Origin of the sequence: Nonomuraea bangladeshensis, from assembly GCF_039529455.1 — a bacterium.
Lineage (GTDB): Bacteria > Actinomycetota > Actinomycetes > Streptosporangiales > Streptosporangiaceae > Nonomuraea > Nonomuraea bangladeshensis.
The window spans coordinates 1-111,885 of sequence record NZ_BAAAMV010000009.1; the positions used below are offsets into that span (position 1 = coordinate 1).

Below are 111,885 nucleotides of genomic sequence, written 5' to 3' on the forward strand. Positions count from 1 at the left end.
ATTTCGTCTTCGTTGTGTCTTAATTCTTTCAGCCGTTCAAGTCTCTGTCAAATTGACCGGACTTGCTCGACCTGCTGGAATTAATCCGCGCCCCGTTTCCGGGGCAACCCCTCTAACTTACCAGCCCTTCGACCGACTAGCGAATCGATCACCGGACAGGTGAGCCACAAGGGATTACCGGCACTGGCGACACAACGCACACCAAAGTCATCTGAGTGATGAAGGAGGGTTGCGCCGCACCGCGTCGGCTTCTAAAGATTAGCAGCGCCTCCACGCTGCTCGTGCCGATTCGCCTGTCTCTCCGGCCACAGAACGATCACGGCCGACCATAGACTCCCCACGTGAGCAGCAACATGCCGCCTGTGGCGAAGAAGATCCCGGCCGAGCGTACGCATCACGGCGACACCTTCATCGACGAGTACGCCTGGCTGGCCAACAAGGACGATCCCGACACCACCGCCTATCTGGAGGCGGAGAACGCGTTCCTCAAGGAGCAGACCGCTCATCTGGCGGACCTCCAGGAGCAGGTGTTCCAGGAGATCAAGGGGCGCACCCAGGAGACCGACCTGTCGGTGCCGAGCCGCAAGGGCGCCTGGTGGTACTTCAGCCGCACCGAGGAGGGCAAGCAGTACGCCGTCTCGTGCCGCGTCCCCGCCGACAGCGACGCGCCTCCGCTGATCACCCCCGGCGAGCGCCTCGACCTGGAGCAGGTGGTCCTCGACGGCAACGAGCTGGCCGGCGACAGCCCGTTCTTCTCCGTCGGCACCAGCGCGGTCAGCCCCGACGGGACGATGCTGGCCTTCTCCACCGACTACAAGGGCGACGAGCGTTTCACCCTGCGCTTCAAGAACCTGGAGACGGGCGAGGTGCTGCCCGACGAGATCGCCGACATCTTCTACGGCGGCGCCTGGTCGCCCGACGGCTCGGCGTTCTTCTACACGCGCGTGGACGACGCCTGGCGTCCCTACCAGGTCTACCGGCACACCCTCGGCACGCAGGAGGACGTCCTGGTGTACGAGGAGGCCGACGAGCGCTACTGGGTGGGCATCGGGCTGACCCGCAGCGAGCGCTACCTGGTGCTGGCCGCCGGCAGCAAGATCACCAGCGAGGTCCGCATCCTCGACTCGGCCGACCACTCCGGCGAGTTCCGGGTCGTCCGGCCGCGTACGACCGGCGTGGAGTACAGCGTCGAGCACGCCGGCGACTTCTTCTACATCCTGCACAACGAGAACGCCGAGAACTTCGAGCTGGCCACGGCGCCGCTCGACGCCCCCGCCGAGTGGACGCCGCTGATCCCCCACCGGGAGGACACCCGGCTGCTGGGCATCGACGCCTTCGCCGACCACGCGGTGGTGTACTTCCGGCGCGACGGGCTGACCGGGCTGCGGGTGCTGCCGTACCCGGACGGAGGGCAGGGCTGGCGTGAGCGCGTCGAGGCGGCCGAGCGGAACGCGTACGAGATCGACTTCCCCGAGCCGCTGTACGACGTCGGCCCGGCCGGCAACCCCGAGTTCACGACGAGGCGGCTGCGGCTGACGTACACGAGCATGATGACGCCGCCCAGCGTGTACGACTACGAGCTCGACTCCCACGAGCTGATCCTGCTGAAGCGGCGCCCGGTGCTGGGCGGCTACGACCCGGCCGAGTACGAGCAGTTCCGCGAGTGGGCCACGGCGGAGGACGGCACGCGGGTGCCGATCTCGATCGTCAAGCGGAAGGATGCGGCCACGCCGGCTCCGACCCTGCTCTACGGCTACGGCAGCTACGAGACCTCGATCGACCCGGGCTTCTCGGTGGCGCGGCTGTCGCTGCTCGACCGCGGGTTCGTCTTCGCGGTCGCGCACGTGCGGGGCGGCGGCGAGATGGGCCGGCGCTGGTACGAGGACGGCAAGCTGACCAGGAAGCGCAACACGTTCACGGACTTCGTGGCGGCGGCCAGGCACATGAAGGCGTCCGGCTGGAGCGAGCGGATCATCGCGCGGGGCGGCTCGGCGGGCGGTCTGCTCATGGGCGCGGTGACGAACCTGGCGCCGGAGGAGTTCGCGGGCGTGGTGGCCGAGGTGCCGTTCGTGGACGCGCTCAACACGATCCTCGATCCGTCGCTGCCGCTGACCGTGATCGAATGGGACGAGTGGGGCGATCCGCTGCACGACCCCGACGTGTACGCCTACATGAAGAGCTACACGCCGTACGAGAACGTGGACGGGCGGACCTACCCGCCTGTTCTGGCGATCACCAGCCTCAACGACACGCGCGTCCTCTACCACGAGCCGGCCAAGTGGATCGCCCGGCTGCGGGCGAGCGCCCAGGGCGGCCCGTTCCTGCTGAAGACGGAGATGGGGGCCGGTCACGGCGGGCGCAGCGGGCGCTACGACGCCTGGCGCGAGGAGGCGTTCGCGCTCTCCTGGATCATCGAGAGGGGCACGGCATGAGTTACCGGGCGGACGACGAGCGCTACGAGCGGCAGCCGTACAACCGGAGCGGGCGCAGCGGGCTGAGGCTGCCGGCGGTGTCGCTCGGCCTGTGGCACAACTTCGGCGACGACCGGCCGGTCGAGAACTCGCGGGCGATCCTGCGGCGGGCGTTCGACCTCGGGGTGACGCACTTCGACCTGGCCAACAACTACGGGGTGCCGTACGGGTCCGCGGAGCGCACGTTCGGCCGGATCCTGCGCGAGGACTTCCTCCCCTACCGGGACGAGCTGATCATCTCGACTAAGGCCGGGTACGACATGTGGCCCGGCCCGTACGGCGAGTGGGGCTCGCGGAAATATCTGCTGGCGAGCCTCGACCAGTCGCTCGGCCGGATGGGCCTCGACTACGTGGACATCTTCTACAGCCACCGGCCCGACCCGGACACGCCGCTGGAGGAGACCATGGGGGCGCTGGACCGGGCGGTGCGCTCGGGCAAGGCGCTGTACGCGGGCATCTCCAACTACTCGCCCGAGCAGACCGCGCAGGCGGCGCGGATCATGCGCGAGCTGGGCACGCCGCTGCTCATCCACCAGCCGTCGTACTCGATGATCAACCGGTGGATCGAGGACGGGCTGCTGGACACGTTGGAGGAGGCGGGCATGGGCTGCATCGTGTTCTCGCCGCTGGCGCAGGGGGTGCTGACCGACCGCTACCTGAAGGGGGTGCCGGCCGACTCGCGGGCGGCCACCAGCCGGTTCCTCACCCCGGACCGGATCGACAGGGAGCTCGCCCGCGACCTCGACGAGATCGCCCGCGGGCGGGGTCAGACGCTGGCGCAGATGGCGCTGTCGTGGACGCTCAGGGACCCGCGGGTGACCAGCGTGCTCATCGGCGCGAGCAGCGTCGGGCAGCTTGAGGACAACGTGGCCTGCGTGGACGGCCCCGCCTTCACCGAGGACGAACTGGAGGCCATCGACAAAATCACAGGGCCTCGTGCCGCTGGAGGTAGGTGAAGGAGGCCCAGCCGGGCAGCACCGGCAGCCAGAACGTGAGCAGCCGGTGCAGCAGCACGGCCGAGGTCGCGAGCTCGGCCGGCAGCCCGGCCACGGTGAGGCCCAGGGCCAGCGCGCCCTCGACGGCGCCCAGCCCGCCGGGGGTGGGCGCGGCCGAGCCGATGGCGTTGGCCGTGAGGTAGACGACGGCGACGGCGGTGAAGCTGAGCTCGCCGCCGAACGCCGCCACGCAGGCGTCCAGGCACACCACGAATGCCATCGTGATCATCAGGGTGCCGGCGCACGCCTCGATCATCTTGCGCGGCGACTGGAGCACGTCGAGCAGGCGCGGCAGCACGTTGCTGAACAGCCGGCGCATCCGCGAGGTGATCAGCCTGCGCAGCGGCGGCACGCCCAGCACCCCCACGACCGCCACCGCCACGGCCAGCAGCGCCAGCACCAGGCCGCGCGACGGGGTGAAGGACGTCGCGGTGTTGGAGCCGGTGATGTAGGCGAACAGCAGCAGCAGCGCGATGTGGAAGACCAGCATGATGAGCTGGGAGGCGCCGACGCTGGCGACCGCGCTGCCCGGCGGGATGCCGCGCTTCTGCAGGTAGCGGGTGTTGATCGCGACGCCGCCGACGGCCGCGGGCGCGACCAGCTTGACGAACGACGACGCGAACTGCACCAGCACGGTCCGCCAGAGCGGCAGCGGCTCGGGCACGAAGCCGCGCAGCATGAGCGCGGCGGCCACGAAGCTGACGAACGACGCCGCGAGCGCCAGGATCGACCAGGCCCAGTTGGCCGTGGTGACCACCTCGTAGATGTTCACCTGGCTGAGCTGGGAGAGCAGGAAGTAGGCGGCGAGCGCGCTGGCGATGATGGTGACGAGCGTGCGCGGGCGGAAGCGTTCGAGCCGGACCTCCTCGACCTTGCCCTGCGGCTTCAGCGCGACGATCTGCTCGCGGATGCCGGGCAGGATCTGCTTGGCCTTGCCGACGGCCGCGCGGGTCTCCCTGGTGAGCGCGATGCGCTGGAGCAGCGGCATGGCGGCGGCCAGCGCGTCGGGGCCCATCACGGCGGACGCGGCGCGTACGGAGCGCTCGGGGCCGACGCGCAGCGCGAGGTAGGTGAGGAGCTGGGCGACGTCGAGGCGCAGCAGCAGGTCGCCGGCGGCGATCTCGCCACTGCGCGCGTCGGTGAGCACGACCCGGCCGGCCCGGTCGAGGTGGATGCCGTCGCCGGTGAGGCGGCGGTGGGCGAGGCGCTGGATCTGCAGCAGCTCGACCTGTTCCCAGATCTGGTGCAGCAGGGCGTCGTCGATCTCGTTGTCGGGGACCTCGTCGAGCGGGCGGGTCTCGATGTGCTCGTAGGCGAGCAGGGCGGCCTCGGTGCCGATCTCGCTGGTGCCGAGCAGGCGTGGGGTGCTGGCGCCCGCGGCCTGGCCGGCGTACGCCATGAGGGCCTCGCGCTCCAGCTCGGCGCGGAGCGAGCGGATGGCGCGGCGGCGGGTCTCGGAGTTGAGCCTGATGCGCCGCCACAATCGGTACGGGAGCCCCGCCACCTGCCGGTCGCGGTCGAGGACGGTGACGTCGAGGCTGGTGCCGTCCTTGAGCCCGACGGCGTAGCGGCGGCTGCCCTGGTGGTCGTCCTCGATGCGGCGGGCGGAGACGACCTGGAACGACAGCTTGCGGAGCGCGGCCACCACGGCGCTGCCCGGCGGCCGGGTGTTGGGGCTGCCGACGCCGTAGAGGGTGGCGTAGCCGATGGCCATGCCGACGAGGACGGTGACGATGGCGCTGGGGATCGTGATCTGGCGGCCGGAGAAGAAGGCGAGGATGTAGAGCGCGATCGTGGTCCACATGAGCATCCGCCAGGTGGGGCGGCGGGAGATGCGGACCGCGGTGGTGTAGGCGACCACCGAGGTGAGCAGGGTGTTCAGCGGCTCGATGTCGCGGTTGCCGGTGAGCAGCACGCGCAGGTCCTCGACGTTGCCGCCGACCAGCCACTGCCCGAGCAGGAACGAGCCGGCCATGCCGACGATGGCGGCGATGAGCCCTTCGGCGACGCGCAGGCCGTCGCGGTGGAAGACCCGTTCGACGGCGAACGCCGTGGGCACGACGAGCACGGCGGCGCCGCCGAGGAAGGCCGCGACGCGGCTCAGCAGCGGGACGAGCTCGGCGCCCTCCTTGACGTCGGCCTCCAGGCCGATGAGGGTCTGCTTGGCGACGAGGGCGAGCAGGACGACCGCGCCGAGGACGACGAGCGTGGCGATGAAGCGCAGCAGGTCGGAGGGACGGCGCAGGCGCTGCGGCAGCAGCGGCTCTACGACGTAGACGTCGGTGTCCGCGCGTGGCTCGCCCACGGCCGGATCCCCCTCCGTGAGGTCCTCCGTGTCATCTCGTTCCCTGATTTCGGCCACCGTCAGCGATTCTGCACCTTCCCGGCAGGACCGTGAGATCTCTGGGTCGCAGTGTCCCCGTTTCGCAATGCGGACGGGCGCCTGCCGTCCCCATCGGGCAGCCTACGTCCGCGCAGGCAGGCTACACGGTGCGGCTCCAGCAGTTCACCTCTCGGCGCCCGGCGTAGGCTATGTCCCATGTCGGGCGAATTGAGGGTTCTGGGGGCATGTCCGCTGGACTGCCCGGACACCTGTTCCTGGGTCGTGACCGTGAACGACGGCCAGGCCGTCAAACTGCGCGGCAACCCCGACCAGCCCTACACCAGGGGCGCGCTGTGCGTGAAGGTCAACCGTTACCTGGAGCACACGCAGGCGCCCGACCGCATTCTGCACCCGATGCGCCGGGTCGGCCCGAAGGGCTCGGGGCGCTTCGAGCGGATCTCGTGGGACGAGGCCCTGGAGGAGATCGCCACCCGGCTGCGCGCGATCGTCGACGAGCACGGCGGCGAGGCCATCTGGCCCTACCTCGGCACCGGCACGCTCGGCTACCTGCAGGGCTGCGAGGGCGTGGCGGGCCGGCGGTTCTGGAACGTGCTGGGCGCGTCCAAGCACTGGCTCAACATCTGCTCGGCGGCCGGCAGCAGCGGCCTCTTCCGCGCGAACGGCACCGCGGGCGGCATGGACCCGGAGAACTTCGCGCTCTCCAAGCTGATCCTGCTCTGGGGCACCAACACGCTGACCAGCGGCCACCACCTGTGGAAGTTCATCCAGGACGCCCGCGCGGACGGCGCCCACGTGGTCGCCATCGACCCGATCCGCACCAGGACCGCCGACCAGGCCGACGAATACCTCGCCATCCGGCCGGGCACGGACGCGGCGCTCGCGCTCGGGCTGCTCAACGTGGTGCTGGCCGAGAACGCCCAGGACGAGGCCTACCTGGCCGAGCACACCGAGGGCTGGGCCGGCTTCCGCGAGGAGATCCTGGCCCACCCGGTGGAGAAGGTGAGCGAGATCACCGGCATCCCGGCGGCCGACATCCACAGGCTGGGGATGAGGCTGGCGCACACCCGCCCGACCGCCATCCGGGCCACGATGGGCATCCAGCGGCACGCGGGCGGTGGCACGGCCATGCGGACGATCGGCGCGATCCCGGCCGTCACGGGCGACTGGCGGCATCCGGGGGGCGGGGTGGCGTACTCGACCAGCGGGCACGTCCACCTCAACATCGACACGCGCGACGACCTGCTGGCCAAGCCGGTGCGCACCCGGGTCATGACGAAGCTCGCCTCGCAGCTCGACGACGTGAAGTGCCTGTGGGTGTACGCGGCCAACCCGCTCGGCTCCACGCCCGACGCGAACGCCATCAGGCGGCAGCTCGCCCGCGAGGACCTGTTCACGGTCGTCATGGAGCAGTTCCCGACGGACACCGTGGACTACGCCGACATCGTGCTGCCGGCCACCATGCAGACCGAGCACCACGACCTGCACGCCGGCTACGGCCACCTCTACCTGCTGTGGAACGAGGCCGCGGTGGAGCCGCCCGGCGAGTGCCTGTCGACGACCGAGACGTTCCGGCGGCTGGCCGGGCACATGGGGCTCACCGAGCCGTCGCTCTACGACTCGGACCTGGAGCTGGCCGAGCAGTTGCTGTCCAGCGGGCATCCTTCGCTGGAGGGCGTCACGCTCGACCGGCTGCGCAAGGAGGGCTGGGTGCGGATGAACTATCCCAAGCCGTTCACGCCCTTCGCCGACGGGTTCCCGACGCGGTCGGGCCGGATGCGGTTCCCGCGGCCCGGGGAGGCGTACGTGCCGTCGCACGCGACGCTGACGGCGGACGGCTCGCCGTACCGGCTGACGCTGGTGACGCCGGCCTCGCACACGTTCCTCAACACGACGTTCGGCAACAACGCCGAGCTGCGGCGGCGGGCCAAGGACCCTGTGGTGCTGATCAACGCGGCCGACGCGGCGGCGCGCGGGCTGGCGGACGGCCAGCGCGTACGGGTCCACAACGACGGCGGCGAGTTCCTGGCCGACGTGGAGATCAGCGACCGGGTGGCCCCCGGGGTCGTGGCCTCGCCCAAGGGCCGCTGGCCGAAGCTCAGCCCCGGCGGCTCGAACGCGAACGCGGTGGTGGCCGAGCGGGACGGCGACATGGGCAAAGGGCCGGGCTTCCACGACAACCTGGTCGAGGTCAGCCCTTGTGCCGGTTCATGAACGTCTCGACGGTGCTCAGGACCTGATCGGCGTACGGGCTCGCGAGCAGCTGGGAGGCGTGCAGGCGTTCCCCCGGGATGACGAGCGCCTGGGCGTCCGGGGCCTTGGTGGCGGCGGCGCGGGCGGCGTCGAGCGCGGCGCGGCCGCCGTAGTCGTCGTGCTCGCTGCCGATCTGGAGCAGCGGGACGGTCAGCTCGGCCGCGTCCTCGGCGGCGATCTCGCCTGACAGGGCGACCACGCCGGCGATCTTCTCAGGGCCGAGCCGCAGCGCGGCCGGGACGGCGGTGGTGGCGCCGATCGAGCCGCCGACCAGGAACACGCGGCCGACGCCCTTCTCCTTGGCCAGGCGTTTCGCCATGGCGATGGTGGTGTCCTCGGGGAGGGCGGCGACGCTTCTCGCGTAGAGGAGCACGCGGTAGCCGGCGGCGACCAGGCGGTCGGAGAGCGGGCGCCAGGTGCAGACGTTGCCGCGGCGCTCGTAGGTGATGACGACGCCGGTGGAGCCGGTGCCGGTGATCACGCCGGGGAGGCCGCCGTCGTACTCGAAGATCTTGCCGTCTGCCTCGGTGAAGCAGCCGGAGACGTTGGGGCCGGTGGGCGGCGGGCTGCTACTGGGGGCGGCGCTGGTCGCCGGGGTCACGGGGGTCGCGGGGGTCGCCGGGGCGGGGGCCGCCCCCGTGGCGCCCCCGCCGCCGCTTCCGCAGGCGGCCGGCGCGGCCAGCATGGTCACGAGCCCGACGGCGCTCAGCATCCTTCGCACGACCGCCCACCTCCAATGCCTCCACACTATGTCAGAAGTGACATAGTGGGAAGGACCTTATCCTGAGGCCACGATGACCTCGACACTGGGATTCGCGATCCTCGCCGTGCTGGCCCGCGGCGAGCGCACCGGATACGACCTCGCCGCCGCCATGCGCACCCCGGTCGGCTATTTCTGGACGGCCGGCCACAGCCAGATCCACGCCGAGCTGCAGAAGCTGCGCGCCGCTGGGCTGGTGGGCTTCGAGGCCGAGCACGGTCCCGGCCCGCAGGGCAAGAAGGTCTACCATCTGACCGCCGACGGCCTGGCGGAGCTGCGGGCATGGGTGACCGAGCCGCCGCGCGCCCGGCCGGAGCGCGACGAGCTGGTGCTGAAGACGTACGCGTCGTGGCTGGCCGAGCCAGGGCTGCTGCGCAGGCTGTTCGCCGACCAGCTCGCCATGCACGAGGAGCGGCTGGCGGACTACGAGCGGGAGGAGGCGGCCTTCGGCGGGCCGCCCCCGCCCGGCGATCCCCGGTTCGGCAACTACGCGACGCTCTGGTGCGGGCTCGGCTACGAGCGGCACCGCGTCGAGTGGTGCAGGTGGATGCTGGAGCGGCTCAGCTCAGCTGGAGCTTGAAGCCCTCGTGGGAGGCGGTGAAGCCGAGCGAGCCGTAGAAGCGGTGCGCGTCGGTGCGGGTCTTGTCCGAGGTGAGCTGCACCATGGCGCAGCCGCGCTCGCGGGCCTGCTCCACGGCCCAGCCGATCATCCGGCGGCCGAGCCCCTGGCCCCTGGTCGACGCGTGGACCCGTACGGCCTCGATCTGGCAGCGTTCGGCCCCGAGGCGGGAGAGCCCCGCGAGGTACGTGAGCTGCATCGTGCCCACCACCTCGCCGCCCTGCTCGGCGACGACGAGCTCGTCGTACGGGTCGGCGTCGATGCGGTCGAAGGCCGCGAGGTAACGCGGGTCGCCGGGGTCGCCCTCGCGCCGGGCGCCGAGGGGGTCGTCGGCCAGCATCGCGACGATGGCGGGCACGTCGTCACGGCGGGCCGTACGGAAGGTGATGTCTGTTACGTGCGGTTCCTGCATGTTTCGCATCATGTCAGGGACGGCTCAGGGTCCGTCCCCGATGCTCCCAAGGGGCCCCGGGAGCGACCATGGCGATATGAACGAAATCAGTCGACGCGATGAGATATCGCTCTCCGGTGCCGCGCTCCGTGGCGCCCCTTGGAAGGCCGCGGCCGTCGGCGGCGGTGTCGTCACCGCCGCCAGCTACGGCATGGGCCTGCTCACGGGCGGCGGCGACCTGGTGTGGGCGCTGGGCCTCGGCATCAGCCTGTTCGCCCTGATCGCCGCGATCGGGGCGGTGTCCAAGCCGCACGAGGGCGACCGGGTCACCCGCCAGGCGCGCGTCTGGTCGCTGCGCCACCCGTGGAAGTTCGCGCTGCTGCCCGCGGGCATCACGGCGGTGCTCGACTATCCGGTGCAGCTCGTCCTCGACGGCGAGGGGGTCTTCGGCTCGGCCGTGCACGCGCTGTGGCACGGCGCGCTGGTCTATCTGATCGCCGCCATCCTGACGCTCACGATGCAGGGCAGGGCACGCTCTGAGCGGTGACCCCACCCGGCCTTCAGGACTCCCGCTCGGCCTGGCTGCGGCACACGCAGAACTCGTTGCCCTCGGGGTCGAGCATCGTCACCCATCCGGTGCCGTCGGGCCGGCGCAGGTCGGCGTGGACGGTCGCGCCCAGCCCGATGAGCCGGTCGACCTCCTCGTCGCGGGTCGCGCCCGCGGTGCCGTTGACGTCGAAGTGCAGGCGGTTCTTGACCGTCTTGCCCTCGGGAACGCGGATGAACAGCACGTAGGGGTCGCGTTCGGTCCGCAGCATCACCTCGTCGTCGCCCGGCTGGTCGTCCTCGCCCAGAGGCAGCCCGGTGGCCCTGCTCCACCAGCTCGCGAGCGCGTAGGGGTCGGCGGCGTCGACGGTGACGGCGTGGATCTCGATCATGGCAACACCCAACCCGACACCGCCGTGGACGTCAAACCGGTGTCAGTCCCACCAGACGGTGACCCAGCGGTCCCTCGGCAACGGCCACATGCCGAGCGCGACGGCCGTCTCGGCCACCTCGTCCGCTCGGGACGGGTCGAGGCACGCCCGCCGGCAGGCGCTGGCCGCGAGCTCCTCCAGGGAGCTGAATCGTTCCAGCGGGGCCTCCCGCTCCTCCACCCGTACGGCGAAGCCGAGCGCCGCCGCCAGCGCCACGCAGTCCTCGGCGACCGGCCGCACCGGGCGGTCGATGCCGTGGAAGTGCTGCCAGAGCGGCGTCATCCAGCTCGTCGGGTGGCGGTGCGTCAGCTCCAGCACCACCCGCCCGCGCGTGTGCGCGTCGAGCGCGCGCAGAAAGCCGGCCAGGTCCGGCACGTTGTAGACGACGTGCGCGGCGATGGCGACGTCGGCCACCGGGGCCTCGTCGGCGACGTCCGGCCAGCGGCCGTGGATCGTGGTGACCGGCACCCCGAGCTTGTCGGCCCGCAGCGTGAGCCCGTCGAGCATCGCGGCCGAGGAGTCGACCGCGTACAGGTGGCCGAGGCGCCCGGCCAGCGGCAGCGAGGACGCGCCGGCGCCGCAGCCCACGTCGAGCAGCGTGCCCTGGTCGGGCAGGGCCTCCGTCAGCCTCGTCGTCGTGGGTCCGTCGTCCGGCTCGGCGAGGGCCCGGTCGGTGCGGGTGCCGAACCGTTCGGGCGAGTGAGTCCAGGGGTCGGCGGAAGCACGGGCCAGGATCTCGTCCGGGATCGCCCAGGCCTCCAGTCGCTCCCGCCACCGCGCGGCGAGTTCTTCGGCGTCCATGGAGACGAGCATGCCATGCATGGCGGGGGTTACCCGCGGGTAGCATTTCAGAGTAAGGTTACTCGCGAGTACACCCCTGACTCGGTTCAAGGAGATCGACCCCATGGGCCACTACAAGAGCAACGTTCGCGACCTTGAATTCAACCTCTTCGAGGTCTTCGGGCGACGCGAGATCCTCGGCGCAGGGCCCTTTGCGGAAGTCGACGAGGACGTCGCGCGCAGCATCCTGGAAGAGGTCAACCGTCTGGCGACCGGCGTGCTCGCCGACTCCTTCGAGGAGGGCGACAGGACGCCGCCGGTCTTCGACCCCGCGACGAGCTCGGTCACCATGCCGGAAGGCTTCAAGAAGTCGTTCAAGGCGCTGGTGGACGGCGGCTGGGCGCACCTCGACCTGCCCGCCGAGCTGGGCGGCCCCGGCATCCCGAGGAGCCTCGCCTGGGCCACGGCCGAGATGGTGCTGGGCGCCAACCCGGCGCTCTACATGTACGCCGCCGGCCCCAACTTCGCCTACACCCTGTGGCAGGTCGGCACCGAGGAGCAGAAGCGCTTCGCCGAGCTGGCCATCGAGCGCAACTGGGGCGCGACCATGGTGCTCACCGAGCCGGACGCCGGCTCCGACGTGGGCGCCGGCCGCACCAAGGCCGTACGCCAGCCCGACGGCACCTGGCACATCGAGGGCGTCAAGCGCTTCATCACCAGCGCCGAGCACGACATGTCGGAGAACATCTTCCACCTGGTGCTGGCCCGCCCCGAGGGTCACGGCCCCGGCACCAAGGGCCTGTCGATGTTCCTGGTGCCGAAGTACCACGTCGACCTGGAGACCGGCGAGCTCGGCGAGCGCAACGGCGTCTACGTCACCAACGTCGAGAAGAAGATGGGCCTGAAGGTCTCCACGACCTGCGAGCTCACCTTCGGCGAGAAGCACCCCGCGGTCGGCTGGCTGGTCGGCGAGGTGCACGAGGGCATCAAGCAGATGTTCATGGTCATCGAGCACGCCCGCATGATGGTCGGCACCAAGGCCATCGCCACGCTCTCGACCGGCTACCTCAACGCGCTCGACTACGCCAAGTCGCGCGTCCAGGGCGCGGACCTCACCCAGATGACCGACAAGACCGCCCCGCGCGTCACCATCGTCAACCACCCGGACGTGCGCCGCGAGCTGATGCTGCAGAAGGCGTACGCCGAGGGCATGCGCGCCCTGGTCCTCTACACGGCCACCTTCCAGGACGCCGTCATGATCGACCCGGATGACCGGCACGCGCACGCGATGAACGACCTGCTGCTGCCGCTGGTCAAGGGCGTCGGGTCGGAGCGGTCGTACGAGTTGCTGGCCCGCTCGCTGCAGACCCTGGGCGGCTCCGGCTACCTGCAGGACTACCCGATCGAGCAGTACATCAGGGACGCCAAGATCGACTCCCTGTACGAGGGCACCACCGCCATCCAGGGCATGGACCTGTTCTTCAGGAAGATCCTGCGCAACCAGGGCGCGGCCGTCGGCGCGCTGCTCGGCGAGATCACCGCCTTCGCCGCCTCCGAGGCCGGCAACGGGCGGCTCAAGGAGGAGCGCGAGCTGCTGGCCGAGGCCGCCGCCGACGTCAAGGCCATGGGCGACACGATGGCGACCTGGGCGCTCGGCTCGCTGGAGAAGCCGGAGGAGGTCTACAAGGTCGGGCTCAACACCACCCGGCTGCTGCTCGCGCTCGGCGACCTCGTCATCGGCTGGCTGCTGCTGCGCCAGGCCGAGGTGGCGCTGGCCCGGCTGGCGGACGGCGAGGACCCGTTCTACCAGGGCAAGGTCGCGTCGGCCACGTTCTTCGCCAAGACCGTGCTGCCCCGGCTGGCCGCCGAGCGGCGCGTCCTCGACGCCACCGGCCAGGAGCTCATGGAGCTTCCTGAGGAGGCCTTCTAGATCCCGGCATCACACGGAACGCCCGCACGCCGTGCGGGCGTTCCGTCGTTCGGCCGGTGGGGGGTGTGATCGTCCTTACCCGGGTATGACCGTGGGCGTACCGGCCGTTTACCAGGGAGGCTCGTCATGGGTGTCGGGGTCAGCATCTTCTTCCTCACGCTCGGCGCCATCCTGAAGTTCGCGATCGAGCCCGACGTCTTCGGCGAGAGCGTCCACATGGACGTCATCGGCCTGATCTTCATGATCGTGGGCGGCGTGGGCGTCGTGCTGAGCATCGTGCTGGCCCCGAGGCGGGGCCGCACGTCCGACGGGCGCCTGATGCACCGCGAGAACAACCCTCCCGAGATCTAGGCCCTAGACCTCGATCTGCACGGCGGCGCGGGCGGCCAGGATCGGCTTGATGTGCTCGGCGATGACCGCCTGGTGCTGCGGATGGTCGCGGTAGACGAGATAGTCGTCCACCGAGTCGAAGTCGCCCACCACCGCGTAGGCGTGGTTGCCCTCGTTGATGCCGGCGTCGGGGCCGACGGTGTAGGAGCGGATCTCCGGGATCGCGTCCGGCAGCTTGCGCAGCTCGGCGGTCACCGTCGCCTTCTGCTCGTCGGTCGCGTCGTCGGTCCAGGTGAACAGCACGATGTGGCGAATCATGGAAGCACCCTATCGACGCCGGCTCAGGAGCCGAGGTAACGCAGCACCGCCAGGACCCGGCGGCTGTAGCCGGTGGTGTGCGACAGCGCGAGCTTGTCGAACAGGGCGTTGACGTGTTTCTCCACCGCGCTCTGCGACACGTGCAGGGACTGCGCGATGGAGGCGTTGGTGAGGCCCTGCGCCATCAGCTCGAGCACCTGGCGCTCGCGGGCGGTCAACTGGGTCAGCGGGTCGGTGTGGCTGGTGCGCGCGAGCAGCTGGCGCACCACCTCCGGGTCGAACGCCGTCCCGCCCGCGCCCACCCGGTCCAGCGCGTCCAGGAAGTCGCCGACCTGGGCCACGCGGTCCTTCAGCAGGTAGCCGACGCCGTCGATGCTGCCGCTCATCAGCTCGGTGGCGTACTTCTTCTCGACGTACTGCGACAGCACCAGCACCTTGACCTCCGGCCAGCGCCGCCGGATCTCCAGGGCGGCGCGCAGGCCCTCGTCGGTGTGGGTGGGCGGCATCCGTACGTCCACCACCACCGCGTCGGGCCGCTCGGCGGTCACCGCCCGCAGCAGCGCGTCGGCGTCGCCCACCGCGGCCGGCACGTCGTGACCTTCCTCCTTCAGCAGCCGCACCAGGCCCTCCCGCAGCAAGGCCGAGTCCTCGGCCAGCATCACGCGCACGGCAACTCCGCTTCGATCACGGTCGGCCCGCCCGGCGGGCTGGTCAGGGTGAACCGGCCGTCGAGGGCGGCCACCCGCTGCGCCAGGCCGGTCAGCCCGCCGCCGGTGGGGTCGGCCCCGCCCACGCCGTCGTCCTCCACGCGCACGACGACCATGGTGGCCTGCCGGCGTACGTCGATGGTCACCAGGGTGGCTCCCGAGTGTTTGGCCGCGTTCGTCACCGCTTCGCTGGCCACGAAGTAGGCGGCGGCCTCCACCACCGCCGGGGGCCGCTCCGGCAGCTCGCAGGTGACCTTGACCGCGACCGAGGACCGCTCGGCCACTCCGGCGAGCGCCTCGGCCATGCCGTGCGCGTCCAGCCCCGACGGGTAGACCCGCCAGGCCACCTCGCGCAGCTCCACCAGCGCCTGCTGGGCCTGCTCATGGAGCTGTCCCAGCAGCTCGGGGCGGCCCCTGCGGGCGCGGCCCGCGAGCATGGACAGCGCCACCAGCCGCTGCTGCACCCCGTCGTGGAGGTCGCGCTCGATGCGCCGCCGTTCGGCGTCGACCGCCGCGACCACCCCGGCCCTGCTCACGGTCAGCTCGTCGATCCGCCGCCGCAGCGCCTCCACCGGGTCGGGGGCGAGCAGCCGTACGGCCAGCCGCCGCTCCAGCGCCTCCACCCCCACCAGGCCGCACACGTCCAGGAACAGCAGGACGCAGCCCGACACGAACAGATAGGCCACCAGCGGCGCGGTGGGCAGCATGCCGTCGAACGCCTCCCCGCGCGCCCACGACCACACCAGCATGACCGCCATGCCGAGGCCGACCACGAGCAGCAGCACCACGAGCCCGCCCAGCACGCCCACGGGCGTCCGGGCGGCGAGGTAACGCAGCTCGCCCTCCTCGTTCTTGACGGGCAGGTCCAGGCGCAGCCGCCACAGCTCGAACCGGGTCAGCCGGGCGGCCGCCGCCCGCACGGCGGGACGGTCCGCGAACGGCGCCGCCGCCAGGACGAACAGCAACCCCGCGAGGGCGGTCACCGCGCCGGCGGCCACCGCCCCGACGAGCCTCGGCCCGCTAAGCACCGACCGCATGCCGCCCCTTGCGCCGCTGAGCCAGCCGCGTGCCCACGAAGACCAGTACCGCCAGCGCCACCGTGACGATGACCACATTGGTGCCCACGCCGACGTAGGTCTCCACCAGCGCCCAGTTCTCGCCCAGCACCCACCCGGCCAGGACGAAGACGGTGTTCCAGAGCAGGCTGCCTGCCGTGGTCAGGAGCGTGAAGACGCCCAGCGGCATGCGCTCCACCCCGGCGGGAACGGAGATCAGGCTGCGGAAGATCGGGATCATCCGCCCGAAGAACACCGTCTTGCGCCCGTGCTTGAGGAACCACGCCTCCGTCCTGGCGATGTCGGAGACCTTCAGCAGCGGGATCCGGGCGGCCAGGGCCAGCGTGCGCTCCCGGCCGAGCATCGCGCCCACCCCGTACAGCGTCAGCGCCCCGATCACGGAGCCGGCGGTGGTCCACAGCAGCACGGCGAGCAGGTTCATCTCTCCCTGGGAGGAGGCGAAGCCGGCCAGCGGCAGGATCACCTCGCTGGGCAGGGGCGGGAAGAGGTTCTCCAGCGCGATCGCGATCCCGGCTCCGGGGGCGCCGAGCATCTCCATCAGGTCGATCAGCCATTCCGTCATGCGCCAGAGACTAGGAACGACCAGGGTACGGCCACCATGAGGCGGACGGCCGAGTGAGGGTGCGGAAAACCACAGGAGATGTATCAGATCGGGCGGGCGGCCTCTCCGACGTCATGAAGGCAAGCGTGTGGCACGCCTCGCAGGGTGATCGCCGGGGGAGGGGTCCTCCCGGCGATCACCCTGGTTTCAGCTCAGCTCCACGCCATGATGCGGAGCGGGTCCTCCAGCATGTCGCCGACATCGCGCAGGAAGCGCGAGCCCAGCTCGCCGTCCACGATCCGGTGGTCGAACGACAGCGACAGCGTCGTCACCTTGCGTACGGCGAGCTCGCCGTCCACCACCCACGGCAGGTCCCGCACCTGGCCGAAGGCGAGGATGGCGGCCTCGCCCGGGTTGATGATGGGGGTGCCGGTGTCCACGCCGAACACGCCGACGTTGGTGATCGTGATCGTCCCGCCCGCCATCTCGGCCGGCTGCGTACGTCCCGCGCGGGCCGTCTCCGTCAGCTCGGCCAGGCTCCGGGCCAGGTCGGGCAGGGAGAGGGCGTGCGCGTCCTTGATGTTGGGCACCACCAGGCCCCGGGGGGTGGCGGCGGCGATCCCGAGGTTGACGTAATGCTTGACGACGATCTCCTGGGCCTGCTCGTCCCAGGAGGAGTTGATCATCGGGTGCCGGCGGGCCGCCGTCAGGACGGCCTTGGCGACCAGCAGCAGCGGGCTCACCTTGACCTCGGCGAAGTCCGGCAGCGCGCGCAGCCGCCTGACTGCCTCCATGGTGCCGGTCACGTCGATCTGGAGGAACTCCGTGACGTGCGGGGCGGTGTAGGCGCTGGTGACCATGGCCTGGGCCATCATCTTGCGCACGCCCTTGACGGGGACGCGCTCCTCGCGCTGCCCGTGGGCGGCGGGGGCCTGTTGCGGAGCCTGTTGCGGGGCCTGTGCGGCCGCCGCGGCGGCGTGGACGTCGTCCCGCGTGATGGAGCCCTGCGGGCCGGTGCCCGTGACCGTGGTGAGGTCCACGCCGAGGTCCTTGGCCAGCTTGCGGACCGGCGGCTTGGCCAGCACCGTGATGGGGCCGGGGGCCTCGTGGACGGGTACGGGCGCCACCTCCACGCGCCTCGGGTTGGCCACCGGAGCGGCGGGGATCGGGGTGGCGGGCGCCTCCGCGGCCGGAGCGCCCGTGGCGGCGGCTCCCGTGACGGCGGCTCCCGTGACGGCGGCTCCCGTGGCGGGGGCTTCCGTGACGGCGGCTCCCGTGACAGGGCCTTCCGGGGCGGCGGCTTCCGGGGGCGGGCCGTCGGTGGCGGCGGCGGCGGGTTTGCGGGGGCGGCGTCGGGTGGCGCCGGTCTTGACGCCGTAGCCGACCAGCACCGCCTGGCGTTCCTCCTTGGGGGCCGGGCTGCCGTGGGCGCCGGGCTCGACCGCGCCCTCCGCCGGAGGCTTGGGCACCAGGTCGTCGGCCAGGGCCTTGACCTGGTCCGCCGTACCGGCCTCGCCGGGCTCCTCCGTCGTGTCCACGGCGATGATCGGCCGGCCCACCTCCACCGTCCGGCCCTCGTCGGCCATCAGGCCGGACACCACGCCGTCCCACGGGATCGGCAGCTCCACGATCGACTTCGCGGTCTCGATCTCGACCACGATCTGGTTGACCTTGACCTCGTCGCCCGGCTGGACGTGCCAGCGGACGATCTCGGCCTCGGTCAGCCCCTCCCCGACGTCGGGGAGCCTGAACTCGCGTCGCATGAACCCCCCTCTCAGAACCCGAAGGCCCGGTCGACGGCGTCGAGCACCCGGTCGAGGTCGGGCAGGTAGTGCTCCTCCAGCTTCGACGGCGGATAGGGGGTGGAGAACCCGCCGACCCGCAGCACCGGGGCCTCCAGGTGGTAGAAGCACTGCTCGGTGACGCGGGCGGCCAGCTCGGCGCCGAAGCCGTTGTAGACGGGAGCCTCGTGGACGACCACGACCCGGCCGGTGCGGCGCGCCGACTCCATGATCACCGCCTCGTCCAGCGGGTTGAGCGAGCGCAGGTCGACGACCTCCAGGGAGCGGCCGTCGTCCTCGGCCGCCGCCGCGGCCTCCAGGCAGGTCTTCACCATTGGCCCGTACGCCAGCAGCGTGGCGTCGGACCCCGCCCGTACGACCTTGGCCGCGTCGAACGGCGTCCACCAGTCGGACGAGGAGGTGTCGATGTCGCCCTTCTCCCAGTAGCGGCGCTTGGGCTCGAAGAACACCACCGGGTCGTCGCAGCGGATGGCCTGCTGGATCATCGTGTACGCGTCCGCCGGGTTGGAGCAGGCGACCACGCGCAGCCCGGAGGTGTGGGTGAAGTACGCCTCGGGGGACTCGCTGTGGTGCTCGACCGCGCCGATGCCGCCGCCGCACGGGATGCGTACGACCACCGGCAGCTTGATCGCGCCCAGCGACCGCATGGGCATCTTGGCGAGCTGCGTGATGATCTGGTCGGCGGCCGGGAAGACGAACCCGTCGAACTGGATCTCGCACACCGGCCGGTAGCCGCGCAGCGCCAGGCCGATCGCGGTGCCGATGATGCCGGACTCGGCGAGCGGCGTGTCGATGACGCGGTCCTCGCCGAAGTCCTTCTGCAGGCCGTCGGTGACGCGGAAGACGCCGCCCAGCTTGCCGACGTCCTCTCCCATGATGAGGACCTTGGGGTCGTCCTCCATGGCCTTGCGCATGCCCTCGTTCAGGGCTTTCGACAAGCTCAGAACGGTCACTTCTCGAACCCCTCCAGATACGCGGCGAACTGGGCGCGCTCCTGGTCGATCAGCGCGTGGGGCTCGCGGTAGACGTGGTCGAAGATGTCGAGCGGCCGCGGGTCGGGCAGCGCGAGGCAGCGCCGCCGCAGGTCGGCGCCGAGCTGTCCGGCCTCCTCGTCGACGGAGTCGAAGAACTCCTGGTCGGCCAGCTCGTTCTTGAACAGGTAAGCCTTCACCCGCTCGATGGGGTCCTTGAGCTTCCACGCCTCCAGCTCGCTCGCGACCCGGTAGCGCGTCGGGTCGTCGGTCGTGGTGTGGGCGCCCATCCGGTACGTGAACGCCTCGATGAGCGTCGGCCCCTGCCCGGTCCGCGCCGCCTCCAGGGCCTTGCGCGTGACGGCGAGGCAGGCGAACACGTCGTTGCCGTCCACCCGGATGCCGGGGAAGCCGAAGCCGGAGGCGCGGCGGTAGAGGGGGATGCGGGTCTGCTTCTCCAGCGGCTCGGAGATGGCCCACTGGTTGTTCTGGCAGAAGAACACGATCGGCGCGTTGAACACGCTGGCCCAGATGAAGGACTCGTTCACGTCGCCCTGGGAGGTGGCCCCGTCGCCGAAGTAGACGATCGTGGCGGCGCTGGCGTCGTCGCGCTGGATGCCCATCGCGTAGCCGACGGCGTGCAGGGTCTGGCTGCCGATGACGATCGTGTAGAGGTGGAAGTTGTGCTCCTGGGGGTCCCATCCGCCGTGGTTGACCCCCCGGAACAGCCCGAGCAGCTTGACCGGGTCGACGTCGCGGCACCACGCCACGCCGTGCTCGCGGTAGGTGGGGAAGGCCATGTCACTGTCGGTCAGCGCGCGGCCCGAGCCGATCTGGGCGGCTTCCTGGCCGAGCAGCGAGGCCCAGATGCCGAGCTCGCCCTGGCGCTGCAGCGCCACGGCCTCCAGGTCGATGCGCCGGACGAGCACCAGGTCGCGGTAGAGCGACCGGACCTCTTCCGGGGTGAGATCGACGTCGTAGTCAGGGTGCTCGACCCGCTCCCCCTCGGGGGTGAGCAGCTGGACGAGCTCCGGAGGTGCTTCTTGGTGAGCACCGCGAGAGGCGTCGAGTGTCACGTGCCACTCTCCTGTGCGTCGGGGCTGGTCCGGACGGGGTTGCCACCTTAGGCCAGCCTTCTTGGCGATGAACCAACTGGTGGTGGTTCGTACGCGTTTGGGAACATCGTGGCAGACGTCACAGCCCTCCGCGCAAGCCCCATCTCTCCCCCGTTCCCGTTGTGCCGTCGGCCACACGCCCCCGGTAGGCTGGCTTTCCCAACCCCGTCGCACGCAGGAGGAACAGTGGCGCGCGTCATCGTCGAGGTCATGCTGAAGCCCGAGATCCTCGACCCGCAGGGCCAGGCGATCGCGCGGGCGCTGCCCCGTCTCGGCTTCTCCGGCGTCTCGTCGGTCCGCCAGGGCAAGCGCTTCGAGGTCGAGCTGGACGGCCCGGCCGACGCGGCGGCGCTGGACGAGGTCCGCAAGATGGCCGAGACCCTGCTGGCCAACACCGTGATCGAGGACTACGCCGTCCGGGTCGAGGAGCAGTAGGGAGATTTGGCGTCCCGTTTTCCTCGTGGCCGCTTAAAGCCGGGTTCCGACGTGCCACAATGCCACGGGGTCACCAACAGTGAATAACAACAGCGTGATTTTGCGGTTAGCCCCGTTTTCACAGGGAAATCTACTCCAGGTGACATTCTGGCGCCCGGAGGAGTCCGGTGGATATTGAGTTCTCGTTGGCACTGCCTCGGGATGCGATCGGCATACCGATGGTCAGGCGGGTGCTCGGCGATGCCATGAGGTCGCTCAACGTGAGCGAGACCTGCATCGCCGACATGCTGCTCGCCGTCTCCGAGGCATGCTCCAACGCGGTTCGGCACGGGGGGCCCGCCAACCGCTACGAGGTGAGCGCGTCGATCGGCTACGGCCAGTGCGACGTCCGGGTGGCGGACAGCGGCACGGGCGTGCCGTCGATCCCGCCGGGCTTCCCCCCTCCCGACACCGAGAACGGCCGTGGGCTGCTGATCATGCGCTCCGTCGTGGACGAGATCTCGTTCGGCATCACGCCGGGCCGCGGCACCACCGTCCACCTGCGTAAATCCCTCGACTGGGACGAAGAGGCCGCGGCCCGCCCCCGGGAGCTCGCCGCCGTCTGACCGCGATACCGCGCATCTGAGCGCCTCCGATACGCTGAAGTGACCGCCGCAGACCACCGTCACCCCGCATCGACGGTGGCGCGCGCGTGCGCATCCTCGGAGGGGACGACTGTCATGAGCGCTGCCCGTGTGGGCGTAGTCACGTTTCCAGGAACTCTCGACGACCAGGACGCCGCCAGAGCCGTGCGCCTCGTGGGCGCCGAGGCGGTGCCGCTGTGGCACGCCGACCACGACCTGAAGGGAGTGGACGCCGTCTTCCTGCCCGGCGGCTTCTCCTACGGCGACTACCTGCGCTGCGGCGCCATCTCGCGCTTCGCGCCGCTGATGGACGAGCTGATCCCGGCGGCGAAGGCCGGGCTGCCGGTCATCGGCACCTGCAACGGCTTCCAGATCCTCTGCGAGGCGCACCTGCTGCCCGGAGCGCTGACCCGCAACGCCTCGCTGCACTACGTCTGCCGCGACCAGCGGCTGCGCGTCGAGCGCGCCTCGACCTCCTGGACCAACTCCTTCGACGAGGGCCAGGAGATCACACTGCCGATCAAGCACGGCGAGGGCCGCTACGTCGCCTCCGCCGACACCCTCGCCGAGCTGGAGGCGGGCGGCCAGGTGGTGGTGCGTTACCTCGGCAACCCCAACGGCTCGCTCAACGACATCGCCGGCATCAGCAACGCGGCCGGCAACGTCGTCGGCCTCATGCCGCACCCCGAGCACGCGGTCGAGGACCTCGTCGGCGCGCCCAGCACCGACGGCCTCGGCTTCTTCACCTCCATTCTCAAGAGCCTGGTGAACGCATGACCGACACCGTTGAGCGGGCGTCAGGGACGCCCGACGAGCCGATGCCCTTCGCCGAGCTCGGCATGAAGCAGGACGAGTACGACCGGGTCAAGCAGATCCTCGGCCGCCGCCCGACCGGCTCCGAGCTGGCCATCTACAGCGTCATGTGGTCCGAGCACTGCTCGTACAAGTCGTCCAAGGTGCATCTCAAGCAGTTCGCCACCAAGGCGCCCAAGTCCGAGGCGCTGCTGGTCGGCATGGGCGAGAACGCGGGCGTGGTCGACATCGGCGACGGCTGGGCGGCCACGTTCAAGATCGAGTCGCACAACCACCCGTCCTACGTCGAGCCTCACCAGGGGGCGGCCACCGGCGTCGGCGGCATCGTCCGCGACATCATGTCGATGGGCGCGCGCCCGATCGCCGTCATGGACTCATTGCGCTTCGGCGCGGCCGACGCGGTCGACACCCGCCGGGTGCTGCCCGGCGTGGTCGAGGGCATCAGCAGCTACGGCAACTGCCTGGGCCTGCCCAACATCGGCGGCGAGGTCGTCTTCGACCCCTGCTACCTCGGCAACCCGCTGGTCAACGCCCTGTGCGTGGGCCTGCTGCGCAAGGACCAGATCAAGCTCGCCACCGCGCCCGGCCCCGGCAACAAGGTCGTGCTGTTCGGCGCCTCCACCGGCCCCGACGGCATCGGCGGGGCGAGCGTGCTGGCCAGCGCCACGTTCGAGGACGAGTCGCAGGCCAAGCGGCCCGCCGTGCAGGTGGGCGACCCGTTCATGGAGAAGCTGCTCATCGAGTGCTGCCTGGAGCTGTACGCCGCCGACGTGGTCGTCGGCATCCAGGACCTCGGCGCGGCCGGCGTCTCCTGCGCCACGACCGAGCTGGCCGCCAAGGGCACCGGCGGCATGCAGGTCGACCTCAACCTGGTGCCGCTCCGCGACCCCTCGCTTCGCCCCGAGGAAATCCTCATGAGCGAGTCGCAGGAGCGCATGATGGCCGTGGTCCGGCCCGACGACATCCCGGCGTTCATGGAGATCTGCGCCAAGTGGGACGTCCCCGCCACCGTCATCGGCGAGGTCACCGACACCGGCCGGCTCGTCATGACGTGGGACGGCGAGGTCATCGTGGACATCCCGCCGGGCACGGCCGCCGACGAGGGGCCGGTCTACGAGCGGCCCTACCACGAGCCGGCCGGGCAGTCCGCGCTCAACGCCGACACCCCCGACCGCCTGGAGCGGCCCGCGGACCTGCGGGAGACGCTGCTGCGGCTGCTCGGCTCGCCCAACCTGGCCTCCAAGGAGTGGGTGACCGACCAGTACGACCGTTACGTCCGCTCCAACACGGTCCTGGCGCAGCCGGCCGACGCCGGGATGCTGCGCATCTCCGAGGCCATCGCCGGCGCCGAGCCGACGACCCGGGGCATCGCGCTCGCCACCGACGGCAACGGCCGCTACGCCAAGCTCGACCCGTACGCGGGGGCGCAGCTCGCGCTCGCCGAGGCCTACCGCAACGTCGCGGTGACCGGGGCCGAGCCGCTGGCCGTCACCAACTGCCTCAACTTCGGCTCGCCCGAGGACCCCGAGGTCATGTGGCAGTTCGCCGAGGCCACGCGTGGCCTCGCCGACGCCTGCCGGACCCTCGGGGTGCCGGTGACCGGCGGGAACGTCTCCTTCTACAACCAGACGGGCGCGACCGCCATCAACCCGACCCCGGTCGTGGGCGTGCTCGGCGTCATCGAGGACGTCGCCAAGCGGGTGCCCACCGGGTTCGTCGCCGAGGGGCTGCGTGTGGTGCTGCTCGGCGACACGCGCGAGGAGTTCGGCGGCTCGGAGTGGGCGCACGTCGTCCACCGTCACCTGGGCGGGCTGCCGCCGCAGGCGGACCTGGAGGCCGAGCGGGCGCTCGGCGCCGTGCTCGTGGAGGCGGCCAGGCGCGGGCTGCTGGAGGGCTCGCACGACCTGTCCGACGGCGGGCTCGCGGTGGCGCTGGCCGAGTCGTGCCTGGCGCGGGGCGTCGGGGCGAAGGTGACGCTGTCCGGCGACCCCTTCGTCGACCTGTTCAGCGAGTCGGCGGCGCGGGCGCTGGTCGTGGTGCGGCCGGAGTCGTACGACGAGTTCGCCTCGCTGTGCGGGCGGCACGACGTGCCGTGTTACGGGCTCGGGGTCACCGGCGGGGCGTCGCTGGTGGTCGAGGACGTGTTCGAGGTGCCGGTCGAGGAGCTGCGGGAGACGCACCGGGGGACGCTGCCCGCGCTGTTCGGCTGATCCTGGACGAGAGAAGGGCCGGTACGGGGTTCCCGTGCCGGCCCTTTCGCGCGCGTGTGGGGGTTACGCCTTCTTCAGGCAGATGACGTAGGCCGAGCCGTTGACGGACGTGCCGTTGCCGCCGCCGTGGCCCGGGTTGTCGTTGCCGCCGCCGTTGTCGTCCTTGGCGACGCTGACGGTCCAGCCGGTGCCGTTGCCGCTCGGTGCGCTGGCCATGACGACCGCGTTCTTCAGGGTGCTGAAGCTGAAGCCGCCGCCGGTGGCGGTGCCGCCCTGGCTGCAGGAGGCGGTGGCGGAGCCGAGGCCGTTCAGCGAGGCGGTCTTGACGTAGGTCGTGTAGGCGCCGCCGCCGTCCTTGCCGTCCTTGCCCGCGGGGCCCTGCGGGCCGGCCGGGCCGGCGGGGCCCTGCGGGCCGCGGGGGCCCTGCTCGCCCTGCTTGCCGGGGAGGCCGTCCTTGCCGTCCTTGCCCGGGAGGCCGTCCTTGCCGTCCTGGCCGTTCTTGCCGGGAAGACCGTCCTTGCCGTCCTGGCCGTTCTTGCCGTCGTCACCCTTCGGGCCCTGCGGGCCCTGGGGGCCGGCGGGGCCGGTGTCGCCCTTCGGGCCCTGCGGGCCGGTCGCGCCCTTCAGACCGGGGCGGCCCTGCGGGCCCTGGGGACCGGCGTCACCCTTCGGGCCCTGCGGGCCCGTGTCGCCCTTGGGGCCGACCGTGACGGAGTTCGTGGTGGCCTCGCTGCCGCCGCCGATGAGCACGCGGATCTCGGTGGTGCGGCACTTCGTGGTCGGGTTCACGATGCGCGCGTAGCGGGTCTTCTTGTTGACGCACGCGGTGACCTGGTTGCTCGCCGACGATGCGGTGGCGACGCCACCGACCGCGAGCAGCGAGGCGGCGAGCGCTCCGACAGTGGCGAGGGTGAGCGCACGCCCACCGCGGATCTTGATAGCCACGGCTGTCCTTCCAGCGACGGATGTTTCATAAGAGATGCATGAGAAGCACGTTTCGAACGGTCCAGAGGTTGGCAGAAACTACATAACGTATTTGTCACACTGCAAAGCGTTACTTACCAGGTTGACCGATTGTCGATGACTTGGGTGAGTAAAACGCCACAGTCGCCGCACCGGTCCCGCGTGGATAATCGGCTTGTGCCTAGCGCCGAACCCGCCCCCTACCTGCCGCCGGCCACCCAGCCGGTGCGCGGCGCAGTCTGGGCGATCCACCTGGTCCTGCCCATGCTGGGCCTCTGGCTCCTGCTCGCCAACGACTCCGTCAACATCCCCTGGCAGCACAACCCGAGCCATTTCTGGCTGATCGTCGCGGTCGCCGGGATCAACGTGGCGCTCGGCCTGATGATCAGCGAGGCCTCGCGCCGCCGCCGCGACGCCCGCCTGTTCCTCGTGTCCATGGTCTTCCTGAGCAGCGCGGGCTTCTTCTTCATGCACGGCCTGGCCACGCCGATGATCATCCTGCACACGGGCTCGCTCGGCTTCGACATCGGGCAGCAGGTGGGCCTGTCCGCCGCCGCCGCGTTCGCCTTCGCCTCGGCGCTGCCGCTCGGCGAGCAGGCGGCCGCGCGGGTGCTGGGCGCGCAGCAGGTGATCCGCGCGGCGCTGGTCGGCTTCATGGTGGTGTGGGGCGTCGCCTCGCTGGTGCCGGGGCTGACCGCGCTCAGCGAGCCGCCCTCCGTGACGCCGGTGCCCTGGCTCGCCTGGGGCTCGATCCCCGGCCTGCTGCTGTACGCCGCCGCCAGCGTGATGATGTTCCTCGTCCACCGGCGGCGGCCGTCGGCCATGCTGATCAGCCTCATCACCGCGTACGCGCTGCTCGCCGAGTCGATGGTGGCCGGCATGTCGCAGCTCAACTGGCACCTGTCGTGGTGGGAGTGGCACCTGCTGCTGACCCTGGCCTTCGTGTTCGTGGCCTACAGCGCCTACCTGCAGTTCCGGCGCGAGGGGTCGAGCGCGGGGCTGTTCGACTCGGTGACGCTCGCGGCGACCGTACGGCGGATCAGGCAGGACTACGACCGGGCGCTGGAGGAGCTGGTCGAGGCCGTACGCAGGGGCGAGCCGCTGGCCGCGACCCGCCTGTCGGGCAAGTTCCGGCTCAACGAGAGCCAGGTCGCGGTGCTGGACCGGGCGGGCGCGGCCCTCGCGAACGAGCGCGAGCTGTCGGCCCGGCTGGCGGCCCTGGTGGACGTCAGCGCCCGGACCAAGGTCGGCCTGCCGGAGGACGAGCTGCTGGCCTCGTCGCTGGAGCGGGTGCGGCAGGCGTACGGGGACGTCAAGATCGGGCTGGTGGCCGACGGCCGGACCCAGGTCGGCTCGCGCGAGTACGCCTTCACCGGTGACGAGCCGATCCGCCGCGACCACCTGCTGGCCTTCCCGCTCACCGTGAAGGGCAGGCTGGCGGGCGTGCTGGAGGTGCCGATCGGCCGGACGAGCCAGGACGAGGCGCTGGCCGCCACACTCGCCGGTCAGCTCAGCCTCTCGCTGGAGAACGCCCGCCTCTACCGCGAGCTGCACACGCTGTTCCACCAGTACATGTCGCCGGACGTGGCGCACGCGCTGCTGGCCGACCCTGCGCAGGCGGCGCTCGGCGGCGAGCTGCGCGAGCTGACCGCGCTCTTCGCCGACCTCAAGGGCTTCACGACGTTCTCGGAGAAGGTCACGCCGGGCGAGATCGTCGAGATGCTCAACCGCTACCACACGGCCGCCGTGCCGTGCATCCTCGACAACGGCGGCACGATCGTGCAGTTCGTCGGCGACGCGCTGCTCGCGCTGTTCAACGCCCCGGCCGCGCAGGAGGACCACGCGCGGGCCGCCTGCCGGGCCGCGCTGGCCATGCAGCAGGCCGCGGCCGAGGTGGCCGAGGAGATGGCGTGGAAGCGGGTGGACGACGTGCCGTGGCCGACGTTCCGGGTGGGGATCAACACCGGGCCCGCGCTCGTCGGCAACATCGGCAGCCCCGAGCTGCGCGGCTTCAACGCGATGGGCGACTGCGTCAACGTGGCCGCCCGGCTGGAGGGCGTCGCCGAGCCGGGCACGGTCGTCATCGGCGAGACGACGCTCAAGCAGCTCGGCGAGGGCGCCACGGTCAGCCCGCTGGGGCGGCTGAGCCTGAAAGGCAAGGAAGAGCTCGTGGCGGCGTACGTTCTGACGAGTTTGCCGTAGCTGGACGGGCTTCGTACCGACATAATCGGGCGCATGGAGCCAGAGCCGGGCGAGTTCCTGTCCATGCTCACCGACGAGGAGGCGCAGGCCCTGCGCGCCGCCGGGCGGCTGCGCCGCTGGGATCGCGGCACCGCCGTGATGAACGAGGGCGACGTCGCCGACTGGGTGCTCGTGCTGCTCGACGGCCGGGTCAAGGTGTCCTCCCACACGAGCGGCGGCACCGAGGTGGTGCTGGCCGTACGCGGGCCCGGCGGGCTGCTGGGCGACATGTCCGCCATCGACGGCTCGCCGCGCTCGGCCACGGTCACCGCGCTGGAGCCGATCAGCGGCATCGTGGTGCGCGACTTCCAGGCGTTCCTGGAGGCCCACGGGCGGATCGCGGTGCTGCTCATGAAGCTCGTCACCGGCCGGCTGCGCGACTCCGACAGAAAGCGCATCGAGTACGGCGCCTACGACACGACCGGCCGGGTCGCGACCCGCCTGATCGAGCTGGCCGAGCGGTACGGCGAGAAGACCAACGGCGGGGTGCGCGTGGCGCTGCCACTGTCGCAGGACGAGCTGGCGGGCTGGACCGGCGCGTCGCGGGAGGCGGTCAGCAAGGCGCTGCGCACGCTGCGCGACCGGGGGCTGATCGAGACCGGGCGGCGGCGGGTGGTCATCCACGACCTCGACGGCCTCAGGAAACGCGCCAGGTAACCTCCCCACCAAAATCGGACGTACGTCGTACGTCATAGTGGGAGCATGGTCGCGGTCACCCCCCAAGACGACAACCGCCTCCGCTACGCCTGGAAGGCGTGCTCGGTCACCAGCCTGGGGCTCGTCCTCATCGGCATCGCCGGCAGCACGCTCAACGTGGCCTTACCCACCGTCGTGCGGCACTTCGCGGCCGGGCCGACGGAGTCCGGCTGGATCCTGCTGTCGTTCCTCCTGGTCAACACGGCGAGCCTGGTGTTCTTCGGCCGGGTGGCCGACTTGCTGGGGCGGCGGGAGGTGTACCTGGCGGGGTTCGCCCTGTTCACGCTGGCCTCGCTGCTGGCCGGGCTGTCGCCGGACGTGGGGTTCCTCATCGCGATGCGCGTCGTTCAGGCGGTCGGCTCGGCGATGATCCTGGCGAACGGCACCGTGATCATCACCGACGCCTTCCCGCCCGAGCGGCTGAGCCAGGGCATGGGCGTCTACATCGGCACGCTCTCGGTGGCGCAGCTCGCCGGGCCGACGGTCGGCGGCCTCATCGCCGAGACGGCCGGCTGGCAGTGGATCTTCTGGGTGAACGTCCCCGCCGGGCTGCTCGCGCTCGGCTGGGGCGCGGCGATCCTGCGCAAGATGCCCCGGGGGCCGCGCGAGCCGGTGGACGCGCCGGGCAACGTGCTGCTGTTCGCCGCGCTGTCGGCGCTGCTGCTGGCGCTGTCGGAGGCGGGCTCGCGCGGGCTGTCGAGCCCGGTGGTGCTGGCAGGGGCCGGGCTGTTCGTGCTGCTGGTGCCGCTCGTCGTGCTGGCCGAGCGACGGGCCCCGAACCCGGTGCTCGACCTGCGGCTGTTCGGCGGGCGGCTGCTGGCGTACGCGAACGCGGCCTCGTTCTGCAACGCGCTCGCGCGCTCGGCGCTGATCCTCGTGGTGGCGCTGTACTTCCAGGCCGCGCGGGGGCTGGACGCGTTCGCGGCGGGGCTCAGCGTGCTGCCGGTGCCGGTCGGGATCGGGCTGGCCTCGCCGCTGGTGGGGCTGCTGGGGCGGCGGGTGTCGCCGTACGCGCTGTCGATCGGCGGGGCGACGCTCAGCGCGCTGGGGCTCGGGACGCTGATGCTGACGGCCGATCCGGCCACGCCGTACTGGGTGACCGGGATCGGCCTGTTCGTGGCCGGGTGCGGCAGCGGCACGTTCCTGACCGGCAACACCACGCAGGTCATGGCGGCGCTGCCGAGCGGCAGCCTGGGCGTGGTCAACGGCTTCCGCATCATGATCATGAACGTCGGGGTCGTGATCAGCGTCGGCCTGTCGCTCAGCGTGGTGACCGCCTCCGTGGGGCCGGAGCTGCGCGCCCAGGTGTACGCGGGGACGTTGTCCACGCTCTCCCCCGTGGCCGTCGGGCAGCTCATGGACGGCTTCCAGCGGGCGTACGCGGTGCTGTTCGCGGTCGCCGTGGCGGGCGCGCTGCTGGCGGCGCTGGCGCGGGGCCGTCAGGACGGTCGGAGCAGGGCGGAGAGCCTGGACTCGACGTCGCGGTAGCGGGAGACCGGGATGAGGTGCACCCCGGCGAACGCGCCCGACTCGCGCAGCGCGAGCACCTGCTCGCAGGCGGCCTCGACGCCCGCCATGCGGTCGGCCGCCACCCGCCTGACGAGGTCGTCGGGGATGCCGATGTCGGGGATCGCGCCGGCCAGGGTGCGGGCGTGGCGCTCGCTGGCGAGGACCATGACCCCGGCGTAGACCGGCACGTCCGCCGGATGCTCCTCACGCCACCGGAGCTGGGCCTCCACCGAGTAGCTGACCTGGAGGAACAGGAAGTCGGCCGCGTGCTTCCAGGCCGGCAGGGAGCGCAGCCCGGCCGCCGCGCCGAGCCGGAGGTCCGGCGAGAACGCCCGCGCCTCCTCGATCATCGAGCGCACGGTGAGGTCGCTGGTCCGGTTGCCGCTCGTCGGCTTGTCGCCGTAGACGAACAGGAACTGGTCGACCCCGTACGCGGCGGCGGTCAGCAGGTCGCGACGGAAGCCGAGCAGGTTGCGGTCGCGGGAGTTGAGGCAGGCGATGCCGCGCCCGCCCATCGCCTCGACCTCGTGCGCCACGGCCACGCTCGACACGGTCGCGCGGCCGATGTGGTTGTCGGGGATGAGGAAGGAGTGGGCGATCGTGCTCATGGTGCCGATCTGGTGCCTGACGTGCTTCAGATCGGGCTTGGTGGGGGGTTCGATCTCGCAGATCAGCTCGAAGGTCACGACGACGACCCTAGCCGCCGGGCGGCCAGGGCTTCGATGCCCGCCAGGACGAGATCGACGCCGAAGGTGTCGTAGAGCGCCGGGTCCGGGCCCTCGACCAGGGGCACGGCCATCTCCACGATGTGCGGATAGGTCTCGACCGGCACCGACTGCAGGCCGATGAGCTTGGCCTGGACGGCGGAGGCGGCCTCGCGGCCCGCGCGGTGGTGCGCGGGGGCGTCGGCGATGGCGATGGCGCTGTTGAGCAGGTAGCGGCTGATGAGGCAGCTCTCGTCATGGCTGAACCCGGCCTCGCGGCCGACGCCGAGCGCCTGGTTCCACACGGCCAGGAAGTTGGGGACGGTGATGACGTCCACCTGCTCGATGACGCTCCTCGCGCAGGGATGCGTGCGCAGCGTGCGGATCAGCCCGACCATGAGGTCGCGGAGCTGCTCCTGCCACGGGCGCTGGTCGGCGGGCTTCGGCGCGAAGCCGGCGATGAGGTGGTCGGCCATGCCCGCGATGAGCTGGTCCTTGTTCTTGAAGTGCCAGTAGAGGGCCATCGGGGTCACGCCCAGCTCGGTGGCCAGGCGTCTGATCGTCACGGCGTCGAGTCCTTCGGCGTCGCCGATCTCCAGGGCGCGCACCGCGATCGCCCGCGCGGTCAGTTTTCCCATCACGGTTGACAACTATACGCCGTACAAGCTGAACTGTACGTCGTACAAGTACGGCGTACAGGAAGGCGTCGCCATGCGGTGGTGGGCGTTGGTCGCGGTGACTCTGGGCACCTTCATGACCTATTTGGACAACAACGTGGGCAATGTGGCGTTGCCCACGATCCAGCGGGAGCTCGGGCTGACCGTCTCCGGGCTGGAGTGGATCGTGAGCTCGTACATCCTGGTCTTCGCCGGGCTCATGCTGGTCGGCGGGCGGCTGGCGGACGTGTTCGGAGCGCGGCGGGTGTTCCTGGCCGGCCTCGCGGTCTTCACCGTCTCGTCGCTGGCCGCCGGGCTGGCCACGAGCGGCGGCATGCTGATCGCGGCCAGGGCCGTGCAGGGCGTGGGGGCCGCGCTGCTCACCCCCACGGCGCTGGCGCTGATCGGGCAGATCTTCCCCGACCCCGGCGAGCGCGGGCGGGCCGTGGGCGTGTGGAGCGCGACGGGGGCGCTGTCCATGGCGCTCGGGCCGGTCACCGGCGGGTTCATCAGCGAGAACCTGCACTGGGGCTGGATCTACCTGGTCAACGTGCCGATCGGGGTGGCCACGGTCGGGCTCGCGCTCTGGGCGATCAAGCCGTCCCCGCGTGGGCGGCGGCACAGCCTGGACGTCCCGGGGCTGGTGACCTCGGCGCTGGCGCTGGTCGCGCTGACGTACGGGCTGATCGAGGGCGACGCGGCCGGCTGGACCTCGCCGGAGATCCTGGCCGCGTTCGGGGTGGCCGCGGTGGCGGCCGTGGCGTTCCTGGTGATCGAGTCGCGGGCGGCCGAGCCGATGCTCGTGCTGTCGCTGTTCCGGTCGCGGGTGTTCAGCGGCGGGCTGCTCACCAGCGGGATCTGGTCGTTCGGGGTGTTCGGGATCTATTTTTTCAGCGCCCTGTGGCTGCAGAACGTGCTCGGCTTCTCCCCCACGGAGGCGGGCGGCTCGTTCGTGCCGATGGCCCTGGTCACCGCCGTCGTCGCGCTGCTGTCGCAGCGGGCGACCCGGTTGTTCGGCCTCGGCCCGACGGTCGCGCTCGGCCTGGCCCTGATGGGGTCGGCGGTGTACCTGCTCTCCGGCGTCGGCGGCGAGGCCGGCTACGCCGACGTCGGCCCGTGGTTCATCATGTACGGCCTCGGCGCGGGCCTGCTCGTGCCGCTCACCGCGGCGGTCCTGAACAGCATGCCCGCAGGGCGCTCGGGCGTGGCCTCGGGCATGCTGAACGTCTCGCGCGAGGTCTTCGGCCTGTTCGGCATCACCGTCCTGGGGGCGATCCTCAGCTCCCGGCAGAGCGCGAGCGGCCTGCCGGCGCTGGCCGCCTTCCTCGACGCGTACCGGTTCACGCTGGTCATCGCGGCGGTCGTGATGCTGTCCGCCATCCCGGTCGCCCTCTGGGCCCTCCGCACCCGCCGCACCCCGGCGGCCGACGAGCCCCGCGCCGCCGCCCCCGCGACCGCCGGGCACGGCGCCGTCTAGGCGAACGCCTCGGCGGTCGTGGGGTCGTCGAACTGGGTGCGGTAGAGCTCCTCGTAGCGGCCGCCGGCGGCCAGGAGCTCGGCGTGGGTGCCCCGTTCGACGATCCGGCCGTCCTCGACGACCAGGATGAGGTCGGCGGCGCGGATCGTGGACAGGCGGTGGGCGATGACCACGGCGGTCCGGCCCGCGAGCGCCTCACCGAGCGCGGCCTGCACGGCGGCCTCGGAGGTCGCGTCGAGCGCCGCCGTGGCCTCGTCCAGGACCACCACCCGGGGCTGGGCCAGCAGCAGGCGGGCGATCGTGAGCCGCTGACGCTCGCCGCCCGACAGGCGGTAGCCGCGCTCGCCCACCACCGTGTCGAGGCCGTCCGGCAGCGAGGCGATGAGGGCGCCGAGGCGGGCCCGGGTGAGCGCGTCCCACAGCTCGTCCTCGGTCGCCTCGGGGCGGGCGAGGAGCAGGTTGGCCCGGATCGTCTCGTGGAAGAGGTGGCCGTCCTGGGTGACCAGGCCCAGGGTGTCGCGGATGGAGTCGAACGACAGCTCGCGCACGTCCACGCCGCCGAGCCGGACCGCGCCCGAGTCGACGTCGTACAGGCGGGGCAGAAGCTGGGCGATCGTGGACTTGCCCGCGCCCGAGGAGCCGACGAGCGCGACGACCTGTCCGGGTTCGGCACGGAACGAGATCCCGTGCAACACCTCCTCGCCGCCGCGCGAGTCGAGCACGGCGACCGCCTCCAGCGAGGCCAGCGAGACCTTGTCGGCCGAGGGGTAGGCGAAGCGCACGTCGTCGAACTCGACGGCGACCGGGCCTGCCGGGACCTCGCGCGCGCCGGGCCGCTCCTGGATGAGCGGCTTGAGGTCCAGGACCTCGAAGACGCGCTCGAAGCTGACGACCGCGCTCATGATGTCCATGCGGGCGGAGGCGAGGGCGGTCAGCGGGGCGTACAGGCGGGTGAGCAGCATGGCCATCGCGACGACCGCGCCGGGCTGGAGCTGCTCGCGCAGGGCGTAGAAGCCGCCGAGGCCGTACACGAGGGCCAGGGCGAGCGCCGAGACCAGGGTCAGCGCGGTGACGAAGGCCGACTGGGTCATGGCCGAGCGCACGCCGATGTCGCGGACCCGGCGGGCCCGCGCGGCGAACTCGGCCGACTCGCGGTCGGGCCGGCCGAACAGCTTGACCAGCGTCGCGCCCGGCGCGGAGAAGCGCTCGGTCATCTGGGTGCCCATGGCGGCGTTGTGGTCGGCCGCCTCGCGGCGCAGCCGGGCGACCCGCGTCCCCATGCGCCGCGCGGGCAGCACGAACACCGGCAGGAGCAGCAGCGCGAGCAGCGTGATCTGCCAGGAGATGCCGATCATGGCGGTGAGCGTCAGCGCCAGCGTCACGAGGTTGCCGACCACGCCGGACAGGGTGTCGGTGAACGCCCGCTGCGCCCCGATCACGTCGTTGTTGAGCCTGCTGACCAGCGCGCCGGTACGGGTCCTGGTGAAGAAGGCGATCGGCATCCGCTGCACGTGGTCGAAGACGGCGGTGCGCAGCCCGAGGATCAGGTCCTCGCCGATGCCGGCCGACAGCCACCGGTTGACCAGCCCGAGCCCCGCCTCGGCGACCGCGATCCCGGCGATGGCCACCGCCACCGCGACCACCACCCCGAACGGCTCGGCGTTGAAGATCGCGTCCACGACCCGGCCCGCGAGCAGCGGCGCGGCCACCGCGAGGCCGGCCAGCACCACGCTGAGCAGCACGAACAGGGCGAGCTTCGCCCGGTGGGGCCGGGCGAAGCCGCCGATGCGCCGGAGCGTCGCCCGCGACAGGCGGCGACGCTCCCGCTGGTCGTTCATCGAGTACAGCTGGTGCCAGGCCGTCATCTCCATGCTCATGGCATGGGACGCTATTGCCTCAAGTTATGTTGAGGTCAAGCGCCGATCTTCTTGTTCCTGCCGTGCCAGACCACGGCCACGGCCGGGCGCGGCTGGTCGCCGTCGGGCCAGCGGCTGGCCGGCTTGTCGGGCGTGGCGCCGTCGAGCTCGCCCGGGTGCTGCACGGCCACGAAGACGCTGCGCTGGTCCTCGGTCACCAGCGGGCCGCAGGTCTCCGCGCCGACCGGCACGGTCAGGAACTGCCGCAGGTGGCCCCGCTCCTTGCCGCGCACCGGCATGACGAACAGGCCGTCGTTGGAGCCGAGCGCGTTGCCGTCCGTGGAGATCCACAGGTTGCCGTCACGGTCGAAGGTGACGTTGTCCGGGCACGAGATCGGCGAGACCTTGCTCTTGTCGTAGCCGGCGAAGTACGTCGCCGGGTCGGCGGGGTCGCCGCAGACCAGCGGCACCGACCAGACGAACGTCGTCGCGGCGGCGTCGTCGCGCTTCTCCACCAGCTCCAGCACGTGGCCGTGCTTGTTGGACGGGCGCGGGTTGGCCTCGTCCACCTGGGCGGCCGTGCGGTTGCTGTTGTTGGTGAGCGCCACGTAGACGCCCCCGGTGACCGGGTTGCGCTCCATGTCCTCGGGGCGGTCCATCTTCGTCGCGCCTGCCTTGTCGGCGGCCACGCGGGTGTAGACCAGCACCTCCTGGGCGGTCATGCCCTCCACGTACGACCGGTCGCCCGACACCAGCGGGATCCACTCGCCGGAGCCGTCGAAGGCCCCGTCGGAGGGCAGCTTGCCGGAGCCGTCGAGCTCGGCGGCCGGGCTGTTGCCCGTGAACCTGGCCACGTACAGGGTGCCCTCGTCCAGGAGCGTCCGGTTGTGCCGGTCGTTGCCCGGGTTGTAGCGGTTCTTCGAGACGAACTTGTAGATGTACTCGAAGCGCGAGTCGTCGCCCATGTAGACGACCAGGCGCCGGTCGCGGGACAGCGTCGTGGTGGCGGCCTCGTGCTTGAAGCGGCCGAGCGCCGTGCGCTTGATCGGTGTGGAGTCGGGGTCGAACGGGTCGATCTCCACGATCCACCCGAACCGGTTGGCCTCGTTCGGGTGCTTGGCCAGGTCGAAGCGCTCCTCGACGCGGTCGAAGCGCCGGCTGCTCGACGGGGTGCCGGTGGTGATGGTGTAGCGGGTGATGTACGGCTTCTGCGCCTCGGGGACCTTGTCGCCGTTGACGAAGTACTGGTCGACGTTCTCCTCGGCGGTCAGCACGGTCCCCCACGGGGTGGTGCCGCCCGAGCAGTTGTTCAGCATGCCGACCGGCTGGACGCCCTCGGGGTCGGCGGCCGTCTTGAGCAGGTCGCTGCCCGCGGCCGGGCCGGTGAACTTCATGGGCGTCTGCGCGGTGATGCGCCGGTTGTAGCGGCGGCGGCCCTTGGTGACCAGCTTCCACTCGCCGGTGCCGCCCGCGCGCTCGACCTCCACGACCGAGCCGCCGTGCGCGGCGAGGGCGATCCTGATCTGCTCCTCGGTCGCGGCGGCCCCGCCCGTGTAGCCGCGGAACATGAGGCTCTCGTCGGTGTACTCGTGGTTCACCCACAGCAGCGCGCGGTCGTTGCCGAGCGGCAGCAGCGTCACGTAGTCGCAGTTGTAGCCGAACTGCTTGGCCTGCGCGTCGGCCGTCTGGTTGTCGAAGTCGAAGGCCGGCGCGTCGGGCAGCACCGGGTCGCCCCAGCGGACGACCACGGAGGAGCGGTAACCGGAGGGGATCGTCAGCGCGTCCTCGGTGTTCGGCGCCACAGGGGTGAACGCCAGATTGCCGCCACCCTGCGGGCCCGGGGCGTTCCCCGGCTTGTCGGCGAAGGCCGGGGCCGCTCCCGCCACGCCCACGCCCGCCACCAGCGCGCCGAGCGCGCCGGCCCGCAGCACCCCGCGACGCGAGATCGCCTCACGCACCACGTCGCCGAAGTAGGCGTTGTCCGAGGTGTTGGCCACGTCGTGCGCGCACGCGTCCCCACATCGGAACCGGCAGGTCAACGCGGAACGGCCGCCTTTGTGCGGGGTGGAGAGCAGCGGCAGCAGCGGTCGCCGCCCGTCCCCCATGAGGTTCGCCACAGATCCTCCATGTATGTGCGCGTCTGTACGGTTCGGAGGCTACGGTCGGCGACGAAACCCGAGGTGAACGACGACCTCCGTCCCGATGAACGCTCTCGGGAGAAGGCAGGGAGACAGCGGCCGGGAGACAATGGCGGGGTGCCACCTCGTAAGCCGGACCCGGAGAAACTGAGAGCCGCCCTCGACGCGCAGCTCGTCGCCCTGGACGAGCCCCCGTACGACGGGCCCGCCGCCGCTCTGCCCGGCGCGCTCGTCGCGGCCGTGCTGGCCGCCTACGACCGCGGGCTCACCCCCGAGCGCGACGCCGCCAGGCAGGCCGTACGCCACCTCCTCGACCGCCTCGCCACCGCCGCCCCCGGAAGGACCGTCGAGGTGCGCGTGCCGCCGTACGCCGCCGTCCAGGCGATCCCCGGCCCGCGCCACACCCGCGGCACGCCGCCCAACGTGGTCGAGACCGACGGCCGCACCTGGATCGAGCTCGCCGTCGGGCGGCTGACCTGGGAGGAGGCCGTGACCAAAGGCGCGGTCTCGGCCAGCGGCTCCCGCGCCGACCTGTCAGCGCACCTGCCCCTGGGTGACTAGCCCCGGCTGCCGTTCATCCAGGGAAAACGCTCCTCGAAGCAGCGGTCGGCCGCCTGGCCGGTCAGGTGGGCGCAGTCCTGCACGACGTTCCAGAACCAGATCGCCACGATCGCGAACAGGATCAGGGACAGCGCGCTGATCACGATCCCGGCGACGGCCCGGCCCTTGCCCGCCTTCCGCGCGAGGGCCACGCAGCCGAACACGATCGACAGGATCGCGGTGATCAGGCCGGTGAAGCAGACGAACACCAGGAAAGGGCTGGCCACACCGAGCACGAGCGAGGCCGTGGCCAGGCCGTTGCCGGTGCGGTCCGGGGGCGGCGGCTGGCCTCCGTACTGGTAGGGGGCGCCCGGATAGCCGTAGGAGGGCGGGTTGTAGCCGGGCGGGCCGCCGTACGGGCTGGACGGGCTGGTGCCGGGGACGGGCTGCCCCGGCGGCGGCCCGGCGGGCGGGACCTCGCCGCCCCCGCCGGAGGGCCCGTAGCCGCCGTAAGGATGCTGCGGGCCGGAGGGGCGGCCCTCGGGCGGCTGCTCGTACCGGGAGGGCGTGGGCCTGGGCGGCGGCTCCTCCCGCGGGGCGCTCTCCCAGCCCGGGTAGGCGGGCGTCGCGCCCGGCACCGGGAACGCCTGCGTCTCCTCCGCGTCCTCCCCCGATCCCGCGCCCACGGATGGCTCCGGGGTCTCGGGTGACGTGGGCAGGTCGGGGTGCCGGGGCTCCCCCACGGGCCCGCGCGGCGGCTCGTGCGGCGGCTCGTGGGGCGGGGGCACGACGGGCGGCGCGGGGGCGATGGGCTCCTCCCCCTCGTACGGCTCGGAAGCGTCGGATCCCTCCTCGCGCCGCGGGACGTTCGGATCGCCGGATGTGGTCACGTCTGCGCCTCCCGACCAGTCTGCATTCCGGACACTTCACCCTGTCGCGGAGGCCGTCCGCCCAACCGCGCGACACGGCAAAAGCGCGCTCATCCTTGGGTCACCATGCGCCCAACCCGCACGCGGCGGGCAAGATGAGGGCATGCTGGACGAGACCCTGTCGTACGCACTGATCAGCCTCGTGAAGCGGCAGCGCAACCAGCTCGCCGCCGCCCTGGTGCCGCTCGGGCTGCACGCGGGACAGGAGATGCTGCTCAACCAGCTCTGGCGCGAGGACGGCCTGACCCAGAGCGAGCTGATCGCCCGCCTCGGCGTCGAGCCGCCCACGGTCACGAAGACCCTCCAGCGCCTCGAACGCGCCGGCTTCGTCCACCGCTCCCCCGACCCCGACCGCCCGCGTCTCATCCGCGTGCGCCTGACCGAGGCGGGCAAGGCCCTGCGCGACCCCGTGGAGCGGATCTGGCACGAGCTGGACGAGGACCTGCAGCGCGGCCTCGACGCCACCGAACGCGACGTCCTGTCACGTCTGATCCGCGCCCGGCCCGCGCGTCGCCGCCCTGACCGGTGAGCGGGGCCGCTATTCGCCGAGCAGAAGGATCTCCAGGAACTCCCGGGGAGCGTCCCGCCACACGTCATGGCCGCTGTCCAGGGTGTGGACCCGCCAGTCCGGGTCGCCGGCCAGCCGGTCACGGACGGCGGTGAACGGCGTGCCGTCCCACCCGGACAGATACACGTAGTCCCGGATCTCGACGTCGCGCAGGCCGCCCGCGCCCAGCCGGATCCGCTGGAGGAACGAGGCCAGCGGGTGCGCGGTCACGCGCGGGTCCCTGCCCGGAGGCGGCTGGACCGCGAACCCGTCCGCCGCCGCGCCCTCCAGGAACAGCCTGCGGTAGGCGTCGGTGGTCAGGTCCCAGCAGGACTGGCCGTCCTCGGGCACGTACGCGTCGGCGTAGACCAGGCGGCGCACCGCGCCGGAAGGGGCGCGGTCGGCGGCACCTGTGATCACCATGCCGCCGTAGCTGTGCCCGACGAGAACGGCGTCCCTGACCTGCTCGCCGGCAAGCACGCCGAGCACGTCGTCGATGTGCGTGTCGAGATTGACGGTGGCGGAGCTCAGATGGGCGCGGTCACCGACGCCGGTGGGGGTGACGGTCAGCGCCCGGTGTCCGGCGGCGCGCAGCCGGTCGGCCGGCTCGGAGAAATACCAGCCGCCGCGCCAGCCGCCGGGGACGAGAACGAAGGTCGTCATGCAAGGCGTGAACGAGGCCCCGCCGACGCTGATTCCCGGCTTGCTCCGCGCACCCCCTTCTGGTTAGCTGGCTAATTAGCCGACTAATCAAGGAGCTCACAGATGCACGTCCTCATCACGGGCGGATCGTCCGGCATCGGCGCCGCCACCGCCCTCGCCTACGCCAGGACCGGCGCCCGCGTCACCCTCACCTACAACACCGGCCCCGACCGCGCGGCGGAGGTGGTCAAGCGCATCGAGGCGGAAGGCGGCGAGGCGGCGGCCGTCCACCTCGACCTGACGGACCACGCCACCATCGCCGCCGCCGTCGCCCAGGCAGGGCCCGTGGACGCGCTGGTGGCCAACGCCGTCCGCTGGGGCGGCGTCATGCCCGGCAGCATGCCGTTCGAGGACGTGCCCGCCGCCGAGTGGACCGCGGCCCTGCACGCCAACGTCGTCGGCAACGCGCTGCTCGTCCAGGGCGTGCTGCCGGAGATGCGGCGGCGCGGGTTCGGCCGGATCGTGTTCGTCTCCTCGGGGGTCGCCGAGGAGGGCGTGCCCGGCCCCGGCCCGTACGGCACCGCCAAGATGGCCCTGCACGGCATGGCCCGCGCGCTCGCCTGGGAGGCGGGCAGGGACGGCATCCTGGTCAACGTGGCGGTCGCCGGCCTCACGCTCACCGACACCCGGCGGCCGATCCCCCAGTCCGTGCTCGACGAGATCGCCGCCCGCACGCCGAGCCGCCGGCTCTCCACGGCCGACGACATGGCCGCCCTGATCGTCTTCCTCGGCTCGGCCGCCAACCGCAACGTCACGGGCGAGCTGGTCCGCGACGGCTCGAATGCGGGCAGGTCATCGCACGCGATGTGATGACCGACCCGGATGCGCGAGCACGGAAGACGCCGACCTAGACTGAACCATGTGCTGAAGGGCGACGGCCGGCTCGGCCATGACCTGGACCCCCAAGACCGCGCGCCTAAAGACGCCTGCGGCGTCTTCGGCGTCTGGGCACCAGGCGAGGAAGTTTCCAAGCTCACCTACTACGGGCTGTACGCGTTGCAGCACCGCGGCCAGGAGTCCGCGGGCATCGCGGCCAGCGAGGGCAGCCGCATTCTCGTCTACAAGGACATGGGTCTGGTCTCCCAGGTCTTCGACGAGTCGGTGCTGGGCACCCTGCGCGGCCACCTGGCCATCGGCCACTGCCGCTACTCCACGACCGGATCGAGCGTGTGGGAGAACGCGCAGCCCACGTTGAGCTCCACCGAGGTCGGCGGGCTCGCGCTCGCGCACAACGGCAACCTGATCAACACCCCGGTGCTGGCCGAGCGCCTCGCGCCGGGGTCCACCAGGGCCACCACCGACACCGAGGTCCTGACCACGCTGCTCGCGCAGGACCGCACCCGCAGCATCGAGGACTCCGCCGCCGAGCTGCTGCCGCAGGTCAAGGGCGCCTACTCGCTGGTGTTCATGGACGAGAAGACGCTCTACGCGGCCCGCGACCCACAGGGCATCCGCCCGCTGGTGCTCGGCCGCCTGGAGCGCGGTTGGGTGGTCGCCTCCGAGACGGCGGCGCTCGACATCGTGGGCGCCACGTTCGTCCGCGAGATCGAGCCCGGCGAGCTGCTCACCATCGACGAGCGCGGCGTCCGCTCGCGCCGCTTCGCGCTGGCCGAGCCCAAGGGCTGCCTGTTCGAGTACGTCTACCTCGCCCGCCCCGACACCACGATCGCCGGGCGCGGCGTCCAGGTCACCCGGGTCGAGGTGGGCCGCGTGCTGGCCCGCGAGCACCCGGTGGAGGCCGACCTCGTCATCCCCACCCCCGAGTCCGGCACCCCGGCCGCCGTCGGCTACGCCGAGGAGAGCGGCATCCCCTATGGCCAGGGCCTGGTCAAGAACTCCTACGTCGGCCGCACCTTCATCCAGCCGTCGCAGACCATCCGCCAGCTCGGCATCCGGCTGAAGCTCAACCCGCTGCGCGAGGTCGTCGAGGGCAAGCGCCTGGTCGTCGTGGACGACTCGATCGTGCGCGGCAACACCCAGCGGGCCATCGTCAAGATGCTGCGCGAGGCGGGGGCGCGCGAGGTGCACGTCCGCATCTCCTCGCCGCCGGTCGCCTGGCCGTGCTTCTACGGCATCGACTTCGCCACCCGAGCCGAGCTGATCGCGGGCTCGCTCACGGTCGAGGAGATCCGGGCCTCGCTCGGCGCCGACTCGCTCGGCTACATCTCGCTGGAGGGCCTGACGAAGGCCACCACGCTGCCGGCCGAGCGCCTGTGCCGGGCCTGTTTCACCGGCGACTACCCGATCGCGATCGACCAGGACAACGTCGGCAAGTTCGTTTTGGAGAGCAAGGCGTGAGCGAGCGCACAGCGAGCACCTACGAGGCCGCGGGCGTCGACATCGCCGCCGGCGAGCGGGCCGTCGACCTGATGAAGGACAAGGTCGCGCGCTCGCGCCGGCCCGAGGTCGTCGACGACGCCAGCGGCTTCGTCGGCCTGTTCGACGCCTCGGCGCTGCTGCGTTACCGGCGGCCGCTGCTCGCCACCTCGACCGACGGCGTGGGCACCAAGGTGATGATCGCCCAGCGCTACGGCAAGCACGACACGATCGGCATCGACCTCGTCGGCATGGTCCTCGACGACCTCGTGGTGTGCGGGGCCGAGCCGCTGTTCATGACCGACTACATCGCCTGCGGCAAGGTGGTGCCCGAGCGGGTGGCCGAGATCGTGGGCGGCGTCGCCGAGGGCTGCCGGCTGGCCGGGGCGGCGCTCGTCGGCGGCGAGACCGCCGAGCACCCAGGCGCGATGGAGGCCGACGAGTACGACCTCGCCGGCGCCGGCACGGGCGTCGTGGAGGCCGACGCGCTGCTCGGCCCCGACCGCGTGCGCGCGGGCGACGTCGTGCTGGGCCTCGCCTCCTCCGGCGTCCACTCCAACGGCTACTCCCTGGTCCGCCACGTCCTGCGCGAGGCCGGGCTGTCGCTCGACGCGGAGCTGCCCGAGCTGGACCGCCCGCTCGGCGAGGAGCTGCTCGAGCCGACCCGCATCTACTCGCTCGACTGCCTGGAGCTGGCCCGCTCCGTCGAGGTCCACGCCTACGCGCACATCACCGGGGGCGGCGTCGAGGGCAACCTGTCCCGCTCGCTGCCGTCCGGCCTGGACGCGGTGCTCGACCGCTCGTCCTGGACGCCGCCGCCGATCTTCGAGGTGCTGGCGGGTCACGGCCGGGTGGCGCAGCAGGACATGGACCGTACGTTCAACCTGGGCGTCGGCATGGCCGCCGTGGTCGCGCCCGACGCGGCCGACGCGGCGCTGCGCCTGCTCGCCGAGCGCGGGCTGCCGGCCTGGGTGCTGGGCGAGATCGTCGAGGGCTCCGGCCAGGCCCGCTACCGCTGACCGGCCGGTCCGCCACGCTGACCGACCGGTCCGCCACCGGTGACCGGCCGGTCCGCCACCGCTGACCGGCCCCAGGCCCGCTGCCGCCGACCGCCGGGGCTCACGCCCTGCCGCCGACCGCCGGGGCTCACGCCTCCTTGCGCCGCCGGTAGTGCCGGGCCACCCGCACCCGGTTGCCGCACAGGTCGGGCGAGCACCAGCGGCGGCGCGGGTGCGCGGGCAGGAAGAGCAGCAGGCAGCCGGGCCCCTCGCAGCCGCGCACGCGACCGGCCGCCGGGTCGGCGAGCAGCTCGACGGCCGCCTCGGCGAGCTGCGCGAGCAGCGCGGCCGGGGCGTCGCCGTCACGTTCCGCACGCACGCGCGGGCCGCCGTCGTGCCACTCCAGCACCCGGTGCGCGGGGGCCGCGCGGGCGGCTTCGTTGATCGCGGCCAGCGCCGCCGCAGGGGGCGATTCTCCCGCGCGCACCGCGTCGAGCGCCGCCGCCACGTGCCCGCGCAGCCGCCGTACGGCGGCCAGCCCCTCCGGCCCGAGCGGCCCGGACGGCGGGTCGAGCCGCCCGGCCTGGCGGGCCAGCCATGTCTGGAAGTCGCCGGGCGTGTCGAGGACGTCGAGGTCGCGGGTGCGGGTGTTGAGCAGGTCCAGCGCCAGCGGCTCGCCGATCAGCAGCTCCATAGGGCCTAATGCTACATCTGGCGATTGACCCGTTAGCCGTCGCATGGCTATAACTAATGCATCTTCGAGCGAAAGAGGCATTAGTGATGGACATCCCCGAGGTGCGGCATGGATTCGTGGACGTGGCCGGCGTGCAGGTCTTCTACCGCGAAACTGGCCCGCGCGACGCCCTGCCCGTGCTCCTGCTGCACGGCTTCCCGTCCGCCTCGCACCAGTACAGACGGCTCATGGACGCGCTGGGCGGCCGGTTCCGGCTGATCGCCCCGGACTACCCGGGCTTCGGGCACACCCGCGTCCCCGACGGCTTCGTCTACTCCTTCGACGGCCTCGCCGACGTCGTGGAGGGGTTCGTCCAGGCCCTCGGCCTGACCCGCTTCGCCTGGTACGCCTTCGACTTCGGCGGCCCGGTCGGCTTCCGGGTGGCCCAGCGGCACCCCGAGTGGATCGCCGCGCTCATCGTCCAGAACGCCAACGCCTACGAGGAGGGCCTGTCGGACCAGGCCCGCCGGACCATCGCCGAGCCGCCCGCCGAGCTGTTCACCCTCGCGGTCACCCGCTCGCAGTACGAGGACGGCGCCGCCGACCCGTCACGGGTCGCGCCCGACGGCTGGACCCTCGACCAGCACTTCCTCGACCTGCCCGGACGCAAGGAGGCCCAGCTCGCGCTCGCCCGCGACTACCCGAGCAACGTGAAGCTCTACCCGGCCTGGCAGGAGTGGCTGCGCGAGCACCGCCCGCCCACGCTGGTGCTCTGGGGACGGGGCGACGCGTTCTTCCCGGAGGCGGGCGCGCACGCCTACCGGCGTGACGTGCCGGAGGCCGAGGTGCACGTGCTGGACACCGGGCACTTCGCGCTGGAGGAGAGACTGCCGGAGATCGCCCCGCTGATCGCCCGCTTCCTCGGCGAACTCGACACCGAACCCGACGCCGAACTCGACAGCGAGCTCGACGCCGCGCGGGCATGACGAAGCCCCACGGTCACCCGTGGGGCCCGACGCGCATGAGCCGAGGTTCCGGCGCGAACGCCGGGCCCTCGGTCATGTGTCAATCCAGAGTGCGCCTATCGGCGGCCGGACGGACGGTCGTCGTCATCGGCGCCGTAGTCGTCGGCGTAATCGGCATAGCGATCCGCCAGCTCGTCATTGCGGTCGTCGGCGTCGTCATTGCTGGAGTCTCCGACCCCGAGTTCGTCGCGAAGACGGTCAAGATCCGTGCCACCGCTGTTGTACTTCAGCTGGCGAGCAACCTTGACCTGCTTGGCCTTTGCTCGGCCGCGCCCCATTGGCTCGACCCCCTCGTCGGGGTCGTCCCCGACCCCTCGTCGCTAACGCACCACACACTGACGCCGCCTGACTTTGGACGTCAGCCTATCGTTCGCCTATTACCGTACCTGTTTTGTGCCCAGCTCGGTACGTCGGATGGGCGGGGGGCGTCACTGGCCGAGCCAAATGGCCCTAATACGCCCGACTTCCGACATTCTGCGCTCCGCTAGCCTATCCGCTGCGACGGCGGGAGGAACTCCCTCCTCGGCAGCGATTCGGAAGATCTTCGAAGTCGTGTCGTAGATCTGGGCGGCCTTGGCCCGCGCCCGCTCCATGTCGAAGCCGCCGATCTCGTCGGCCACCTGGATCACGCCGCCCGAGTTGACCACGTAGTCGGGCGCGTAGAGGATGCCGCGTTCGGCGAGCTGCTTCTCGACCCCGGCGTGGGCGAGCTGGTTGTTGGCCGCGCCGCAGACGATCTTCGCGCGCAGCGCCGCCACCGTCGTGTCGTCGAGCGCCCCGCCCAGCGCGCACGGCGAGAACACGTCGAGGTCGGCCGCCTTCAGCGCCGCCGCGTCGGCCACCACCTCGACCTCGGGGTGGCGGACCCGCAGCCGCTCGACGGCCTTGGGGTCGACGTCGCAGACCACGACCTCCGCGCCGTCCTCGCGCAGCAGCTCGACCAGGCGGTGGCCGACCTTGCCCACGCCCTCGACGCCCACCCGCCTGCCGTGCAGCGACGGCGTGCCGTAGACCAGCTCGGCCGAGGCGCGCATGCCCTGGAAGACGCCGTACGCGGTGAGGATGGAGGAGTCGCCGGCGCCGCCGTGCGCGAGGGTGCGGCCGGTCACGAAGCGTGACTCCCGGGCGATGACGTCCATGTCCTCGCTGTAGGTGCCGACGTCGCAGGCGGTGTAGTAGCGCCCGCCCAGCGACTCGACGAACCTGCCGTACGCCCGCAGCAGCGCCTCGCTCTTGTCCTTGGCGGGATCGCCGATGATGACGGCCTTGCCGCCGCCGTGGTCGAGGCCGGCGAGGGCGTTCTTGTACGCCATGCCCTTGGCCAGGTTGAGCACGTCGGCGAGGGCCGCCTGCTCGCTCTCGTAGGGATAGAAACGTGTGCCACCCAGCGCCGGCCCGAGCGCGGTGTTGTGGATGGCGATGATGGCGCGCAGGCCGCTCTGCTCGTCGGCGCAGAAGACGACCTGCTCATGCACGTCCTTGTGGGACGAGCCGAAGACGTCGGTCACGGTGGTGACTCCCTGTCCGGTCCGCCGCATCTTCGCGACGGAGATCACACTGACACTGTAGTGACGGCGGAACGATGCGATGGAGGTTCGCTTCGTGACACGATTCCTCCGTGCTGCCCTATGCCGCCTACCTCCGCGTCTATGAGCCACTGACCGCGTTCGCCGAGTCCGAGCGCAAGGTGTGGGCCGACTACGCCGACTCACGCGACCGCCCGCGCCGCGCCAACGCGCTCAGTGCGGAGCATGACGAGTCGGTGATGCGCCTGCTCGGCATGCCCCCTCAACCCGTTCCCGCCCAGGAGAGCCCCAACGCCTATCTACGCCGCGTTGAGGACCGCCTGTACGTCTGCCCCTGGCAGACCCGGTTGCGCTCCTGGCTGGCCTTCTCACGGCGGCGTGGGGCCACTCCGCAGAAGCTGATGGACCACCTCGTCCCGCGCAACGTCGCCGACCAAGTCGCCGACGACTTCGACCGGTTCAAGCGGAAGGCCGGATCGTCGGCGTTGCGCACGCACATCCGCACCACGGCGTGGCACGTCCCGCCGTCGTGGTTCGTGCCGTTTGATGGGAACGAGCGCTGGCTGGTGCTCGGCTCCTCCGTTCCTGGACAGGATGTGAAGACGACCGCTACGGGGCGCAACCTCATCTACGTCACCTCCATGGCCCAGGCCAGGCGGCGGGCGGCGCGGGCGCTCAACGTCCTGCGCAAGCACCTCGGCGACCTCGCGGCCGGCTTCGAGGTGGAGGAGATCGCCCGGTGGCTGGAGGAGTTCCACCCGCACTCCCTCGTCGAGCTCGACTACGGCGGGCTGGTGCACCTGATGGACGACGACGCGCTGCAGGCCGACCAGTCGGTCGCGGAGATGGCGGCGGCCCTGACGGGCCTGGACACGGGTCAAGAAGAACTTGCCTACGCCATGTATCAGCGGGTCATCCTGCGGTGGAAGTCAATGCAACAGCTGGAATCTGCCAACTGAGCCCCAATACGGCCGTCTGACCTGCATGAGTAGGTCACGGCTCGCGGCTGCTCTCTTCTGCGAACTGAGTAGTTTGCCGTTTTCACTGCGATACCACGAAACGTGTCGCTAGAATCACCGAGCGTGACATGGCCACGGGGGCGGGCAGTTGGGTCAAAGAAGGGCTCGCCAATCGCTCTGCGTGGCGGTATGGTCACATCGGGTGATGCCGCATATGGCTTAGAAAAGCCGCACGCTCTGCGCCATAGGCGGACATCCGTGACACGCGCAAACGGCAGTCACAGGATCGCGAAGCCGGTCCACACGGAGGAGAGGCCGCACAAATGTCAGCTCGTACACCCGAGGCCGAGCCACTGCTTACGCCCGCTGAGGTCGCCACCATGTTCAGGGTCGACCCCAAGACCGTCACGCGGTGGGCCAAGGCGGGCAAGTTGACGTCCATCCGCACGCTCGGTGGCCATCGGCGTTACCGGGAGACGGAGGTCCGGGCACTGCTCGCGGGGATTCCGCAGCAGCGTTCCGAGTAACCGAGGGTCGTCATTTCACGAACCTCAGGGGGGTGAAGGGTGGGCCAGGCCGGCACTGGGGCCCGGTCCACCTCGAAGAGTTGGCGTCGCCCGCCCGGCGCCATCCTTCCCGTCCGGCCTGCCCGCGGGCGCGCTACGCCAGCCGCTCCAGCAGGGCGGCCACGTCGGCGTCATAGCCGGCCGCGACTCCGAGCAGCGCCACCATCTGGTCCACGAGCATGCGTTCGAGGGCGGGGCGTTCGAGATCGCGGTGCTCCAGCCAGTCGAGACCGGCCGTCTCCACGGAGGCGATCCACGAGCGCAGGGTCGCGCGCAGCACCGGGCTGGGCTCCTCGACCCCCATCTGCTCCTGGATGAGGCGGAACAACCGGCGCCGCACGCCGTCGACGATCTCGCCGACCTCGCCGGAACGATTGGCGGGGCCGCCGCGCAGCAGCGCCGCGAAGCCGGCCGCGTGCTCCTCGACGAAGTCGAAATAGCGGCCGAGCCCGGAGGCCAGGTCGTCCAGCGGCCGGCCGCCGTCCTGCGGCCGCAGCCGCGACTCCAGCTGCTCCGCCGCGCTCTTCAGCGCGGCCACGTAGAGCTCCTGCTTGCCGCCGAAGTAGTGGTAGACCAGGGCGCGCGAGGCGCCCGCCGCCGACGCCACGTCGTCGATCGAGACATCCTCCGCGTCGCGGGTGCTGAACAGCTCCAGCGCCGCCGCCATCAGCTCTTCGCGACGACGGTCCACGCTGAGCCTGCGCCGTGCCGGCCGTGCCGTCTCGGCTGACTTCCCGGATGTCACCCCTGTACGGTAGCCGACCCCTTGGCCTGTGCGTTTCCGGTCAAGGTCCACTTCTGTCCGTCAAACCGCGATGGAGGCCGTACCCTGCGGCGAACTCGATCGTTTTGTGAGACAGGTGCCCGTATCCGCATCGCGGGGGAGACAGATGTCAGGACCGCCCGTCAAAACTTCAACGATCACTGAGCTGAGAGAGGTAGATGCCTTGCCTCGGCCCAGACCGACCATCAGGAACGTCGCCGAGCGAGCCGGCGTCTCGAAATCGCTGGTCTCACTCGTGCTGCGTGGATCCCCGCACGTGAGCGAGCACCGGCGCCAGGCCGTGCTGCAGGCCGCACGCGAGCTGGGCTACCGCCCGAACGCGGTGGCGCGCAGTCTGGTCGAAGGACGTACGCATCTCGTCGGCGCGCTCGTGGCCGACCTGCACAACCCGTTCTACGCCGAGTTCCTCGACGGCCTGCAGGAGAGCCTGCACGGCGACGGCTTACGCATGCTCATCGGCAACAGCCAGTGGGACCCCGCCTTCGAGGACGAGGCCGTCGAGGCCTTCCTGGAGCTGCGGGTCGACGGGCTGGTGCTGCTGGGCATCCCCCCGACCAGCGAGACGCTGATCGAGGCCACCGCGTACACGCCGACCGTCGTCGTCGGGGAACGTGACATCGAGCTCGACGGCGTCGACATCGTGGTCGACGACGACCAGCTCGGCGCCCGCCTGGCCATCGACCACCTGGTCGAGCTGGGACACAAGCGCATCGCGCACATCGAGGGGCCGCGTTCGTCACGGTGCGAGGGATACCTCGTGGCGATGCGCAGGCACTCGCTGGCGCCGTACATCATGGTCGAGGCGGCGGACGCCTCGGAGGAGGGCGGCCGGGAGGCGGCGACGGCGCTGCTGACCCGCGACCCCAGGCCCACGGCGATCTTCGCCGCCAATGACGTGGTCGCGCTGGGCGTGCTTTCCGCCGCCGCCGGCCTGGGCCTGCGCGTCCCCGAGGACCTGTCCGTGGTCGGCTACGACAACACCCAGATGTCGGCCTCCAGCCACGTCTCGCTGACCTCCGTCGACCAGGCCAGGCGGACCATGGGGCGGTCGGCGGCGGCGCTGCTGAGCGACCGGATCGGCGACCCGGGCAAGGGCGCGCGGCTGCGCGAGGTGCGGCCCGAGCTCATCGTGAGGCGGAGCACGGGTCGCGTCTGAAAAGCATCAAGGCTGGGTCAAGCCGTGCGGCGGCGCGGCCGCACGGCGGTTAACTCGGCAGCGTCATGCTATTGGTGGCCGGATCCGTTCCGGCCACGATCTGATCCGGGGGAACAGTCATGCGTGATCCGGAACTGGTGTCCTGCGCCCAGCGTGCGGCTGCCGAGCTCGAACGCGCCTGGGGGCACTGGCGCACCAACAGGGGGCGGGGCGCCGACGGCGGTGCCGAATCCGTCGCCAGCTACGTCGCCCACTCCCTCGACCACCCGTGGGGCCGCCCCCGCGTCGTGCTCGGCCTGGACGCCGAGGACGCGCGGGAGCTGGCCGCCCTGCTGGAGCGCCAGGAAGTCGGCGAGCACGTCTGGTAACGCGCCGGACACGCCGTATGCGGGGTTTGAGCACGCGGTCTGACGTAAGTTGGACGCCATGCGTGCTCTAGCAGCCTCAGTCCTCGCCGCTTGCGGCCTGATCGCCTCCGCGTGCGGCGGCGCCGGTTCCGGCGGCGCCGCGACCGGTCAGGCCGCTCCCGCGACCGCCGGCTCGCCGCAGGCGCAGACGACGCAGGAGACCTCGCCGGCCGAGCAGAGCCCAGGCAAGCAGTCGCCGCCGAAGGGCAAGCCGCTGGAGGGCAAGGTCATCGTCCTCGACCCGGGCCACAACGGCGGCAACTACCGCCGCCCGGACATCATCAACCGCCAGGTCGACGTGCTGACCGAGAAGAAGGCCTGCGACACCACCGGCACCTCGACCAACAACGGCTACAGCGAGGCCGCCTTCACCTGGGACGTCTCCACCCGGCTGGCCAAGATCCTGCGCGAGCGCGGCGCGACCGTCAAGCTCACCAGGAGCAACAACACCGGCGTCGGCCCCTGCATCACCGAGCGGGCCGCGATCGGCAACAAGGCCGGCGCGGACGCCGCGATCTCCATCCACGCCGACGGAGCGGGCCCGCGGGACCACGGCTTCCACATCATCATGCCGAAGAAGATCAACGGCCCGGTGGACAAGGTCGTGGCCAAGTCGTCCAGGCTGGGCATCGACGTACGGGACGCCTACCGCAAGGGCACCGGCATCCCCTACTCCACCTACATCGGCAGGAACGCGCTCGACTACCGCAAGGACCTCGGCGGGCTCAACCTGTCCACGGTGCCGAAGATCTTCATCGAGACCGGCAACATGCGCAACGCGGGCGACGCGGCCAAGCTGTCGAGCCCGGCGTTCCGGCAGCGGATCGCGGTGGCGCTGGCGAACGGATTGCAGCACTATTTGGGGACATGATCCCTCGTCCCGTACTTTCTTCTCACCTGTCCGGTTCGTACGAGCTGACCATCGGCGCGACCGTGTCCGGCGACCTCGTGGACGCCGTCCGTCTCGCCCTTCCCCGCCTGGACCCGCGTCCCGGCGACACCGGCGAGATCGACGTGCGGCGCGACCCGGCGCTGGGCGAGGAGGCGTACCGGCTGACGGTGGGCTCGCGGGGCGTGGAGATCGTGGCCGGCGGGCGGGCGGGGGCGTTCTACGCGGCCCAGACGCTGCACCAGCTGCTGCCTGCCGCCTCCTACCGGCACACGGAGCGGGCGTCCTGGCCGGTGCCCGGCGTGCGGGTGGAGGACGCGCCCCGCTTCCCGTGGCGCGGCCTGCACCTGGACGTGGCCAGGCACTTCTTCCCCAAGCGCGAGGTGCTGCGCCTGATCGACCTCATGGCGCTGCACAAGCTCAACCGGCTCCACCTGCACCTGGTCGACGACCAGGGGTGGCGGATCGAGAGCCGGGCGTACCCGCTGCTGCACGAGGTCTCCTCGCACCGGCCGCGCACCGCCGTCCACCCGCACGGGGAGCCCGCGGCCTACGACGAGGTGCCGCACGGCGGCTACTACACGCTGGACGACCTGTCCGAGATCGGGGCGTACGCGCGGGCGCGCTGCGTGACGGTCGTGCCGGAGATCGACGTGCCGGGGCACGCCTCGGCGATCCTCGCCGCGTATCCGGCGTTCGGGGCGACAGGGGAGCCGTACGAGGTGCTGGACCGGTGGGGCATCTCCCCCGCGATCCTGTCGCCGCTGCCGCCGACCGTGGAGTTCCTGACCACGATCTTCGACGAGGTGATCGGGGCGCTCGGCGAGACCCCGTACGTGCACATCGGCGGCGACGAGGTCGTGCTCGACCACTGGACGGCCTCGCCGGAGATCACCGCGTACCGGGAGTCCCTGGGCCTGGCCACCGTCAACGAGCTGCAGGCGTGGTTCCTGCGCCGGCTGGCCGACGCGCTCGCCGAGCGGGGGGCGCGGGCCGTGGTGTGGGACGAGGCGTTCGTCAGCGGCGGCCTGCGGCAGGACACGGTGGTCATGCCGTGGCGCGGCATGGGCGTGGGCCGGCGCGCGGCGGCGGCCGGGCACGACGTGGTGGCGACGCCGGTGTTCCCGCTCTACTTCGACTACGCCGAGGCGTCCGGGTCTGACGAGCCGCTGGCGATCGGCGACGCGATCACCGTCGCGGACGTGGCCGCGTTCCTGCCCGCGCCGGAGGACTGGACGGACGAGGAGCGCGCCCGGGTGCTCGGCGCGCAGGCGCAGCTCTGGACCGAGCGGGTCACCGACCCCCGCACCGCCGACTACCGGCTGTGGCCGCGGGCCTGCGCCCTGGCCGAGGTCGCCTGGTCGGGCTCCGCCCAGGACGGCTTCGACGGGCGGCTGGCCGAGCACCTGGGGCGGCTGGACGCGCTCGGCGTGGAGTACCGGCCCCTGGCCGGGCCGCACCCGTGGCAGCGGCGCCGGCCGCACCGGGCGAGCCCCGTGCCGATCACCGAGCGCATGGCCCACATCGAGGCCATGACCCACGACCCCGAGTCGACCAGGCCGAGCGTGTCGTGAGCCGGCTCAGAACGTGAAGGCGGGGCGGTCGTTGAGAATTCGCTGGAACAGCCGGTGGTCCTGCCAGCGGCCGTCGATCTCCAGGTAGCGGGGGGCGGTGCCGACCTGCTCGAAACCGGCCTTGCGCAGCACGCTCTGCGAGGCCGCGTTGTCGAGCAGGGTCGCCGCCGCGATCCGGTGCAGGCCGAGCTCCTGGTCGGCGAGCCGGCACACCTCCAGCACGGCCCCGGTCGTGAGGCCGCGGCCGGTGTAGCGGGCGTCGGTCCAGTAGCCGAGGTCGGCGTTGAGCCACGGGCCGCGGACGATGTTGTTGAGCGTCATGCCGCCCACGATCTCGTCGCCGTCCGCCAGCACCCAGGGCATGGTCCGGCCCTCGGCCTTCTGCCGCAGCAGGTCCTTGAGCCGGTGGGACTGGCCGGCGAGGGTGTAGAACTCGGCGGGGCGCCGCGGCTCCCAGCGGCGCAGGTGGTCACGGTTGCGGGTGTATGCCTGGAGCAGGGCCTCGTCGTCCTGCTCGGTGAGCGGGCGCAGGACGACGCCGTCGGGGAGTGCTACCGTCTCGATCACTCCCCCTAGCTTAGGCCGTGCGGCCGACGGCCTCGGCGATGCTCTCCGTCCCGTGACGGCGGACCCGGATGGCGAGTTGGCTAGGCGGTGCGGCCGACGGCCTCGGCGATGCTCTTCATCCCGTGGCGGCGGACCCGGCGGGCGAGCTGCCGGTGGATGCCGGCCGCCCACAGCGGGCCGCCGTAGATCCAGCCGGTGTAGCCCTGCACCAGGGTCGCGCCGGCGAGGACGCGCTCCCAGACGTCGTCGGCGTCCTCGACGCCGCCCACCGACACCAGCGTGAGGCGGTCGCCGACGCGGGCGCGCAGCCGGCGCAGCACCTCCAGCGAGCGCTCCTTCAGCGGGCGGCCGGACAGCCCGCCGGTCTCGCCGCCGTGCCTGATCGTGGTGTTGGTCGCGACGATGCCGTCCAGGCCCAGCTCCAGGGCCAGGTCGGCGACCGCGTCGATGTCGTCGTCGGCGAGGTCGGGCGCGATCTTGACCAGCAGCGGTGTGCGGCGCGGGGTGCCGTCGGCGACCTCCTTGACCGCGGTGAGCAGCGGGCGCAGCAGCTCGACCGCCTGGAGGTCGCGCAACCCCGGGGTGTTGGGCGAGCTGACGTTGACCACCAGGTAGTCGGCGAGCGGCGCCAGCTCCTTCGCGCCGGCGACGTAGTCGGCGACGGCCCCGGACTCGGGGACGACCTTGGTCTTGCCGATGTTCACCCCGACCACGACCGGCACGCCGCGGGGGCGGCGCAGCCGGCGGGCGGCGGCCCTGGCGCCGTCGTTGTTGAAGCCCATCCGGTTGATCACCGCGCGCTGCGGCACCAGCCGGAACAGCCGCGGGCGCGGGTTGCCCGGCTGGGCGTGCGCGGTGATGGTGCCGACCTCGACGTGGCCGAAGCCGAGCGCCGCGACGGCCTCCGCGCAGGCGGCGTCCTTGTCGAAGCCCGCGGCCAGCCCCAGCGGGCCGGGGAAGTGCACGCCGAACGCGGTGATCCGCAGGACCGGGTCGTGCGGCGCGAACGCCCGGTGCAGGAGCCGCTTGAGCAGCGGCAGGCGGGCGAGGAGCGCGAGGGCGCTCACGGTCAGACGGTGCACGGCCTCGGCGTCGAAACGCCGCAAGACCTGCGTGAACACGAGGCGATACATCACGCGTCAGGCTACCAACCCGGCCTCGTGGGCGATGATCGCGGCCTGTACGCGGTTGCGCACGTCGAGCCGGGTCAGGATGGCGCTCACGTACGCCTTGACCGTGCCCTCCACGATGTGCAGCCTGCTCGCGATCTCCGCGTTGGACAATCCCGCCCCGACCAGGGCCAGCACCTCCCGCTCGCGCTCGGTCAGCGCCTCGATGCGGTCGCGGGCCTGCGCGCCGCGCGCCATCCGGCCGCCCGACAACTGCGCGATGACCCGCTGGGCGACCCGTGGCGCCAGGTAGGCCGCCCCCTCCGCCACGGCGTGGATGCCGGCGATCAGCTCGCGCGGGTCGCCCGACTTCAGCAGGAACCCGGCCGCGCCGACGTCGAGCGCCTTGGCGATGTAGTCGTCCTCGCCGAACGTGGTCAGCATCACCACGGCGGTGCCCGGCGCGGCCCTGCGGATCTCGGCGGCGGCGGCCAGCCCGTCGAGCCTCGGCATGCGGATGTCGAGCAGCGCGACGTCGGGGTGGTGGCTGATGGCCAGGTCGACGGCCTGCCGCCCGTCCCCAGCCTCGGCCACCACGTCGAGCTCGGGGTCGGAGGAGAGGATGGCGCGCACCCCGGCGCGCATCATGGCTTCGTCGTCGGCGAGGAGGATGCGGATCACGCCTTCTATAGTGGCGCGTATGGCGCAGGTGAAGGTGTACGGACGCAGGGACGTGTGGGCAGGGCGGCAGCGGGAGCTCTCCGACCTGTTGCAGGAGTGCCTGGTGAGCGCGTGGGGCCTGCCGGAGGACAAGCGGTTCCACCGTTTCCTGCTGCTCGACCCCGACGACTTCGTCTGCCCTCAGCGCAGCGAGCGCTACCTCATCGTGGAGGTCGTCTGCTTCACCGGCCGCAGCGACCACGCCAAGCGGACGCTCATCAGGGAGCTCTACGCCCACTGGCCGCACGACCCCGAGGACATCGAGCTGACGATCATCGAGATGCCGCAAGTCAACTGGGGGATTCGCGGGGTTCCCGCCGATGAGCTGAGCCTTCCCTACCAGGTGGAGGTCTAGCGTCAGGGGTGGTTCCGGGCGGGCGGTATGGTCCGACTCATGAGCACTCACTATGACGTCGTCGTTCTCGGCGCGGGTCCGGGAGGATACACGGCCGCGGTCCGCGCCGCCCAGCTCGGGCTGCGCACCGCGGTCGTCGAGGAGAAATACTGGGGAGGCGTCTGCCTGAACGTGGGCTGCATCCCGTCCAAGGCGCTGCTGCGCAACGCCGAGCTGGCCCACATCTTCCACAACGAGGCCAAGACCTTCGGCATCAGCGGCGAGGTCACCTTCGACTACGGCGCGGCCTTCCAGCGCAGCCGCAAGGTGGCCGACGGCCGGGTCAAGGGCGTTCACTACCTGATGAAGAAGAACGCCATCACCGAGTACGACGGCCGGGGCACCTTCCTCGACGCCAACACCCTCCAGGTGAACGGCGAGACCATCACCTTCTCCCACTGCATCATCGCGGCCGGGGCCACCACCAGGCTGATCCCGGGCACGCAGTTGTCGGAGCGGGTGGTGACGTACGAGGAGCAGATCCTCACCGAGGAGTTGCCGGGCAGCATCATCATCGCGGGCGCCGGCGCCATCGGCGTGGAGTTCGCGTACGTGCTGCACAACTACGGCGTCAAGGTGACCATCGTCGAGTTCCTCGACCGCGTCGTGCCGCTGGAGGACGAGGAGGTCTCGGCCGAGCTGGCCAAGCGCTACAAGCGCCTCGGCATCGAGATCCTGACCTCGACCCGCGTGGACGGCATCGAGGACACCGGCTCCTCCGTCAAGGTCACCGTCACCAAGAACGGCCAGCAGCAGGTGCTGGAGGCCGACAAGGTCATGCAGGCGATCGGCTTCCAGCCGCGCGTCGACGGCTACGGCCTGGAGAAGACCGGCGTGGCGCTGACCGACCGGGGCGCGATCGCCGTGGACGGCCGCTGCCGCACGAACGTGCCGCACATCTTCGCCATCGGCGACGTCACGGCCAAGCTGATGCTGGCGCACGCCGCCGAGTCCATGGGCATCATCGCGGCCGAGACGATCGGCAACGCGGAGACCATGGAGCTCGACTACGTCATGATCCCGCGGGCGACCTACTGCCAGCCGCAGGTGGCGAGCTTCGGCTACACCGAGGCGCAGGCCCGCGACCTGGGTTACGACGTGAAGGTGGCGAAGTTCCCGTTCACGGCGAACGGCAAGGCGCACGGCCTCGGCGACAGCGCCGGCTTCGTCAAGATCATCAGTGACGACACGCACGGCGAGCTGCTCGGCGCCCACCTGATCGGCCCCGAGGTCACCGAGCTGCTGCCGGAGCTGACGCTGGCCCAGCAGTGGGACCTGACCGTGCACGAGGTCGCGCGCAACGTCCACGCGCACCCGACGCTCGGCGAGGCGGTCAAGGAGGCCATCCACGGGCTCGCGGGGCACATGATCAACATGTGATCGCGGCGACGGAGGTCGTACGCGCGCAACGTGACCCCGATGCCCCGCCATCGGGTCACGTTGCCTCGATCATCCCCGCATCGCCTCGCGGGCCTCGCGGCTGACCTGGTACGCGTCCGCCACCGGGCCCAGATGCCGCAGCTTGTCCGGGTTCGCGACCGCGCGGATCGTCGCGATCCGGCCGTCACGGATCTCCAGCGCCAGCGTGTTGAGCACCTTGCCCTCCGCGTCGCGGAAGACGGCCCCCGGCTCGCCGTTCACCTCGCGCGGCTCGACCGAGCCGCCGATCGCGAGGAGCGCGGGGACCAGCCGGGCGAACACCCGGGCGACGTTGTCCGCGCCGACGAGGACCCGCGCGAGCGCCGGCGCCTTGCCGCCGCCGTCGCCGACCGTCCGCACGTCGGCGGCCAGCACCTCGCGCAGCGCGCCCACGTCGCCGCCCCGGATCGCGTCGAAGAAGCGTCCGGCGAGCTCCGCGCGCTCCCTCCGGCCGGCCGCGAACCGGGGACGGCCCTCGTGCATGTGCCGGCGGGCCCGTACGGCGAGCTGCCGACAGGCGGCCTCCGACCGGCCCACGGCGGCGGCGATCTCGGGGAACTCGAAGCCGAACACGTCGCGCAGCACGAAGACCGCCCGCTCGGGCGGGCTCAGCCGTTCGAGCATGAGCAGCGCCGTCGTGGAGACCGACTCGGCCAGCTCCGCCGAGCGCTCCGGGTCCTCGTAGGGGTCCTCCAGCAGCGGCTCGGGCAGCCACTCCCCGACGTACGACTCCCGCCGCACCCGGGCCGAGCGGAGCTGGTCGATCGCCACCCTGGTGACCACGGTCGACAGGTACGCCTTGACCGAGTCGGGCTCGGCCCCGGCGTCGGCGTACCGCAGCCAGGTCTCCTGGACCGCGTCCTCGGCGTCGTCCACGCTGCCGAGCAGGCGGTAGGCGATCGAGAACAGCAGCGGGCGGTGCTGCTCGAAGCCCTGGACCCTGGTCACCATCCGATGGGGCCCAGGCGGTCGATGAAGATCCCGCTCGGCCCGTCCGGGCCCAGCGTCGCGAGCTCGATGATCGGGTCGCTGCCCTCGGTGACGGTGAGCTGGCCGGTGTGGTGGTTCATGTCGGTGGCGGTGAACTTGCGGTTCACGACCTCCCCCGGGGTGAGGGCGTTGACCTTGACGTGCGGGAGCGCCTGGGCGTAGCGGACGGTGATCATGTTCAGCGCCGCCTTGGACGAGCTGTAGGCGAGTTCGTGCATCTTCGTGACCTGCTGGGTGGGGTCGGCCATGACCGCGAAGGAGCCGCCGCCGCTGGAGACCATCACCACACGCGGGTTGTCGGCAGCCTGGAGCAGGGGCAGGAACGCGTTCGTGACCCGGATCGGGCCGTAGACGTTGGTGTCGTAGACGGCGTGCACCTCCTCGGCGGTCGTCTGCGCGGGCGGGGTGACGTTGCCTGGCGCGCCCGCGTTGTTGACCAGCACGTCCAGGCGGTCGGTGTGCTCGCGGACGAGCCGTACGGCGTCGGCCACGGACGCGTCCGAGGTGACGTCGAGCGGGACCACGACCACGTCGGCGCCGGCCTCGGCGAGCTTGGCCGCCGCCGCCCGCCCGCGGGTCTCGTCGCGCGAGCCGAGGAACACCTTCCACCCTTCCGCGCCGAGCCGCCGGGCCGTCTCCAGGCCGAGCCCCTTGTTGGCACCGGTGATGAGCACTGTGGTCTGTTCTGCGTTCGTCATGCCCTCTGAGACGAGATGACCATCCGGCCAGTGACATGGTGTGAGCGGGTTCACACCCGTCAACCCAGGGTTGACGGTCCTGATGTCGTCAACCTAAGGTTGACGTATGGAAGAAAGTGTACGACTGGACGACCTCATCTCCGTGATCAGGAAACGGCACCCGGAAGGGGACCCCCTGGGCGAGCTGACCGACGCCGTCGCGCTCGGCGAGCACATGGGCGAGGTGGCCGACCACCTCATCGGGCACTTCGTGGACCAGGCCAGGCGTTCGGGCGCGTCCTGGACGGACATCGGGCGCAGCATGGGCGTCACCAAGCAGGCCGCGCAGAAGCGGTTCGTGCCCAAGGAGGGCGCGCCGTCGATGGCCGACGACCTGCGGGTCTACGCCCGCTACACGGACCGGGCGCGGGCCGTCGTGGTGAAGGCGCAGCGGGCCGCGCTGAACGGCGGGCACCGCCACATCGAGCCCGGCCACCTGGTGCTCGGCCTGGCCGACGAGCCCGAGGGGCTCGGGGCGAGGACGATGGCGGCGCTCGGCGCCTCGCCCGAGGCGGTCAGGGACGCCGTGACCCGCGTGCTCGGGCCGGGCACCGAGCCGGCCGGGCCCCGGGAGGTGCCGTTCGCCGCCCAGAGCAAGAAGGCGCTGGAGCTGACCCTGCGGGAAGGGCTGCGGCTGGGGCACGAGCATCTGGGCACCGAGCATCTGCTGCTGGGGGTGCTGGGGCTGGAGGATGGGCCGCTGACACGGGCGCTCACGGACCTGGGCGTCACCAAGGAGGCCGCGGAGCGCGAGATCGCCGCGGCCCGCTGACCTTCGCGGGCGGGCGGGCCACTGGAAGGGGGCGGGAATGTCATCGCCGGTTGCTAGCGTGCCGGACATGCTGGAGATCGGCGATGTGGTGGCCATCCCGTTGCCACTGGGCGGCTACGGCGCCTGCCAGGTGACGGCGGCGGGCGAGCGCCTGACGGTGTGCGTGCTCGACTGGCGTTCCGACGCGGTGCCCGCGCTCGACGACGTGCGCTCGGCCGGGCCGCTCCGCGTCGACCACCACTCGTGGTGCGGCGATCCCGAGGTGGTCGACGTCCCCGCCGACGAGCAGTTGCCCGCCGACGCCGTGCGCCTCGGCCGCCTTCCGGTCCGGCCCGAGCTGCCGGAGGCGTCCACCGCCTACGGCTCCTGGCCGGGCATCGGGCTGCAGGTGGTGCTGCAACGGCGCTGGGAGCTGGAGGTGCCCGGCGCGGTCAGGGAGGCGTACAAACGGGCCGGGCACGGCAGGGTCCAGGTCGACCTGGGGGGCGGGGCCGTGACCAGGTCGGCCGCCCTGCCCGCGCTCGACCTGCGTGACCACGCGGGAGACGTGCGGTGGGAGGGGCTGGACGCGCTGCCCCGCCTGACGCAGCTCAGCTGGCGCGGCCCGGAGCGCGGCCTGCTCGCGGCGCTGGAGGCGCGGCCGCTGATCACCGCCCTGCGCTGGGAGGATCCGCCCGAGATCGTCGACCTGAGCCGGACCGGCCTCCACGGGCTGACCCTCGTCGCGGGCGCGGGGCCGCGCCGGGTGGTCCTGCCGCCGGGGCTGATGACGCTCTGGCTGCAGGGCGGGGCTCCGGAGGCGGTGGAGGCGGCCGCCGAGGGCCGGTGGATCAGGCTCACCATGCGCTCGGGGGTGCCGCGAGGGTTGCGCGGCGTTCGCGATCTGGCGGTGGAGGCGTCGGGCGACGTCACCGGCGCGTCCCTGGGCGACGTGGAGGGGCTTGAGCGGTTGTCCGTCCGGTGGGGCCGGCCGTACGGCGGCCTGGCCGGGCTCGACGCCCATCCCCGGCTGCACACGCTGGAGCTGGCCGACGCGTACGGCGTCGAGCCGTCGATGCTGCCCGCCCCCGGCGGGCCGCTGCGGCTCCTGCGCGTCGACGGGTTCAGGAGCAGCCGATCCAGGGCCGTCCGGCAGCGCTACCAGGGCACCGGCGTGTCCGTCGAGATCCGGGGCGCGAAGCCGGACCGCTGGCTGGCCACCAACCTGGACAACCCGCTCCGCGACTGGGTGGACGACCACAAGCGGGCCGGCGAGGCCGCCTGCCGGGCCTACGCGGCGGCCTCCCGCGCGATCGCGGCCCTGGACGTCCACGATCCGGGCGCGGTGGCGGACGCGCGCCCGATCCTGCAGAGCTTCGTCGAGACGCTCAACGGCATCGAGGAGCGCTACGAGATGATCGACACCCTGCGGCGCGAGGAGGCGGGCGAGGCGTTCTTCCTGCTCGCGGAGGGGGCCGGGGTTCCGCCGTCGGAGGCGGAGGCGTGGTTCGGCGACTGGCGCGAGTTCTGAAAGTAGTTGAGCCGACAATTGTTCTACGTGCCGACAATCACATTTTCATCTAATTTTCAGGTTCCCTACAGGCTTCTCTGACCCTTCGAGGCCAGGGTCCTGACTATGACCTCAACCGCGGAGAGGGCGGCGCACCGCCGCCGGTTCGCTCAAGCAGGCCCGATCTCGCTGCGCCTCGGTCTCCTGGCGCTGGTCGCGATCGGCATCGTGGGAGCCGGGTTCGAGCTGGCCTTCGAACGCCACTGGCGCTCCCCCGTCCAGCTCATCCCCTGGGTCGCCCTGGCCCTTCTCGCGGTCGCGCTGGTGCTGCTCGCCCTGAGCGAGGCCCCGCGGGCGGTCACCGCGGTGCGGGTCCTCGCCGGAGTGGTGCTGCTCGCCTCGGCGTACGGCGTGTTCATGCACGTGTCGGTCAACCACGGCATGGGCTCGATGGCCACCGAGTGGGACACGCTCTCGCCGCTCTCCCAATGGTGGTACGCGCTGACCAAGACGGTCGGCACGGCCCCGCCGCTCGCGCCCGGCATGCTCGCCCAGAGCTCGCTGCTGCTCCTGCTGGCCAGCCTGACCACGAGGAAGAAGGCCGTCGCCTCCTGACCTTCTGGACCCGGCGGCGAACTTCCGGACCGTGACCGGCGTCACATGGTGCAACAAGCGCATATGTGAGGCTGGTGAAAGTAAGTGACATTAGGTCGCATCTTCATCGCGGTAGCCGCTGTGGCGGCCCTCGCGCTCGGCACCGACGTGGCCGCCAACGCCGCCACCAACACCGCCACCAACACCGCCACCAACACCGCCACCAACACCGCCGCCGAACCCCGGCAACCGGTCGCCGAGACCCGGGTAACCCCGGGAGCGTACGAGAGCGCCCCCGACGAGCCGGCGTGCGTACGGATCCGCGGCGCGGAGGCGTGCGTCGGCCCGGACGGCAGCGACCGGCCGGGCATCACCGTCGAGGACACCGCCGGCGACCGGCTGCACGCCGCCGTCGAGTACTACCAGCACGGCTACCTCGGCACCGAGTACGTCATCCACAACCTGGCCGGCAAGGGCCAGGTGCGCGGCAGCCGGGAGATCGGCAAGGTCGTCACCTTCCGGGTCGCGCTCTACCGGGGCGACCGCCTGGTGAAGCACGGCCGCTGGAAGACCGTCCAGAACATCGCCAAATATCCAACTAAGCGGGACACCCGGATCACCCCGGCCACCGCCCGCGCCCGCGCCAAGGTCTGCACCACCACCCGCGGCGCGGCCATGACCTGCTTCGCCGAGCGCGGGTCGGCGTACGTCCTCGCCTGTGACATACGGGCCGACAAGTACCAGGCCCGCGCCGAGTACTTCGTGGGCGGCGACCCGACCACCCGCTTCGAGATCCGCCAGCTCGCGGGCACCGACACGTGCGGCAAGGCCGAGCACGGCGAGCTCGCCATCAGCATGTACCGGGCCGCGCTCTTCGACGGCCGCCACCGGGTCGCCGACCAGCTCTACAGGTACAACTGAGCCCAAGGGGGGCGGTCAGGCGGGCTCGCGGTGGACCAGCAGGTACCGCCAGAACAGCAGCCGGCTGATCCGCGCTCCGGGCAGCAGCCCGGCCGCCTCCCGCCGGATCTCCGCCAGCGACATCTCCGGCGGCCGCACCGGAGCCCGCACACCGGCCTCCTGCCCGCGCTCGCGCACCGCGACGGCGGCCCGCGCCACCGCGTTCACCGGGACGGCGGCCAGGCTCCACGCGAGGTCCGCCGGCGTCTCCCGGTAGCAGCCCAGGATGGCGAGGACCCCGCCGGGCGCCAGCGCGCTCCGCAGCCGGGAGACCGTCGCGAACGGCACGTGGTGGATGCTCGCCAGGCACGAGATGAAGTCGTAGTGCCCCTCGGGCAGCTCCATGTCCGTGATGTCCGCGTGCAGGAACCGGGGCCCGCCGCCCGCCGCCCGCGCCGCCTCGATCACCTCCGCCGCCGGGTCCACGGCGTCGACCTCGATGCCGCGCGCGGCCAGCCGCCGGGCGAACCGCCCGGCGCCGCAGCCGACGTCCAGCGCCCGCGCGCAGCCCGGCGGCACCCGGCGCAGCAACGTCCGGTGGTAGTGATCGTTGTGGTCGAAGGGCATGAAGTGATCGTAGGGGGGCCGTGAAAGTTTCACGTCCGGTTGACCGGGCCGGACGCCGCGCCACATGATCCTCATGCCTCCTGGTCAGGAGGGGGCGTCGAGTGATGACCGCTATCCGTGGCGAGGTGCTTCGATGCCGAGATCCCTGTTACCGGCCGCGTCCGCAGTCCTGCTGGCGCTGACCGTGCTCAACGCGCCACCGGCGCACGCGACCGCCGCCGACCCGTCCCCGGTCGCCGTGACCGTCAACGCGCGGGCCGCCCTCGCCACCGTCCCCGAGACCGGCATCGGCGCCAACCACGCGATCTGGGACTCGAACCTGGGCACCGACGCCGTCGCCGACTCGCTGAAGGCCGCGGGCGTGAAGCTGCTGCGCTACCCCGGCGGCTCCTACTCCGACATCTACCACTGGGAGACGCACACCGCCCCCGGCGGGTACGTCGCCCCCAACACCGACTTCGACACGTTCATGCGCGGCGTCCGCCGCACCGGCGCGCAGGCGATGGTGACCGCCAACTACGGCACCGGCACCGCCGCCGAGGCCGCCGCCTGGGTCCGCCAGGCCAACGTCACCAAGGGCTACGGCGTCAAGTACTGGGAGATCGGCAACGAGAACTACGGCAACGGCCACTACGGCACCGCCTGGGAGGCCGACGACCACGCCGACAAGAGCCCGGCCGAGTACGCCCGCCACGTCGTCGCCTACGCCGACGCCATGAAGGCCGTCGATCCCACCATCAAGATCGGCGCCGTGCTGACCACCCCCGCGAACTGGCCCGACGCCATCACCGGCGAGGGCGACGACGGGAGCTGGAACAAGGTCGTCCTGTCCGCCGCAGGCTCCAAGATCGACTTCGTCATCCTGCACTGGTATCCGGGCGCCCTCGACCGGACGGGCCACGTTCCCGACATGATCCGGCTCACCCGCGAGCAGATCACCAGGTACGCCGGAGCGGGCGCCGACCGGATCGGCATCGCGATGACCGAGTTCAACACCGGCAGCAGCAGCAACGGCACGAACACCCAGCCGGGCGCGCTGGCCGCCGCCGACGCCTACGCCACCCTGCTGGCGAACGGCGTGTTCACGGTCGACTGGTGGAACGTCCACAACGGCATCGGCACGGTCACCGAGGTCGAAGGCCACACCGACTACGGCGACTTCGGCCTGCTGTCGAGCGGCACGTGCACCGCCGACAACTCGGTGTGCGAGCCCGCGCTGAACACCCCGTTCGCGCCCTACTACGCGCTGCAGATGGTGAGCAGGTTCGCCAGGCCCGGCGACCAGTTCGTGAAGGCGGCCACCGACCAGCCGAAGGTCACCGCGCACGCCGCCCGCCGGCCCAACGGCGACCTCGCGGTCATGCTGGTCAACACCTCGTCCGACACCTCGTACCCGGTCACGATCGGCTACGCGGGCTACCGCCCGGCCTCCGGCGCGCCGACCGTCCTGACGCACACCAACGGCGCGACCGCCATCACCACCACCACGTCGGGGACGGCGACGGCCCAGACCCTGCCGCCGCTCTCCCTCACCACGATCGTGCTGCGCCCGGCCACCTCGCAGGCGGGCCTCCCCGGCGCGCCCGGCCAGCCCAAGGCCACGAACGTCACGGACCAGGCCGCGACGATCACCTGGCCCGCCGCCTCCCCGGGTAGCCGCCCGATCGCCAAGTACGAGATCCACCGCCAGAACGGCGCGATCACCGAGCAGCTCGGCGAGACGCCCGGCACCTCGTACACCGTCGGCAACCTCACCCCGGGCACCCGCTACACGGTCAACGTGATCGCCCGCGACGCCGGCGGCGGCCTGTCCTGGTCGTCGCCGCCGCTGACGTTCACCACCGGCACGCCCGCGACCAGCTCCTGCTCGGTCCGCCTGACGAACCAGACCGACTGGGCGAGCGGCTACGTCGGCAGCATCGACATCACCAACCGCGGGGCCGCGCTCAACGGCTGGACGCTCAGCTTCACCTGGCCCCGGGCGTGGCAGAGCCTCGGCAGCGGCTGGGGCGCGGGGTGGACCGAGACCGGCTCGCAGGTCAAGGTCGTCAACGACCCGGCGAGCCCCACGCTGGCGACCGGCGCGACGGTCACGGTCGGGTACGTCGGCAACTACAGCGGCCCGAACGTCCTGCCCGCCGTCTTCACCCTCAACGGCACGGTCTGCCGAACGGAGTGACCTGGGAACGCCGGTCGTACGGCACCGCGTGCGCCGTACGGCCGGCGAACCCGGTCGTGGTCGTCGCCATGAACAGCGAGTTGAGCAGCGCCTCCTCGACCGCGTCCATGACGGCGGCGAACAAGGGGTCGAGCGCCGCGTCCGGCACCGCCGGGCCGCCGGGCGGCGCGGTGCTGAAGGCGATCGCGTAGTCGCCGCTCCCCTGCGCGTACGAGGCCCCCACCCGTCCCATGGCGAAGACCGCCCGGCGGGCGAGCCGGCCGAGCCGGCGCGCGTCGAGCGGCGCGTCGGTGGCCACCACGATCATGCACGAGTTCCCCGGAGGCTCCGGCCGCCGCGAGCCCGGGACGACCTCCTCGACCGGCACGGGAACGCCCCTTACGGTCAGCACGCCGCCGAAGTTGGCCTGCGCCAGCGCGCCGACCGTCACCTCGGTCCCGCCCGCCGCCACGCGGCGCGACGAGGTGCCGATGCCCGCCTTGAAGCCGAGCGCCGTCGTCCCGGTGCCCGCGCCCACGCACCCCTCCGCGGGCAGCCCGCCGGTGGCCCCTTCCAGCGCGTCGAGCACGTGCCGCTCGGTGATCGGCCGCCGCCGGATGTCGGACAGGAACCCGTCGTTCGTCTCCCCCACCAGCGGGTTGAACGACACCCCGTCGGGGCGGCGCCCCATCAGGTACGTCAGCACCGCGTCGGCCGCGCGGAACACCGACAGCGTGGCGGTCAGCACGACCGGCGACTCCAGCACGCCGAGCTCGTCCACCTGGGTGGAGCCGACCAGCTTGCCGTACCCGTTGCCGGTGTGGACCGCCGCCGGCAGCCCGCCGCCGTCCAGACCCGGGGGGACGATCGCGGTGACCCCGGTGCGCAGGTCCGCCCCGTCGTCCACGGTCGTGTGCCCCACCAGGACGCCGGGGACGTCGGTGATCGCGTTCAGCGGGCCGGTCGGCAACGCGCCGACGACGACCCCGAGCGAGCGCGCCCGCACCCGCTCACCCCCGTGAGCATGCATGCGCCACATTCTGCTCGACGCCGCCTCAGCGGCCGTCGTCCAGGGTCAGCAGGCCGCGGCGGAAGGCGGTCGCGACGGCGGCGGCGCGGTCGTTGACGCCGAGCTTGGCGTAGATGTGCAGCACATGGCTCTTGACCGTGGCCTCGCTGATGAACAGGCGGGCCGCGGCCTCCCGGTTGGTGGCGCCGTCCGCGATGAGCCGCAGGATCTCCAGCTCCCTGGCGCTCAGCGGGTCGGCGGGCGTACGCACCTGCCCGAGCAGGCGGGTGGCGACCGACGGCGACAGCACGGCCTCGCCGCGCGCCGCCGTCCGGACCGCCCGGGTCAGCTCGTCGCGGCCGGTGTCCTTGAGCAGGTAGCCGGTCGCGCCGGCCTCGATGGCCGGCAGGACGTCCCGGTCGGTGTCGTACGTCGTGAGGACCAGCACCCGGGCCCCGATCCCCAGCTCGGCGAGCCGTTTGATGGCCGTGACGCCGTCCGTGCCCGGCATGCGCAGGTCCATGAGGATCACGTCGGGGTCCAGCGCCCGCGCCAGCTCGACGGCCTGCGCGCCGTCCCCGGCCTCGCCGAGCACCTCGAAGCCCGGATCGCCGGCGAACATGCCGCGGATGCCGTCGCGGACGATGGGATGGTCGTCGGCGATCAGCAGCCGGATCGGTCGCTCAGCCACGCGCCACCGCCGGCAGGCTCGCGGAGATCGCGGTGCCCGCGCCGCTCTCCGACTCGATCTCCAGCGTGCCCGCCAGCCGGTCCACGCGCTTGCGCATCGCGGTCAGCCCGAACGCGGTGAGCTGGGGGTCGAAGCCGATGCCGTCGTCGCGTACGTCCAGGGTGACCACATCCTCCATGTACGACAGGGTGAGCCCGACCCGGGAGGCGTGCGCGTGCTTGGCGACGTTCGCCAGCGCCTCCTGGGCGGTGCGGAGCAGCGTCTCCTCGACCTCGGGGTGCAGGGGACGGGCCGGGCCGGTGACCGTGAACTCCGGCGTGAGCCCGTTGAGCTCGCCCCACCGGGCGGCGACGTCCCGCAGCGCCTCCGGCAGCGGCGCCGACTCCAGCGGGCCAGGGCCCACCGCGTGCACCGAGCGCCGGGCCTCGGCCAGGCTCTCGCGGGCCAGCCGCAGCGCCAGATCGACGTTCCGGCGCCAGTCGTCGGCCTGCCCGGCCGCCTGGAGCTGGGTGATGATGCCGGTCAGCCCCTGGGCGAGGGTGTCGTGGATCTCGGCGGCCATCCGCCGCCGCTCGTCGAGCACGCCGGCCTCGCGGGCCTGGACGAGGAGCTGGGCGTGCAGGCCCGCGTTCTCCCGCAGGGCCTCCTCAAGCTGGGCCACCATGCGCTCGCGCTCCGCGCTGCGCTCGTCGGTGATCTGGCCGACGAAGCTGAACAGCGCGACCCCGGCCACGATGGCCCCGGTGAAGAACACGTACGTGAGGATCCCGGTCGGCGTGGGCTCGGGCAGTCCGCCGCTGTAGGCGGCCACGCTGAACGCGGCCACCCCCGTCACGCCGGCGAAGCGCCACATCCCGTTCAGGTAGCGCCAGGAGTGCAGATAGCCGATGAAACCGAAGAAACTCGCGAACCAGATGCTCTGCGTGCTCAGGACGCCGATCAGCAGGACGAGCCCCGCCACGTACACCGGGCCGCGCGGCACCAGCCACACCCACCCGGCGGCCGACGCCGCCAGGCCGAGCGTGACCCACGACACCGTCCCGCCGTCGCTGACCAGGGCGAGCACCACGGAGACCGCCAGCAGCACGTACGGCGCCGCCGCGAGCTGGCGCTCCAGCACCCGTTCCCACCGGTCGAGCCGGCTGGTCATACCTCACTCCCAGCGGAAGAGCCTGGCCGCCGCCGCGCTGACGACCAGGGCGTAGGCCGCCATCACCGCCAGCAGCAGCGGATCGGGAGCGGCCCCCGCCCAGACGTCCCGCAGGCACTGCCCGAACGCCCCCATCGGGGTGTACTCCCCGACACGAGCCACCATATCCGGCATCTGATCGGCAGGCTGCATGAGACCGGCGAGGTACGCCATCGGGAAGTACAGCAGCACGCCGATCCCGTTCGCGGCTCTGCCGTTCGGCGCCAGGGCGGCGATGAGCAGGCCGACCGCGAACATGCTCGCCGTCCCGAGCAGGAACGTCAGCACGACCGCCGGCACCCGGTCCGGCAGGTGGGCGCCGAGCACGGTCCCCGCCACGGCCAGCAGCAGCCCGCAGGCGGTCACCGCGAGCACGAGCTGCAGCAGCAACTGCACCACCAGCAGCCGGCCCGGCCGCACCGGCGTCGCCGACATGCGCCGCAGGATGCCCCGCTCCCGGTAGGTGGCCAGCGTGGTCGGCACCATGTACAGCCCCACGAGCCCCACCGCGATGGCCAGCGCCATCGGCAGCAGCACCCGGTCGCCCGGCTCGATCGAGCTGCCGAACACCACCAGGATGAACAGCGGGATGAGCAGCGAGAACACCGCGCCCGGATCGCGGGCGAGCAGCTTGGTCTCGACGAAGGTGAGCTTCAACATGACTATGTCCTCGGGTCTCAGTTGTCGTCGAAGGGACGGCCGGTCAGCGCGGCGAACGCGTCGTCCAGCGTGCGCTTGTCGATCCGCAGATCGCTGACCAGCACCTGGTGGCGGGCCAGGTGCGCGGTGACCGCCGTCGCGAAGTCGCCGCGGCCCGTGACGACCACCCGGTCCCCCGTACGGGACACCCCGGTCACCCCCGGCAGTCCGGACAGGTCCGGCGCCTCGCCCGCCTTCAGCGTGAAACGCATCCGGTGCTCGCCCTCCAGCAGCCCCGCCGGCGTGTCCAGCGCCACGATCCGGCCGCGGTCCAGCACCGCCACCCGGTCGCACAGCTCCTCGACCTCGTCCATGAAGTGGCTGACCAGCACCACGGTGACGCCGCTCGCGCGTACCTGCTTGATCAGCTCCCAGGTGGCCCGGCGGGCCTGCGGGTCCAGGCCGGTGGTCAGCTCGTCGAGGAACGCCACCCGCGGCTTGCCCACCAGCGCGAGCGCGATGAACAGCCGCTGCTTCTGGCCGCCGGACAACTTCCCGAACCGGGCGTTCCGCTTCTCGGCCAGCCCCCACTCCTCCAGCAGCGCCCGCCAGTCACGCGGGTCGGCGTAGAAGGAGGCGTACAGGTCGAGGGCCTCCCACACCTTCAGGTTCTCCGGCAGCTGGGTCTGCTGGAGCTGCACCCCGATCTGCTCGCGCATCCTGCGCGCGTCACGGACCGGGTCCAGGCCGAGCACCCGTACGGTCCCGCTGTCGGGCCGCCGCAGCCCCTCCACGCACTCCACCGCGGTCGTCTTGCCGGCGCCGTTCGGCCCCAGCACCCCGAAGATCTCGCCCTCCTCCACGGAGAACGACACCCCGTCCAGAACCTTCAGCCCCGCGTAGCTCTTGCGCAGGTCGGTGACTTCGATGACTGCCATGCTCAAAGCATGCTGTGACCTGCCCCGACCCCGAATCGACCGCCCGGCCACGATCGTGCCGGCACCCTGCTGACCGAAAAATCCACCGAACGGTGGATACCGCGCCCGCTCACCGCCGGGCCGGGTAGACGAGGATGAGGTCCACGCCCTCCCGCGTGTACAGCCGCAGCCGGTAACGACCGGGGCCGCCGCGCGCGAGATCAGGGAAGCGTACCCTGCTCGCCGAGAGCGTCTGCATGACCAGGCGGCCCGATCCGCTGACGATGTCCGCCTCGACCACCTTGTCCCAGCCTCGGCGCCGCAGCGGCGGCGGGGCCGAGCGCAGCGCCTTCGCCGTGACACAGGTCGCCCAGTCCTGGGCGGGCGTGAAGACCAGGGCGAGCTGACCGCTGACCGCCAGGGTCTCGGTCGAATAGGCGTCCCAGATCGTCTCGGCATCCCCCGAGGTGTCCGCCTCCGCGTCGTAGATGCCGTAGGGCTGGCCGTCCCAGTCGTAGTACGACGCCGTCGCCTGGAACCGCGTACGCAGCGCCGGCCACGGATCGCGGCACCGGGCGTCCTCCGCGCGCGCCTCACGTCTCAACTGCTCGCGCCGCCGGCTCCTCTCCTCGGCCCGTTGCCGCTCCACCTGCGCGGACGACAGCAGCAGCTCCGGATGTCTCCGCCCGATCACCTCCGGGCAGAGCAGCGCGAGCAGCGCGGGCCGCGCCCTGACCGGCTCCCCGCCCGCGAACCTGGCGCACGCGGCCTTCCCCTTGCCGATCAGCTCCTGGTCGGAGACCTCCCGGCCGGGCTTGCGCACGCTGCACAGATAGGCCCGGTCGCGCTCGTGGACGGGGACGTCCGCGACCCGCGGCGGCGTCGAGCGCAGCCAGCAGTCCATGCCTCCCTCGCTGCGCCAGGTGTAGGTGAGCCGGGGCGCGTACTCGGGCCCGACGGCCATCAACAGGGCGACGGCGCCCACGGCCGTGACCGCCGTGGGCACGCGCAGCGGCGCCGGCCGCCTCGGCTCCCGGTTGAGCTCGCGGGCCGTACGCGCCAGCCAGACGACGTAGAGGACGTCCATCGCCTCGGCGATCGACTCGATCGTGCTGCCGCGCGTCAGGGCGTCCACGAGTTCCACCAGGAACGGGCTCGCGAACGTCCCCGCCCCGGCGAGCAGCGTCCCCCGGCTCCAGCGCCCGTCGCGCCGCTGCGCGAGCAGAACCATCACCATCATCACTAACGCGGCCACTCCCGCGACCACGACATGCACCGGGATCCTGAGGGTCAGGGGCCGCGGATCGCCGGCGAGGGCGTCCATGCCCGCGCTGACCGGCTCCACCAGCCCGAACAGGAGCAGAGCCAGCCGGAAGAACCGCCCCGAGCCGGTGACCACCACCGTGAGCAGCACGAGCGCGGGCATCCAGAGCGCCAGACCGATGACCGTCTCGACCAGATCCGGCAGGTACGAGGGGATCAGCAGCCACACCACGTTCGCATACAGCAGCACCCGCAACCACCTGGCCGCCCTGCCCATCGGCACGTCCGCGGGCGCGGGCCTGCGCAGGACCTGCCAGAACATCCACGCGTTCACCAGTCCGAGCAGCAGCAACCCGCCCAGCACCGGCAGCAGCGGCGACCCCCCGACGGCCTCGCCGGGCGGATACCACATGGTGACGAGCCACGCGGGCGTCGCGGACCCGACCACCAGACCGAGGACGACCGACCCGAGGGCGATGGCGAAATAGGCAGCAGCCGCCAGACGGTGTAATCGCACACGTGATCGTAGTACGACGGACCGGAGAGGCGCTTTGTCGGTGACGATCAATAGCCTGCGACCCATGATGGGAAACGGATCATCCGTCCTGACCGAGGCGTCGGCGTGAACCCCACAGCGCAGGCGGTGCTCGACCTCATCGAGACCGGCTCCGTCACGGACCTCGTGACGTTCCTGCACGGCCTCGACGACGACAGCAGGCGCGCGGTGGCCCGGAGCCTCCCCGCCCACCTGAGCGAACGCAGGCGCGGCGGGTTCGAGGCCGAACGGCGGATCTGGGAGCTCGCGCCCCTCTACCGCCTGGCCGGGGCGGCCTGCTTCGGCGGGGCGGAGCAGGTGGCGTCCTGGCTCAATCGGCGCGAGCTGACCGGGGTGGAGCCGAAGGCCGACGCCGTGCACGTCATGTCCGTGCTCAGGGACCGCCCGCTGGAGTGGCGCCGCGACCTGGCCGTCCGCCTGGTGCGCCGGTTGCGGCCGGCGCGGTCCGGTTCGACCTGGCGGCGCGCGGAGTCGCTGCGGGCCTGGGACCTGGCCGCGGCGCTGGTGATCGACACGGGTGTGGAGCCGCCGGAGAACGACGCGTTCGTGTCCGGGTGGGTGCTGCGGATGGTCGAGCGGCAGTGGATGAACCAGGGCACCCCGATGCTCGCCGGTGATCCGCTGCTCGGCCACATGCTGCCGCGCCTGTTCGAGGCGGCGGGTGTGGCGGACGGCCTCGACTGGGGCCGGTGGTCGGAGGGCCACCTGACCATCATCGGCGAGCTGGTCGAGCTGGCCCGGACGGGCCGCGTGCCGCGTCAGGTGTTGCTCGACGGCTGCGTGAGCCGGTTCCTGACCGGCGGCGGCGCGGCCGAGGCCGCCACCTTCGTCACGATGTGGCGGGCGCTGCGCCCGGAGGCGGCTGAGATCCCGGTGACCGACTTCGTCCGCGTGCTGCCGTCCGCGTCCTCGCCCGTGGTCCAGCTCGCGCTGGAGGAGCTGCGCCGGTCGGAAGCGCTCGACACTGATCTGTTCGCCGAGGCGGTCCAGGCGCTCACCTGCCGGCCGGAGAAGAAATACGTGGCGGCGGCGGTGAAGTGGATCGCCGACGCGCCCCCGGCCTGGGGCGCCGCCGCGGTGGCCGCGCTGGCGCCCGTGTTCGACCTCGACCCGCCCAGCCTGCGCGAACGCGCGGTCCGCGTCGCGGTCAAGCTCGCCCCGCACACCGCCGAGCCCGGCAGGCAGGCGATCCGCGAGGCGGCCACCCGGCTGCCCGCCGACCTGCGCGAGCGCCTGGCCGTCGCCTTCGGCCCGGTGGACGAGCCCGAGCCCGATCCCGTGGCCGCTCCCCCGCTGACCGCGACCGCGCTCCCCGCCCTGCCCCCGCCCATCGCATCCGTGGCCGAACTGGCCGCCGAGCTAGACAAACCCCTCTGGCCAGAGGATCCAGCGCGGATGGAACGCATCCTCGCCGCCCTGGTCGAGCTGACCCATCGGAACCGCGACGCCGTCGTGCAGGGGCTGCAACCCTGGTGGCAGACAAACTGGCGGCACCCCTTCGAGGCGGCAGCCTACGCCTACGGCATCTCCGGCTTCGACGAGGACGACATCCCCTCGCTGCTGTTGCGCTGCGCGCTGGCCGTCGTGTCCCCCGCGGACAGCCGTAAGCTGACCGCGCTGCTCAACGGCAAGAGCCAGCGATCCGAGCCCGCCCCCTACCGCTTCGTCCAGCAACGTTTCCGCGAGGTCATCTCCCTGTTCGAACGGGTCGGGACGCTTCCCGTGCTGCTGGCCACGCCGACCGCGCCCACCGGACACGTCGACGCCGCCACCCTGGTCACGCGCATGGAGCGACTCGATGGCGCCGAACCGCTCACGTACGACTTCGTCCAGGCGTTACTGCGCCTGCCGCGCGAGCTCGACCCGGATCCGGCCGTACGGGCGGAGAAACTGCCGTCGGAGGCGGGCCGGCGGCTGGCGGCCTGCCTACGTGCCGGCGGCTTGCCCGATCCCGACGTGACCTGGGGACTCGAGTCGTTCGACCGCCCGGCGTCCTACCACCAGTCGCTGCGGGAGGCGCACGCCCGCCTCGCACCGCCTGAGGGCATTCCCGGGCCGCTCGCCGAGCTTTGGACTCTCGCGCCCAAGCCCGGCTATCCCACCTTCTACCGGAACATGACGTGGTGGCCGCCCGTCATGCCCTCGCACCGGGAGGCCCTGGCCGCACACCTCCTCGAATGCCTCCCCTGGAGCCACCAAGTGGAGGCCGTGGCCGCCCTGGCACACAACGACGGCCCTGCGGGCATCGCGACCGCGAGCACGATCGTCATCGAAATGGGGGCGCAGCTCCCCGCCCAGCGGGCGCTGGCCGCCGAGGCGATCCTCACGCTGGCCGCGCACGGCGAGCTTCCCGCGGCCGACCTCGGCCGCGCCGTGGGTCACATGGTGCGCGGCGAACAGGTCAAACTCTTCCGGATCACCGCCGTCCTCGACGAGGTCACGGCGGCCGGGGCACACGCCCACGTGTGGACGGCCCTGGCTGAGGCGGTGCCACTGCTGCTGCCCGCCCCCGGCGAGAAGGCCAGACCAGGGCTGGGCGACCTGCTCAAGGTCGCCGTACGGGCGGCGGCGCTCACCGGGGCACGCGGCGAGTTGCCGGGGCTGGCGGAGCTGGCGGCCCGCAAGGGCTCCAGCCTGCTGCTCCACGAGGCGCGCCGCCTCCACAAGACGCTCTCCGCCGGAGCCGCCTACTCGGGATGATCCCGCAGCCATGCCTCGATCAACCGGCTCGCCAACCAGTGACGGTTGACGAAGGCGAAGTGCTCCGCCGACACCCCTGTGCCGCCGCCTGATCGCCGTCGCGGATCGGCTCCGTTCGCGAGAAGGAGCGCCGTCATGTCGACATGGAGCGGATCGCCTGTCTGCGCGTGGCCGTCCACTTCCACATCGATGGCGTGATGCAGAAGAGTCAACCCGTAGTGCTCCTCATGGACGTCCGCGCCTTCGTCCAGGAGCGCCTGAAGCTTCTCGGCGTCCTCCATCTCAACAGCGAGATGCGCGGGACTCATGCCATGGTCGAACCGATCCTTCATGACGACATCCACTGGCAGCCCACTACCTCTCATAGTGATAGCGACAGGCAGCGATCATAGTCGCGTCATCGTCGAGTCGAGTCTCCCTAGTTGATGCGGAAGACGGGAAAGCCCGGAGCGACCGCCTGCACCTGCTCATCGGACGCCTTCGCGCCGACCCCCTCGAAGAACCGGCCGACCTCCCAGCCCCAGCGCTTCAGGTACGCCCGGAGAACGGCCGGCTTCTCGTCGTCGGGCAGTTCGGTGGCGGTGAACGTCTCGACGCGGCGGCCCACGTGCAGCTCGCCGTTCCCGGCGACCCGCAGGTTGCGGACCCACTGGGTGACGCCTCGGGGTGCGACCAGGTAGCGGGCGCCGTTCAGGGTCAGCAGGTTGACCGGCGTCGTACGCCATTCGCCGCTGGAGCGGCCACGGACGTAGAGGATCCGGGAACCCATGAGGCTGATCCCGAGCCGGGTCAGCCCGGCGACCATGCGGTTGAACAGGTGGTCCATGCGGGTGGGCTCGATGTAGCGGGACATCGCCGGCTCCTCAGGCAGAGAGTTCCGAGAGCACTGCTCTCGCTTAAGGACAAGCATGCCGGGAGAACCGCTCACAGTCAAGAGCAGTGCTCTCTAATTGGTCCGCCAATCTCCCCCGGAACGGCCACGCACACGCAACTGTTCGAAGGCGGAGACCACCGGCGGGTTCGCCAGAGCGGCACTGATCAGCTCGGCGACCTCCGCCGGCCCTTGGACGGAGGTGTCCGCCTCCAGGTCGTAACAGCCATGCGCGTGGACCGGCTCATCGAGAGGCGGCGCCGACGTCATCCTGCCGGTTCGCCCCCGCTCACGCCGTTCCACCTCCTCCAGGGGACATCGAATCCCAACGAACAGCACCGGAATCCCCTCGAACAGAGCGAGGTAATGGTCCAACATCTGCGGCGTGATCACCGCCTCCGAGATCACGTCATGGCCGAGCAGCGTGAGACTGCGCAGCAGGTGCAGGTAGCCATCGAGCACTCTGCGGAAAAGCACTCCTCCGTGGTCCCGCAGCCAGTGTCGACCCTGGTAGCCGCCGCGCAACTCGTCCAGCGAACAGTGGAAGAACGGCTCGGCCAGCTCCTCCTGCAAGGCTTTCGCCACGGTCGTCTTCCCTGAGCTCGGGGTTCCGTTGAGCAGGACCAGTCGCCCGACTCGCTCGGGGACGGGACCGAGAAGGCTGCCCGGGTGAAGGTCCATGACTCACGGTAGGGCGGCAGCGGCCACGTGATCCACTGGATTGAGCACGGTCCCGTCCCACTGCCATTCCCCGCGTCGGGACCGCCCGGGCAGCTCGATGCGGCCCGTGCACCACAGCAGGGTGTCGGTCGGGCCGTGCCCTGACGGCGCGTCGGGGAAGAGGCGGGCGAGGACCGCGCTGCTGAGGTCGCCGGGCGGAGCCCAGGGAAGGCCGAGGGCACGGGTGAGGTCGTACGTGTGGACGATGAGCTCGGTGATTCCCATGGCCGCGAATCCGGCGGCGTCGGAGTGGCCCCACGGGTGCCAGGCCCGTACGTGGGGAGCCGCGCCGCGGACGGTGGAGGTGAGGAGGGAAGCGGCGATGCCGAGCCCGTCCAGGCAGCCGGAGATCGGGGCCTCGGGGTCGAGCGAGGCGAAAAGCGTGACGTAGCGGTCGTCGGGCTGGGCGATGAGCAGGCCGGCGTAGCCGACCAGTCCGAGGGCCAGGTGGTCGAGGGTCTGGCGACAGGTCCAGTCGAGGCCCTGGGCGGGGCGTGACCAGTCCTGGTCGGCTCCCTTGCGGAGCACGCCCAGGCAGTCGTGGGCGGCGGCCGTCAGCAGGTCCGCCCATGGCGTGGCGGCGGTCATCGGCCGTCCGCCGGTTCCCGCAGGACCTCGATCAGGCTCGCGTAGCTGTCGGAGCCGTGGCCCGCGGCCTTGGCGCGTTCCATGAGCGACTTCAGGAGCTCGGGCAGGGCGTTGTCGACGCGCCGGGCCTGCGCGGCGTGGAGGAGGTGGTCGATGGCCGCGATCTGCACGTCGACGGTGGCGTCGTCGCCGGGGTAGCGTCCGGCGTCCACCTGGGGCGCGTAGGCGCTGAGGAAGCCGGCCACGGCGGTCAGCCAGCGGATCGCGACGGGAGTGAAGACCGCGGCCGGTGTCTTCTCCGCGCCGACCACCGCGGCGCCGTGCAGCCAACCGGTCATCGTGGACCACATCAGGCCGAGCAGGGCGGCATCGTACAGAGAGGCGAGACCGGGGTCGGCGCCCAGGTGCAGGGGGTCGCCCAGAGCCGCCAGGGTCGAGCGGTGCGCCTCGAAGACCAGGTCAGGACCGCTGTAGAGGAACATCATCTCGGGGCTGCCGACACCGGGCGGCGTCGTCATGATCGCGCCGTCGAGATAGTCGGCGCCGTAGGAGCCGGCCCAGGCGGCGAACTCGTGCGCCTGCTCGGGGGAGCCGGAGGTGAGGTTGACCAGCACCCTGCCCGAGAGCGACCCGGCGACGGGTTCGAGCACGGCGCGCAGCGCCTCGTAGTCCAGTACGCAGGCCACGATGAGCCGGCTCGCCTCGATCGCCTCCCGGGGCGTCGCAGCCAGGCGGGCGCCCCGGTCGACCAGCGGCCGGGCCTTGTGCGCGGAACGGTTCCACACCGTGGTCGGGTGCCCGTGCTCCAGCAGCGCACCGGCCAGGGCCGAGCCCATCAGGCCCAGCCCGACGACGGTGACGGATCGGCGGTCGGTGTTCATGCCACAACTCCTTGTACGTCCGCAGGTGAAGGTTGATCAGTCGCAGGCAACCCTCGCAGCACGCGCCGTCCGGGAACAGTGACACTGATGACGATCACCACCAAATTCCTGCCATACCCTTCGAGGCATGAGCGCAGGATCCGTGGCCGTGGTCGTGTCCGAGGGGATCGGGGTCCCCTCATGGGACCTGTACGAGCTGAGCATCCCCTGCACCGTCTTCGGCAAGCCGCAGTCCGACCTGGCCGACCCCTGGTACGACCTGCGCCTGTGCGGCACCGGGGAACCGCCGGCCGACTCCGGGCTGCTGCTGCGGACCCCGTACGGACTCGACGACCTGGTCGGCGCCGGCACGGTCATCGTGCCCTCGGTGCCGGACTCCTGCGTCGAGGAGGGCAAGCCGCTGCCGCAGGCGCTGATCACGGCCCTGCGCCGGGCCTACGAGGGGGGCGCCCGCATGGTCTCCCTGTGCACCGGCGCCTTCGCGCTCGCCGAAGCGGGGCTGCTCGACGGCCGCCCCGCGACGGCCCACTGGATGCACACCGCCCTGCTGGCCGAGCGCTACCCGAAGGTGCGGGTGGACGACTCGGTGCTCTACGTGGACGACGGTGACGTGCTCACCAGCGCCGGCCTGACCGCGGGCCTCGACCTCTGCCTCCACCTGGTACGACGCGACCTCGGCGCGCACGTCGCCAACCAGCTGGCCCGCCGGATGGTGGTGCCCGCCCACCGGCCCGGCGGCCAGGCGCAGTTCATCGACATGTCGGTGCCCGCCGCCGGCGACGAGGGGCTGGCTCCCGTACTGGACTGGGCCCGGACCCGGCTGGACCAGCCGCTGACGGTGGACGACCTGGCGCGGAGGGCCGCGATGAGCCCGCGCACGTTCTACCGGCGGCTCCAGGCGGCCACCGGGACGACCCCTCTGCAGTGGCTGCTCGACCAGCGCCTGGGACGAGCCCGGATCCTCCTGGAATCGACCGACCTCCCGATCGAGAAGATCGGGGAGCTCAGCGGGCTGGGCACGGCCAACAACCTCCGCCGTCACTTCCTCAGGCACCTCGGCATCTCGCCGAGCGACTACCGGCGCGCCTTCCCCCGTACGACGCCCGGGTCAGATCCGGCCTTGCCTAGGTAACCGGATCTTGTCATGCTTTGCCGTGAGATCCTGCGCACCCCTCCTCACCCTCCCTCGTGCACCTGGAGTCGCGATGCAGTTCCGACTGCTTGGGCCGGTCGAGGTGACGGCCGGTGGGGCGGCGGTCCCGCTGGGAGGGGTCAAGCCGCAGACGCTGCTGGCCGCGCTGCTGCTGGAACGCGGGCACATCGTCCCGATGCCCCGCCTGATCGACATCATCTGGCCGGACGATCCGCCGGAGACCGCCAGGGCGGCGATCCAGACGTACATCAAGACGTTGCGGCAGGCGCTGGCCCGCTCCGGCATGCCGGAGGTGATCGTCACGCGCGCGCCCGGCTACCTGGCCCAGATTCCGGCCGGATCGCTCGACATGGACGTGTTCGAACGGCTGCTGGCCGACGCGCGAGCGGCGTCCACGCCGCAGGAGACCTCCGACCTGCTCGGCGCCGCGCTGGCGTTGTGGCGCGGGCCCGTACTGGCCGGGCTGGGCGACTCGCTGCTGTCGGGAGAGGCGGCCCGGCTGGAGCAGCTGCGGCTGACCGCCGTCGAGGAGCGCATGGCCGCCGATCTGGCGCTCGGCCGGCACGGCCAGGTGGTGGCCGAGCTGGCCGGACTGGTCGGACGCCATCCGACGAACGAGCGGCTGCGCGGGCAGTACATGACCGCCCTGTGCCGGCTCGGCCGCCAGTCCGACGCGCTGGCCGCGTTCCGTGAAGGCCGCGAGGTGCTGGTCGAGAGCCTCGGCGTGGACCCGGGGCCGGAGCTGACCGCCCTGCACCACGCGATCCTGCGCGGTGACCCGGCCCTGCTCGCGCCGCCGTCGGGTGCGACGGCCGGGGCCGTCGTACCGGCTCAGCTGCCGCTGGCGCCGGCCGACTTCACCGGCCGCGCGCCGGAGAGCTCCGCCCTGGTCACGGCGCTCACGTCCGGGCCCTCCCGGGCCATCCAGGTCATCGGCGGGCGCGCCGGCAGCGGCAAGTCCGCCCTGGCCGTCCATGTGGCCTACCAGGTCGCGTCGACGTTCCCCGACGGGCAGTTGTACGCCGAGCTGCGCGGGATGAGCGATGCGCCCGCCGACGCGGGTGAGGTGCTGGGGCGCTTCCTCAAGGCGCTCGGGGTGGAGCCGGCCGCCCTCCCGCCCGGCACCGCGGAGCGGGCCGAGCTGTACCGCAGCCTGCTGGCCGGACGCCGGGTGCTGGTGCTGCTGGACGACGCCGCCACCGAGCAGCAGGTACGCCCGCTGCTGCCGGGCGGTCCCGGTGCCGCCGTGCTGATCACCTCACGTAACCGGCTCGGCGGGCTGGCCGGCGTCCACCGTACCGACCTCGACGTCCTCGACCCCGCCGAGGCGATCGAGCTGCTGGGCCGGATCGCGGGAGCCGAGCGCACCGCGGCCGAGGAGACCGCGGCCCGCGAGATCGTCGAGCTCTGCGGCCGGTTACCGCTGGCGATCCGGATCGCGGGGGCCCGGCTGGCCACCCGCCGGCAGTGGCCGCTGCGGCTGCTGGCCGATCGGCTCACCGACGAACGGCGCCGGCTGGACGAGCTGGCCATCGCGGACCTGGAGGTCCGAGCCGGCTTCGAGCTCAGCTACCGAGGGCTCGACAGGGGCGCGCGCCGGGCGCTGCGGCGGCTGGGCCATCTGGGCGTTCCCGAGTTCTCGCCCTGGGTCGTAGCGTGGCTGTGCGACCTCGGCGGCACGGCCGCGGAGGTCACGGTGGAACGACTGGTCGACGCGCAGGTGGTGGACTTCAGCCGGGTCGACGAGCTGGGCACGCTCAGGTACCGCTTGCACGACCTGGTAAGCATCTACGCCCGCGAGCGGGCCGAGGTGGAGGAGTCGGCCGAGGCGCTGGCGTCGGCGGTGGAACGGGTGCTCGGCGGCTGGCTGGCGCTGGCCGACCGGGTGGCGGCGACCGCTCCGTCCGACGAGATCGGCTGGCTGCGCTCCCCCGTGGACGCCTTCCCGGTGTCCCGTGAGCTGGTCAAGCAGGTGCTCGGGGCCCCGCACGACTGGTTCGACATCGAACAACCCGCGCTGGTGGTCGGCCTGGAACGAGCCGCCGCCCTGGGCCTGCACCGGCTGGTCTGCAAGTTCGCCTCGGCCCGGCTGGGTCCGTCGTTGTTCGGCGTCAACAGGTTCGTGTCCAGGGAGCGGATCAACCAGGCCGCGCTGGCCGCCGCGCGGGACGCGGGCGACCGGCACGACGAGGCCACCATGCTGGCCGAGCTGGGACATCTGCGCTACCTGCAGGACCGGTTCCCCGAGGCGCGCCAGCTCCTGGGCGAGGCACTCGGCGCCTTCCGCGAGCTCGGCGACCCGCGCGGCCAGGCCGTCGCCCTGGCGGGGCTGGGCGTGACCTGCCGGGAGGCGGGCCGCCTGATCGACGCGCTGTACTTCCTGGACCAGGCCGGCACCCTGCTCGCGGGCCTCGGCCTCGGCCAGGACGTGGGGAACGTGTACCTGCGGCGGCTGGCCGCCTCCGTACGGCTGGAGCTCGGCGACTACCCCGCCGCCTGGTCGGGCCTCGAGGAGTCCCTGGCCGCCTACCGTCGCGTCGGCAGCCGCCGCGGCGAGGGCGTGACGCTGCGCACCATGAGCCTGTTCCACCGCGCCACCGGCGAGTACGGCCAGGCCATCGAGACCGCCGAGGCCGCGCGGGCCATTTTCGCCCAGCTCGGGGACAAGCTGATGGAGGCGTATGCGGTGCGCGCCTGGGCCAAAGCCCGGTTCCGGCTGGGCCGGACCCGGCAGGTCCTGGCCCCGCTGGAGGGCGCGCTTGCGACCTGCCAGGCGATGGGCGACCGCTGGGGGCTGGCGCTGACTCTGCGTACCCTGGGCGAGCTCCACCTGGCCGACGGCCACCTGCGGGACGCCGCCGCCTGCCTGACCGCCTCGATCGAGGTGTGGGAGGCCATGGAGGCGCCGCTCTGGCGCGCCCGCACCGAACGCGACCTGGCCCTGCTGCACGAGGCCCGCGGCGAGCCCGAGACCGCCGCGACGATCCGGGCCCGCGCGTTGACCGTCTTCCGCGACCACGGCGCCCGCGAACACGCCGAACTCGTCAATCACGAGGCCGCGCGCTGAAAGCCCGCCTCCACGGAGTTTCAGCGGTTTTTCAGCGCGCCGTTCGAACCTTCCGGTGCAAGGACGAAAACATTCCTCACCCGGAAGGTAATCATGACATTCAACCGCCTGATCTCCGGCACCCTGAGCACGATGATCGCGGCCGCGCTCGGCTTCACGGCTGCCGTGGTCACCACGGTCACGACGGCGGGGCCGGCCCAGGCCGCCTCCACCCCCGGCGGCCAGATCACCCGCTCCGAGGTGCTGGCCCGGGCCCAGAACTGGGTCGACCGCAACGTCCGATACAACCTGACCCGGGCCTCGAACACCCTCACCACGGATGTCGAAGGGGACAACAGATACGGCCCGGACTGCTCCGGGCTGGTGTCCATGGCATGGCACATCACCGCGAACTCCGGCAAGGGCGGAAACAGCACGGACGACTTCGAGAGTTGGTCCGGAAAGCGATATCTGGCCAGTTTGCATGATTTGCTGCCAGGGGACGCGATTCTCAAATCCGGCCACATAGAACTGTTCGCCAGATGGAAGAATCCGGCCGACCACAGCCAGGGCGCGTGGACGTACTCGCTGAACGGCGGAGCGGACCCCGACGGCGACGGCTGGCAGGACGACTGGGCCAAGGGCCCGACCGCCAACTCCCACGGCCGGGTGGGCGACGAGAGCTGGGCGAGCATGCAGAACTACCGCCCGATCCGCTACAACAACATCGTCGACGACTCCGCCTCGTCGGACGGTTTCGACCGGCAGGGCCCCTCCAGTGCGATGGACGCCTCCGGGGCGCTGCACATCTTCGCCCGCGGCACCGACGGCTCGCTCAAGCACTGGTACTGGAACAACGGCTGGCAGTACGACGTCCCCGGCACCGGCATCAACGGCTCCCCCACCGTCACCGTCGACCCGGCCGGCATGGTCCACGTCTTCGCCCGCGGCACCGACGCCTCGCTCAAGCACTGGTACTACTCCAACGGCTGGAAGTACGACGTCCTAGGCACCGGCATCACCGGCACCCCCACCGTCAGCGCCGACGCCAGCGGCGCCCTCCAGCTCTTCGCCCGCGGCACCGACGGCGCACTCAAGCACTGGTACTGGAACAACGGCTGGCAGTACGACGTCCCCGGCACCGGCATCAGCAACTCGCCCACCGTCACCGTCGACCCCGCCGGCATGGTCCACGTCTTCGCCACCGGCAACGACGCCTCACTCAAGCACTGGTACTACTCCAACGGCTGGAAGTACGACGTCCTAGGCACCGGCATCACCGGCACCCCCACCATCACCGCCGACGCCAGCGGCGCCCTCCAGCTCTTCGCCCGCGGCACCGACAGCTCACTCAAGCACTGGTACTGGAACAACGGCTGGCAGTACGACGTCCCCGGCACCGGCATCGCCTGACCCGACCATGACCACAGACGGGCCGCCCGGACCCTCACCGGGCGGCCCGTCACGCCATCCAGACCCGGTAAGGACACGACATGATCCTGCTCTCCGACCCCGCGATCAGCCGGATGCCGCTGGAAGAGTCCGGCGAAGCACTCCTCGACCTCCGTACCGTCCAGGCCCTGCGCCTCGACCCGCGCCTGGCCGACGCGGACGGCTTCTACGCCCGGCTTCGCCTCGGCGTCGTGGATCGCCTGGTCACCGCGCAGACCCTGCTGCAGCCCGGGTTGCGCTTCCTGATCGTCGAGGGCTTCCGCCCGGTGGACCTGCAGACCAGGTACTTCGACGCCCACGTCGACCGGCTCCGGATCGCCTATCCGGGTCACGACGACAAGTGGTACCACCAGCGGGCCAGCCGCTACATCTCCCCACCGGAGGTCGCCCCGCACGTGGCCGGCGCCGCCGTCGACCTGACCCTGTGCGGACCGGACGGCGCGGAGCTGTGGCTCGGGACGGAGGTCAACGACACCGACACCGACACCTGCCACACCGCCAGCACGGCGATCTCCCCCGAGGCCCGCGAACACCGCCGCACCCTCGGCGACGTGCTGACCAGAGTCGGACTGGTCAACTACCCCAGCGAGTGGTGGCACTGGTCCTACGGCGACCGCTACTGGGCCCACATCACCGGAGCCTCAGCCGCCCGCTACGGCCCGGTGACGCCGGACCTCCTCTGACCTTCCAGGGACCGGGGAGACGCATCAGCTCGGCCGCCGCGGCCCGCGTGCCATGTGTCGGGCCACTCCCGCTCCCGGCGCATGGCACAATCTCGCGGATGTCGAAAACGGTATCGCTGTGGCGTCATCGGGATTTCCTGCTCTTATGGAGCGGCCAGACAACCAGCTCCCTCGGCAACGAGATCTCCTATCTGGCCTTACCGCTGGTCGCCGGGCTCATGCTGAACGCCTCACCGTTTGACCTCGGTCTGCTGACCGCCGCGCGCCGCCTGCCCGTGCTGTTCGCCTCGCTGCCCGCCGGAGCGCTGAGCGACCGGTGGCGCAAACGTCCCGTGATGATCACTACGTTCCTGGTCTCCGGTTGCGCGATGGCGACGATCCCGCTGGCCGCCGCCGCGGGCTCGCTCACTCTGTGGCAGTTGTACGGCGTCGCCCTGGTGGTCGCGACCTGCGAGGTGTTCTTCACCCCCGCTTACCAGACCTACCCCCTCACCCTGCTCGGTCCGGACAACCTGATGGAGGGCAACGCCAAGCTCACCAGCACGATCACGGTCGCGGGCATGGCGGGCCAGCCGGTCGGCGGCGTGCTGATCTCCCTGTTCGGCCCGGCCAAGGCGGTGCTCGCCGACGCGCTCTCCTACCTGGCGGCCGCGCTCACGCTCACGCTGATCCGCGCCCCGGAGCCCATGCCGGAGAAGGGAAGGCCCCCAAGCTGCGCACCCAGATCGCCGAGGGCTTGCGTTATGTCACCCGCCACCGCGTCATTGGCCCACTCGTTCTCTACATGGCCACGGTCAGCTTCTGCCTGGCCGGCTTCGCAGCACTTGAGGTCAACTACGTGGTACGCGAGCTCGGCTGGTCCAGCATGGCCACGGGCTTGGTCCTCGGGCTGAGCATGGCGGGCGGCCTGGCGGCAGGCTTGATCGCGAAACCACTCACCGACCGCTACGGCATGCCACGCGTGCTGCTTGGAGCCGCCACCGCCTATCCGCTGTCCACCGCAACGATCGGCCTGGTCGACCCGGGTCTGGCCGGGCAGCTCATCGTCGGCTTCTCCTGGACGATGATGATCATCATCACGCTCATCTTCCAGAGCACCCAGCGCAGCCTCCGTCAGCTCCTGACCCCCCAGGACATGCAGGGCCGCCTGGCGGCCACCTCCCGCTGGCTCACCTGGGCGGCCACCCCGATCGGCGCGCTCCTCGCCGGAGCCCTGGGAACCGGCATCGGCATGCGCGCCACGCTCCTGGTGTTCTCGGCCGGGATGTTGATCGGTCCGATCGTGATGTGGCTCTCGCCACTGCGCGCGTCCCGGCACGAGATCGAGCAGGACGTCAAGATGGCGACGACGAGCTGACCGTCTTGGTGGCCGACGTCGCCGTCCGGGCTGCCGTCGGCACTCAGCGAGGCACTGCCTGCGCGCGGACGCCTCACCGTGGTCCACGCCCGCGGCCGGGCGGATGTGGCACGCCGAACACCCCGACCGCTCGCCGTGGTCTACCTGCACATCATCGGCCCGCCCGGACGCGTCGAGACCTCGGTTCGTCGCGTCGAAACCTCATACTGACTGCGCTACGGTGCCGACGGCGGTCCCCACGAGTCCCACCGCGCCGATCACTGCAGCGTTGACCAGGTGGAAGGCCCGAAGTCTCAGGACCATCCCCACCATGGTGATGAAGATCAGGCCGATGGAGAGGTCGGGGAGCGCTGCCAGGGCGCCCTGCGTTCCCCGGACTCCGGCCCGGGCGCCCCCATTGATGATCTGGGCGGGATAGACATGGCCGGGATCGGCCCACGAGAAGGCGCGGACCGCCGCCTTCTCGCCCGTGGCGTCGTACACGAAGCTCCCCGTGCAAACCTGCCTGCTGCGCCTGCTGGAGCCCCCGTCGTGGCACTCCAGGACGGTCAGGGTTCCGGGAGCGCCGGTGAGGCCGGTCGCCAACCCGATGTCGACCACTGCGGGAACGGTGGCCGTCAGGGTCCATCCCACCGCCGCCGCCGTCGCGGCGATGGCCAGGACGACCCTGGTGAACATGGACTCCTCCGAGGCGTTACGCCCCGACTTCCCACGCGGAGTTCCGCGCCGACTGGAGGAACGCATGCGCAAGGGGTGGCGACCATTCGTACGGGAAGGCATGGTGTCAGCGTGGAGCAGCGTGTTTGCGACTCGCTTGGAGACCACTGGCCGGTGATCGGATCGGTCGGCTCGCCCCGGGGCGCTCCGGCCGGAGGAGAGACAGAAAAGCCCCGAAGCGATAATCGCTACGGGGCATTCTTGCTGCTCAAAAATGGTGGTCAGGGGCAGGGTCGAACTGCCGACCTTCCGCTTTTCAGGCGGACGCTCGTACCAACTGAGCTACCTGACCCAGAGCGGTCCTGACGGGACTTGAACCCGCGACCTCCACCTTGACAGGGTGGCGAGCACTCCAAACTGCTCTACAGGACCTTGCTTGCCTTTCGGCGTTTCTTGCTGTTTGCGCTCGCTTAGCTTACCAGCTCTTCGGTGGTCTTAGACCGGCCGTTTTGCTCGTGCGCTAGGCGCTCGCGTGCCCCCAACGGGATTCGAACCCGTGCCGCCGCCTTGAAAGGGCGGTGTCCTAGGCCGCTAGACGATGGGGGCCGTTAGGTTTCCCTGTCGCCTTCCGTCGGAGACCTCTGAAGCATAGGGGACGATGGCCCCTGATGCCAAAGTGGCGGTCCGGCGTCGGGTGACGCGGAGCCGGTGACCGATCCCGTTGGCGACGGGGCGTTCGTGGGCTCCGGGGAAATCATACGTTGTGGGTCGGGCTCCACGTGACGCTGGATGTACACCGACTGCTCCCCCAGCCCGCCGAGCGTGACGTCGTCCCAGGCCCGGAGGCGGCGGGTCTCCTTGTCGAAGTACAGGACGGACGCCTGGACGGGGGTGGGCTGGGCGTGTTCGAGTGCGCGGAGGCCGGCGCCGCCGGTGGAGCCCTGCGTCAGCATGCGCGTGCCGGTGGGGAGCATCGTGGTGCGGCGTTCGTGGGTGTGGCCGGCGAGGATCATGGGGGCGGCACCCGAGAAGCCCTCGCCGATGACCGGGTCGTGTACGGCGATCAGGTCCGCCTTGCCGACCTTGCCCAGGTGCGCGCGGCCGAACTGCTTGAGCGCGTCCGGGTCGGAGTCAACGCTGACCGACTTGTCCGGGGTGAAGCGGGGGTCGCCGAGGCCGTAGATGGTCAGGCCGGCGACCTTGCGCGCCTGGTCGTCGAGGACGATCGCGTTCTTCTGCCGTTCGACGGCCTTCTGGGTGGTCATGGAGTCGTGGTTGCCCCTGACGTACACGTACGGGACGCCGAGCCGGCCGACCTCGTCCACGAACTTGTTCTCGGCCTTGGTGCCGTGGTCGGAGATGTCCCCGGTGTCCACGATCAGGTCGACCTTGAACTGGTCCTTGAGCGAGCGGATGACGTTCCAGGCGATGGGGTTGATGTGGATGTCGGAGACGTGCAGCACCCGGATGGATTTGGGGTCGGCGTCGTACAGCGGGAGGGTCGAGACCGTGTCGTAGAGCTTCGAGACGTTCGTGACGAGTTTGGTGAGCTGCGACCGGTACGACTCGAACCGCGTCACGATCGACTCCGCGCTGCCCACCAGCGACGGCGCGGCGGCGACCAGCCCCGAGTAGCGCGGCTCCACGAGCGAGTTGGGGCGGAAGGTCACGACGGCGAGCACCCCCGTGCCCGCGAGGGCCACGGAGGCCGCCAGAAGGCCCGTGAGGGCCACGCGCGGGCGCCTGAAGACCAGCAGGGACGCCGCCAGCGCCCCCGCGCCCGCGCAGAGCAGCGAGCGGACGGCGAGGGCCCGTACGCCGTCCAGGAGGTCCTCCTCGATCACCTGGGGCAGCCGCTCGGCGAGGCGCGGGTCCTCGATGAAGGCCTTGGCACGTTCCTGGTCGATGTTCTCCAGCGTGATGCGCAGGCGCAGGGGGGCGTCGTGGGTGCGGAACGTGAGCGTCCCCAGGGGGCTCGCGTCCACCACGGTCTCCCCGTGCCAGGCCGGCCGGAGCGACATCGCGGTCTCGACGGGGCCGACCTCGGCGCGTACGGAGCCGCTGAGGAAGATGCCCAGCCACGCCCCGACCGCGGCCACGGCGAGGACGCCGGCCACGCGGGCGGCTCGTGAGCGGATGACGACGTTTGTGATGTGAACGAACTTCATGCCGTTTCTTGCTTAGCTGACAGGCGGGGCAGAATGGCAAGGGTGATCGAGGTGTCGCGGGAGAAGTTCGAGGAGCTCGTGGCCGAGGCTTTGGACATGATCCCCGGCGAGCTCGCGGCCGCGATGAGCAACGTCGTCGTGGTCGTCGTCGATGATCCGCCGGAGCCCCACCTGCTCGGCCTGTACACCGGTGTCCCCCTCACCGAACGTGGCGACTGGTACTCAGGTGTCTTGCCCGACCAGATCGAGATCTACCGCAACCCGATATGTGAGATTTGCCAGACGGAAGAAGACGTCGTCGACGAAGTACGCATCACCGTCGTCCACGAGATCGGTCACCACTTCGGCATCTCCGACGAACGGCTGCACGAGCTGGGTTGGTAACCCTTTGCTTTTGGTTGGCTTCTTTGGGTTGCGGCTTGCCATGATGATCGGGCACCTTAGGTGACGTAGCGAGCACGCAAAGCGAGCTTCGAGAGCGCATCGAGAGTCAGGCACAGCGGAGTCCAATGGGGGCCATGCGGGCGCGGCGGCCGCCAGGACGTCATCGACGGGGCGAGGCCGGCACGGAAGGACAACGAGCCACCTACCGGGAAGTCATCGCCATCAGGGAGTTCCGGGCCCTGTGGTACGCCCAGGGCCTCTCGCTCCTCGGCGACCAGCTCGCGCAGGTGGCGCTCGCCGTGCTGGTCTATCACCGCACCCAGTCGGCGCTGGCCACGGCCGCGGTCTACGCCCTCACCTACCTGCCCTCGATCGTCGGCGGGCCGCTGCTGGCCGGGCTGGCCGACCGGTTCGCCCGCCGCGGGGTGATGCTGGCCTGCGACCTCATCCGGTTCGCGCTGGTGGCGGCCATGGCGCTGCCGTTCATGCCGTTCTGGGCGCTGTGCGCGCTGGTGTTCCTGGTCGTGCTGCTGAGCGCGCCGTTCTCGGCGGCGCGGGCGGCGCTGCTGCCCGAGGTGCTCGACGGCGACACGTACGTCATCGGCTCCGCCCTCCAGAACATGACCAACCAGGCGGTCCAGATGCTCGGCTTCGCCGTGGGCGGAGCGCTGATCGCCACCATGGGGCCCTACCGGGCGCTCGCTCTCGACGCCGCGACGTTCCTCGGCTCGGCGCTGATCCTGGCCTCCGGCGTACGCCGCCGCCCGGCCCCGTGCGCCGACGACGGCCCCAAACCGTCCATGTGGACGATGACCAGGGCCGGCGCGCGGCTCGTCTTCGGTACGCGAGACCTGCGCACGCTCGTGCTGTTCGCCTGGCTGTGCGGCTTCTACGTGCTGCCCGAGGGCATCGCGGCGCCCTACGCGACCCGGCTGGCCGTGGACGGCCCGCTGCCGGCGCCCGTCATCACCGGGCTGCTGATGGCCGCCATGCCGACCGGCACGGTGATCGGCGCGTTCCTGTTCAGCAGGTTCGTCACGCCCGCGCGGCGGTTGCGGCTCATGGGATGGCTGGCGCTGCTGAGCTGCGCGCCCCTGATCGTGACCGCGCTGCGTCCCCCGCTCGTCGTCGTGCTGGCGGCGTGGGTCCTGTCGGGGATCGGCGGCGCCTACCAGCTCGCGGCCAATGCCGCCTTCGTCCAGGCCGTGCCCGCCGAACGTCGCGCCCAGGCGTTCGGGATCGTGCACTCCGGGCTCATGGCCGTACAGGGAGCGGGGATTCTCGTCGGCGGGTACGCGGCGGAGAGACTCGGTCCCGAGCCGGTGGTCGCGCTGTCCGGCGTCGCCGGGGTGATCTGCGCGGCCGTACTGGCCCTGCTGTGGACCGAGTCCCGGGGCGACCGGGCCGCCCGCCTGTCCGCCGAGGCCCCCGCCTGATCACTGCTGCGGCGGCTTGTGCTCGCCGGTCCAGTCGGTCGTGCCGCGGTTGCGGCTCTGCTGCTTGTCGATGATGTTCTGCAGGACGGAGGTGTCGCTCTTCTCGTCCGGGATGAGGAGCCAGCCGATCGCGTAGACGCCGACGCCGAGGCCGCCGAACAGCGTCACGACCGCCAGGGCGATCCTGATGAGGTTGGGGTCGATGCCCACGTACTCGCCGATGCCGGAGCAGACGCCGGCGACGATCCTGCCCCGGTCCGTCCTGTGGAGCTTCTTGACGTGAGTGCTCTGGGTCTGGGGTTCGCTGCCGTAGTCGTGGTATTCGCTCATGTCTCAAGACTGCCCGTGGGGGTGGTGTTAGCACATCAGGTTTGTCCCTGGTAGAACCCTGGTAGCCCCCTATGCCCGTATGAGGCCACACCGAGGAAGGGACGACCGCCATGGACGACCTGCTCCGGCTCGACGAGCGGCTCGACGCCGACCAGCGGCTCATCCGCGACACGGTCAGGTCGTTCGTCGCCGACCGGGTGCTGCCGCACGTGGGCGACTGGTTCGAGGAGGCCACCTTCCCCGCGCGCGAGCTCGCGCCCGAGCTCGGCGCGCTCGGGCTGCTCGGCATGCACCTGCAGGGGTACGGCTGCGCCGGCACCGACGCCGTCTCCTACGGCGTGGCCTGCCGGGAGCTGGAGGCGGGCGACTCGGGGCTGCGTTCGTTCGTGTCCGTCCAGGGATCGCTGGCGATGTTCCCCATCTGGCGGTACGGCTCCGACGAGCAGAAAGAGGAGTGGCTGCCCCGGATGTCCGCCGGTGAGGCGATCGGCTGCTTCGGGCTCACCGAGCCGGACCACGGGTCCGATCCGGCCAACATGCGGACATATGCCAAGAAGGACGGCTCGGACTGGATACTCAACGGCTCCAAGATGTGGATCACCAACGGGTCCATCGCCGACGTGGCGGTCGTCTGGGCGCAGACGGACGAGGGCGTACGCGGCTTCGTCGTCCCGACCTCCACGCCCGGCTTCTCCGCCCCTGAGATCCACAGGAAGATGTCCCTGAGGGCGTCCGTCACCTCGTCCCTGTACTTCGACGACCTGCGCCTGCCCGCCTCCGCCGCCCTGCCCGGCGTCACCGGGCTCAAGGGGCCGCTGTCGTGCCTGTCCGAGGCCCGCTTCGGCATCGTGTGGGGCGTCGTCGGCGCCGCCCGCGCCTGCCTGGAGTCCGCCGTCGAGTACGCGAAGACGCGCGTCCAGTTCGACAAGCCGATCGGGGCGTTCCAGCTCACCCAGGAGAAACTCGCCTGGATGTACGTCGGCCTCGCCCAGGCCCAGCTCACCGCCCTCCACCTCGGCCGGCTCAAGGACGCCGGCACCCTGGAGCCCCGGCAGATCAGCTTCGGCAAGCTGGCGAACGTACGGGCCGCCCTCGACATCGCCCGCCAGGCCCGCTCGATCCTGGGCGGCAACGGGATCACGCTGGAGTACCCTGTGATCAGGCACATGAACAACCTGGAGAGTGTGCTGACGTACGAGGGTACGCAGGAGATCCACACGCTGGTGCTCGGTGAGGCGCTCACCGGCCTGGCCGCCTACCGGTGACGGTTTGACCGGTGCTGTGGGCGTCGCGGGCGGGGCGGTAGTCTCTGTACCCTTGCTGTTGCTAGGGGCGTTAGCTCAATTGGCAGAGCTGCGGACTTTTAATCCGTAGGTTCCGGGTTCGAGCCCCGGGCGCCCTACCACAATGACCTGGGCGGACTCCCCGATCTCCATGATCCGGAAGCCCGCCCAGTTGCATTTCCAGTTGCAGTCAGCCCCAGAGAGCCCGGCCCATGCGAGCTGCTGCTTCGGTTGAGAGCGTCGCTGTGATGTGGGTGTAGCGCTTGGTCGTGGTCAATTGTGAGTGACCAAGGATTTCCTGTACGACGCTGATGTCCACACCTTGTTCGATGAGGAGAGTCGCGGCGGTGTGCCGGGCGTCGTGGACTCGGGCGTCCTTCTCGACTTCGGCCAGGCTGAGGAGTTCTTTCCATTCGTCCCAGTCCTGGCCGGCGTCTATGGGGCGTCCGTCTGTGTGGCACCAGACGAGGTCATAGTCCTGCCACCGCTCCCCCGCGGATTCCCGTTCGGCCTGCTGGGCTTGCTGGTGGAGTTTGAGTAGCGGGATCAGCGGGGGCGGGATCTTGATGGTTCGCTTGCTCTTGCCCTTCGGCTTCACGAAGGTCCAGCCGCCGACGCGTTCGGGGCAGGAGGGCGCGTGCTTGGTGCATTCCGGTGCGCAGTAGCTCTGTCCTGGCTTGTTGCACACGTGCTTGCGGCCCGAAGTGCGCTTGGCCTTGGAGCAGTCCTTCGGGCACGGGTAGCGGTGGAGTCGTTCGCCACAGGTGTGGGGGTCCTTGCAGCCGTGGCGGTAGCGCTGGTGCTTGATCTGCCAGAAGACGCGGATGACGCCTCGCTTGAGGTCCACGTACTTCCAGCGCAGCCCGAGCGCTTCACATTTCCGAAGGCCCAGCGCGAGCGCCACGGACCAGCGGGTACCGTTCCTCCGGCTGTTGGCCACGTCGAGGACATCTCGGGCTTCGTCGGCGTCGAGAGGTTCGATCTCCACGTCCTCGGTGGTAGGCGCGTCGATCAGAGTGCAGACGTTGCGGGCGACCTTCTCACGCCGTACTGCGATCTTCAAAGCGCGGGAGAGGATCCGGTGAATCTGCACGATGGTGTTCTGGACGAGGCCCTGCTGTGCGAGATAGGCGTAAAAGGCGTCCAGGTGCTCAGGGCGCAGCCGGTCGAGGCGGTGAGCACCAAGGCGCGGGATGATCCAGTGTTCGGCCTTGGGCCGGTAGGTGCTCTCCAAGGTACGGTCGCTGACCTTGAGAGGCGCGATCTCGTCGAGGTAGGTGCGCATCCACTCGGCGACTGTGGGCGCGAGCCCCGGCTTGTCGGACTTACCGGAGTCGCGCCTTCGCTCCAGCTCGCGGACCTTCTTGGTCACCTCGGTCTCACTGTCGCCGACGCGGTGGCGGCGGTCAGGTGTGCCGTCGTCCTTGACCCCCATGGTGACGTAGCCGTGCCACTTGCCGTCCTTGCCGAGAAAGATCGAGGAACGGCCGTTGGGCTTGCGCGCCATCACGCCGCCTCCAACTCTCGCGCGAAGTCCAGTAGGGCGGCGGCAGGGATCAGGCGGTAGCCGTCGCGCTTGATGGATCGGAGTTCGCCGGTCTTGATGAGCCTGAAGATCGCCGTGCGGCTCATCCCCAGGACCGTCGCCGCGTCGTTTGGCCGGTAGAAGAGTCTTTCCATCAGGCCGCCCTCCCTTCAGTTGCCGAAAGATCTTGACCGTCCGCCCTGGCCTGGAGTTCGGCCATGTGAGCGCGCCAGCGTTGCCGTTCGCGGACGGATCGCAGGAGCCGGACGGCGAGGGGAGCCACGTTGGCGTCTCCGGCCGGGATCGGCTTCCAGACGTAGCGGTGTGGGTCGGTGGGCTGGTCGTTCTGACCGAGGGCTTCCAGGACCCAGGTGCGGCGGTCCTGCTTGTGCTCGGCGAGGGTCTTGTTGGACCACTTGCGGGAGACCAGGACGCGACGGCCTGCGTAGCCGAGGTGTTCGGGCTTGTGGGCCTTGGAGCGGCAGCGGCCCGGAGCCATCCCGGCTTTGGCGTTCTTGGGCTGGATGCCGTAGCGGAGCCAGTTCGGGCAGGCCGGGGAGCAGGGTTCGTAGCGCAGGGCATCGACGAAGCGGGCCGCGTGCTCCTGCTGGGCCTGGCTGTCCAGCCCGTCGCCGAGGCTCTTGGTCAGGTACTTGGACAGGTAGCGGATGCACTGGTCGGCGTCCTTGGTGCCCGCGAGCACGCCTTTGACGTCCACCTGGTCGCCGAAGCGGATCACGTGGAGGGGTTCGGCGTCCTCGTCGGCGTCCAGGTCGTCGAGGGCTTCGTCCCAGGTGGGCAGGACCTCTCCGGTGTCGGGGTCGAGGTAGCCGGCCCCGTCCTGCCAGGTGGGCAGGTGCTCGCCCTCGAAGGCCACGCGATCAACGGATGGCCACCACACCTGGTGGTAGGTGGCTGCCGCGATCTGCTTGATCTCCGCTCGTGGGAGCGTTCCACGGATGGCCATGTGCAGGTGCGGGGCAAGGCGCTTCTGCGGCTCCACGGTCGCGAAATACTGCACATCGAAGCCTGCGACTCGGCGCAGGTTCTGCACGAACCGATCGACGAGCTTGGAGAAGTGCAGCGCGTCACGGGCCGCCCGCGTGTAGTCGTAGATGTCGGGATCGACCGGTACGCCGTCGCGGACCTTGCCGTAGGAGGGCAGGGTGAGCGTGACGAACAGCGAAGGCCGGTAGGTTTTGCCGTCCGGAGCCTGAAAGGTGCGGCCCAGCGTGGTGCGGGCCGTCTTGCGCTTGGGCAGGTCCGGCGCGTCCTGCCGTCGCCGGGTGGAGCGGGAACGCTTGGCGCTCGTACGGCCGAGCACGTTGCCGCGCATGCCCGCCGTGTTGATCTCCTCGTCCAGGCCCTCGATGAGGGCGTCCAGCTCCGTGGTGTCGTCGCCGGCCTCTTCGGCGGCGTCGCGCTTGGCCTGGATGTCGGCGCGGAACTCCACGAGCCAGCGCTGTTCCTCGTTCGGCTCGTCCGGCGTGATGGCGGGTTCCTCTTCCAGGTGCCAGCCCTCGCGGCACTGGGCCTTGCGGAGTTGCTTGTTGCGCTTGGCACATGGCGGGCACTTGCTGTCCATCGGCGAGCCGCACGGGACGTCGATGACCTCCCACTGGCCGGTGTGGGTGTCGAGGCGCTTGAGCGGGACGGGCCGGATGCACACGCCGTGAAGCTTGGCGACCTCTTCGACGACCTCACGGGCCAGCGGCATGGCCAGCCGGACGGCGCGAGGCAGGGCGCGGTCGTGCGCATGGGTCATGGGGACCTCCCTTCGTCGGTGTCGGCGGGGATGAGCGCGGTCTGGCCGCACGCGGAGCACTCCGCCAGGGCGCGGACCGGGTCGAGCCAGAGGGAGTTGAGCGTGCCGCAGGAGGCGCAGCGCAGCTCGTCGAGAAGGTGCCTCATGCGGCCTCCTCGAACTGGGCGACCATGGCGCGGATGTCGGCGTCGGAGACGTAGGCGGCGCGGACCCGGATCGGTTCTGGTGAGGTCTCCAGGCGCATGTACGCGACACCGGCCCCTTGCTCGGGGATGGGTGAGATGTGATCGGCCAGGGCTCCCCGGTCGCGTGCGCCCTCCCCGAGGACCATGTCCACCTGTTCCGACTCGTCGAGGCGGAGAGCGATCTTGTCGGGGAACAGGTTGCGGATGTTCATGACCTCCTTGCGGGGGTCCTGGAGGGCGGCCATGACGCCGACACCGACCGAGCGGCCTTGGGTGGCGAGTGTGGCCAGCGCGGCGGAGATGCGCTGCCGGAGTTGCTTGTCTGGCTGGTAGGCGGTCAGGAACGCCACCTCGTCGACGAGCACCAGGACGAACGGGTCCTCGATGGTCGGGACGTGGGAGCGCTGAAGGCCGGCGAAGCGAGCGGCCCGCTTCTGCATGACGGAAACGGCCTCGTCAAGCAGGTCGGCGCAGTCGGCCGGATCGGCGGCGTAGCGGCCTCGGAACAACTCCCGCCCGAAGGACAGCTCCATGAGCTTCGGATCGAGCGCCCAGACCTCGGCCAGGCCCGCCCGCATCGCGGGGAGCAAGCCGCGGATGGTGTCCCACAGGAAGGAGCCTTTGCCTGCCCCGGTTGCGCCCGCGATCAGGACGTGCGTGCCGTGGACCTTGAGCCGGAGCGGTCGGCCGTCCTCTTGCTTGCCGATCTCGACCGGTCCCACGGTCGGCTCCAACGGAACGGGTAGCGCGGGGATCGGCGTGGCCAAGGGGTCGCGGCGCGGGAAGATGAGCAGCAGTCTGCCGCCCTTGATCAGCGCCACGCGGCAGGAAGTGGCGCCGAAGCCGTGGGCGAGGTTGTCGATGCGGTCGGACCAGTCCTTGACCGCCTGGCCGCGCAGCATCCGCACGGTGATCCGGTCGGCCCAGCCGTCGCACTGGACGCGTATCAGCCGGGGCAGGTAGACGCGCCCGTTGATGCGCTTGCCGAGGCCGGAGACGTCCATGACGGACTGCCAGTGACGGCGGTAGACCGACATGAGCCGCCACCACGCGAGCAGTCGCCAGCCGACGAGGCGGGCGAAGGATTGCCGGTCGATGGACGCCCAGGCCGCCAGGCTGAGCACGGTCGTGCCCAGCAGGGAGGCGGCGAGCGGCCAGCCGTACTGATACCAGGCGAACCCGAGGGCAGCGGGCACGCTGACGGCTACCGGATGCCGCCAGAACGTCCGGACCAGGGCGACGAGGAACCGGTAGAGGTAGATGACCAGGGTGACGATGGCGGGCGTGCGGACGACGGTCGGCCGGAAGACGACGGCCGTGTCCGGGGTGGTGGAGACGAGGTTGCGCGCCTCGTCTCCGGGAAGCCGCTTGAACATTAGGCTGGAAACCTCTCGTGATTCGCGTCAGGGGAGATGAGGGGCCGCCGGAAGGACCAGTTCCAGCGGCCCCGCTTTCTTGTCAGGCCGCCGCCCGCTGTTCGGCGTGCAGGCGCTCGCAGTCGGCGAGGTAGGCCGCCGCCGCGTCGGACAACTGGCGGGCGAAGGTGACGCGTTCAGCCGTGACCTCGGCGTCCCTCGTCGTGCCGATGCTCACGTGAGTGGCGGCGAAGGCGATGTCGATGAAGGCGTGGGAGCCCTTGCCGGCCGCGTAGTACGTCACCTGAGCCGAGCTGTCGGGGTAGATCGAGACCCCGATGCGGGGCTCCTCGTCGGGCCGGACGCGGATGACCGTGTAGCTGTAGCTTTGACTGTCGTTCATGCTGCGACCTCCTTGCTGTTGTTGGTGGACTTGACGTTGGTGCGCGGGGCGAGCATCTGCCGCGCCTTGATCGAGTAGGCGAGCCGCCCGGAGCCGTTGACGTACGGCGTGACGGTCATGCCGTCGAACTCGACCGGCGTGAACGGCAGCCCCGCGACGGGAGCCGGGGCGACCGGCTGGGTGGGACTGAGGATCTTGACCGCAACGGTCTTCTGAGCGGCCTTGAGCGACGGGTCCGCGTCCATGACCGGGATCTGCCAGACGAGTTCGCCCGTCTGCTTGTCCCGCGCCTGGACGAACCTGCCGTTCGTCGAAGCCTCGAAGTCCTTGACCGGCTCGACCTCCCCGACGCTGTAGCAGCCGTGCGGGAAGACCTGGGCGAACGTCACGGGGATGGGTCCCTGGATTGCCATGTGCGCTCACTCCTCTTCTTGCGCGGTCAGCCATCTTGACTGACCAAGTTGTAAGCCCATTAAGCACGAAGCCCACTTGGCCAGTCAAGTGCACCAAGCGGGCTTCGCGAAGAAGTTGGAACTCCGGCTACCGAATGGGGTAGGCATCTTCCAATTCGTGCCGGTCACCAGGAAGGACAGACTCCACCACGACCCACGGCCGGCCTGTCGCGTCGCACGCCACGGCGTACACGGCCAGCAGCGCAGCCGAGCTCTTGACACCCAGGAGCGAGCATTCCTCCTTGCTCGGGTTCCGCGCCGTCACGTGCTCGATGATGTGGTCCAGCGCGGTACCGGCAGCGCTCTCGACGTAACGCCGGATGCCCTGTTTCAGCTCCTCCGGCTCGCCGAGGGCCGTCCCCTGTGCCACCGCGACCGGCAGCCAGGTGGAAGAGATCTCGGTCGGCTCGTTGTCGTGCTCGACGAGCGAGCGCCGCAGCATGACCGGCGACGCGGGCTTGAGTCCCAGGTAGGACGCGATCCGGTTCGGTACCTCAACCTCGCCGCTCACCAGCAAGCGGCTGGAGACCTGGGCTTCCTTGCGGTCGAGGAGTTCGCGTCCGGCGCGGGTCTGCTGACCGGTGGGGATGGCCGGCCTTCCCCGCACGAAGCGGCCCTTGCCTTGATGAGTGACGATCCAGCCCTGATCGCGCAGGACCCCGAGGGCCTTCACCACGGTTGGGCGTGCCATCCCGAACTCGGCCATGAGCTGATGTTCACTGGGCAGCGGGGAGCCGGGCGGATATTCGCCCGAGTCGATGCGCCGTTCCAGTTCCGCGATCAGTTGCGCGTACTTCGGAGGCGTGTATTCAAAGGACATCAGGGCTCCCGCATTCAGCATGCCTGTCTAGCCAAGCAGGCTATCAGCGCATGATGCCTGGGCAACCCCTTCTCAGGACAGATAGCCCTACCCCGGAAAAGGCGATGGCGCGGCCCCATTCCGGGTACCGCGCCATCGAACCCCGCCTACACCACCTGGCCACGTAGCAGGGCGCTCCAGACCTCGACAGCCTTCTTGTACGCCCACCGGTAGGTCTCGGAGGCCATCTCCCCGCCGTGGTCGTCGTACTCCGTCCGGCGGATGTACGCCTGCCCGCCGACACAGCACAGCTCGTACACCGTCGATCGGCAGTGACACGACCAGGCCACCACGCGGGCACGTTCCTGGGCCTTCGCCGGCTCACGCCAGACCAACTGCATGTGCCCCTCCTTGGCCTCGCGCACGTGCGGACTGACGCAGCCCGTGATGATCTCCACTACGACGCTCGCTTTCTCCCGACTCCCGAGCACTCGAAGCAGGTCACCTGCACAAGCTCCACGGCCGTACCGTCGAGACAGCGCAGCGCGTCGGCGCGGCTCTTGCGCACCCAGCGCCAGCCTGTGGCCCGGCAGGCCCGGCACCTCTCACTTGTCGGTTGATCGCTCCGAGTCATGGGACAAGCGTCCTCACCTGCGGTAAGGCAACCCATCCCGAGCCGGAATCCAAGACCGGGATCAGCACTATCCCTTGACGGGATGACTCCGGTCCGTGAGCGTGGAATCACCAGCAGTCCAAGGACGCGAGGGGAAACGGCAGATGCCCGCAGACGGGGCCGAACCGGTCGTCATACCGGCCGACCTGTGGCGACGCCCCGAAATGCGCACTGCCCTCACAAATCGCGACATCGGCCACCTCTTCCGGCTCGTCCGCCAGTACGCAGGCATCAGCCAGACCCGCATCGGCGTCGCCGTCGGCTTCAGCCAGGGCAAAGTCAGCGAGTACATGCAAGGCAAGGCCCAAGTCACCGCACTCGACGTCTTCGAGCGCATCGCCGACGGCCTGGGTCTGCCCGACCCCGCCCGCATGCTCCTCGGCCTCGCCCCGCGGATTCTCACCGGCGTCACGCACCCGCCCCCGCACATCCCGGCACGGGATGGAACACCAGCAAGCAGCCTTCTTAACGTGGAACAAGTAGTCATCGGCTCGCGCCAGCCGAACGACGCTTGCGACGTTGACGTACTGACGCTGGCCTGGATCGTGGGAAGGCTGGACGCACACGTGAACCGCCGAACAATGCTCCTCATCGCAGCCGGACTGACCGCCGAAGCGGCCTCCTCCCCCATCGCCGACCCCTGGGAACGCCTCGCCCGCGCCCTCGCCGGCCCTCGCATGCTCGACGAGGACACCGTCGAACACCTCGAAGCCCGCACCATCGGATTCCACCGCCTGGAGTACGAACTCCCCGCCAGCGCCCTCTACCAAGGGCTGACCAGCCACCTCAACGAATTGAGCACCCTTCTTCATGGTGCACCCGAGCGATTCCGCAGGCGCCTCGCCGCCTCGGCCGGGGAGGCGGCGACGCTGGCCTCATGGCTGGCCTGGGACCTCAAGCGGCCCGCGCAGTCGGCAGCCTTCGACCGGGTTTCAGCGCTCGCGGCCAAGGAGAGCGGGCACCCGATCATCCAGGCATGCACCCACGCCTACCGCTCGTACGCCTCGGAGGGACGGGCCGCCCTGGAAGCGGTACGGCGGGCGCAGCAGTTCCTACCAGCCCAAGGCGACGACGCCACACGAGCATGGCTGCTCTGCCTGGAAGCCGAACACCTCGCCGGCCTGGGAGACCGACAAGCAGCCGAACGGCTACGACAGGCGCAAGAAGCCTTCGACCACGCCCGCCCCCACCGCGAACGCGCCTGGACCCGCTTCCTGGACACCGGCCGCATGGCCGCCTTCCAGCTCTCCGTACATGTACGACTGGGCGACGAACGACAGGTGACCGCAGCCGGGCAACAGGCCCTCACCTCCGCTGACGGCTACGGCGACGGCGACCACAAGCGCATCGCCGTCATCTACGCCGACATCGCCCAAGCACAGCTCCAGATCGGCGACATCCCAACCGGCGTCACCTACGCCCGCCGCGCCCTGGACGCAGCCCAGCGGACCGAGTCAACGTGGGGCCTGCAACACCTGGGCAACGTGGAGAAGACGCTGGTCGGCCAGCGTGATCCCGCCGCTCGCGAACTCCTGGGCGACCTGATCTCTACACGCCGCGCTCTGGGGTCGTCTCCCGCCTGATCCACTCCAGATAGTCCGCCGTCCCGGCGACCAACGGCACGGCAATGATCTGCGGCACCTCATAGGGGTGGAGTTGCCGGATCGCAGCGGCCAGCTCGTCGAACCGCTCAGCCGTCGTCTTCATGAACAGCAGCCACTCCTCGGCCCGGTTGATCTCCCCACGCCACCAGTAGACAGACGTGATCGGGGCGACGAGCTGTGCAGCGGCGGCCAGGCGTTCCCCCACCACCACATCAGCGATCCGCTCAGCGGTGTCACGATCCGGCACGGTCACATGCACCTCGACGAACTCGGCCATGCCGCTCACACTGCCGAATTGTTCTTATAGAGATCAAGCGGCGGCGCGGCGCGCCGCCGTACCCCCGGCCCTCCGCCCACCCGCCGTCCGGGCGTGCGGCCTGGGGGCCGGTCCCGGACGGCGGCGGGACACCGGGCCGGGCACCGCACGCCAGCCCCGCCGTACCAACCGAACGCACCGACCGGGGTTACCACGCCGCCGCACAGATGCAGCCCCACGATCGCCACTGCATGGCTGGACGCCGTACGTGCTTGGGGGCGATCGACGATCCGTGCTTCGTTCCTCAGCACGGCTCACCGGACAACATGGTTGAGGTCTGTCTCCGAACTAAGGTCGGCCCACTCTCCTGCTGCAGGGTGACCGGGCGCGTGGAGAAAATGCCCACTGATCGCCATCGTGCCTTCTTACTGCCACACTGCGATGCCACCGCCTGGTTGGCAAACTAAGCGTGGGCCATCGTCCGGGCCGTGTGCACTCCACGCCTCGTAGCGGACGTCGGGCTTGACCTTCAGTTGCAGTCCGTTATCGAACCCCAGCCGCAGCGATCCAGACTTGAAAGCGACGGCTGAGAGAACCGTCGCCCCGAAGAGAGTCAGAGCCGGTGCAACATCCTGCTGTTCAGGCAATAGGCGCGCCTTCACTCGATCGAGCGCACGCAGTGTGCTTAACTCCGCTTCGGTTTCCACGTCCACTTGGGCTCCGCTGTCCAATAGCAGCGTCAGTTGGTAGCTCACACAGATTTGGATCACCTGCATGCCGCGGTACGGCAGCAGCCATCGGTCCTCCAGTTCGACAAGGTCTCTCGGCCGGTCCATGCAAAGCCTCCTGTGGCGGTCAACCGCATCGACTGTTTGATCGCTTGGCCGTGGCTCGGTTCCCCTTCGAGCGGGTCGGTGGTAGACGGATGATCGGGCAGGGGGCTCGGTCAGTCACTGCCCTCGCATCTCAGGCTGTCGGCCCACAAGTGTCTGGTCATACCATCACGCAGTGGCGAAAAGACCAACAGATATCTGGCGCGAGCACGTCGCGGAAGAGCGCGCCGAGCGTGCCGCCGGCCTCAGGAGTGTCGAGGACTCGAACTTCGCCGCGCTGTATCCAGAGCCTTTGGTAGTGGCGACCGAGCACGTCCTCACAGCCTTCGAGTATGAGGTACGGGGCTTTGACGCGCCTTCCGATGGAGAGGTCTTCGCAGCGATCCAACGGGTGGTCGAAGGGCTCAACGACGTCGACGGCGCCCATGACGATCACGACTACGACACGATCGAAAGAGAAGAGTTGTGCGAGTTCATCGACGGCGTGCTCAGCGAGGCGGGGATCGATCTCGACGGACTCGCCGCCCGTCGAGGAATCGAGCGCTCTGAGATCACTGACCAATGGCGAGAGTGGTGATCCACTCCACAACCGCTTGCTCTGAACATCCCGCTCCAGCCGCCGCTGTGTAATGTACGTGAAATGATCATGGACTGCACGGCGGCTGAACGCGGTCATGCCGCAGGTGAAAGGCCATCTGCCAGCCGCGACTGTCACGAGCTGTAAAACCGTCGGCACCGCTGCCGCCAGTTGCAGTTGCCGTTGCAGTTCCATGCCGTTCAGGAGCGTTCAGGAGCGTTCAGGGGAAACCCTACACAGCCACTGACCTGCATTGAACGATCTGGAACGGCTCGAACTGGATCTTTTAATCCGTAGGTTCCGGGTTCGAGCCCCGGGCGCCCTACCACTCTTAACCCTTCTGACCAGGGATTTCGCCGCTCCCATGGAATCCGCAGGACCGCCGGCGCCCTCTTGGGAGACCGAGGGGAGACCGCCCTCGGAACGATCGCAACGCTCGCCTCGGCCGCCGCGTGCGCCAGCTCCGGCAGGACCGTCGTGTACGTGTTCTCGGTGAAATTGGTCGAACTGTGGCGCAGCATCGTGGACACCACCTTCGTGTCGGCGCCGGCGGCATAGGCAAGCGTGGCCGCGCAGTGTCGTAGGTCGTGGAGCCGGATCGGCGGCAGGCCCGCCTCATAGGCGAGTTGAGAGAACAGCTCGCTGACCCATGCCGGGTGAAGCTCCCTGCCGTCCTCGTGGGTGAAGATGCGGCCGGTGTCGCTCCAGTCCTCTCCCCACTCCAGCCGCTCCTCGTTCTGCCGAGCTCGGTGCTCCTTCAGTACGGAGACCGTACCGGTGTCGAGGGCGATCACTCCGTCGCTCGACTCTGTCTTGGGCTCCCCCTCTTCGAAGCTCCACCCGATCTGTACGAGCTGCTTGGCGACGTCGAGCGTGCGCTCGTCCGTGTCGAGGTCCTCCCAGCGGACACCGCATCCCTCGCCACGGCGCAGCCCACGGAAGGCGATGAGGTGGAAGAGGGCATAGAGCCGATGCTGTGCGGCCACGTCGAGGAACGCACCGAGCTGGGCCGGGGTCCACACCATCACGGGTGACGGCCGCAATTCGCGGCTTTCCCACACCCGTACGGCGCTGAGGGTGTGATGAGCACCTCGACTTGGTCCGCAGCGAGGCGCTGGGCCGTTCGCTGAGGAGGACTACCGGCTGCGCATGGCCGACTGGCTACTCCAGGCGCTGGATGCCAGGAAGTGCGTCGTGGTGAAGCGCAACCCGGTGGCCGAACCGACGCCGCCGCCGGCCACGGTCGTCCCCGCGAGCAGGCACGTGACGCCCGAACGAGCTCTGCTGCAACCCGGGGACGATGGTGCAGCGGCACACCGTGCAGGAGGACGGCTCCGGTGCGTCACACGCTTCGGCTCGCGGAGGAGTGGGACGGCGGCCTGCTGGCGTGCTTCGAGGTCGGTGGCGAGGTGCTGATGGTGACGCTGGAGGCGGCGGTCTGGTACCTCAAGCCACCCATTTCTGCTAGCGAACCAAAGGGACCTGGAGCGCGCGGCCACATGCGCCGCGCTCGGCTAGTGAGTGTCCAGGCGGTGCTGGAGCTGCGCACGCGTCGCCATCGCCCCGAGCGCGATCATCACGACCCCCAGCACCAGGTGCAGCCAGTTGTCGGCCGTGTTGAACGGGACGAAGTTGGCCCCGCTGCCGTGCGGGACGAACAGCCCGTAGAGCCAGAGCACCAGGTAGATGATGCCGCCGATGAGCAGGAACCAGCGTGCCCCTGCCCACGTCCTGGCCAGCAGGACGCCGGCGACCCCGAACACCAGGTGGACGATGTTGTGCAGGACCGACACCTGGAACAGGCCCAGCAGCATCGCGCCCGACTCGTGGCCGGCGAACTGCATCTGACCGTAATTGGTGGTGATGCCGGGGATGAACCCCAGGATGCCGATCAGCAGGAACACAGCGCCGACGATGAGCGCCGCCAGCTGAACCGGGGTTTTGGTGGCGGAGGAAAGAACGCCGCTCATGGCGCCTCCTTGTCGTACCGGTGATGACCATCTGTGGCTACCCCTCATGGCAGCCATCAAGCGATATGACCTGCGTGAATGTCGTTCGAAGCCGTCCGGGCTGAACTCCGTCAACGCGAGCGACGCCAGGGGCCGCCGGCGCTGCACAAGGTGGTGGTGAAGGCCGGACGGCGGACGCGAGCCTCGATGACGGGCACCGGGTCTCGGGCCTTCGTCGCGAATCTTGAACACCGGCGGCGTCGCTTGGCAGCGGGTCAGCTGGCGGTGGGGATGGATGACCCCGCTCCGCGTGACAGCGGCAGCACCGTCCGCCACTCAGCGGTACAGCTCCTCGATGTCGGCCGCGAAGTCCTTGTGGACCAGGGCGCGCTTGACCTTCAGGGTCGGGGTCAGATACCCGTTCTGTTCGGTCAGGTCCACCGGAAGGATGCGGAACCTGCGGATCGACTCGGCCCGGCTCACCATCGTGTTGGCCTCGTCCACGGCCGTCTGCAGCCTGGCCAGCAGATCGGGATCGTCGCGAAGCTCGGCCGGGCCCGCCTGCCCGGGCCTGCCGGCGGCCCGCTTCCATGACGCCAGCGCACCGGCGTCCAGGGTGATCAGCGCGGCGGTGTACGGCCGCCGGTCGCCGACGACCACCACCTGGCTGATGAGCGGATGGGTACGCAGGCGGTCCTCGAGCGGCTCCGGGGCGAGGTTCTTGCCGCCGGCGGTGACAATGATCTCCTTCTTGCGGCCCGAGATCGTCAGGAACCCGTCCTCGTCCAGGGCGCCGACGTCGCCGGTGCGCAGCCAACCGTCGGCGGTCAGGCTCTCCCTGGTCACCTGCTCGTTGCGCCAGTAGCCCCGGAACACGATCGGGCCCCTGATCAGGATCTCGCCGTCGTCGGCGATGCGAATGTCGACCTCGGGCAGGGGCGGCCCCACCGTGCCGATCTTCATGGCGTGGGGCAGGTTCACGGTCGCGGCGGCGCTGGTCTCGGTCAGCCCGTAGCCTTCCAGCACGGTGACGCCGGCCCCTCGGAAGAAGTGGCCCAGCCGCACGCCCAGCGGCGCGCCGCCGGAGATGGCGTAGCCGACCCGGCCACCGAGCGCGGCCCGCAGCCGCCGGTACACCAGCCGGTCGCACAGGCGATGTGCCAGGCGCAGGCGCCGGCCCGGCCGCCCGTCGTCCAGCGCCTGGCTGTAGGCCACGGCGGTCCGCTCGGCCCAGTCGAAGATCCTCCCCTTGCCCTGGGCGTGGGCCCGCTGCTGAGCAACGTTGTAGACCCGCTCGAAAACCCTGGGCACCGCCAGCAGGAACGACGGTCGCAGGGCGGCCAGGTCCTCGGTCAGCCTGCCCCGGTCGGCGTTGTGCGCCAGGCACACACCCCGCTCCACGCAGGCCACCTGGATCACCCGCGCGAAGACGTGCGCCAGCGGGAGGAACAGCAGCGTCGAGGCGTTCTGGCCGAAGATCCGCTCCAGGCTGTCGATCGCCGCGCGAGCCTCGTGCAACAGGTTGCCGTGACTCAGCATGCAGCCCTTCGGGCGCCCGGTGGTGCCCGAGGTGTAGATGATCGTCGCCAGGTCGTCGGCCGACACCAGCCGGCGTCGCTCCCGCAGCTGAGCGTCGTCCACGTCTTGCCCGCCCTCGCGGAGACGGTCCAGCCCGCCTCCATCGATCTGCCACACCCGCGGCGGCCTGGACAGCCCCTCGGCCACGTCCTCGACCAGGCGACGATGCGTCTCGCGCTCGACCACCACGGCGGCCGGGCCGGCGTCCTCCAGCACCCAGCGGACCTGCTCGGCCGAGGAGGTCTCATAGATCGGGACCGGCAGCGCCGCCACCGTCCACAGGGCGTAGTCCAGCAACGTCCACTCGTAGCTGGTGGCGGCCAGCAGCGCGACCCGATCGCCGGGCCGGATCCCGGCGGCGAGGAAGCCGGCCGCCAGACTGCGGACGTCGGCCGCGAACTGCCGCGCCGTCACCGGACGCCAGCCGCCGGCTGACCGGCGCTGGAAAAGGACCAGGTCGCTGTTCATCCGATCGTCGGCGAACACCATGTCGGCGAGCTGGGTGTCGGGCGCAACGGTTGTCGGGGCCGGGGCCGCATGGGTACGCATCGTCCATCTCCCTGTGAGTGAGGAAAAGGCCAACCAGGCAGGCTGGGGCACCGGACGCCGCGATAAGCAGCTCGGTGCGCTATTTCCCCAGGTCATCAGGCACAAACGAGGAGGGCCGTACGACGGCGCAACCCGGTTCCCAGGGCGGGACGACGGGCGGCTTCGGTAAAATGGGGGAGCCCCCAACGCTGGGGCCCGCGCAACGGGCTCCTGCCTACGGAGGTGAGCGAGTCATGGTGTTCGACCAGGCAGACCTACGCGAGCTGGCGGTCTTCGGCGACGAGGTCGGCGTGTTGTCGCTCTACACGACGATGGAGCCGGGCACGCAGGCCGGGCGGACCCGGCTGCGCAACGAGATCGCCGCGTTGCGCCAGGACCTCGCCGCGGGCCCCGACCAGGAGCGGGCCAGGCTCGTGGGCCTCCGCCTCGACCTGCTGGAGCCGCGGATCGACGAACTGCTCGACCCGGCCGGTCCCGGTCTCGGACGTGCCCTGTTCGCGCAGGTGGCCGGTGACGAGGTACGCACCGAGTGGCTTCAGCTCCCGGTGGGTGACCTCGCCACCCTCAGGGAACGCGCTTATCTGCTGCCGCTCGTCACCGCTGTACAGGCCGACAGGCCCGCCGGGGTGGCCAGGGTGGGGCGTGACGGCGTGCGGCTGTTCGACTGCCGGTACGGCCTGGCCGACGAGCTGGAGCCGGTCATCTTCAACCTGGCGACCGCAGGTTCGTCCGGAGAGGCGACGCTGCCGGGGCTCTCCCGGCGCGGCATCCACCCCGACCGCTTCGACCAGCGCGTCGAGGAGCACCTGACCAAGTACCTGCGCGACGCGGTCCCGCACGTGGCGGGCCAGGCCCAGCGGCTGGGCTGGGAGACGCTGCTGCTGGTAGGCAACCCCCGCGACACCTCAGTGCTGGGCGAGGCGCTGCCGGCGGGCCCGGAGATCGTCCACATGGACGCCGTGCTCGATCCCGCTCTGTCGCCGTCGGAGGTGCTGGAGTTCGTCCGCCCCGCTCTAGACGAGGCACGGGCCAGGAACGACGCCGCCCTGGCCGTGCGCGCCCGGGACCTGGCCCTGTCGGGCGGCGACAGCGCGGTCGGCCTCGACGACATCCTCTCCCTACTGCGGCAGGGCCGGGTCGAGCACCTGCTGCTCGACGAGGCGGGCCCGTGGAACTCCGAGCCCATGGGCGTCACCCCCGAGGAGCTGGAGGAGGAGATGATCGAGCTCACCTTCGAGTACGGAGGCGAGGTCACCGTGCTGGAGACCGGAGCGGCGCAGGAGCTCGCCGAGGCGGGCGGAGTGGCTGCGATGCTCCGCTGGTGAGGACCACCCATGTCGACGCCGGTTCGCCGGCGTAGCGCATGACAGCGGCATGGCAGCCGTCTGCGGTGCTCCGCGCCGGCAGCACGGCCTGGCGCTGCAACGCCCAGCCCAGCGCCGCGGGCGGGTCGAGAGGGGCCCCGACGCCCCCGCCGTGGGAGGAGTTCACGGTGGCCGCGACGGCGGGTGCTGGGGTGCCATCCAGGAAGGTTGCCGGGAATCCTGCGGCGTGGGCGGGCATGCCTCACATGGACTTCTCCGCGATCTAATGCTGGTGTGGCCCGTCGGCGGATGAGGCACCGAAACAGGGCTCACCCCAGCGGGGGGTGAGCCCTGTCCTGTGCTCGGGACGAACAACCAGGCGTCGTTAACAGCCCTGCACGAACCACCCGTTGAAAAGTCCGCCCACGCACCGGGCCCGCTCGAGTCCGGTGACGTGGCCGCCCCCGGCAAGGCACACTCCCCCTGGGACGGAAGCGCGGGCAACGCCGGCCGTCGGGCGAGTTCGCTGAGGGTGCCTTCGAGGACCATGCACAGGCTGTGGAATGGATCAGGTTTGACTCCTGGGCGTGCCCGCGTCGCAGGGCTGGGTGCCGGGATCGCGGTAGAGGGACAGCAGGCAGCGGCCAAGCGCCTGCTGGCCGAACGCGTTGGGGTGCATGGCCTCCTGCTGGTGTCCTTGACTGATCCTCGCGCCGGCGGTGCCGTACCGTACCCACTCCATCGTGTCGCCCAGTTCGGCGGCGTCGTCCAGCGGACCGGCCTGGCGTGTGCCCTCCTCGCACAACGCGTGGCCCTCCACGGCGCCCAGCATGCTCAAGAACTCCACACCGGTCGCGGTGGCGACGCGGCGCAGCATGGCGTCGATCGCCGGTGCCAGGGTGTCGTGCATCAGGTCGAAGTCGGCGTCCCACAGCGGGCAACCGCCCACGAGCGTGCGCGTGGCGGTCTTGCCGCCACCGCCCTCGCCGTAGCGCACCCGGGCCGAGGAGGGCACCGGAGAGGGATAGGACTGAAGGATCAGCCGGTAGCCGGCAGAACGGGCCGACGCCTGGCTCATCACCTGGCGGATCTTCTGCACCGCCAGGGTCACCTGTTGCTCCACCGCCGGCAGCGCGGCGACAAACCGATCGCCCTCGCCGGTGGAGGCGCAGGAGCGCTTGTCGCCCGCCATGTACAGCGCGGCGCAGCGGCGCAGCATCCCGGACAGGTCCAGGTCGTTGCCGCCGATCGACAGCACGACCACCTCGACCTGCTGGGTGGCGGCAACCTGCGCAAGCAGTTCGGCTTGGGAGGAGGTGTTCTCCTTGAACGCCTCGTTGATGACGTGCCGGGTCTCCGCCCCCGAACAGGCCAGGTTGACCGGGGTGAGCCCGGCCCGGCTCAGCCCGGTGATCTCGGCCGCATCGGAACGGTGACACCCGGTGCCCTCTCCCTGCACGGCCGTGCCGTCATACACCCGCTGGGGGTCGTAGTGGCAGATCAAACGCCTGCGATAAGCGGCCCGGTCGGTGCCGCCGCGGGTGCAGCCCGCAGCGGCGGACACCGTGCTGTTACCCCACCATCGGCCTGCCTCTCCGGAGATGAAGCTGTCTCCCAAGGACACCGCCACCTGCTCGGTTGCCTGGGCCTGGGCGGGTGCGGGAACGGCCAGGGCCGTGGCGCTCAGCGCCAGGATCGCCAGAACCCGACCGGCATGCCCGGCACGGCGCACGTGACGGGGGCGGTGGGGGACGGCGGGAACGCTGCGGAGATGCTGCGGGACGGTAGCGCTCACTGCTGTTCCTTTCACGGTGCGTGGGACGCCTTTTGAGCCGGCCATCGGGGTGTGGAAGAACGGGAACGTACGCCTGACCTCGGTGTTCGGGGCTGCCGGAGATCCGCTGACTTTCTTGTCAGATGAGTGGTGTGTTGTGAAGGCGTCCAGTCCTGCCGGGCTGTCTGTGGTCCGGGTCGGGGCCTTCGGCGATGGCGATGTCGCCCCTCAGCGCGTGGAAGCACACAAACATGCGCTTGAGCCCGTTTCCCCAGCTCACGAGGGATGCATGAGACGAGGCAGTCCGGGGAGCAGGTGGACTACGGCGGCGGGCAGGTCGAGGTGGCCGTTCACACCTGCCCGGACTCCAACCCCAGGTATTGTTCAGCTCGATCCTTGTGCGGTCACGAAGATCCACAGCGGCAAGGGCGCCCCTGGATCGCCTCCTGGCCGCCCGGTCGAGAGCTCTCGCGCGGCGGATGCGACGATCGGCGCCCTGCTGCCGGCCGCAGGGCACCGCGCCCGGATCCGCGCTTCAGGAGAAGACGACGGAGCGCACCAGCAGGCGATCGGAAGCACCCGCACCGGGGCGCAGGCTGTAGAAGACATCCCCTGTGCAGCCGGCCTCCAGGAAGACCGTGGCGGTTGCGTCGGTCAGGTTCTTCGGCGCGTAGGCGGCCGACGTGCCGTCAGATCCGGCTCCCTGGATGTCGATGCATCTCCGGCTCGGGGGCTCGTTGATGAAGCCGACGGCGTCGTACCCGTCGGCGGTCTGGTAGGAGTAGCGGAACTGGCCTGTGGCGGCCGATGCGGGGCCGGGAACGGCCAGAACCAGCATGAGGGCGCCGCCGGCGGCAGCCAGGGCAGAGTGCCGACGCATGGATCTTCCTTTCGCGAGGGACAACGCAAACACGCTCCGTGTTTATAAAGTTACAGTGAGTGATTGTTGTCGAATCCGCAAGGGCTTGCCGGGACACATCCAGGCGCAGTCACCGGCAGCGGCGCTCGGCACGCCGGGCGCGGATCCGTCCGGCCAGGCGAATCAGGGTGTGCAGCGGAATCGCGGCACGGTAAGAAAGCAACGAGGCTCTTTGATAGAGGCATCGGAGCTTGGGCGACTGCTGTCTTACCGGGAGCCTCTTCTCATGCCAACCCGCCCTGGTGTCGCCCCTGCTGACCAGCGCGGTCAGGCTGGAAGAGGCGCTTGATGTCCGAGGCCGCCGTGGAGTGGCGCTATGAACGCGCTGCCTGTCGAGCCGGGCGGACCTGTAGCGTGATCGTCCCAGTTCACCTTCCGCGGGAGGCCGGGCAGCCGTGTGAAACGAGAACGGGCGATCGGGCAGGGTGGCAGGAGGACAGCAGGAGCGGCAGGACGGAGACGAGCGCGTGGCCGGCTGGAGCGCGATGGCGGGGATGCATGACTTCGTCGTGCCCGACGAGGTGGCCGCGCGCGCGTTGGCCGAGCAGCTCGCGGAGTACGGGTTCTCCTGCGTTTTCGCACGTCCGCACCCCCATGGCGGCTGGCTGGTGATGGCGCTCGACGAGGGTCCCTACCCGGTCGACACCGTGGGTCACCGGCAGTTCGATGCGGTGAACCGGGAAGCCGCGGCGATCGCGCGGACGTACGGCGGCCGGCCCCGTAGCGGCAACCGGTTCGACATCAGCCGGATAGCCGAGCATCGCAGCTGGACCGCCCCGATCGTGGCGAGGGGGACAAAGGCGCGACCGCCGGTCCCGGAGGTCACCATCGCCCCGGCACCACCCCTGGAACCACTGGCGCTCACACCGGACTTCGCCACCCCGGGGGTTGTGGAGCTGACCGGTCTCGACGACGTGTCATGGGGCGATTTGGAGCACGCGCACGGGCCCGCCGACGACATCCCTGGCCTGCTGCGCGAGCTGGCGGACGGCACGGAGGAGTGGGACGAGGTCCTCGATGAGCTGTTCGGCGACGACCTGCTGCACCAGGGCGACTGCTACGAGGCCACAGCTCCCGCGCTGCCGTTCCTCACCCAGCTGATCGTCGCCGACGTGGTGCCGGCCCGGCAGCGCCGGGACCTCTACGTGTGGCTGATGATGGCTGGTGGCCGCCGCAACGACAACCTGGTCGCGTTCGCCGATCTCGCGCTGGACGAAGGGGAGCCGCTCCAGCCGGGTGCGTGGACCGAGGAGGTGTACCGGACCGTCGGCGATCAGGTTCCGGTGCTGCTGCAACGGTGGGAAGCCGAGCCGCCGGGGATCCGATTCGTACTCGCCGTCCTTGCCGCGCAGCATCCCGGGCACGGCGTGAGGGTCGCCGACCGGATCGCTGCGTTGGCGGCCGGGCTCGACGGGACGCAGCAGGGTGCGTACCTGCGGCTCGCCGTGGAACTTGTGCAGGGCCGCGACGCGGATGCGCTGGCCCTCGCCTCGAGGATCATCGATTGGGCGGACCGCCTGGAGCCGAAGTGGCTGGAGGCTCCGGGCGTGCCCGACGGCATCAAGGCGGCGCACGTGCTGGCCGAAGGCGCGCTCTACACGATCACATAGCTGCGCCATGCGGCCGCCGGACCACGAGCCTGCTCACCAGCTCGTGCGGCTCGGCAATGTCTGAGGTCGAGCTTCGGCAGGTCTCGCGCATGATCGTCGCTGAGGTGCTGATCTCTTTGAAACCGTCGGCACGGCTACCGTCAGTTGCAGTTGCCGTTGCACTTCCATGCCGTCCAGGAGTGTTCAAAGGAGACCGTACACAGGCACTGACCTGCATCGAACGATCTGCTTTTAATCCGTAGGTTCCGGATTCGAGCCCCGGGCGCCTTGCCACTCCGACCTGCGGTTTTCCACGATCCTGTATTCGAGTCGTATGATCGTGAGCCACGGTGCGACACCTGTGAGTCACGTATCACGGCGGGCGTTGTGCACCTTGCGCGTGGTCTTGCGAGCCGCTTTGAGGACCAGCCGTGCGATGGCCCGGGCGCTCTCGTGATACAGCTGCGGCAGCACCGACGTGTACGTGTCGGCGGTGAGCACGATGCTGACATGTCCGAGCAGGCCTTGCACCACGCGCAGATCCGCTCCTGCCGCCAGGGCCGGCGTCGCGGCTCCATGTCTCAAATCATGCAGCCGCACCGGGGGGGCCGCTGGCCATGATCAGCTTGTGGAAGCGGTGGGTGAGGTAGTTGGATCAATGGCCCCGCCGTTCTCGCGGGTGAACATCGGGGTTGACGGCGACCGATCGATGCCCAGTTCATCGCGCTGGACTTGTTCGTGGCGGTGCAGAAGCCGGAGAGTGGCCGGGCGGCACCGGTGGGCCGCCGATACCCGGCAGACACCGGTCACGAATCGAGAAGCGCCGGGCCCGGAACCCCTCGTAGCGTGAGCTTCATGAGCACGACCCTGAAGCACAAGGGAGCCAAGGCATGAAAGCGCACGTCAGCTCAATTCTCCTCGCCGTCCGTGACATGGACAGGGCCAAGCGGTTCTACACCGAGGGGCTCGGCTGGAAGATCAAGAACGACTTCGGCGTCTCGGTGTTCTTCGAATCGGACGGAGCCTCGCCCGTCGGCTTCTACGGCCGCGACGGCCTG

The 111,885-nt window shown here is 70.8% G+C and carries 108 protein-coding genes, 4 tRNA genes and 1 pseudogene (1 of these 113 only partly in view); 50 read left to right on the top strand and 63 right to left on the bottom strand.

The genetic code is table 11. The features are described from left to right. The first annotated feature begins 341 nt into the window (after positions 1-341). Together ABD292_RS29165 and mgrA are read left to right on the top strand one after the other, a co-directional pair. Positions 342-2,432, top strand: a complete 2,091-nt coding sequence (locus ABD292_RS29165; RefSeq protein WP_344212826.1) for a S9 family peptidase — start codon at positions 342-344, stop codon at positions 2,430-2,432. After that, on the top strand, positions 2,429-3,427 hold the full coding sequence (gene mgrA, locus ABD292_RS29170; protein WP_344212828.1) for an L-glyceraldehyde 3-phosphate reductase: 999 nt from the start codon (positions 2,429-2,431) through the stop codon (positions 3,425-3,427). Before ABD292_RS29165 ends, mgrA begins: the two co-directional genes overlap by 4 nt. On the opposite strand, the gene ABD292_RS29175 is transcribed toward mgrA, so the two are convergent. Beyond that, the gene (locus ABD292_RS29175) at positions 3,396-5,771 is read right to left on the bottom strand and encodes a flippase-like domain-containing protein (protein ID WP_344212830.1); all 2,376 of its coding nucleotides are present in this window, start codon (positions 5,769-5,771) and stop codon (positions 3,396-3,398) included. The genes mgrA and ABD292_RS29175 overlap by 32 nt on opposite strands. Before the next feature lie 234 nt (positions 5,772-6,005). Between ABD292_RS29175 and ABD292_RS29180 the strand changes: the two genes are divergently transcribed. Beyond that, positions 6,006-8,021, top strand: coding sequence for a molybdopterin-containing oxidoreductase family protein (locus ABD292_RS29180; protein WP_344212832.1), 2,016 nt, complete (start codon positions 6,006-6,008; stop codon positions 8,019-8,021). Here ABD292_RS29180 and ABD292_RS29185 read toward each other — a convergent pair. Then, positions 7,999-8,781: an alpha/beta fold hydrolase gene (locus ABD292_RS29185; protein WP_344212834.1), complete on the bottom strand. Its 783-nt coding sequence runs from the start codon at positions 8,779-8,781 to the stop codon at positions 7,999-8,001. The two genes, ABD292_RS29180 and ABD292_RS29185, sit on opposite strands and share 23 nt — an antisense overlap. A 73-nt stretch (positions 8,782-8,854) precedes the next feature. Between ABD292_RS29185 and ABD292_RS29190 the strand changes: the two genes are divergently transcribed. Continuing rightward, on the top strand, positions 8,855-9,400 hold the full coding sequence (locus ABD292_RS29190; protein ID WP_344212836.1) for a PadR family transcriptional regulator: 546 nt from the start codon (positions 8,855-8,857) through the stop codon (positions 9,398-9,400). Here ABD292_RS29190 and ABD292_RS29195 read toward each other — a convergent pair. Beyond that, positions 9,381-9,851: a GNAT family N-acetyltransferase gene (locus ABD292_RS29195; RefSeq protein WP_344212838.1), complete on the bottom strand. Its 471-nt coding sequence runs from the start codon at positions 9,849-9,851 to the stop codon at positions 9,381-9,383. The genes ABD292_RS29190 and ABD292_RS29195 overlap by 20 nt on opposite strands. 76 nt (positions 9,852-9,927) lie before the next feature. On the opposite strand from ABD292_RS29195, the gene ABD292_RS29200 reads away from it, so the two are divergent. Beyond that, positions 9,928-10,377 (top strand): hypothetical protein, encoded by a 450-nt coding sequence (locus tag ABD292_RS29200; protein ID WP_344212840.1) that lies wholly within the window; start codon positions 9,928-9,930, stop codon positions 10,375-10,377. A gap of 13 nt (positions 10,378-10,390) precedes the next feature. Here ABD292_RS29200 and ABD292_RS29205 read toward each other — a convergent pair whose 3' ends face one another. Further along, complete coding sequence (locus tag ABD292_RS29205) at positions 10,391-10,768, bottom strand: VOC family protein (protein WP_344212842.1); 378 nt, start codon at positions 10,766-10,768, stop codon at positions 10,391-10,393. A 42-nt stretch (positions 10,769-10,810) separates the two neighbouring features. Beyond that, positions 10,811-11,608 carry a class I SAM-dependent methyltransferase gene (locus ABD292_RS29210; protein ID WP_344212844.1) on the bottom strand — a complete coding sequence of 266 codons (798 nt, stop codon included), beginning with the start codon at positions 11,606-11,608 and terminating at the stop codon, positions 10,811-10,813. A gap of 103 nt (positions 11,609-11,711) precedes the next feature. Here ABD292_RS29210 and ABD292_RS29215 point away from each other — a divergent pair, with 103 nt between their 5' ends. Beyond that, on the top strand, positions 11,712-13,517 hold the full coding sequence (locus ABD292_RS29215) for an acyl-CoA dehydrogenase (protein WP_344212846.1): 1,806 nt from the start codon (positions 11,712-11,714) through the stop codon (positions 13,515-13,517). Between the two features lie 126 nt (positions 13,518-13,643). Next, positions 13,644-13,868 carry a hypothetical protein gene (locus tag ABD292_RS29220; RefSeq protein ID WP_344212848.1) on the top strand — a complete coding sequence of 75 codons (225 nt, stop codon included), beginning with the start codon at positions 13,644-13,646 and terminating at the stop codon, positions 13,866-13,868. A gap of 3 nt (positions 13,869-13,871) precedes the next feature. Here the strand turns inward: ABD292_RS29220 and ABD292_RS29225 are convergent, their stop codons facing one another. The 7 genes from ABD292_RS29225 to pdhA all read right to left on the bottom strand — a co-directional run bounded on the left by ABD292_RS29225 (position 13,872) and on the right by pdhA (position 20,338). Beyond that, positions 13,872-14,165 (bottom strand): Dabb family protein, encoded by a 294-nt coding sequence (locus tag ABD292_RS29225; RefSeq protein WP_344212850.1) that lies wholly within the window; start codon positions 14,163-14,165, stop codon positions 13,872-13,874. Positions 14,166-14,188: 23 nt separating this feature from the next. Continuing rightward, positions 14,189-14,833: a response regulator gene (locus ABD292_RS29230; protein ID WP_344212852.1), complete on the bottom strand. Its 645-nt coding sequence runs from the start codon at positions 14,831-14,833 to the stop codon at positions 14,189-14,191. Then, complete coding sequence (locus tag ABD292_RS29235) at positions 14,824-15,909, bottom strand: sensor histidine kinase (RefSeq protein WP_344212854.1); 1,086 nt, start codon at positions 15,907-15,909, stop codon at positions 14,824-14,826. Before ABD292_RS29235 ends, ABD292_RS29230 begins: the two co-directional genes overlap by 10 nt. Continuing rightward, complete coding sequence (locus ABD292_RS29240) at positions 15,893-16,510, bottom strand: DedA family protein (RefSeq protein WP_344212856.1); 618 nt, start codon at positions 16,508-16,510, stop codon at positions 15,893-15,895. The genes ABD292_RS29235 and ABD292_RS29240 overlap by 17 nt, the downstream gene beginning before the upstream one ends. A gap of 191 nt (positions 16,511-16,701) precedes the next feature. Further along, positions 16,702-18,252 (bottom strand): dihydrolipoamide acetyltransferase family protein, encoded by a 1,551-nt coding sequence (locus tag ABD292_RS29245; protein WP_344212858.1) that lies wholly within the window; start codon positions 18,250-18,252, stop codon positions 16,702-16,704. 11 nt (positions 18,253-18,263) lie between these two features. After that, the gene (locus ABD292_RS29250; RefSeq protein ID WP_344212860.1) at positions 18,264-19,244 is read right to left on the bottom strand and encodes an alpha-ketoacid dehydrogenase subunit beta; all 981 of its coding nucleotides are present in this window, start codon (positions 19,242-19,244) and stop codon (positions 18,264-18,266) included. Next, the gene (pdhA, locus tag ABD292_RS29255; RefSeq protein ID WP_344212862.1) at positions 19,241-20,338 is read right to left on the bottom strand and encodes a pyruvate dehydrogenase (acetyl-transferring) E1 component subunit alpha; all 1,098 of its coding nucleotides are present in this window, start codon (positions 20,336-20,338) and stop codon (positions 19,241-19,243) included. Before pdhA ends, ABD292_RS29250 begins: the two co-directional genes overlap by 4 nt. 225 nt (positions 20,339-20,563) lie before the next feature. On the opposite strand from pdhA, the gene purS reads away from it, so the two are divergent. The 4 genes from purS to purL all read left to right on the top strand — a co-directional run bounded on the left by purS (position 20,564) and on the right by purL (position 24,458). Next, a complete protein-coding gene (gene purS, locus ABD292_RS29260; protein WP_020544216.1) occupies positions 20,564-20,812 on the top strand; it encodes a phosphoribosylformylglycinamidine synthase subunit PurS in 249 nt (82 codons plus the stop codon). A gap of 218 nt (positions 20,813-21,030) precedes the next feature. Continuing rightward, positions 21,031-21,417 carry an ATP-binding protein gene (locus tag ABD292_RS29265; RefSeq protein ID WP_344214053.1) on the top strand — a complete coding sequence of 129 codons (387 nt, stop codon included), beginning with the start codon at positions 21,031-21,033 and terminating at the stop codon, positions 21,415-21,417. 114 nt (positions 21,418-21,531) lie between these two features. After that, a complete protein-coding gene (gene purQ, locus ABD292_RS29270; protein WP_344212865.1) occupies positions 21,532-22,212 on the top strand; it encodes a phosphoribosylformylglycinamidine synthase subunit PurQ in 681 nt (226 codons plus the stop codon). After that, positions 22,209-24,458, top strand: a complete 2,250-nt coding sequence (gene purL, locus ABD292_RS29275) for a phosphoribosylformylglycinamidine synthase subunit PurL (RefSeq protein ID WP_344212867.1) — start codon at positions 22,209-22,211, stop codon at positions 24,456-24,458. The genes purQ and purL overlap by 4 nt, the downstream gene beginning before the upstream one ends. Before the next feature lie 63 nt (positions 24,459-24,521). On the opposite strand, the gene ABD292_RS29280 is transcribed toward purL, so the two are convergent. Then, on the bottom strand, positions 24,522-25,403 hold the full coding sequence (locus tag ABD292_RS29280; protein ID WP_344212869.1) for a collagen-like domain-containing protein: 882 nt from the start codon (positions 25,401-25,403) through the stop codon (positions 24,522-24,524). A gap of 195 nt (positions 25,404-25,598) precedes the next feature. On the opposite strand from ABD292_RS29280, the gene ABD292_RS29285 reads away from it, so the two are divergent. From ABD292_RS29285 to ABD292_RS29295, 3 genes are read left to right on the top strand one after another with little or no spacing between them, the layout of a single operon-like run. Beyond that, positions 25,599-27,623, top strand: coding sequence for an adenylate/guanylate cyclase domain-containing protein (locus ABD292_RS29285; RefSeq protein ID WP_344212871.1), 2,025 nt, complete (start codon positions 25,599-25,601; stop codon positions 27,621-27,623). Positions 27,624-27,656: 33 nt separating this feature from the next. Continuing rightward, positions 27,657-28,319 carry a Crp/Fnr family transcriptional regulator gene (locus ABD292_RS29290; protein WP_344212873.1) on the top strand — a complete coding sequence of 221 codons (663 nt, stop codon included), beginning with the start codon at positions 27,657-27,659 and terminating at the stop codon, positions 28,317-28,319. A gap of 45 nt (positions 28,320-28,364) precedes the next feature. After that, positions 28,365-29,846 carry an MFS transporter gene (locus ABD292_RS29295; RefSeq protein WP_344212875.1) on the top strand — a complete coding sequence of 494 codons (1,482 nt, stop codon included), beginning with the start codon at positions 28,365-28,367 and terminating at the stop codon, positions 29,844-29,846. On the opposite strand, the gene ABD292_RS29300 is transcribed toward ABD292_RS29295, so the two are convergent. Then, complete coding sequence (locus tag ABD292_RS29300; RefSeq protein WP_344212877.1) at positions 29,798-30,553, bottom strand: methylenetetrahydrofolate reductase; 756 nt, start codon at positions 30,551-30,553, stop codon at positions 29,798-29,800. The two genes, ABD292_RS29295 and ABD292_RS29300, sit on opposite strands and share 49 nt — an antisense overlap. Continuing rightward, a complete protein-coding gene (locus ABD292_RS29305; protein WP_344214055.1) occupies positions 30,550-31,209 on the bottom strand; it encodes a TetR/AcrR family transcriptional regulator in 660 nt (219 codons plus the stop codon). The genes ABD292_RS29300 and ABD292_RS29305 overlap by 4 nt, the downstream gene beginning before the upstream one ends. A 73-nt stretch (positions 31,210-31,282) precedes the next feature. Here ABD292_RS29305 and ABD292_RS29310 point away from each other — a divergent pair, with 73 nt between their 5' ends. Continuing rightward, entirely contained in the window at positions 31,283-32,704 is a 1,422-nt protein-coding gene (locus ABD292_RS29310; RefSeq protein ID WP_344212879.1) for an MFS transporter, read from the top strand. On the opposite strand, the gene ABD292_RS29315 is transcribed toward ABD292_RS29310, so the two are convergent. Both ABD292_RS29315 and ABD292_RS29320 read right to left on the bottom strand, forming a co-directional pair. After that, a complete protein-coding gene (locus tag ABD292_RS29315; protein WP_344212881.1) occupies positions 32,701-34,581 on the bottom strand; it encodes an ABC transporter ATP-binding protein in 1,881 nt (626 codons plus the stop codon). The two genes, ABD292_RS29310 and ABD292_RS29315, sit on opposite strands and share 4 nt — an antisense overlap. Positions 34,582-34,616: 35 nt before the next feature. Next, the gene (locus tag ABD292_RS29320; protein WP_344214057.1) at positions 34,617-36,665 is read right to left on the bottom strand and encodes a PhoX family protein; all 2,049 of its coding nucleotides are present in this window, start codon (positions 36,663-36,665) and stop codon (positions 34,617-34,619) included. A gap of 150 nt (positions 36,666-36,815) precedes the next feature. Here ABD292_RS29320 and ABD292_RS29325 point away from each other — a divergent pair, with 150 nt between their 5' ends. Further along, on the top strand, positions 36,816-37,259 hold the full coding sequence (locus ABD292_RS29325) for a sterol carrier family protein (protein WP_344212883.1): 444 nt from the start codon (positions 36,816-36,818) through the stop codon (positions 37,257-37,259). Here the strand turns inward: ABD292_RS29325 and ABD292_RS29330 are convergent. Next, positions 37,256-38,128, bottom strand: coding sequence for a DUF4190 domain-containing protein (locus tag ABD292_RS29330; RefSeq protein WP_344212885.1), 873 nt, complete (start codon positions 38,126-38,128; stop codon positions 37,256-37,258). The two genes, ABD292_RS29325 and ABD292_RS29330, sit on opposite strands and share 4 nt — an antisense overlap. 142 nt (positions 38,129-38,270) lie before the next feature. Here ABD292_RS29330 and ABD292_RS29335 point away from each other — a divergent pair, with 142 nt between their 5' ends. Then, the gene (locus ABD292_RS29335) at positions 38,271-38,696 is read left to right on the top strand and encodes a MarR family winged helix-turn-helix transcriptional regulator (protein WP_344212887.1); all 426 of its coding nucleotides are present in this window, start codon (positions 38,271-38,273) and stop codon (positions 38,694-38,696) included. Between the two features lie 9 nt (positions 38,697-38,705). Here the strand turns inward: ABD292_RS29335 and ABD292_RS29340 are convergent, their stop codons facing one another. Next, positions 38,706-39,377: an alpha/beta fold hydrolase gene (locus tag ABD292_RS29340; RefSeq protein ID WP_344212889.1), complete on the bottom strand. Its 672-nt coding sequence runs from the start codon at positions 39,375-39,377 to the stop codon at positions 38,706-38,708. A 102-nt stretch (positions 39,378-39,479) separates the two neighbouring features. Here ABD292_RS29340 and ABD292_RS29345 point away from each other — a divergent pair, with 102 nt between their 5' ends. From ABD292_RS29345 to purM, 3 genes are read left to right on the top strand one after another with little or no spacing between them, the layout of a single operon-like run. Continuing rightward, entirely contained in the window at positions 39,480-40,226 is a 747-nt protein-coding gene (locus tag ABD292_RS29345) for an SDR family NAD(P)-dependent oxidoreductase (protein ID WP_344212891.1), read from the top strand. A gap of 51 nt (positions 40,227-40,277) precedes the next feature. After that, positions 40,278-41,714, top strand: a complete 1,437-nt coding sequence (purF, locus tag ABD292_RS29350) for an amidophosphoribosyltransferase (RefSeq protein WP_344212893.1) — start codon at positions 40,278-40,280, stop codon at positions 41,712-41,714. Further along, a complete protein-coding gene (gene purM / locus ABD292_RS29355; RefSeq protein ID WP_344212895.1) occupies positions 41,711-42,751 on the top strand; it encodes a phosphoribosylformylglycinamidine cyclo-ligase in 1,041 nt (346 codons plus the stop codon). The genes purF and purM overlap by 4 nt, the downstream gene beginning before the upstream one ends. Before the next feature lie 127 nt (positions 42,752-42,878). Here purM and ABD292_RS29360 read toward each other — a convergent pair whose 3' ends face one another. Continuing rightward, a complete protein-coding gene (locus ABD292_RS29360; protein ID WP_344212897.1) occupies positions 42,879-43,424 on the bottom strand; it encodes a CGNR zinc finger domain-containing protein in 546 nt (181 codons plus the stop codon). Between the two features lie 86 nt (positions 43,425-43,510). On the opposite strand from ABD292_RS29360, the gene ABD292_RS29365 reads away from it, so the two are divergent. Further along, positions 43,511-44,389, top strand: a complete 879-nt coding sequence (locus ABD292_RS29365; RefSeq protein ID WP_344212899.1) for an alpha/beta fold hydrolase — start codon at positions 43,511-43,513, stop codon at positions 44,387-44,389. A 95-nt stretch (positions 44,390-44,484) separates the two neighbouring features. Here ABD292_RS29365 and ABD292_RS29370 read toward each other — a convergent pair whose 3' ends face one another. Beyond that, positions 44,485-44,706, bottom strand: a complete 222-nt coding sequence (locus ABD292_RS29370; protein WP_329589128.1) for a DUF3073 domain-containing protein — start codon at positions 44,704-44,706, stop codon at positions 44,485-44,487. Between the two features lie 150 nt (positions 44,707-44,856). Continuing rightward, positions 44,857-45,936 (bottom strand): Leu/Phe/Val dehydrogenase, encoded by a 1,080-nt coding sequence (locus ABD292_RS29375; protein ID WP_371252627.1) that lies wholly within the window; start codon positions 45,934-45,936, stop codon positions 44,857-44,859. Positions 45,937-46,046: 110 nt separating this feature from the next. Here ABD292_RS29375 and ABD292_RS29380 point away from each other — a divergent pair, with 110 nt between their 5' ends. Both ABD292_RS29380 and bldC read left to right on the top strand, forming a co-directional pair. Continuing rightward, entirely contained in the window at positions 46,047-46,913 is an 867-nt protein-coding gene (locus ABD292_RS29380; RefSeq protein WP_344212904.1) for a DUF8083 family protein, read from the top strand. Between the two features lie 323 nt (positions 46,914-47,236). Beyond that, positions 47,237-47,440 (top strand): developmental transcriptional regulator BldC, encoded by a 204-nt coding sequence (gene bldC / locus ABD292_RS29385; protein WP_013133571.1) that lies wholly within the window; start codon positions 47,237-47,239, stop codon positions 47,438-47,440. Between the two features lie 133 nt (positions 47,441-47,573). Here the strand turns inward: bldC and ABD292_RS29390 are convergent, their stop codons facing one another. Further along, complete coding sequence (locus tag ABD292_RS29390) at positions 47,574-48,170, bottom strand: TetR/AcrR family transcriptional regulator (RefSeq protein ID WP_344212906.1); 597 nt, start codon at positions 48,168-48,170, stop codon at positions 47,574-47,576. A gap of 199 nt (positions 48,171-48,369) precedes the next feature. Between ABD292_RS29390 and ABD292_RS29395 the strand changes: the two genes are divergently transcribed. The 4 genes from ABD292_RS29395 to ABD292_RS29410 all read left to right on the top strand — a co-directional run bounded on the left by ABD292_RS29395 (position 48,370) and on the right by ABD292_RS29410 (position 52,289). Next, positions 48,370-49,419 (top strand): LacI family DNA-binding transcriptional regulator, encoded by a 1,050-nt coding sequence (locus ABD292_RS29395; RefSeq protein WP_344212908.1) that lies wholly within the window; start codon positions 48,370-48,372, stop codon positions 49,417-49,419. A gap of 119 nt (positions 49,420-49,538) precedes the next feature. Next, a complete protein-coding gene (locus ABD292_RS29400) occupies positions 49,539-49,787 on the top strand; it encodes a hypothetical protein (RefSeq protein ID WP_091081786.1) in 249 nt (82 codons plus the stop codon). A 58-nt stretch (positions 49,788-49,845) separates the two neighbouring features. Next, positions 49,846-50,697, top strand: coding sequence for an N-acetylmuramoyl-L-alanine amidase (locus ABD292_RS29405; protein WP_344212911.1), 852 nt, complete (start codon positions 49,846-49,848; stop codon positions 50,695-50,697). Continuing rightward, a complete protein-coding gene (locus tag ABD292_RS29410; RefSeq protein ID WP_344212913.1) occupies positions 50,694-52,289 on the top strand; it encodes a beta-N-acetylhexosaminidase in 1,596 nt (531 codons plus the stop codon). Before ABD292_RS29405 ends, ABD292_RS29410 begins: the two co-directional genes overlap by 4 nt. Positions 52,290-52,295: 6 nt before the next feature. On the opposite strand, the gene ABD292_RS29415 is transcribed toward ABD292_RS29410, so the two are convergent. The 3 genes from ABD292_RS29415 to ABD292_RS29425 form a co-directional block, all read right to left on the bottom strand. Next, the gene (locus tag ABD292_RS29415; RefSeq protein ID WP_344212915.1) at positions 52,296-52,856 is read right to left on the bottom strand and encodes a GNAT family N-acetyltransferase; all 561 of its coding nucleotides are present in this window, start codon (positions 52,854-52,856) and stop codon (positions 52,296-52,298) included. Between the two features lie 80 nt (positions 52,857-52,936). Beyond that, on the bottom strand, positions 52,937-53,989 hold the full coding sequence (locus ABD292_RS29420; RefSeq protein ID WP_344212917.1) for a quinone-dependent dihydroorotate dehydrogenase: 1,053 nt from the start codon (positions 53,987-53,989) through the stop codon (positions 52,937-52,939). Positions 53,990-53,995: 6 nt separating this feature from the next. Further along, on the bottom strand, positions 53,996-54,646 hold the full coding sequence (locus ABD292_RS29425; RefSeq protein WP_344212919.1) for a response regulator: 651 nt from the start codon (positions 54,644-54,646) through the stop codon (positions 53,996-53,998). 19 nt (positions 54,647-54,665) lie between these two features. Here ABD292_RS29425 and ABD292_RS29430 point away from each other — a divergent pair, with 19 nt between their 5' ends. Both ABD292_RS29430 and lpdA read left to right on the top strand, forming a co-directional pair. Then, positions 54,666-55,040 carry a tautomerase family protein gene (locus ABD292_RS29430; protein WP_344212921.1) on the top strand — a complete coding sequence of 125 codons (375 nt, stop codon included), beginning with the start codon at positions 54,666-54,668 and terminating at the stop codon, positions 55,038-55,040. A 39-nt stretch (positions 55,041-55,079) separates the two neighbouring features. Continuing rightward, a complete protein-coding gene (lpdA, locus tag ABD292_RS29435; RefSeq protein WP_344212923.1) occupies positions 55,080-56,459 on the top strand; it encodes a dihydrolipoyl dehydrogenase in 1,380 nt (459 codons plus the stop codon). A 69-nt stretch (positions 56,460-56,528) separates the two neighbouring features. Here lpdA and ABD292_RS29440 read toward each other — a convergent pair whose 3' ends face one another. After that, positions 56,529-57,446 carry an RNA polymerase sigma-70 factor gene (locus ABD292_RS29440; RefSeq protein ID WP_344214059.1) on the bottom strand — a complete coding sequence of 306 codons (918 nt, stop codon included), beginning with the start codon at positions 57,444-57,446 and terminating at the stop codon, positions 56,529-56,531. Continuing rightward, positions 57,443-58,186: an SDR family NAD(P)-dependent oxidoreductase gene (locus ABD292_RS29445; protein ID WP_344212925.1), complete on the bottom strand. Its 744-nt coding sequence runs from the start codon at positions 58,184-58,186 to the stop codon at positions 57,443-57,445. Before ABD292_RS29445 ends, ABD292_RS29440 begins: the two co-directional genes overlap by 4 nt. Positions 58,187-58,292: 106 nt before the next feature. Here ABD292_RS29445 and ABD292_RS29450 point away from each other — a divergent pair, with 106 nt between their 5' ends. The 4 genes from ABD292_RS29450 (at position 58,293) to ABD292_RS29465 (ending at position 62,001) form a co-directional block, all read left to right on the top strand. Continuing rightward, positions 58,293-58,997, top strand: coding sequence for a Clp protease N-terminal domain-containing protein (locus tag ABD292_RS29450; protein WP_344212927.1), 705 nt, complete (start codon positions 58,293-58,295; stop codon positions 58,995-58,997). 67 nt (positions 58,998-59,064) lie between these two features. Beyond that, entirely contained in the window at positions 59,065-60,507 is a 1,443-nt protein-coding gene (locus tag ABD292_RS29455) for a hypothetical protein (RefSeq protein WP_344212929.1), read from the top strand. A 105-nt stretch (positions 60,508-60,612) separates the two neighbouring features. Beyond that, positions 60,613-61,101: a hypothetical protein gene (locus tag ABD292_RS29460; RefSeq protein WP_344212931.1), complete on the top strand. Its 489-nt coding sequence runs from the start codon at positions 60,613-60,615 to the stop codon at positions 61,099-61,101. A gap of 84 nt (positions 61,102-61,185) precedes the next feature. Then, positions 61,186-62,001 carry a hypothetical protein gene (locus ABD292_RS29465; RefSeq protein ID WP_344212933.1) on the top strand — a complete coding sequence of 272 codons (816 nt, stop codon included), beginning with the start codon at positions 61,186-61,188 and terminating at the stop codon, positions 61,999-62,001. Positions 62,002-62,016: 15 nt separating this feature from the next. Here ABD292_RS29465 and ABD292_RS29470 read toward each other — a convergent pair whose 3' ends face one another. Further along, positions 62,017-62,607 (bottom strand): class I SAM-dependent methyltransferase, encoded by a 591-nt coding sequence (locus tag ABD292_RS29470; protein ID WP_344212935.1) that lies wholly within the window; start codon positions 62,605-62,607, stop codon positions 62,017-62,019. 133 nt (positions 62,608-62,740) lie between these two features. On the opposite strand from ABD292_RS29470, the gene ABD292_RS29475 reads away from it, so the two are divergent. Then, positions 62,741-64,786, top strand: a complete 2,046-nt coding sequence (locus tag ABD292_RS29475; protein ID WP_344212937.1) for a cellulose binding domain-containing protein — start codon at positions 62,741-62,743, stop codon at positions 64,784-64,786. Here ABD292_RS29475 and ABD292_RS29480 read toward each other — a convergent pair. From ABD292_RS29480 to ABD292_RS29505, 6 genes are all read right to left on the bottom strand, one after another. Then, entirely contained in the window at positions 64,758-65,795 is a 1,038-nt protein-coding gene (locus ABD292_RS29480; protein WP_344212939.1) for a P1 family peptidase, read from the bottom strand. The two genes, ABD292_RS29475 and ABD292_RS29480, sit on opposite strands and share 29 nt — an antisense overlap. 25 nt (positions 65,796-65,820) lie before the next feature. Beyond that, positions 65,821-66,465 carry a response regulator gene (locus ABD292_RS29485; protein ID WP_020544254.1) on the bottom strand — a complete coding sequence of 215 codons (645 nt, stop codon included), beginning with the start codon at positions 66,463-66,465 and terminating at the stop codon, positions 65,821-65,823. Next, positions 66,458-67,615: a sensor histidine kinase gene (locus tag ABD292_RS29490; RefSeq protein WP_344212941.1), complete on the bottom strand. Its 1,158-nt coding sequence runs from the start codon at positions 67,613-67,615 to the stop codon at positions 66,458-66,460. The genes ABD292_RS29485 and ABD292_RS29490 overlap by 8 nt, the downstream gene beginning before the upstream one ends. 3 nt (positions 67,616-67,618) lie before the next feature. After that, a complete protein-coding gene (locus ABD292_RS29495) occupies positions 67,619-68,314 on the bottom strand; it encodes an ABC transporter permease (RefSeq protein ID WP_344212943.1) in 696 nt (231 codons plus the stop codon). 17 nt (positions 68,315-68,331) lie between these two features. Then, the gene (locus tag ABD292_RS29500; protein ID WP_344212945.1) at positions 68,332-69,231 is read right to left on the bottom strand and encodes an ABC transporter ATP-binding protein; all 900 of its coding nucleotides are present in this window, start codon (positions 69,229-69,231) and stop codon (positions 68,332-68,334) included. Between the two features lie 109 nt (positions 69,232-69,340). Next, positions 69,341-70,990 carry a hypothetical protein gene (locus ABD292_RS29505; RefSeq protein ID WP_344212947.1) on the bottom strand — a complete coding sequence of 550 codons (1,650 nt, stop codon included), beginning with the start codon at positions 70,988-70,990 and terminating at the stop codon, positions 69,341-69,343. A 105-nt stretch (positions 70,991-71,095) separates the two neighbouring features. On the opposite strand from ABD292_RS29505, the gene ABD292_RS29510 reads away from it, so the two are divergent. Beyond that, complete coding sequence (locus tag ABD292_RS29510; protein WP_344212949.1) at positions 71,096-73,729, top strand: DUF7824 domain-containing protein; 2,634 nt, start codon at positions 71,096-71,098, stop codon at positions 73,727-73,729. On the opposite strand, the gene ABD292_RS29515 is transcribed toward ABD292_RS29510, so the two are convergent. From ABD292_RS29515 to ABD292_RS29535, 5 genes are all read right to left on the bottom strand, one after another. Then, complete coding sequence (locus ABD292_RS29515; protein ID WP_344212951.1) at positions 73,717-74,061, bottom strand: ankyrin repeat domain-containing protein; 345 nt, start codon at positions 74,059-74,061, stop codon at positions 73,717-73,719. The genes ABD292_RS29510 and ABD292_RS29515 overlap by 13 nt on opposite strands. Before the next feature lie 86 nt (positions 74,062-74,147). Further along, positions 74,148-74,582, bottom strand: a complete 435-nt coding sequence (locus ABD292_RS29520; RefSeq protein WP_344212953.1) for a nitroreductase/quinone reductase family protein — start codon at positions 74,580-74,582, stop codon at positions 74,148-74,150. Positions 74,583-74,675: 93 nt separating this feature from the next. Beyond that, complete coding sequence (locus ABD292_RS29525; RefSeq protein ID WP_344212954.1) at positions 74,676-75,281, bottom strand: phosphotransferase-like protein; 606 nt, start codon at positions 75,279-75,281, stop codon at positions 74,676-74,678. 3 nt (positions 75,282-75,284) lie between these two features. Then, positions 75,285-75,908 carry a maleylpyruvate isomerase N-terminal domain-containing protein gene (locus ABD292_RS29530; RefSeq protein WP_344212956.1) on the bottom strand — a complete coding sequence of 208 codons (624 nt, stop codon included), beginning with the start codon at positions 75,906-75,908 and terminating at the stop codon, positions 75,285-75,287. After that, positions 75,905-76,789 carry an NAD(P)-dependent oxidoreductase gene (locus tag ABD292_RS29535; protein WP_344212958.1) on the bottom strand — a complete coding sequence of 295 codons (885 nt, stop codon included), beginning with the start codon at positions 76,787-76,789 and terminating at the stop codon, positions 75,905-75,907. The genes ABD292_RS29530 and ABD292_RS29535 overlap by 4 nt, the downstream gene beginning before the upstream one ends. A gap of 127 nt (positions 76,790-76,916) precedes the next feature. Here ABD292_RS29535 and ABD292_RS29540 point away from each other — a divergent pair, with 127 nt between their 5' ends. The 6 genes and pseudogenes from ABD292_RS29540 to ABD292_RS29565 all read left to right on the top strand — a co-directional run bounded on the left by ABD292_RS29540 (position 76,917) and on the right by ABD292_RS29565 (position 84,480). Further along, positions 76,917-77,921, top strand: coding sequence for a GlxA family transcriptional regulator (locus ABD292_RS29540; protein WP_344212960.1), 1,005 nt, complete (start codon positions 76,917-76,919; stop codon positions 77,919-77,921). 73 nt (positions 77,922-77,994) lie between these two features. Continuing rightward, positions 77,995-81,009, top strand: a complete 3,015-nt coding sequence (locus ABD292_RS29545; protein WP_344212962.1) for an AfsR/SARP family transcriptional regulator — start codon at positions 77,995-77,997, stop codon at positions 81,007-81,009. A gap of 93 nt (positions 81,010-81,102) precedes the next feature. Next, on the top strand, positions 81,103-82,401 hold the full coding sequence (locus tag ABD292_RS29550) for a DUF8189 domain-containing protein (protein WP_344212964.1): 1,299 nt from the start codon (positions 81,103-81,105) through the stop codon (positions 82,399-82,401). An 80-nt stretch (positions 82,402-82,481) separates the two neighbouring features. Beyond that, the gene (locus ABD292_RS29555; protein ID WP_344212966.1) at positions 82,482-83,123 is read left to right on the top strand and encodes a M15 family metallopeptidase; all 642 of its coding nucleotides are present in this window, start codon (positions 82,482-82,484) and stop codon (positions 83,121-83,123) included. 98 nt (positions 83,124-83,221) lie between these two features. Further along, a pseudogene (locus tag ABD292_RS29560) lies at positions 83,222-83,821 on the top strand (MFS transporter); the annotation flags it as partial. A gap of 38 nt (positions 83,822-83,859) precedes the next feature. Next, positions 83,860-84,480, top strand: a complete 621-nt coding sequence (locus ABD292_RS29565) for an MFS transporter (RefSeq protein WP_344212968.1) — start codon at positions 83,860-83,862, stop codon at positions 84,478-84,480. A 201-nt stretch (positions 84,481-84,681) separates the two neighbouring features. On the opposite strand, the gene ABD292_RS29570 is transcribed toward ABD292_RS29565, so the two are convergent. The 5 genes from ABD292_RS29570 to ABD292_RS29590 all read right to left on the bottom strand — a co-directional run bounded on the left by ABD292_RS29570 (position 84,682) and on the right by ABD292_RS29590 (position 87,305). Then, on the bottom strand, positions 84,682-85,158 hold the full coding sequence (locus ABD292_RS29570; RefSeq protein ID WP_344212970.1) for a hypothetical protein: 477 nt from the start codon (positions 85,156-85,158) through the stop codon (positions 84,682-84,684). Between the two features lie 254 nt (positions 85,159-85,412). Beyond that, positions 85,413-85,489, bottom strand: a tRNA-Phe gene (locus tag ABD292_RS29575). Positions 85,490-85,494: 5 nt separating this feature from the next. Continuing rightward, positions 85,495-85,569: transfer RNA gene (locus tag ABD292_RS29580), tRNA-Asp, on the bottom strand. A 101-nt stretch (positions 85,570-85,670) separates the two neighbouring features. Beyond that, positions 85,671-85,743: transfer RNA gene (locus ABD292_RS29585), tRNA-Glu, on the bottom strand. Between the two features lie 2 nt (positions 85,744-85,745). Next, a complete protein-coding gene (locus tag ABD292_RS29590; protein WP_344212972.1) occupies positions 85,746-87,305 on the bottom strand; it encodes a metallophosphoesterase family protein in 1,560 nt (519 codons plus the stop codon). A gap of 33 nt (positions 87,306-87,338) precedes the next feature. Between ABD292_RS29590 and ABD292_RS29595 the strand changes: the two genes are divergently transcribed. Together ABD292_RS29595 and ABD292_RS29600 are read left to right on the top strand one after the other, a co-directional pair. Further along, complete coding sequence (locus ABD292_RS29595; RefSeq protein ID WP_371252619.1) at positions 87,339-87,689, top strand: metallopeptidase family protein; 351 nt, start codon at positions 87,339-87,341, stop codon at positions 87,687-87,689. A 134-nt stretch (positions 87,690-87,823) separates the two neighbouring features. Next, on the top strand, positions 87,824-89,125 hold the full coding sequence (locus ABD292_RS29600) for an MFS transporter (protein ID WP_344212976.1): 1,302 nt from the start codon (positions 87,824-87,826) through the stop codon (positions 89,123-89,125). Here ABD292_RS29600 and ABD292_RS29605 read toward each other — a convergent pair whose 3' ends face one another. Beyond that, on the bottom strand, positions 89,126-89,455 hold the full coding sequence (locus tag ABD292_RS29605) for a PspC domain-containing protein (protein WP_344212978.1): 330 nt from the start codon (positions 89,453-89,455) through the stop codon (positions 89,126-89,128). 110 nt (positions 89,456-89,565) lie between these two features. On the opposite strand from ABD292_RS29605, the gene ABD292_RS29610 reads away from it, so the two are divergent. Beyond that, a complete protein-coding gene (locus ABD292_RS29610) occupies positions 89,566-90,720 on the top strand; it encodes an acyl-CoA dehydrogenase family protein (RefSeq protein WP_344212980.1) in 1,155 nt (384 codons plus the stop codon). A 64-nt stretch (positions 90,721-90,784) separates the two neighbouring features. Then, positions 90,785-90,860, top strand: a tRNA-Lys gene (locus ABD292_RS29615). A 68-nt stretch (positions 90,861-90,928) separates the two neighbouring features. On the opposite strand, the gene ABD292_RS29620 is transcribed toward ABD292_RS29615, so the two are convergent. From ABD292_RS29620 to ABD292_RS29660, 9 genes are all read right to left on the bottom strand, one after another. Next, the gene (locus ABD292_RS29620; protein ID WP_344214061.1) at positions 90,929-92,245 is read right to left on the bottom strand and encodes a tyrosine-type recombinase/integrase; all 1,317 of its coding nucleotides are present in this window, start codon (positions 92,243-92,245) and stop codon (positions 90,929-90,931) included. Continuing rightward, positions 92,245-92,418: a helix-turn-helix domain-containing protein gene (locus tag ABD292_RS29625; RefSeq protein WP_344212982.1), complete on the bottom strand. Its 174-nt coding sequence runs from the start codon at positions 92,416-92,418 to the stop codon at positions 92,245-92,247. The genes ABD292_RS29620 and ABD292_RS29625 overlap by 1 nt, the downstream gene beginning before the upstream one ends. After that, positions 92,418-94,028, bottom strand: a complete 1,611-nt coding sequence (locus ABD292_RS29630) for a replication initiator (RefSeq protein ID WP_344212984.1) — start codon at positions 94,026-94,028, stop codon at positions 92,418-92,420. The genes ABD292_RS29625 and ABD292_RS29630 overlap by 1 nt, the downstream gene beginning before the upstream one ends. Then, positions 94,025-94,174 (bottom strand): hypothetical protein, encoded by a 150-nt coding sequence (locus tag ABD292_RS29635; protein ID WP_344212986.1) that lies wholly within the window; start codon positions 94,172-94,174, stop codon positions 94,025-94,027. Before ABD292_RS29635 ends, ABD292_RS29630 begins: the two co-directional genes overlap by 4 nt. Then, positions 94,171-95,589 carry an FtsK/SpoIIIE domain-containing protein gene (locus ABD292_RS29640; RefSeq protein ID WP_344212988.1) on the bottom strand — a complete coding sequence of 473 codons (1,419 nt, stop codon included), beginning with the start codon at positions 95,587-95,589 and terminating at the stop codon, positions 94,171-94,173. Before ABD292_RS29640 ends, ABD292_RS29635 begins: the two co-directional genes overlap by 4 nt. Positions 95,590-95,671: 82 nt before the next feature. Next, entirely contained in the window at positions 95,672-95,971 is a 300-nt protein-coding gene (locus ABD292_RS29645; protein WP_344212990.1) for a hypothetical protein, read from the bottom strand. Then, positions 95,968-96,384 (bottom strand): plasmid replication, integration and excision activator, encoded by a 417-nt coding sequence (locus tag ABD292_RS29650; protein WP_344212992.1) that lies wholly within the window; start codon positions 96,382-96,384, stop codon positions 95,968-95,970. Before ABD292_RS29650 ends, ABD292_RS29645 begins: the two co-directional genes overlap by 4 nt. Before the next feature lie 127 nt (positions 96,385-96,511). Continuing rightward, positions 96,512-97,243, bottom strand: a complete 732-nt coding sequence (locus ABD292_RS29655) for a GntR family transcriptional regulator (RefSeq protein ID WP_344212994.1) — start codon at positions 97,241-97,243, stop codon at positions 96,512-96,514. Positions 97,244-97,389: 146 nt separating this feature from the next. Next, a complete protein-coding gene (locus tag ABD292_RS29660; protein ID WP_344212996.1) occupies positions 97,390-97,623 on the bottom strand; it encodes a hypothetical protein in 234 nt (77 codons plus the stop codon). A gap of 376 nt (positions 97,624-97,999) precedes the next feature. Between ABD292_RS29660 and ABD292_RS29665 the strand changes: the two genes are divergently transcribed. Next, entirely contained in the window at positions 98,000-99,478 is a 1,479-nt protein-coding gene (locus ABD292_RS29665; protein ID WP_344212998.1) for a helix-turn-helix domain-containing protein, read from the top strand. Here ABD292_RS29665 and cutA read toward each other — a convergent pair. After that, positions 99,444-99,776: a divalent-cation tolerance protein CutA gene (gene cutA / locus ABD292_RS29670; protein WP_344213000.1), complete on the bottom strand. Its 333-nt coding sequence runs from the start codon at positions 99,774-99,776 to the stop codon at positions 99,444-99,446. The genes ABD292_RS29665 and cutA overlap by 35 nt on opposite strands. A 404-nt stretch (positions 99,777-100,180) precedes the next feature. Then, the gene (locus ABD292_RS29675) at positions 100,181-100,591 is read right to left on the bottom strand and encodes a DUF6188 family protein (RefSeq protein WP_344213002.1); all 411 of its coding nucleotides are present in this window, start codon (positions 100,589-100,591) and stop codon (positions 100,181-100,183) included. Between the two features lie 172 nt (positions 100,592-100,763). Here ABD292_RS29675 and ABD292_RS29680 point away from each other — a divergent pair, with 172 nt between their 5' ends. Further along, on the top strand, positions 100,764-101,165 hold the full coding sequence (locus ABD292_RS29680) for a hypothetical protein (RefSeq protein WP_344213004.1): 402 nt from the start codon (positions 100,764-100,766) through the stop codon (positions 101,163-101,165). 200 nt (positions 101,166-101,365) lie between these two features. Here the strand turns inward: ABD292_RS29680 and ABD292_RS29685 are convergent, their stop codons facing one another. The 3 genes from ABD292_RS29685 to ABD292_RS29695 all read right to left on the bottom strand — a co-directional run bounded on the left by ABD292_RS29685 (position 101,366) and on the right by ABD292_RS29695 (position 105,241). Continuing rightward, complete coding sequence (locus ABD292_RS29685) at positions 101,366-102,226, bottom strand: site-specific integrase (RefSeq protein WP_344213006.1); 861 nt, start codon at positions 102,224-102,226, stop codon at positions 101,366-101,368. A 453-nt stretch (positions 102,227-102,679) separates the two neighbouring features. Next, positions 102,680-103,135 carry a DUF4383 domain-containing protein gene (locus ABD292_RS29690; RefSeq protein WP_344213008.1) on the bottom strand — a complete coding sequence of 152 codons (456 nt, stop codon included), beginning with the start codon at positions 103,133-103,135 and terminating at the stop codon, positions 102,680-102,682. Between the two features lie 315 nt (positions 103,136-103,450). After that, a complete protein-coding gene (locus tag ABD292_RS29695) occupies positions 103,451-105,241 on the bottom strand; it encodes an AMP-dependent synthetase/ligase (protein WP_344213010.1) in 1,791 nt (596 codons plus the stop codon). 233 nt (positions 105,242-105,474) lie between these two features. Between ABD292_RS29695 and ABD292_RS29700 the strand changes: the two genes are divergently transcribed. Continuing rightward, entirely contained in the window at positions 105,475-106,566 is a 1,092-nt protein-coding gene (locus ABD292_RS29700) for a baeRF10 domain-containing protein (RefSeq protein ID WP_344213012.1), read from the top strand. A gap of 547 nt (positions 106,567-107,113) precedes the next feature. On the opposite strand, the gene ABD292_RS29705 is transcribed toward ABD292_RS29700, so the two are convergent. Both ABD292_RS29705 and ABD292_RS29710 read right to left on the bottom strand, forming a co-directional pair. Continuing rightward, the gene (locus ABD292_RS29705; RefSeq protein ID WP_344213014.1) at positions 107,114-108,340 is read right to left on the bottom strand and encodes a GDSL-type esterase/lipase family protein; all 1,227 of its coding nucleotides are present in this window, start codon (positions 108,338-108,340) and stop codon (positions 107,114-107,116) included. Positions 108,341-108,854: 514 nt separating this feature from the next. Further along, a complete protein-coding gene (locus ABD292_RS29710) occupies positions 108,855-109,199 on the bottom strand; it encodes a hypothetical protein (RefSeq protein WP_344213016.1) in 345 nt (114 codons plus the stop codon). Between the two features lie 506 nt (positions 109,200-109,705). Between ABD292_RS29710 and ABD292_RS29720 the strand changes: the two genes are divergently transcribed. After that, on the top strand, positions 109,706-110,848 hold the full coding sequence (locus ABD292_RS29720; protein WP_344213018.1) for a hypothetical protein: 1,143 nt from the start codon (positions 109,706-109,708) through the stop codon (positions 110,846-110,848). Positions 110,849-111,193: 345 nt separating this feature from the next. Here ABD292_RS29720 and ABD292_RS29725 read toward each other — a convergent pair whose 3' ends face one another. Continuing rightward, a complete protein-coding gene (locus ABD292_RS29725) occupies positions 111,194-111,427 on the bottom strand; it encodes a tyrosine-type recombinase/integrase (protein WP_344213020.1) in 234 nt (77 codons plus the stop codon). A 290-nt stretch (positions 111,428-111,717) separates the two neighbouring features. Here ABD292_RS29725 and ABD292_RS29730 point away from each other — a divergent pair, with 290 nt between their 5' ends. Then, positions 111,718-111,885, top strand: the 5' end (the start) of a protein-coding gene (locus ABD292_RS29730; RefSeq protein ID WP_150935602.1) for a VOC family protein. 246 nt of this gene lie beyond the right edge of the window; the window shows 168 of its 414 coding nt (coding positions 1-168); the start codon lies at positions 111,718-111,720; the stop codon falls past the right edge of the window.

Bases quoted from the DNA above. Each gene is read 5' to 3' on its own strand.
- ABD292_RS29335 (WP_344212887.1), top strand. From the start codon at position 38,271: ATGCTGGACGAGACCCTGTCGTACGCACTGATCAGCCTCGTGAAGCGG.
- ABD292_RS29430 (WP_344212921.1), top strand. From the start codon at position 54,666: ATGGCGCAGGTGAAGGTGTACGGACGCAGGGACGTGTGGGCAGGGCGG.
- ABD292_RS29590 (WP_344212972.1), bottom strand. From the start codon at position 87,305: ATGAAGTTCGTTCACATCACAAACGTCGTCATCCGCTCACGAGCCGCC.
- ABD292_RS29600 (WP_344212976.1), top strand. From the start codon at position 87,824: ATGCGGGCGCGGCGGCCGCCAGGACGTCATCGACGGGGCGAGGCCGGC.
- ABD292_RS29610 (WP_344212980.1), top strand. From the start codon at position 89,566: ATGGACGACCTGCTCCGGCTCGACGAGCGGCTCGACGCCGACCAGCGG.
- ABD292_RS29480 (WP_344212939.1), bottom strand. From the start codon at position 65,795: ATGCATGCTCACGGGGGTGAGCGGGTGCGGGCGCGCTCGCTCGGGGTC.
- ABD292_RS29640 (WP_344212988.1), bottom strand. From the start codon at position 95,589: ATGTTCAAGCGGCTTCCCGGAGACGAGGCGCGCAACCTCGTCTCCACC.
- purQ (WP_344212865.1), top strand. From the start codon at position 21,532: ATGAGCGCTGCCCGTGTGGGCGTAGTCACGTTTCCAGGAACTCTCGAC.
- ABD292_RS29200 (WP_344212840.1), top strand. From the start codon at position 9,928: ATGAACGAAATCAGTCGACGCGATGAGATATCGCTCTCCGGTGCCGCG.
- cutA (WP_344213000.1), bottom strand. From the start codon at position 99,776: ATGGCCGAGTTCGTCGAGGTGCATGTGACCGTGCCGGATCGTGACACC.
- ABD292_RS29500 (WP_344212945.1), bottom strand. From the start codon at position 69,231: ATGGCAGTCATCGAAGTCACCGACCTGCGCAAGAGCTACGCGGGGCTG.
- ABD292_RS29605 (WP_344212978.1), bottom strand. From the start codon at position 89,455: ATGAGCGAATACCACGACTACGGCAGCGAACCCCAGACCCAGAGCACT.
- ABD292_RS29645 (WP_344212990.1), bottom strand. From the start codon at position 95,971: ATGAACGACAGTCAAAGCTACAGCTACACGGTCATCCGCGTCCGGCCC.
- ABD292_RS29470 (WP_344212935.1), bottom strand. From the start codon at position 62,607: ATGCCCTTCGACCACAACGATCACTACCACCGGACGTTGCTGCGCCGG.
- ABD292_RS29540 (WP_344212960.1), top strand. From the start codon at position 76,917: ATGAGCGCAGGATCCGTGGCCGTGGTCGTGTCCGAGGGGATCGGGGTC.
- ABD292_RS29395 (WP_344212908.1), top strand. From the start codon at position 48,370: ATGTCAGGACCGCCCGTCAAAACTTCAACGATCACTGAGCTGAGAGAG.
- ABD292_RS29515 (WP_344212951.1), bottom strand. From the start codon at position 74,061: ATGAAGGATCGGTTCGACCATGGCATGAGTCCCGCGCATCTCGCTGTT.
- ABD292_RS29695 (WP_344213010.1), bottom strand. From the start codon at position 105,241: ATGCGTACCCATGCGGCCCCGGCCCCGACAACCGTTGCGCCCGACACC.
- ABD292_RS29370 (WP_329589128.1), bottom strand. From the start codon at position 44,706: ATGGGGCGCGGCCGAGCAAAGGCCAAGCAGGTCAAGGTTGCTCGCCAG.
- ABD292_RS29225 (WP_344212850.1), bottom strand. From the start codon at position 14,165: ATGATTCGCCACATCGTGCTGTTCACCTGGACCGACGACGCGACCGAC.
- ABD292_RS29620 (WP_344214061.1), bottom strand. From the start codon at position 92,245: ATGGCGCGCAAGCCCAACGGCCGTTCCTCGATCTTTCTCGGCAAGGAC.
- ABD292_RS29625 (WP_344212982.1), bottom strand. From the start codon at position 92,418: ATGGAAAGACTCTTCTACCGGCCAAACGACGCGGCGACGGTCCTGGGG.
- ABD292_RS29365 (WP_344212899.1), top strand. From the start codon at position 43,511: ATGGACATCCCCGAGGTGCGGCATGGATTCGTGGACGTGGCCGGCGTG.
- ABD292_RS29265 (WP_344214053.1), top strand. From the start codon at position 21,031: ATGGTCAGGCGGGTGCTCGGCGATGCCATGAGGTCGCTCAACGTGAGC.
- ABD292_RS29490 (WP_344212941.1), bottom strand. From the start codon at position 67,615: ATGACCAGCCGGCTCGACCGGTGGGAACGGGTGCTGGAGCGCCAGCTC.
- ABD292_RS29710 (WP_344213016.1), bottom strand. From the start codon at position 109,199: ATGCGTCGGCACTCTGCCCTGGCTGCCGCCGGCGGCGCCCTCATGCTG.
- ABD292_RS29340 (WP_344212889.1), bottom strand. From the start codon at position 39,377: ATGACGACCTTCGTTCTCGTCCCCGGCGGCTGGCGCGGCGGCTGGTAT.
- ABD292_RS29455 (WP_344212929.1), top strand. From the start codon at position 59,065: ATGCTGGAGATCGGCGATGTGGTGGCCATCCCGTTGCCACTGGGCGGC.
- ABD292_RS29595 (WP_371252619.1), top strand. From the start codon at position 87,339: ATGGCAAGGGTGATCGAGGTGTCGCGGGAGAAGTTCGAGGAGCTCGTG.
- ABD292_RS29210 (WP_344212844.1), bottom strand. From the start codon at position 11,608: ATGGACGCCGAAGAACTCGCCGCGCGGTGGCGGGAGCGACTGGAGGCC.
- ABD292_RS29245 (WP_344212858.1), bottom strand. From the start codon at position 18,252: ATGCGACGCGAGTTCAGGCTCCCCGACGTCGGGGAGGGGCTGACCGAG.
- mgrA (WP_344212828.1), top strand. From the start codon at position 2,429: ATGAGTTACCGGGCGGACGACGAGCGCTACGAGCGGCAGCCGTACAAC.
- ABD292_RS29700 (WP_344213012.1), top strand. From the start codon at position 105,475: ATGGTGTTCGACCAGGCAGACCTACGCGAGCTGGCGGTCTTCGGCGAC.
- ABD292_RS29310 (WP_344212879.1), top strand. From the start codon at position 31,283: ATGCGGTGGTGGGCGTTGGTCGCGGTGACTCTGGGCACCTTCATGACC.
- purL (WP_344212867.1), top strand. From the start codon at position 22,209: ATGACCGACACCGTTGAGCGGGCGTCAGGGACGCCCGACGAGCCGATG.
- ABD292_RS29690 (WP_344213008.1), bottom strand. From the start codon at position 103,135: ATGAGCGGCGTTCTTTCCTCCGCCACCAAAACCCCGGTTCAGCTGGCG.
- bldC (WP_013133571.1), top strand. From the start codon at position 47,237: ATGTCAGCTCGTACACCCGAGGCCGAGCCACTGCTTACGCCCGCTGAG.
- ABD292_RS29665 (WP_344212998.1), top strand. From the start codon at position 98,000: ATGCCCGCAGACGGGGCCGAACCGGTCGTCATACCGGCCGACCTGTGG.
- ABD292_RS29445 (WP_344212925.1), bottom strand. From the start codon at position 58,186: ATGACGAACGCAGAACAGACCACAGTGCTCATCACCGGTGCCAACAAG.
- ABD292_RS29450 (WP_344212927.1), top strand. From the start codon at position 58,293: ATGGAAGAAAGTGTACGACTGGACGACCTCATCTCCGTGATCAGGAAA.
- ABD292_RS29635 (WP_344212986.1), bottom strand. From the start codon at position 94,174: ATGAGGCACCTTCTCGACGAGCTGCGCTGCGCCTCCTGCGGCACGCTC.
- ABD292_RS29220 (WP_344212848.1), top strand. From the start codon at position 13,644: ATGGGTGTCGGGGTCAGCATCTTCTTCCTCACGCTCGGCGCCATCCTG.
- ABD292_RS29535 (WP_344212958.1), bottom strand. From the start codon at position 76,789: ATGAACACCGACCGCCGATCCGTCACCGTCGTCGGGCTGGGCCTGATG.
- ABD292_RS29570 (WP_344212970.1), bottom strand. From the start codon at position 85,158: ATGTTCACCAGGGTCGTCCTGGCCATCGCCGCGACGGCGGCGGCGGTG.
- ABD292_RS29235 (WP_344212854.1), bottom strand. From the start codon at position 15,909: ATGCGGTCGGTGCTTAGCGGGCCGAGGCTCGTCGGGGCGGTGGCCGCC.
- ABD292_RS29295 (WP_344212875.1), top strand. From the start codon at position 28,365: ATGGTCGCGGTCACCCCCCAAGACGACAACCGCCTCCGCTACGCCTGG.
- ABD292_RS29525 (WP_344212954.1), bottom strand. From the start codon at position 75,281: ATGGACCTTCACCCGGGCAGCCTTCTCGGTCCCGTCCCCGAGCGAGTC.
- ABD292_RS29345 (WP_344212891.1), top strand. From the start codon at position 39,480: ATGCACGTCCTCATCACGGGCGGATCGTCCGGCATCGGCGCCGCCACC.
- ABD292_RS29315 (WP_344212881.1), bottom strand. From the start codon at position 34,581: ATGAGCATGGAGATGACGGCCTGGCACCAGCTGTACTCGATGAACGAC.
- ABD292_RS29550 (WP_344212964.1), top strand. From the start codon at position 81,103: ATGACATTCAACCGCCTGATCTCCGGCACCCTGAGCACGATGATCGCG.
- ABD292_RS29630 (WP_344212984.1), bottom strand. From the start codon at position 94,028: ATGACCCATGCGCACGACCGCGCCCTGCCTCGCGCCGTCCGGCTGGCC.
- ABD292_RS29475 (WP_344212937.1), top strand. From the start codon at position 62,741: ATGCCGAGATCCCTGTTACCGGCCGCGTCCGCAGTCCTGCTGGCGCTG.
- ABD292_RS29555 (WP_344212966.1), top strand. From the start codon at position 82,482: ATGATCCTGCTCTCCGACCCCGCGATCAGCCGGATGCCGCTGGAAGAG.
- ABD292_RS29420 (WP_344212917.1), bottom strand. From the start codon at position 53,989: ATGTATCGCCTCGTGTTCACGCAGGTCTTGCGGCGTTTCGACGCCGAG.
- ABD292_RS29190 (WP_344212836.1), top strand. From the start codon at position 8,855: ATGACCTCGACACTGGGATTCGCGATCCTCGCCGTGCTGGCCCGCGGC.
- ABD292_RS29405 (WP_344212911.1), top strand. From the start codon at position 49,846: ATGCGTGCTCTAGCAGCCTCAGTCCTCGCCGCTTGCGGCCTGATCGCC.
- ABD292_RS29650 (WP_344212992.1), bottom strand. From the start codon at position 96,384: ATGGCAATCCAGGGACCCATCCCCGTGACGTTCGCCCAGGTCTTCCCG.
- ABD292_RS29360 (WP_344212897.1), bottom strand. From the start codon at position 43,424: ATGGAGCTGCTGATCGGCGAGCCGCTGGCGCTGGACCTGCTCAACACC.
- ABD292_RS29520 (WP_344212953.1), bottom strand. From the start codon at position 74,582: ATGTCCCGCTACATCGAGCCCACCCGCATGGACCACCTGTTCAACCGC.
- ABD292_RS29410 (WP_344212913.1), top strand. From the start codon at position 50,694: ATGATCCCTCGTCCCGTACTTTCTTCTCACCTGTCCGGTTCGTACGAG.
- ABD292_RS29320 (WP_344214057.1), bottom strand. From the start codon at position 36,665: ATGGGGGACGGGCGGCGACCGCTGCTGCCGCTGCTCTCCACCCCGCAC.
- lpdA (WP_344212923.1), top strand. From the start codon at position 55,080: ATGAGCACTCACTATGACGTCGTCGTTCTCGGCGCGGGTCCGGGAGGA.
- ABD292_RS29655 (WP_344212994.1), bottom strand. From the start codon at position 97,243: ATGTCCTTTGAATACACGCCTCCGAAGTACGCGCAACTGATCGCGGAA.
- ABD292_RS29495 (WP_344212943.1), bottom strand. From the start codon at position 68,314: ATGTTGAAGCTCACCTTCGTCGAGACCAAGCTGCTCGCCCGCGATCCG.
- ABD292_RS29205 (WP_344212842.1), bottom strand. From the start codon at position 10,768: ATGATCGAGATCCACGCCGTCACCGTCGACGCCGCCGACCCCTACGCG.
- ABD292_RS29305 (WP_344214055.1), bottom strand. From the start codon at position 31,209: ATGGGAAAACTGACCGCGCGGGCGATCGCGGTGCGCGCCCTGGAGATC.
- ABD292_RS29195 (WP_344212838.1), bottom strand. From the start codon at position 9,851: ATGCAGGAACCGCACGTAACAGACATCACCTTCCGTACGGCCCGCCGT.
- ABD292_RS29400 (WP_091081786.1), top strand. From the start codon at position 49,539: ATGCGTGATCCGGAACTGGTGTCCTGCGCCCAGCGTGCGGCTGCCGAG.
- ABD292_RS29530 (WP_344212956.1), bottom strand. From the start codon at position 75,908: ATGACCGCCGCCACGCCATGGGCGGACCTGCTGACGGCCGCCGCCCAC.
- ABD292_RS29460 (WP_344212931.1), top strand. From the start codon at position 60,613: ATGACCTCAACCGCGGAGAGGGCGGCGCACCGCCGCCGGTTCGCTCAA.
- ABD292_RS29215 (WP_344212846.1), top strand. From the start codon at position 11,712: ATGGGCCACTACAAGAGCAACGTTCGCGACCTTGAATTCAACCTCTTC.
- ABD292_RS29240 (WP_344212856.1), bottom strand. From the start codon at position 16,510: ATGACGGAATGGCTGATCGACCTGATGGAGATGCTCGGCGCCCCCGGA.
- ABD292_RS29660 (WP_344212996.1), bottom strand. From the start codon at position 97,623: ATGCAGTTGGTCTGGCGTGAGCCGGCGAAGGCCCAGGAACGTGCCCGC.
- ABD292_RS29290 (WP_344212873.1), top strand. From the start codon at position 27,657: ATGGAGCCAGAGCCGGGCGAGTTCCTGTCCATGCTCACCGACGAGGAG.
- ABD292_RS29545 (WP_344212962.1), top strand. From the start codon at position 77,995: ATGCAGTTCCGACTGCTTGGGCCGGTCGAGGTGACGGCCGGTGGGGCG.
- ABD292_RS29180 (WP_344212832.1), top strand. From the start codon at position 6,006: ATGTCGGGCGAATTGAGGGTTCTGGGGGCATGTCCGCTGGACTGCCCG.
- ABD292_RS29675 (WP_344213002.1), bottom strand. From the start codon at position 100,591: ATGGACCGGCCGAGAGACCTTGTCGAACTGGAGGACCGATGGCTGCTG.